The sequence below is a fragment of the Pseudomonas sp. 14P5.3.2 genome, from assembly GCF_057799175.1.
The window spans coordinates 1-115,343 of the sequence record NZ_JBYOKU010000004.1; the positions used below are offsets into that span (position 1 = coordinate 1).

The window sequence follows — 115,343 nt, forward strand, 5'->3', positions numbered from 1 at the left end:
TCCTACAGCACGCGGTAGATCCTTCCGGCTGTCACAGCCTGTCGACAGTGCTAAGGTTCTGCCCTGGCTTTTGTACTTTTCCAAGGAAGCTTTTATGCCGGACGCCTCGTCCCTCAATGCTGCATTCATGGTAGTTCAGAGCAATAGTCTGGACGAACTGCGCAGCCTGGTGGTCAGCATTATGCGGCGCTATCCATTGGCGCCCTTGGAGAACGAAATCGCTCTGGTGCAGAGCAACGGTATCGCCCAATGGCTAAAGCTGGCCTTGGCGGAAGACCCTGAAGGGGACGACCTCGGTGGTTGCGGGATAGCCGCTGCGATCGATGTGCAGCTCCCCGGCAGTTTCATGTGGCAGCTCTACCGTATGGTGCTGGGACGAGAAGAAATTCCGGCCAAGTCTCTGCTCGACAAGGCCCCATTGACCTGGCGACTGATGCGTCTGTTGCCGCAAGTTATTGAGCGCCCCCATTTCGAGCCGCTACAACGCTTCCTCACCCATGACACCGATTTGCGTAAACGCTACCAGTTGTCCGAACGCCTGGCAGACCTATTTGACCAGTATCAAGTGTATCGAGCCGACTGGCTTGAGGATTGGGCCGTAGGTCGGCACCAGCTACGCAATGTCAGAGGTGAGGTAAAGCCACTGCCCCCGGTCAGTTGCTGGCAGGCTGAATTGTGGCGTGCCCTGCTGGTGGATGTCGGTGAGCAGGGTATGGCTCAGAGCCGGGCCGGCGTTCACCAGCGGTTTATCGAGCGCATAAACTCTCTTGAGCATGCACCTGCAGGGCTACCCTCGAGAGTGATTGTGTTTGGCATCTCATCATTGCCGGCCCAGGTGCTTGAAGCATTGGCCGGGCTTGCACGTTTCAGCCAGGTGCTGTTGTGTGTGCACAACCCTTGTCGACATCACTGGGCCGATATCGTCGCCGACAAAGATCTGCTGCGCCATCAATACAAGCGTCAGAGTCGCAAGACCGGCATGCCGGCCGCGCTCGATCCTGAAGCGCTGCACCAACACGCTCATCCGCTGCTCGCCGCCTGGGGTAAACAAGGTCGCGACTATATTAATCTGCTCGACAGTTATGATGACCCCAACAGCTATCGTGCGGCATTCCGTGACGGACGCATCGACCTGTTCAGCGAAGCGCAGCCGCAAAACCTGCTCAATCAACTTCAGGACGATATCCTCGAGTTGCGGCCACTCAATGAAACGCGTGAGCACTGGCCCGCCGTCGACCTGACGCAGGATGAGTCGATCCGTTTTCACATAGCCCACAGTGCACAGCGCGAAGTGGAGATTCTCCACGACCAGTTACTCGCACGCTTCAGTGCCAATCCGGATCTGCGTCCACGGGATGTAATCGTGATGGTGCCCGACATCGACAGCTATGCGCCGCATATCCGGGCGGTGTTTGGCCAACTGGATCGGCATGATTCACGCTTCATTCCATTTACCCTGGCCGACCAGGGCCAGCGCGGCCGCGACCCATTGCTGATTGCGGTCGAACATCTGCTCAAGTTGCCGGACAGTCGTTTTCCGGTCAGTGAGATCCTCGACCTGCTCGATGTTCCCGCATTACGTGCCCGTTTTGGCGTGCAGGAGCGCGACTTGCCGACGCTGCATCGCTGGATCGAAGGGGCGGGAGTGCGCTGGGGAATGAACGCCGAGCAGCGTGCCGGTCTGGGCTTGCCGGATGAGCTGGAGCAAAACAGCTGGCATTTCGGCTTGCGGCGAATGTTGCTCGGGTACGCGGTCGGCAGCTCCAATGCCTGCGCAGGTATAGAACCCTACGATGAAATCGGTGGTCTGGATGCCGCGTTGATCGGGCCTTTGGTTGCGCTGCTGGATGCCTTGGAACTGGCCCATCATGAGCTCACTCAGGCTGCTCAACCCAAGGTGTGGGGACAGCGACTGCAAGTGCTGATGCAGCTGTTCTTCAAGGCCAGCAACGAGCACGACGATTATCTGCTCACGCAACTTGAGGAGTTGCGCGAGACCTGGCTGCAGACCTGTGAATCTGTGGGACTGGTAGAAGAATTGCCGTTGACGGTGGTTCGAGAAGCCTGGCTCGCAGGACTGGATCAGGGGCGCCTGTCCCAGCGTTTTCTTGCCGGCGCAGTAAACTTTTGCACGCTGATGCCCATGCGCGCGATCCCGTTCAAGCTTGTCTGTTTGCTGGGGATGAACGATGGCGATTACCCTCGGGCGCAACCGCCGCTGGACTTCGACCTCATGGGCAGCGACTACCGGCCTGGGGACCGCTCCCGGCGCGAGGATGATCGTTATCTGTTGCTTGAAGCGCTGCTGTCTGCGCGCTGTCAGCTGTACATCAGTTGGGTCGGACGCAGCATCCGTGACAACAGTGAGCGGCCAGCTTCGGTATTGATCGGCCAGTTGCGTGACCACCTCGCCAGTGGCTGGCGGCTCATCGACGAGCATCAGGATCTGTTGAGTGCCATGACCGAGGAGCATCCGCTGCAACCGTTCAGCTCGCGCTATTTCCATGAAGGCGATCAGCTATTCAGCTATGCCCGCGAGTGGCAGGTTTTGCACCAGAGCCATGAGCCGCTGCATGCGGCCGAGCTACTCGCGCCTCATGTTCAGGAAGAGCCACTGAGTCTGCCCCTTCTACAGGATTTCTTGCGTAACCCGGTCCGGCACTTTTTCACTCAGCGCCTCAAAGTGTATTTCGAGGCCGCCGAGGCGCCCCTGGCTGACGAAGAACCTTTTGTGCTGGACGCACTGCAGCGCTACATGCTGAGCGACAGTCTGCTCGAAGCCGCACTCCGGCAGCCGGACAATATTGATCGGGCGCTCGAAGATCAGGCGCGGCGTTTGCAGAACAGTGGATTGCTGCCCATGGCCGGTTTCGGGGAATGCCTCCAGAGGGAGTTGATCGAGCCGTTGCCGGATTTGCTGCAGCGTTACCAACAACTACTGGCGTTGTGGCCGACGCCATTGACCAGTGCGATTCCGATCAATCTTGAGTTACAGGGCGTGCGTGTTGATGGTTGGCTCGCCGGTTTGCATCAACGCGCTGATGGTGGAGTGTTATCAGTCACGACCATCCCCAACAGCATCGGCTCGATCAAAAGTCGAAAATGGCATCGCTTGACCAAGCCCTGGGTCAATCACCTGGTAGCCTGCGCCAGCGGACTCTTGCTGACCACCGCGTTAGTGGCGAGTGACGATACCCTTCTGCTTGAGCCTATGGACCAGGATAGAGCGGTTCGTTTCCTTCGTGATTTGCTGCTCGCCTGGCAGGCCGGCATGCGCCAGCCATTGCCGATTGCGGTAAAAACGGCCTTCGCCTGGCTTACTCAGACTGACCCGCTCAAGGCCGAGGCTGCTGCCCGTAAAGCCTACGAAGGTGACGGCCAGAACAGCGAAGGTGAACGCCGCGAGAGCCCTGCGCTCTCCCGACAATTCGCTGACTTTGATGCGTTGATGGCGGACGAAACTTTTTCCGGTTGGTGCGACGCGTTGTATCGCCCCTTGTATGAAGCGCCGTGGCGTTCCTTGAACAGCGATGGAGCACGCACATGAGCACCAGGACACCGCTGGCCCTGGCATTCCCGCTGCACGGCAGTCAACTCATCGAAGCCAGTGCCGGCACCGGCAAGACCTTCACCATTTCTGCTCTCTATCTGCGTCTCATCCTTGGGCACGGCGGCGAGTCGAACGGCTTCGGGCGAGAACTATTGCCACCGCAGATTCTTGTGGTGACATTCACCGATGCCGCCACCAAAGAGTTGCGTGAACGAATCCGTACGCGACTGGCTGAGGCGGCGCGCTTTTTTCGCGAAGAAACCCCGGCACCGGACGGACTGATCGCCGAACTGCGTGAACAGTTTGATCCGTCACAATGGCCCGGCTGCGCCAATCGCCTGGACATCGCCGCACAATGGATGGATGAAGCGGCCGTCTCGACCATTCACAGTTGGTGCCAGCGCATGCTGCGCGAACATGCGTTCGACAGCGGCAGCCTGTTTACCCAGTCCCTGGAAACCGATCACAGCGATCTGCTTGGCGAAGTGCTGCGCGATTACTGGCGACTGTTCTGTTACCCGATGCAGGGCGACGCGCTGAATTGGGTTCGTGGAAACTGGGGCGGGCCGGCAGCGCTGTTGCCGCGAGTGCGAGGTCTGTTTGGCAGTGAGCGCGACAGCGACGAAGGCAAGGCACCTGCGCAGTTGATCGAAGAGTGTCTGCAAGAACGGCGTGCCGCGTTGCTTGAACTGAAGATGCCTTGGCGACAGTGGGCAGATGAACTGCTGGTGATCTGTCACGAGGGCGTGGCGAGCAAAGCCGTCGACGGGCGCAAGATGCAGGCGCGCTACTTTGAACCCTGGTTCGAAAAGCTCAAGGCCTGGGCGGAAGACGAGGCCATGGAGCAACTGGATCTCGGCACCGGCTTCACCCGATTGACCCCGGACGGGATGGCCGAAGCCTGGAAGGGCCAGGCACCGAGTCATCCTGCTCTGGACGCGATGCCGGGGCTCAAGGCGAGCCTCGACGCATTGCCGACCCCCGATGCTGCTGTATTGCAGCATGCGGCGAGATGGGTGGGTGCACGCTTTGAGGAAGAGAAGCGTCGTCGCGCAGAAATGGGCTTCGACGATATGCTGTTGCGCCTCGATGCTGCGCTGCAATCCGACAGCGGCGAGCGCTTGGCGGCGGTAATCCGCGAACAGTTTCCGGTTGCCCTGATCGATGAGTTTCAGGACACCGACCCGGTGCAATATCGGATCTTCGAGAGCATCTACCGCATTGAAGACAACAGTCCGGACACCGGTCTGTTCCTGATCGGCGACCCCAAACAGGCGATTTACGCGTTCCGTGGCGCCGATATCTACACCTACCTGCGTGCGCGTCTGGCCACCACCGGCCGCCTGCATACGCTGGGTACCAACTTCCGTTCCAGCCATGGCATGGTGAGTGCGGTCAACCATGTATTCGAACGCGCCGAATCCCGTGATCTGGGACGCGGCGCGTTTTTGTTTCGGGAAAAAACCGGGGAAAACCCGGTTCCCTTTCAGCCGGTTGAGTCTCAGGGACGCAAAGAGCGATTGCAGATCGCCGGGCTAGATGTCGCGGCGCTGAATGTCTGGCAGTTGTCCACCGATCAGCCCCTGTCCGGCGCGGTCTATCGCCAGCAGTTGGCGGCGGCCTGTGCCAGTGAAATCACGGCGTTGCTCAATGGTGGGCAAACCGGTGCCGCGGGATTCGTTCAGGAGGGTAAGGTCTTCCGGGGCTTGCGGCCTTCCGATATTGCGATTCTGGTGCGCGACGGCAAAGAGGCTCAGGCGGTACGCGCAGAGCTTGCTGCCCGTGGGGTGCGCAGCGTTTATCTGTCTGACAAGGACTCGGTCTTCGCCGCCCAGGAGGCGCACGATCTGCTGTCCTGGCTCAAGGCCTGCGCCGAGCCGGATGTCGAGCGTTCACTGAAGGCCGCGCTGGCCTGCATCACCCTCAATCTGCCTCTGGCTGAGCTGGAGCGACTGAATCAGGACGAGTTGGTCTGGGAAGCCCGGGTCATGCAGTTCCGTGGTTATCGCGAGCTGTGGCGCAAGCAAGGCGTGTTGCCGATGTTGCGGCGTCTGCTGCACGACTTTCACTTGCCGCAGACCCTGATTGCACGCAGTGATGGCGAGCGGGTGCTGACCAATCTCTTGCACCTGTCGGAGCTGATGCAGCAGGCCGCAGCGGAGCTCGATGGCGAGCAAGCGCTGATTCGTCATCTGGCCGAACTTCTGGCGTTGTCAGGTCAGGCCGGTGAAGAGCAGATATTACGTTTGGAGAGCGACGAGCAACTGGTCAAGGTAGTGACCATCCACAAATCGAAAGGGCTTGAGTATCCATTGGTTTTCCTGCCCTTCATCTGCTCGGCAAAACCGGTGGATGGCAGTCGCTTGCCGTTGCATTACCACGATGCCTCGGGCAAGGCTCAGGTGACGCTGAAACCGACTGCCGAGTTGATCGCCCTGGCAGACGATGAGCGTCTGGCCGAAGATCTGCGACTGCTCTACGTCGCCCTGACTCGCGCACAACATGCATGCTGGCTGGGTGTAACGGACCTCAAACGCGGTAATAACAACAGTTCGGTGCTTCATCTTTCGGCGCTTGGCTATCTGCTGGGTGGCGGTGCAAGGCTGGATGAATCAACCGGCTTGAGCCGTTGGTTGCTGGATCTGCAGCAAGACTGTCCGGCAATAAACCTGGGTGAAATGCCGCAGGCCAGGCAGGAAACTTATCGTCCCGAGCGCAATGAAGCGGTCCTCAGTACCACATTGGTACCGAAGCGCAAGGCCAGCGAGAACTGGTGGATTGCCTCCTACAGTGCCTTGCGCATCAGTGATGTGTTGAGTGTCGGCAGTGATGAGGCGCCAGACAGTCCGCAAGCGCAAAAACTGTTTGATGATGAGCGTCTCGATCCAGATGCGCCGCGAGATATCGTGGCCGGCGGCGCCGATATCCATCGGTTCCCCCGTGGACCCAACCCGGGCACCTTTCTTCACGGTTTGCTGGAGTGGGCTGGCGATGAAGGTTTTGCCGTTCCCTACGAGTCGATCAAGGATGCGATTGGCCGACGCTGCAACCTGCGCGGCTGGGAAGGCTGGATCACCACTCTGAGTGACTGGCTGCATCACCTGCTCAAGTCCCCGTTGCCGACTGGTAGCGGACAGCCTCCGGTCGTGCTTGAGCAACTGAAACAGTACCGCGTCGAGATGGAGTTCTGGTTCGCCAGCCACAAGGTCGATGTTCTCAAGCTCGATGAGTGGGTGCGCCAGTACACCCACAACGGTGTGGCCCGGGTGGCCGCCGAGCCGGTACAACTCAACGGCATGTTCAAGGGCTTCATCGACCTGACTTTCGAACACGAGGGGCGCTATTACGTCGCTGACTACAAATCCAACTGGCTGGGCGTCGACGATGCGGCCTATACCGAGCAAGCCATGGAACGGTCGATCCTCGACAACCGTTACGACCTGCAATACGTGCTGTACCTGTTGGCATTGCATCGGCAATTGAAGGCGCGGCTGCCCGACTACGATTACGACCGACATGTCGGCGGTGCGTTGTATGTGTTCCTGCGGGGAACCCGGGCTGACAGTCGCGGCGTGTATTTCGCGCGCCCGCCGCGTGAACTGATCGAGCGGCTGGATCGTCTGTTCCAGGGCAAGCCGGAACCCAAGGCCGAGCCCGCATGGGAACAGGGAGTCCTGCTATGAATCGTACATTCGCCGATCTGTCATCGGGTATCGACCACGCGTCGAGCCTGGCGCCGCTGACGAGTGCTGCAGATCTACTGCTGTTGCTGGATCGCTGGGTCGAGCGAGGCTGGCTGCGGTCGCTGGACAAGGCCTTCGTGGCCTTTCTGCACGAGCTCGCGCCCGAGTCTGATCCGCTGGTGTTGCTCGCCGCCGCGCTGACCAGCCATCAGTTGGGGCACGGGCATGTGTGTCTGGATCTGTTCGAAACCCTCAAGGCCCCGGATTTCGCGCTGTCGCTGCCACCCGAAGGCGATGTGCAGAGTGGCGTATTGCTGCTGCCTTCACAGTTGCTCGAAACACTGGACGGCCGCCATTGGTGCAAGGCGTTGGCGAGCAGTTCTCTGGTTGCGCTGGCGGCGGACACCAGCGAGGCCGCGCAGCAGCGACCTTTGGTGTTGTCCGGCAAGCGTCTGTATCTGCGGCGCTACTGGGCCTATGAGCGCCGTATTGACCGGGCGTTGCGCACACGCCTGGCTCAAGGTGAAACGCCGCCCGATGACCTGCCCCAGCGACTTGATGAGTTGTTCGGCCCCGTCAGGCCGGATGCGGTGGTCGACTGGCAGAAACTCGCCTGCGCCCTTGCGACCCGTAGAGCCTTCAGCATCATCACGGGTGGCCCGGGTACCGGCAAGACCACCACGGTGGTGCGCCTGTTGGCGTTGCTCCAGGCACCTGCCGTGGAGGCCGGTCAGCCGCTGCGGATTCGCCTGGCAGCACCCACCGGTAAAGCCGCTGCGCGCTTGACCGAGTCCATCAGCCAGCAGGTGCAGTCGCTGAAGGTCGCCGAAGCCGTTCGCGAGAAAATCCCCTGCGACGTGACCACCGTGCACCGTCTGCTCGGCAGTCGTCCCGGTACCCGACACTTTCGTCATCATGCCGGCAACCGCTTGCCGCTGGATGTGCTGGTGGTCGACGAAGCGTCGATGATCGACCTGGAAATGATGGCCAATCTGCTCGATGCCTTGCCGGCGCATGCGCGTCTGGTGTTGCTTGGCGACAAGGATCAGCTCGCCTCCGTGGAGGCGGGTGCGGTGCTCGGCGATCTGTGCCGCGATGCCGAGGCTGGCTGGTACAACTCGCAGACCCGGCAATGGCTGGAGTCGGTCAGTGGTGAGTCATTGCAGAACAGCGGTTTGCACGAAGACAACGACGGTTCGCATCCCCTGGCGCAGCAACTGGTGATGCTGCGCCACTCCCGGCGTTTCGGTGAAGGCAGCGGCATCGGTCAACTGGCGCGGCGGGTCAATCAGCAGTTGCCGGATGAGGCGCGCCAGTTGCTGGCGGCCGGACACTACGACGATGTGTTTTCCCTGCCGCTCAGGGGCGAACATGATCACAAGCTGGAGCGGCTGTTGCTCGAAGGCCATGGCGACGGGCCACAGGGCTACCGCCACTATCTGAGCGTGCTGCGCAATCAACGCCCTCCGGCGGGCAGACCGCTGGAGCATCCAGACTGGATCAACTGGGCACGGGACGTACTGCAGGCATTCGACGCGTTCCAGTTGTTGTGCGCCGTGCGCAAGGGCCCTTGGGGTGTCGAAGGGCTGAATCTGCGGATTACCGAAGCCTTGCTCAAAGCGCGCCTGATCGAACATGACCAGCAATGGTACGAAGGCCGTCCGGTGTTGATGACCCGCAACGACTATGGCCTGGGCCTGATGAACGGCGACATCGGCATTGCGCTCAAGCTGCCCGAGCGTGAAGGGCCGGACGCCGGTAAACCGGTATTGCGCGTGGCCTTTCCGCGTAACGACGGCCAGGGCGGCGTGCGCTTCGTGCTGCCGAGTCGGCTTAACGACGTTGAAACGGTGTATGCCATGACCGTGCACAAATCCCAGGGTTCGGAGTTCGCGCACACCGCACTGATCCTGCCGGATGCCCTGAATCCGGTGCTGACCAAGGAACTGATCTACACCGGGATCACTCGCGCGAAAAACTGGTTCACCCTGATCGAACCTCGCGCAGGCGTGTTCGAAGAGGCCGTGCAACGCAAGGTCAAACGCCTGAGCGGATTGATGCTGGAACTGGAGGAGGGTGGCGAGGCTCGGGGATGAAAGATCTGGCGATTGGCGGCGGTTACTGACCAGCCGGTCAGAAGGCGCTGTCTCGCTGGTGTTACTCCGCTGTGCTATCGTTGCGGCATCATTTCGGTACGATCCAAGAGAATCCCTGCATGAAGGTGGCAGTCTGGGCGACAGAGCGCGTGGTTCGCTGCAAGCACGCATTGCTTGTCAGTCTGCTCTGTTTGCTGGCGGGCGTTGCTGTTGCGCAGCCACAGACTCCCGCAAGCGGGGCCGAACAACGCGCCCAGTCAGTGACGCAAGTCGTGCTTGGCATCCTCAGCTACGCTCGTTGGCCGGTCGAGCCAGCGCAGTTGCGCCTGTGTATCGTCGGGCCTACCGAGTACACCGACGATCTGGTCAAAGGCACCACACAAGCCACTGGCCGGCCGGTCACCGTGCGTCGACTGCTGGCCGACAACCCGGCCATCGTCAGCGAATGCGATGCGGTGTATATCGGCAAACTCACCGCAGATGAACGCAGTCGGCTGTTCACGTCATTGATCGGCCATCCGGTGCTGAGCATCAGCGAAGGTGGCGATCAGTGCACGGTTGGCAGCCTGTTCTGCCTGCGCGTCGGCGATGAGCAGGTGTCCTTCGAGGTCAATCTCGACTCCGTAGCCCGCAGCGGCGTACGCATCCACCCGAGCGTACTGCAGCTGTCGCGCCGCAAACCGGCGGCGCCATGAAATTGTTCCGTTCCAGAACCCGTCCGACACTGGGCTCGGTCATCGGCCGTGGACATTTGATTGTCGCGCTGGTGGCCGTGACCATGGCCAGTGTGTCGCTGACCCTGTTGGGCGTTCTCGCGCTGCGGGTCTACGCCGATCACAACCTGCACCTGATTGCGCGCTCGATCAGCTACACCGTGGAGGCGGCGGTAGTGTTCAACGACAAGGCTGCCGCTACCGAAGCGCTGGCGTTGATCGCGTCCACCGAGGAAGTGGCGGATGCTCAGGTTTTCGATGCGCAAGGCCAGTTGCTGGCACGCTGGCAGCGGCCCGAGAACGGCTTGTTCTCCGAACTGGAAATGCAGGCCGCCCGCACTATTCTGGAAAAGCCCATCAGCCTGCCGATCGTGCATCAGGATCGTGAAATCGGGCGCATTCTGCTGGTTGGTCACGGCGGCAGCCTCATGCGCTTTTTGCTCAGCGGTCTGGCGGGAATCATCCTCTGTACCGCGATCAGTGCCTGGGTCGCGCTGTATCTGGCGCGCCGACAGCTGCGCAGCATTACCGGTCCTCTTCGCAGCCTCGCGGCGGTGGCCCACGCCGCCCGCAGCGAGCGTGCGCTGGATCGACGGGTACCGCCGGCGCAGATCGCCGAACTGGATAACCTCGGCAACGACTTCAATGCCCTGCTCGATGAACTCGAATCCTGGCAAACCCACCTGCAAAGCGAGAACGAAACCCTCGCCCACCAGGCCAGCCACGACAGCCTCACCGGCCTGCCGAACCGGGCGTTTTTCGAAGGCCGGTTGATTCGCGCCTTGCGCAATGCCGGCAAGCACAACGAGCGGGCGGCGGTGCTGTTTCTCGACAGCGACCGCTTCAAAGGCATCAACGATAACTTCGGTCACGCCGCTGGCGATGCCGTGCTGGTGGCGGTGGCCAATCGGGTGCGCGCGCAACTGCGTGAAGAGGATCTGGTGGCGCGGCTGGGGGGCGATGAATTCGCCGTGCTGCTCGCGCCATTGCACAAGATCGAAGACGCCGAACGCATTGCCGACAAGATTCTCGCCAGCATGGACATGCCCATCGCGCTGCCGGGTGATACCAGTGTGGTGACGTCGCTCAGTATCGGCATTGCCGTTTTCCCCGATCATGGTGCCACGCCAGGTGCCTTGCTCAATGCTGCCGACGCGGCGATGTATCAGGCCAAGCGCCTGTCGCGTGGCGCTCAATCCACTGCCGGGACGGAGAGCCCGGTCGTCAATCTTCAAACCAGGAGCTGATTCCGTGTTCACATTTCCCGCTCGACTGTTTTCCGCCTTGCTGATGATCGCCGTACTGGCGCTGACCGGGTGCCAGACCGCACCGCAAAAAGGCCTGACCCCGGCGCAGATCGCCGTACTCAAACAACAGGGCTTCGAGCCGACCGACGAGGGTTGGGCATTCGGCCTGTCGGGCAAAGTGCTGTTTGGCAGCGATATCGAAAGCCTGAACGCGCAGAGCACCGAGATCGTCGAACGCATCGGCAAGGCGCTGGTGGGTGTCGGCATTGAGCGAGTGCGCGTCGACGGTCATACCGACGCCTCGGGCAAAGAGGCCTACAACCAGCAACTGTCACTGCGCCGTGCCAAGAGTGTGGCCAAAGTGCTGACCACCGTCGGCATGAAGGAAGAGAACATCCAGCTGCGCGGACTGGGCAGCAGCGAGCCGGTGGCGTCGAACAACACTGCCGCCGGACGCACCGAGAATCGCCGGGTGTCGATTGTGGTCAGCGCCGATTAATCGGCAAACCGCATCTCCCGCGTCTGCCCCATCAGCAGACCCTGATTACGCTCGGTCACCTCACGGATGTAATCCCACAACAGGGTGATCCGTTTCAACTTGCGCAGATCCTCCCGGCAGTACATCCAGAACTGCCGGGTGATGTCGATTTCCTCGGGCAGCACCGGCAGCAGGCGCGGATCCTGCGCGGCGAGGAAGCACGGCAGAATCGCCAGTGAACGCCCCTGCTGCGCCGCGACGAACTGCGCGATGACGCTGGTGCTGCGCAGGTTTGCGCTGGCGCCGGGCAGGACGTTCGCCAGGTACAGCAGCTCCGAGCTGAACGCCAGGTCATCCACATAACTGATGAATTGATGCTTGCCCAAATCGGCCGGGCGGCGGATCGGTGGGTGTTGGTCGAGGTAGTCCTGGGTTGCGTACAGCTGCAAGCGGTAGTCGCAGAGTTTGCAGCACACGTACGGGCCGTGCTCCGGGCGTTCCAAAGCGATGACGATATCGGCCTCGCGCTTGGACAGGCTGATGAAGTGCGGCAGCGGCAGGATGTCCACCGAAATCGCCGGGTAGGCGTCGACGAAGTGGCTCAGCTGCGGAGTGATGAAAAAACTGCCGAAACCTTCGGTGCAGCCCATGCGTACGTGCCCTGACAGCGCCACACCAGAGCCCGAGACTTGCTCGCAAGCCATGTGCAACGTGCTTTCAATCGACTCGGCATAGCCCAGCAAACGCTGGCCTTCAGTGGTCAGGACAAAACCGCTGGTGCGCGATTTTTCGAACAGCAACGTACCCAACGCCGCTTCCAGCGAACTGATGCGCCGCGACACGGTGGTGTAGTCCACCGCCAGGCGTTTGGCCGCGGTACTGGCCTTGCGGGTGCGGGCGACTTCGAGAAAAAACTTCAGGTCGTCCCAGTTCAGCGACCCCAGGGAGGTGATGTTTTTTTGCATGATGGACGGGCTTATATGTGCGTTCTTATTAGAAGTTTGCACATCTATACTCCAAAAACAGTCCGACAACCAATTCGTGACCCACGCCTCATCTCAAGGCGAACCCTTTCGCCTTGGCTCCTACGATAAAAACAAGTTTCGGAGACCAGCATGAACGCATCGCTTACGCCCAACGAAACCACGGTCCAGAAGGTCAAGCTGCTGATCGATGGCGAGTGGGTCGAATCGCAGACCACCGAGTGGCACGACATCGTCAACCCGGCGACCCAGCAAGTGCTGGCCAAGGTTCCGTTCGCTACCGCCGCTGAAGTCGATGCCGCCATCAGTGCCGCGCACCGCGCATTCCAGACCTGGAAACTGACCCCGATCGGCGCGCGCATGCGCATCATGCTCAAGCTGCAGGCACTGATCCGCGAGCACTCCAAACGCATCGCCGTGGTGCTGAGCGCCGAGCAGGGCAAGACCATTGCCGACGCCGAGGGCGACATTTTCCGTGGCCTGGAAGTGGTCGAGCACGCGTGCTCCATCGGTACGCTGCAAATGGGCGAATTCGCCGAAAACGTGGCGGGTGGCGTCGATACCTACACCCTGCGTCAGCCGATCGGCGTGTGCGCCGGCATCACCCCGTTCAACTTCCCGGCGATGATTCCGCTGTGGATGTTCCCGATGGCGATCGCTTGCGGCAACACCTTCGTCTTGAAGCCTTCCGAGCAGGATCCACTGTCGACCATGCTCCTGGTGGAGCTGGCGATCGAGGCTGGCGTTCCGGCGGGCGTGCTCAACGTGGTGCACGGTGGCAAGGACGTGGTTGATGGCCTGTGCACCCACAAGGACATCAAAGCGGTGTCGTTCGTCGGTTCGACGGCGGTCGGTACCCACGTTTACGACTTGGCCGGCAAGCACGGCAAACGCGTGCAGTCGATGATGGGCGCGAAGAACCACGCCGTGGTGCTGCCGGACGCCAATCGCGAGCAAGCGCTGAATGCCCTGGTCGGCGCCGGTTTCGGTGCGGCAGGGCAACGCTGCATGGCCACCTCGGTGGTGGTGCTGGTCGGTGCGGCGAAGCAGTGGCTGCCGGATCTGAAAGCGCTGGCGCAGAAACTCAAGGTCAACGCCGGCAGTGAGCCAGGCACCGATGTCGGCCCGGTGATCTCGAAGAAAGCCAAGGCGCGGATTCTTGATCTGATCGAAAGCGGCATCAAGGAAGGCGCCAAGCTTGAACTCGATGGTCGCGACATCAAGGTGCCGGGTTATGAGCAGGGCAACTTCGTCGGCCCGACCCTGTTCTCGGGCGTGACCACCGATATGCAGATCTACACCCAGGAAATCTTCGGCCCGGTGCTGGTGGTGCTGGAAGTCGACACCCTTGATCAGGCCATCGCGCTGGTCAACGCCAACCCGTTCGGCAACGGCACGGGCCTGTTCACCCAGAGCGGTGCGGCAGCGCGCAAATTCCAGACGGAAATCGACGTCGGCCAGGTCGGCATCAACATTCCGATTCCAGTGCCGGTGCCGTTCTTCAGCTTCACCGGTTCGCGTGGTTCGAAACTCGGCGACCTCGGCCCGTACGGCAAGCAAGTGGTGCAGTTCTACACCCAGACCAAAACGGTCACGGCGCGCTGGTTCGATGACGACAGCGTCAACGACGGCGTGAACACCACCATCAACCTGCGCTGAGGAACTGCCATGAAAATCGCATTTATCGGTCTGGGCAACATGGGCGCGCCGATGGCGCGCAACCTGATCAAGGCTGGCCACTCGCTGAACCTGGTGGACCTGAACAAGACTGTACTGGCGGAACTGGAGCAACTGGGCGGCACTATCCGCGCCTCGGCCCGTGAAGCAGCTGAAGACGCTGAACTGGTGATCACCATGCTCCCGGCGGCGGTGCATGTGCGCAGCGTCTGGCTCGGTGAGGATGGTGTGCTGGCCGGTATCGGCAAAGGCGTGCCGGCGGTGGATTGCAGCACCATCGATCCGCAGACTGCTCGTGATGTGGCCGCCGCTGCCGCCAAACAAGGCGTGGCGATGGCCGATGCACCGGTCTCCGGCGGCACCGGTGGCGCGACCGCTGGCACGCTGACCTTCATGGTCGGCGCCACCCCGGAACTGTTCGCCACCCTGCAACCGGTGCTGGCGCAGATGGGCCGCAACATCGTGCATTGCGGCGAAGTCGGCACCGGACAGATCGCCAAGATCTGCAACAACCTGCTGCTGGCGATCTCGATGGTCGGCGTCAGTGAAGCCATGGCGTTGGGCGATGCGCTGGGGATCGACACTTCGGTGCTGGCCGGGATCATCAACAGTTCGACCGGGCGTTGCTGGAGTTCGGAAATGTACAACCCGTGGCCGGGCATCGTCGAAACGGCGCCAGCCTCGCGCGGGTATACCGGTGGGTTTGGTGCCGAACTGATGCTCAAGGATCTGGGATTGGCGACCGAAGCGGCGCGTCAGGCGCATCAACCGGTGATGCTGGGGGCGGTGGCGCAGCAGTTGTATCAGGCGATGAGCCAGCGCGGGGAGGGCGGCAAGGACTTTTCGGCGATTATCAACAGTTATCGCAAGCCGCAGTAAATTCGGATCACCGATGCTCTGGTGGCAAGAGTGCTTTTGTGGCGAGGGAGCTTGCTCCCGCTGGTCTGCGCAGCAGACCCAAACCCGGTCAATGCGGTTCTTCAGAAAAACCGCATTGACTGAGTTTACGACTGCTGCGCAGCCGAGCGGGAGCAAGCTCCCTCGCCACAGGTTTTTTTGTGAGGCAAAAAAGATCGCAGCCTTCGGCAGCTCCTACATGGGCAAGATGTACACCCTGTAGGAGCTGCCGAAGGCTGCGATCTTTTGCATGTCAGGCGAAGACGAAATATTTGCGCACGGTCTCGACCACTTCCCAGGTGCCTTTCATCCCCGGTTCAACCACGAAAATATCGCCGGCGCGCAGGTGGATCGGTGCCATGCCGTCCGGGGTGATGATGCAGTAGCCTTCCTGGAAGTGGCAGTACTCCCACTTCACATAGTCGACCCGCCACTTGCCCGGGGTGCAGATCCAGGTGCCCATGATCTTGCTGCCGTCTTCGCTGGTGTAGGCGTTGAGGTTGACGGTGTGCGGGTCACCTTCGAGCTTTTCCCATTTGCAGGCATCGAGTACCGGCAGCGGGTGGGTGTCGCGCAGAACGGTGATGGGGGCGGTCGCGGTCATGAGAACTCCGGGCAGTGGGCGGATGGCAAAGAAACCAAGTCGCACCCTATAGCGCCCGGAGAGGGCTCAGTTGTCTGTGCTCGACATCAAGCTGCTCAGAAACGCGCTTTGCCCTTGGGAGGAGTCAAGGCCTGCAGCAAGGCTTTGGCGTAACCGGGCAGGGCGCTGAAATCCCGGGCGCAGAGCATCAGGGTGCGGCGCGCCCATGGCTCATTGAGGGCGATGCTGGTGAATGTGCGCGGCGTCGCGCGTTCGAGGGCAGCCAGCGGCACGATGGCGAGGCCGGCACCTCGGGCGACCATGCGCATCACCCCGTCAAAACCGTCGGCGCGGATCCGCACCTGCATGCGCGAGCCACTGTGCAGCGCCTGTTCTTCGAGGTAGATCGCCAGCGCGCTGTCGGTGCTCAGACCGACGAAATCATGGTGCAGGGCGTCGCTGAAGCTGACTTCGGCGGCGTTGGCCAGTGCATGTTCCCGCGGCACGATCAGCACTAACGGATCATCGCGAAAGGGCTGGGCCTGTAAATCGGAGGTGTCCACCGCATCGGAGACGATGCCGATATCGGCTGCGCCCTGGCGCAAGGCGTGGGTGATGCGGGCGCTGGGCAGTTCCTGCAGATCGATGTCGAGGTTGGGATGCTCGCGCAAAAAGTCCGCGAGCACTTCCGGCAGGTATTCGGTGATCGCCGTGGTGTTGCACAACAGTCGCACCTGACCTTTGACGCCCTGGGCGTAGTCGGCCAGATCCTGCTGCATGCGTTCGGCCTGTTGCAGGAGGATGCGCGCGTGGTGGGCCAGTGCCTTGCCAGCAGGTGTCGGGCTCACCCCACGACGACCGCGTTGCAGGAACTCGATGCCCAGCGAGGCTTCCATGGCGCGGATGCGCGCACTGGCGGCGGCCAGCGAGAGATGGCTGCGGGCGGCGCCAGCGGTGATGTTGCCGGTGTCGAGGATGTGTAGATAAAGGCGCAGGTCGGTGAGGTCGAAGTGCATCGGGGCAGCCTCTGGTTTTTGTGGTGTCTGGGTGGGCCTCTTCGCGAGCAAGCCCGCTCCCACAGTGGATCAGTGGTGAATCCAAAACTGTGGGAGCGGGCTTGCTCGCGAAGGGGCCATCAGCCGCAACGCAATTAACAGCCTCTTGCATTGGCAGAGGCAGCCTCAGTATATGGCAGATTTTCAGCGCATCCGTGAAAGCGCACAGTAGCGCCATGAACACACTCGCAGATTTCTACCAGAACCTCGGCCTTGCCCTGTCATTGCTGGTCATCGCCACCTTCATCATGGCCGGCCTGGTCAAGGGCGTGATCGGCCTAGGTCTACCCACCGTCGCCATGGGTCTGCTCGGTCTGGCTATGGCCCCGTCGCAGGCTGCGGCGTTACTGATCATTCCGGCGACGTTGACCAATGTCTGGCAACTGGCCTTCGGCGGGCATCTGAGAGGGCTGATCAAACGCCTGTGGCCGATGCTGCTGATGATCTTTCTCGGCACCGCAGCCGGCACGTTGTCGATCGGCATGGCAGGCGGGCATTGGGTGGTGCGCGGCTTGGGCGCGGCACTGCTGCTGTATGCGTTGAGTGGGTTGCTGCTACCGACGCTACAGGTCAATCCTCGGCATGAGCCGTGGCTCGGCCCGCTGTGCGGGATGATCACTGGCGTCATCACCTCGGCCACCGGTGTGTTCGTGATACCGGCGGTGCCGTACCTGCAGGCGCTGGGTTTGAGTCGCGATGAACTGGTGCAGGCGTTGGGCCTGTCGTTCACGGTTTCGACCCTGGTGCTGGCCGGCGGCTTGTTCTGGCGCGGTGCGCTGGGCAGTGGCGAACTGACTGCCTCGCTGCTGGTGTTGATCCCGGCGATGCTGGGCATGTGGTTCGGGCAGTGGTTGCGTCAGCGCATCAGCGCCGTGCTGTTCAAGCGAATATTTTTCGTCGGACTGGGCGCGCTCGGCGCCCATCTGCTGATCAGCGGCTAGCCGACGAGGCGCTGAGCATCTCGATCCGACGGATATCGAAATCGCGCTCCAGGTACGTCATGCGGTTGTCGAAAAACTCGCGCATGTGCGGCAGGTTCGAGTGCACGTCCAGGTGCGCCTGGCTTTCCCAGATCTCGTAAAAGATGAACAGCGTCGGATCTTCCTTGTCGCGCAGCATGTGGTACTCGATGCAGCCGGGCTCGGCGCGGCTCGGTTCGACATAGGCGCGAAACAGCGCTTCGAAGGCCTCGGCTTTCTCCGGGCGGGTCTTGGCGTGCAGGATGAAACCGTGGCGTTCACTCATCGAAACAACTCCTCAAATGCAGATGGTCGGGAATGCTATTGCAACAATCGGCATTCGATTCGTGCTTTTTGATCAAATGTATTTTGCGCCAGCGCGGCTTATTCCGCGCGAGATGGGCCGTTAACCTGCCGCCATTCCTTTTCCCATCTTCCTCCAGCCCCAAGGCTGCACCGAGGCGTTCTCATGAAAAAAGTGTTGTTGCTCAATGGCAGCAAGAAATTCGCCCACTCCGACGGTCGTTACAACGCGACCCTGCACGAAACTGCACTGAGCGTGCTGGATCGCGGCGGTCTGGATGTCAAAACCACGTTCATCGACGAGGGTTACGACGTCGCTGAAGAAGTGGCCAAATTCCTCTGGGCCGACGTGATCATTTATCAGATGCCGGGCTGGTGGATGGGCGCGCCGTGGACGGTGAAAAAGTACCTCGACGAAGTCTTCACCGAAGGCCATGGCAGCCTCTATGCCAGCGATGGTCGGACCCGTTCCGACTCGTCGCAGAAGTACGGCAGCGGCGGTCTGATTCAGGGCAAGCAGTACATGCTGTCGCTGACCTGGAACGCACCGCAGCAGGCGTTTGATGACCCGACAGATTTCTTTGAAGCCAAGGGTGTCGACGCGGTTTATTTTCCGTTCCACAAGGCCAACGAGTTTTTGGGCATGACCGGGTTGCCGACGTTCCTCTGTGTGGACGTGATGAAGCGCCCGAACATCGAGAATGATGTGGCGCGGTATGAGCAGCATCTGAAAGAGGTGTTCGCTCTCAAGGCTTGAGTGAATCAAGCTACTATCGAATAGCTTGGCCAAGTCCTGTGGCGAGGGAGCAAGCTCCCTCGCCACGATGAATACGCATTCGATTAGAGAGTTTCCGTGAAAGCCAGATCCGATGAGTTGCAGATTTTCGTCTGCGTGATCGAATGCGGTTCGATTTCCGCCGCTGCCGAGCAGGTCGGCCAGACCCCTTCGGCGGTCAGCCGCACGTTGTCGCGGCTGGAAGCCAAGCTCGACACCACGCTGATCAACCGCACCACGCGGCGCATGGACCTGACCGAGGAGGGCAAGTACTTCTTCGAGCAGGCCAAGCTGATTCTCGATCAGATGGACGCCCTCGAAGAGCGTCTGTCCTCACGCCAGCAAACCCCGTCCGGACGCCTGCGAATCAACGCCGCGTCGCCGTTCATGCTGCACGCCATCGTGCCGTACATCGACGAGTTCCGAGGCCTGTACCCGGACATCCAGCTCGAACTCAACAGCAATGACCTGATCATTGACCTGCTGGAACAAAGCACCGACGTCGCCATCCGCATCGGCACCCTTGCCGATTCCACCTTGCATGCGCGCTCGCTGGGTTGCAGCCCGCTGCTGATCGTCGCCAGTCCGGCGTATCTGGAGAAGCACGGCGCGCCGCAGCAGGTCGCCGACTTGAGCGAACACACCCTGCTCGGTTTCACCCACAACGAAGGCCTCAACCAGTGGCCGCTGCGCTACGTGCACGGCGACCGCTGGCCAATCACCCCGGCAATCAGTGCCTCCAGCGGCGAAACCGTGCGCCATCTGGCGCTGGAAGGGCAGGGTATCGCCTGCCTGTCGCACTTCATGACCATTGACGACATTCGCGCCGGGCGCCTCAAGGTGCTGCTGGCGGAATTCAACAGCGGTTATCGCCAGCCGATCAACGCGGTGTACTACCGTAACTCGCAACTGGCGCTGCGCATTCAGTGCTTCCTCGACTTCATCCAGAGCAAACTTGCGGCCTACGCCAGCGCCGATTTCAAGGGTTGATTCGTGATCCCTGCGCAACAGTGATTTGGCTGGTCGCGGGTTTTTCCACCGGGGTTAGCGGTCGATACTCGCGGCATCACTTATTCACGCAGGGAGTTTCTCCATGAACGTATTCATCACCGGCGCTGCCGGATTCATCGGCGGTTCCATCGCCACCGGTCTGGTCCAGGCTGGCCACACCGTCACGGGCCTGGTGCGTAGCGCCGAACAGGCCGAAGAACTCAAGGCACTGGGCATCACCCCGGTGATCGGCACCCTCGAAGACGCCACGCTGCTGGCCGCACAGGCCCGCGCCGCCGATGCGGTGATCAACGCCGCCAGCAGTGACCATCGCGGCGCGGTCGAAGCGTTGCTCGATGCCCTGCGCGGTTCGAACAAAGTGTTCCTGCACACCAGCGGTTCGAGCATCGTCGGCGATGCCTCGGGCGGCAAGTCCAGCGACGTCATCTACTACGAAGACAACCTGCCGGAACCCACCGTCGACAAGGCTGCCCGCGTGGCCATCGACAACCTGATCCTCGCCGCTGCACAGGACGGCGTGAACTCGGCGGTGATCTGCAACACCCTGATCTACGGCCACAGCCTGGGCGTCAATCGCGACAGCGTGCAGTTGCCGCGTCTGCTCAAGCAAGCGCGCAAAAGCGGCGTGGTGCGCCATGTCGGCACTGGCCAGAACATCTGGTCCAACGTGCACATCGAAGACGTCGTCGCCCTGTACCTGCTGGCGCTGACCAAGAATGTGCCCGGCACCTTCTACTTCGTCGAAAGCGGCGAAGCGTCGTTCATCGACATGACCACCGCCATGGCCCAGGCGCTGAACCTCGGCGAGCCACAAGACTGGCCACTGCAAGACGCCGAAGCCGAGTGGGGCTACGAAATGGCCAACTACGGCCTCGGCTCCAACAGCCGTGTTCGCGGCAAACACGCCCGCGAACTGCTGGGCTGGGTGCCGAAGCGTACGTCGGTGGTTGAATGGATTCGTAACGAGATGGTGTGAGCCCCACGCTACACCGCGTGAAGCCATTCGCGAGCAAGCCCGCTCCCACAAGTGAAGCGCATTCTGGCTGAAGGAATGCGATCAACCTGTGGGAGCGGGCTTGCTCGCGAAAGCGCTGGATCAAACAACAGAAAAGTCGAATGGCACACCGTCATCGTTCTTTTTTTGTCCCGGTAACCCGCCGCAAACACAGCGGCTGCCAGTGGAATTTAATTTTTAGCGGGGACTTCGCCGGGTGTTCGGGAGATTACCGACTAGGCTGCTACCCCGGTGAAACGAGGGCGGCTGCGATGCACGTCGCCCTCCACGTGTTGCAGGCATGAGGCCCGTTCAGCACGGCACCGCCCATGGAGTTTTCCGGCAAAAGGAATTTGCGATGGCGACACCCATTGATGCCTTCTGGTGAAGGTGTATCCCCCCGGCGGACCTACATCAATCCGCTATCTCCCGACGAGTAATGGTCGGCCATGACGGCCGGCATCTGTCATTGACTCTGGTTGTTGCATTGCACGCTACGCGCGTGGGCGAAGCCGTCACCTCAATTGGCGAAAACAAGGAATAGTTATGATCATTTTGGGTATTACGAACAATGATTTGGCGGGTGCTTGCCTGGTACGCGATGGTCAGATTCTTTCAGCGGTCAGTGAAGAGCGTTTCACCCGCATCAAGGACCATAAAATCTGGCCGGCCAAGTCCATCGAGTTTGTGTTGAGCCAGGCCGGCGTGTCACTGGAAGACGTCGATCATGTCGCCTATGGATGGAACGCCGGTTTCAGTGCCGACAAACATCTGGAGTTGTACTTCGATCGCATTGTCGAGGAGGTCAGGAACAACCCTCAGGGCCTTGCGCAGTTCCGTCAGCGTGTGACCGATGAAATCAACAACGACAAGGAAAAACGCGGCGAATTCGACCAGTTCATTGTCGACAACGGTCTGCAAGGCAAGGCGTATTACATCGATCACCACGAGTGCCATGCGCTCGGTGCCTATGTCTGCTCGCCGTTCGAGGACGCGTTGACCCTGACGTGCGACGGACGCGGCGACTTTCAGTCGCTGACCGTCACCTGGTACAGCCCGACAGAAACCACGGTGCTGCAACGCGAAACCAGCATCGACAGCCTCGGTTATTTCTACGGCCGGATCACCCACCTGCTCGGTTACAAACCCAACCGCCACGAAGGCAAGGTCACCGGTCTGGCCGCGTTCGGCGATCCGCAGAAACTGCTGGGCGTGATGCAGCAGATGATCCGTTTCGAAGACGGCCGTATCAAGGCGCGCTGCGGCGATATGTTCCTGCCGTCCTACAACACCTTCAGCGCGCCGCTGGAAACCCTGTTTGCACGGGAAACCCCCGAGGACATCGCCGCCGCTGTGCAGCGCCACAGCGAAGATCTGCTGGTGGCGACCGTCACCCATCTTCTGGCGCAACGCGGTAGCGCCAACCTGTGCCTGGCCGGCGGCGTGTTCGGCAACGTCAAACTCAACCAGCGCCTGCGCGAGATCCCGGGCGTGAAAGACGTCTACGTGCTGCCGTGCATGGGCGATGGCGGCCTGGCACTGGCTGCGGCAGTCGGTGTCGCGTACCTGGAAAACGGCACCCGCTTCAAGAATCCGTCGATGATGCTTGGCCCGGAATCGCGCAGCGTTTCGCAGAACATCAACCTGATCAATCGCGACTACCCTGAGCTCGGTTATCACACACCGTCGAACATCATCGACGTGCTGACCGAGGCCCTGACGGAAAATCAGGTGCTGGGCATGTTCAAGGGCAAGATGGAGTTCGGCCCGCGTTCGCTGTGCAATCGCAGCATCGTCTATCACGCCCAGGATGCCGAGGTGAACGACTGGCTCAACAAACGCATGCATCGCACCGAGTTCATGCCCTTCGGCCCGGTCACCGCCATTGAGCAGGCGCCGGCCTGCTACGTCGGTTGGGACGAGGAGCAAGTGGCCGCCGACACCATGACCATGACCTACGACTGCCATCCGCAATTCAGCGAGGCGAGTCCGGCCGTGGTGCACATCGATGGCACCGCGCGCCCGCAGATCATTCGCCCGCAGAGCGACCCGTTCATGCATCGCCTGCTGACGGCCTGGCACCAGAAAACCGGTCAGGCAGCCTTGATCAACACTTCGTTCAATCGTCACGAAGAACCGATCGTGTGCTCTTCCCAGGACGCACTGGATGCGTTGAAAGAAGGCATGGTCGATCTGGTGGTCATGAGTGAATCGCTGATCGTCTGGCGCAAGGGCAAAAACAGCTTCACTCAGCAACGCTTCGAATAATGGATGCTATTCAGGGCTCCTCGGGGAGCCCTGTTTCTGGAGTGTCAGGCGTATGGTTGACGAATGTATTTAATCTTTTTCGGGTTCTTTGCGGCGGAAGGGATCATCTATCCGTTCTGGCCGACCTGGCTGGATTCCCTGGGCTTCAGTGCCAGTGAAATCGGCTTGCTGATCGCTGCGGCGTATTGGCCGCAGGTGGTGACCGGGGTGCTGATCACGTACGTGGCCGACTGGCGCGTGGATCAGTTGCGGCTCGCCGCTGTTCTGAGCGTCACCGCCGCGATGTGTACGTTGCTGTTCTACTTCATCCCGGCGCACTTATGGATGTTCGTGTGCCTGAGTGTGCTGTTTGGCGGGCTGTGGATGGTGGTACTGCCGCTGTCCGAGTCTTACCTGCTCAAGCGCGACAAACTGGCCCTGCAGAATTACGGCTGGGTGCGGGCGGTAGGCTCTTCGGCGTTTATCCTGACCTCGACCCTCGGCGGCTTTCTGTTTGCGCAGTACAGCCAGTCGTGGGTGCCGCTGGTGATCGCGGCGAGCATGTTGCTCACCGCCGTGGCCTGTCTGCGCCTGAAGCGCCAGGTGTCGCGGGCGCATCTGGCGCCGCCCGGCCCGGCGCGCAAACGGCCGGACTGGAAAGCGCTGTTGGCACACAAGAGCCTGCTGATCGCGATTGCTGCCGCCAGCTTCATTCAGTTGAGCCACACCCTGTACTTTTCCACGGCTTCGATCGGTTGGGGGGTGAAGGGCTTCTCTTCCTCGGCGATCGGCATGTTCTGGGCGGTGGCGGTGATTGCGGAAATCACCTGGTTCGCGCTCTCCAACAAGGTCCTGGCGTTTTGCGCGCCGTTGTCCCTGGTGATGTTTTCCAGTGTCTGTGCGGCGCTGCGCTGGGCATTGTTTTCCAACAGCGACGCGGTGTCGCTGATCCTGCTGGGGCAGTGCCTGCACGCGCTGAGCTTTGCCGCCTACCACGCGGCGATCATGCGCTTTATTCGCGACCAGGCACCGCAGGATATTCAGGTCTTTACTCAAGGGGTTTATTACTCCCTGGCGGTGGCCTTGCCCATGGGCCTGGCCACACCTTTCGCCGGCTACCTGTACCAGACCCGGCCGCAGTGGTCCTACTACGTGATGGCGCTGTTCGCGTTGGTCGGAACGGTGCTGGCGTTCATTGCTCATCAGAAAATGCGAAGTTCAACTCATGGCTCAACAAACGTTTACAGCCGTCTGCTTTGATATGGACGGCGTGCTCATTCAGTCGCGCGAGGTGATTGAACACGCCTGGACCACCGTGGCGCGCGAGTACGGGATCAGCGTCGATCAGGCGTTCATTGACGAACACATCCACGGCCGCCCCGGTGGTTACACCCTCAAGACCCTGTTTGCCGAGTTCGACGAAGCACAGCGGGTGGCGATCAAACGTGAAGTCGACGCCATCGAGCAGGTGACTAATTGTGCGCTGGTGCCGGGCGTCGCGACGTTGATCGCCCGACTCCGCGAGCACGCCGTGCCCCTGGCGCTGGTCACCAGCAGTTGGCGGGCGCGGGTAGACCACGTTCTGCAGCAACACGACCTGATGTCGGCGTTCGACAGCATCATCTGCCGCGACGACGTGCGCAGCGGCAAACCGGCACCCGATCCCTATCGCCTGGCCGCAGCACAACTGGGCCGGCAAAGTGATGAGTGCCTGGTCTTCGAAGACTCGGTCAGCGGTGTGCAGTCGGCGATCAGCAGCGGTGCGCTGTGTATCGGCATTGGTGACGACCCGACGCTGACTGCGCATGGCGCTGCAGGCGTGTATGCCGATTTCACCCGGCTTGCGCTTAGGCTGAACGGTGTGGGCGCGCACGGTTATGCCGATGGAGCGCTGTTCATTAACGCTCACCCGACCCAGAGGTTTGCCCGCTCATGACATTGACGTTGCAGCACGCCAGCGTGCTCTGGAAATTCCTCGGTGCGGGGCGCCAACACAGCGCCAGTGAATTGATCGTAGTCTGCGGCTCCTACGACCTGCGGGTCTGCGATTACGCCTGCCAACTCCTGAAAGACGGCGTGGCCCCCCACCTGTTGTTCACCGGCAATACCGGCAACTGGACCCGACATTTGTGGGAACGCACCGAAGCCGATATTTTTGCCCAACGTGCCCTGGCGCAAGGGGTGACGGCGCAGCAGTTCACCCTGGAAACCCGCGCGACCAATTTTGCTGAAAACATCGCGTTCGCCCGAGCGATGTTTCCCGACGTGCGCCGCGCGACCTTTCTGACCAAGCCCAATTCGATCCGGCGCGTGGCGTTGACTCTGCCCGTGCAATGGCCCGAACTGGAAGCCTTTGTGGATGCGCCGTCGTTCCGATTTCCCGATGACGTCAGCAATCTGATCGGGGTCTTGGGCCTGATCGACGAAATGGTCGGCGATGTGCACCGCATCATGGTTTACCCTTCGTTGGGTTTTCAGGTCGAGCAGGTCATCCCCGAAGAGGTTCAGGTGGCCTGGCGGTATCTGGTGGAGCAAGGCTTCGATCACCATTTGATCAAGGGCAGGAGTTGACGCTGACTCCCGCCGGGAGACAGACATGCAATATGACACGCTGATCCGCAACGCCACCGTCATCGATGGCAGCAACACGCCCGGCTACCGCGCCGATGTGGCGATTCTCAACGGGCGTATCGAGCGTATCGGCGACCTGCACGATGCCCGCGCCACGGAGGAAATCGACGCCGCCGGCCGCGTGCTCGCCCCGGGGTTCATCGACGTGCACACCCACGACGACACCGTGGTCATCCGCCAGCCGCAGATGCTGCCCAAGCTCAGCCAGGGCGTGACCACGGTGATCGTCGGCAACTGCGGAATCAGCGCCTCGCCGGTCAGTTTGCAAGGCAATCCACCGGACCCGATGAACTTGCTCGGCAGCGCAGCGGCGTTCGTCTATCCACGTTTCAGCGATTACCGCGCCGCCGTCGAAGCGGCGAACACCACGCTGAATGTCGCCGCACTGGTCGGCCACACCGCGCTGCGCAGCAATCACCTCGACGACCTGTTCCGCACCGCCACGCCAGATGAAATCGCCGCCATGCGCGAGCAATTGCGTGAAAGCCTTGAGTCTGGCGCGCTCGGTTTATCCACAGGCCTGGCCTACGCCAGCGCCTACAACGCCTCCACCGACGAAGTGAAGCAACTGACCGAAGAGCTGACGGCATTCGGCGCGGTGTACACCACCCACTTGCGCAGTGAATTCGAACCGGTGCTGGAGGCGATGGACGAAGCGTTCAGCATTGGCCGTCACGCACAGTCCCCGGTGATCATTTCCCACCTCAAATGCGCCGGTGTCGGTAATTGGGGGCGCAGTCCGCAGTTGCTCGCGGCGTTGGAGGAAGCAGCGAAAACCCAGCACGTGGGCTGCGATTGCTATCCCTACGCGGCGAGTTCTTCGACGCTGGATCTGAAGCAAGTCACCGATGCCCACCGCATCACCATCACCTGGTCGACACCGCACCCGCAAGTCAGCGGACGCGACCTGATCGACATCGCCGCCGAATGGAGCGTGCCACTGCTCGACGCTGCCAAACGCCTGCAACCGGCGGGCGCGGTGTACTACGGCATGGACGAGGCGGACGTCCGAAAAATCCTCGCGCATCCACTGTCGATGGTCGGGTCTGACGGACTGCCGGAAGACCCGTTCCCGCATCCACGTCTGTGGGGCGCTTTCCCACGAGTGCTCGGACATTTCAGTCGTGATGTCGGACTGTTTCCGCTGCACACCGCCGTACACAAGATGACCGGTCTGTCGGCGGCGCGGTTTGGCTTGCAGGAGAGGGGCGAGATTCGTGAAGGTTATTGGGCGGACCTGGTGTTGTTCGATCCACTGACCGTGCGCGATGTGGCGGACTTCGCTGATCCGCAGCGAGCGGCGCAGGGGATTGATGGGGTGTGGGTCAATGGGGTGTTGAGTTATCGCGATGGGCAGGCGAATGGGCGTCGGGAAGGGCGGTTTCTGGCGAGGAATGGGGATTTGCGCGAAGGGTTTCATTGATTGCCAAGCCCCTGTAGGAGCTGCCGAAGGCTGCGATCTTTTGATCTCTGTCTCATAGTGGCACTCTGAGATTAAAGAATGTCGAAACCAAGCCGAATTGCTGACATCCAGCCCAGCTAAACTCTTGGGCCAACCAGTCAGGGAGCACCCCATGAGCTTCGGCAAAACCACTCCGATCCTGCGGATCTTCGATGAAGCCAAGGCTTTGGAATTCTACGTCGACTTCCTCGGCTTCAAGATCGATTGGCAGCATCGCTTCGAAGCGAACTTCCCGCTGTATCTGCAGGTGTCCCGTGGCGAGTGCGTGCTGCATCTGTCCGAGCATCATGGCGATGCGACGCCGGGTTCGGCGCTGCGCATCGAGACCGATGAGCTGGAGGCGTTCCAGCAGCAATTGGTGGCCAAGGATTACGAGTTCTCGCACCCACAGATTCAGGCGATGCCGTGGGGCAGCCAGGACATGACGATTGCGGATCCGTTTGGTAATCGGTTGGTGTTTACCAACGCGATCAGTGTCTGAACCCAGAAACGCCTTACTCTAATGCCCAAAACGCTGGAACTGCTTCGAGGATTATGAAATGCGCCGACATGAAGGTGTTTTGTCTAAATTCAAAATCGGTACAGGTGTCGCTTCTACTTGAGAGGTCATGGATAGCCGAACAGTCGCAATCAAAAAAACCACTGCAGCTCTAGCGGCTAACAGTGGTTTTTTGTTTGGAGCGATTTTTCATTTGAGAGTCATTGACTTATCTGGTCGAAGCTACTTGTAGTTGGATTTTTATTTCAACCGTGTAGTGCAATCATTAATTTGGGAGCTCTTCTCGTCATTCGGCCGAGGGTTTCTACAATAAAATGGAGCTCGATATTACTGCCTAGGCCATTTACGGTTATATTTTGGAAAGAAAAGTCCAGGCCTTTGCCCACATCGCTCGAAGTAATGAGCCTGGATAGGGTCATGACCGCGTTGCGTTGTTCACCCAGCAGGATCATTGTCACCCAATCACCTACAGCCATATCCTGGTAGGCAGGTTGGTAAAATGCCATACGGTTGGCAATTAAAGCTGAGGCCGGTAAGTGTCCTTCTGGTCTAGTGAAAAGGGTCTCTGGCTTTGGTATAGGACCATCTTGAATTTTTAGCCTTGTCAGGGGCGAATAAGTAACTTTTTTGTCTGGCGATTCAACAGAGAAAAAAACCACAATCTCGCCATAGGCGCTGGAGTAGAGATATTTCGGATCAATAAATCTGACTATATCCTTCCCCAGATCTTCAGCTTCAACCCAAAAGCGTATGATGCTGGAACCTTCATAGCCGGTACCGATACAGTAAATAGATAGCAGATCGCCTGTTGATATGCCGTGCGACGCCTTGATTCGTATATTGATGCCCTTGCTGAGATCCTTCCAAGGGAGAGAGTCTCCGTCGATGTCGTCGATCACGGGAGCCTCATGTCTTGCAGTTACAACATACGGAATAAAGTCTGAGAGGCGACGTGGTGGGTCTAATTGAACATATACTGCTCGAACATTATAGCCTTGAAAGTAGATGAGTTCGTTGGCGGATATTGGCAACTCGACATCTCTGTCCTCTCCGACATGATTATATTCGATGGCAAAATGTGGCTCCAGACCAGAAAGTTGAACGTGAATTCTGCTAGCGCTCATGTCTTCAAATTTAGGTATCTTGAATGTCAAACCTTTCTCAACGATCTGCCACGTAATTATTCCATCCGGCGCCTCTAGAATTGCAGGGTCGGGAAGGTTGTCGTTACTTTTCTCAGTGAAATAGGTGGTGATTTCTGATGTAGTTAATGGTTTTGTCATGATCTTAAATACATTCTGATCGCCCATTTCAGAGTTGTCTTGGGGGGCTTGTTATTAATCTGAAATGGGGAGCTTTCAGTATTTCTCCGCTGAAGAGTTCTGTTAAATATTTCGGTTCGCTGTAGGTTGGCCGAAATTGCCATTGCCGGGATTGCTGATTGATTGGTTGGCTTTAGGTTCTGTCTCCTGTGTCTGTTGGTTTTTTTCGTTGATTTCTTCAAGGCCAGAACTGTCAGCAGTTTCGTGGTCATGATATTGAGATGTGCCAAGGCCATTTCTCTGATGCTGGCGTGCGCGGCAGTAAAAATTGTGGGTGAACTCGCTAAAGAGATTGGACACCGTATGCCGGTATCGCGCACCTGTCAGATCTGACAGGTGCCGACGAATGGCATCGATGTGGGATGTCAGAAAGATCACAGCTTCCTCGGCTTCAAGGTCGACTGGCAGCACCGTTTCGAAGCGAACTTCCCGCTGTATCTGCAGGTGTCCCGTGGCGAGTGCGTGCTGCACCTGTCCGAGCATCATGGCGATGCGACGCCGGGTTCGGCGCTGCGCATCGAGACCGATGAGCTGGAGGCGTTTCAGCAGCAACTGGTGGCCAAGGACTACAAGTTCTCGCACCCACAGATTCAGGCGATGCCGTGGGGCAGTCAGGACATGACGATTGCGGATCCGTTTGGTAATCGGTTGGTGTTTACCAACGCGATCAGTGTTTGAGCTGAGAAGAGCCCCTCACCCTAACCCTCTCCCGGAGGGAGAGGGGACTGACCCTGGGATATTCGAGTAATACGCCGACCTGAACCTCCTTTACCGAATCCATAATCGACTCGGTCATTCAGGTCGATGTACGACGCCAGACACCTCGATCGGCCCCCTCTCCCTCCGGGAGAGGGTTGGGGTGAGGGAAAAAGATTCACGCCATACAAAAAAGCCCGCAGCCAATCCACTAAGGTCTGGCTGCGGGCTTTTTCGTTATTCGGTCGGCACTAATTTATCCAGCACCCGATTGACGGCGATTTCCGCCACCATCACCACTTGTGCGATGCCTTGCAGGGTCTTGCGGTGTGAGCCTTCAAGCAGGCCGGCAAAGTCGTTGAGCATCACGGTGGCCGAGCCAAGGGATTCGCAGGCATCGGCCAGCAACGGTTCGGTGCCGCTGGCCGGATTGGCCATGTAGAGACGATTGGGCTGGTACGGGGTGGCCATGATGGCGGGCGTCGGTGGGCCGAGGTAATGGTCGAGGGCGCGCTCGGCGGCTTCGTGGAATTTCCTTGATTCGGGGCATTCGTAGGGGGAGGCCGCGTCGGTGGGCGGCGGGTTGGGGGTAACTTTGAACATTTGCCAGATCCTCATTGAGGGCTGGCCGCCGTTTCCCTACTAAAAGAAATGGAGGCAGCCGTGCGCAGGTTAGTAGACCGGGGATCTGGGAAACCGGCGCGCCCGAGGGCGCCCTGCGCACAGCCACCATAACGTTCAGGCAAAGACCTGATTGTCTGATGAGCGATACGCCCCAAAAACCTCGGGCTACTAAACCCGATCACTGGAAATCAGTGACGGACTCAAGTTACCGACGGCCTCCGGAGCGCACAAGCCGGCGGATTCTGGCGTAGCCGTAGGCAGCGGCGCAAGGATTTGTAGGCAGTAGGGCGTAACACTGAGTGTCTTTAAACAGGTGTGCTGGAAGGTGTTTATTGCGCTACAGAAGCGGAGGATTTGTCTGTCGGATTGAGGTGAGGCAACTGGCGCCTTCGCGAGCAAGCCCGCTCCCACAGGGGATTTATGTCGTACACAAAATCTGCATCCACTGAAGCTCCACTGTGGGAGCGGGCTTGCGCGCGAAGAGGCCAGTCCCGTCACCCCCGATGCATCTGCCGAAACTCCCCCGGCGGCATCCCGCGCCGGCTCTTGAACGTACGATGAAACGACCTCGGCTCGGTAAACCCCAGATACTGCGCAATGTCCTGAATCGGCAAGGTGCTGTTGAGCAAGTAATGCTCCGCCAGCTCCTGACGCAAATCATCCAGAATCTGCTGATACGACGTCCCCGCCTGATGCAACTGGCGTTGCAATGTGCGTACCGACACCGCGAGCTGCTCGGCCACCTGTTCCTTGCGCGGCAAGCCTTCCTTGAGCAACTGGCGCAGGATGCTTTTGACCCGCTGCTCCAGCGATGCATCCTCCAGCGTCGCCATCAAGCCCATCGCGTGTTCTTCCAGCGTACGCAGCAATTGCGCATCAGCCTGACGCAGCGGTAACTGCAGATACGCCAGTGGCACGATCAGCGCCGAATAGGCCTGTTCGAACAGCACCGGGCAATCGAAGAATGCTTCGTACTGCGCCTGGGTGGCGTCTGTCGGGCATGGATGTTCCAGCCACACGGCGGCGGGCGACATCTGTGTGTCGGCGATCCAGCGTGCATATTGCAGCCAGGAGCCGAGAACGTTTTCCACCAGATGCCGGCGAATCCGCGGACGCTCGTAGCGGCAAGTCCAGATCAGATGCACGTGGCCGTCCTGCACTTCGGCGCGGCTGACGCCCATGTCGCCCACCAGTTTTTCGAACGGCATGATCCGGCTCATGGCATCGCCCAGGGTCGCGCAGTTCATGGTGATGTAACCGAGCACGCTCCAGGAATTGGGCAGGACGAAATTGGCCGCGTTGAGACCAAACAGCGGATCGCCCGAGTGCTCGCAGAAATAATCGAGCAGGCGTTCATGAGTTTCGCCCGGCAGGCGCAGGCTGTTGTCGCTCAGTTGCTGCGCCTGCAATCCGGCTGCCGCCAACGCCGGCTCGATGGCCATGCCCAGTTGCTCGGCATGGCGCACGTATTTGAGCAGCGGCGGAACCGAGGTGAAGCCGAGCGATTGCATGATCCGAATTCCTTGATCAAGGCCAGCGTGAGCGAATGAATGCCTGAAAGGTAATTTGAAACCCCGACTAAAGTAAATGGCTGGCACTTGCGCGACGTTTGACTCAATTGGCTACTCGAACTGGCCGGATGCGACCGTGACACTTTTGGGCCGCTGACTAGTATGGAGGCCTGCCACATCACTGATCAGACTGCATAAGAAGGACACACGCATGCGACGCTGGAACGGCTGGGGAGAGGCAACAACGGTGGTCGAACTGCCGGCCCAGGGCGCGAGTTTTCTCCATGAACGGCTGGGGGCCGGGCGCGCGTTGCCCGATGCCACGCTGGAGTCGGCATTGGCGCGGGTGCCGCTCTCGCGATTGGCGCCGCACGCCTTGTACAGCGTCGACGCCCATGATCGCCTGCTGCATGCCCGGGGCCAGAGCCTGCCGGACTGGCTGGCGTTGCGCGAAGGGGCGCTGGGCATCTATCCCGACGCGGTGGCATTCCCCGAGACTGCCGAGCAGATCCGCCAATTGCTGGCGCTGGCCCATGCGCAGGACCTGTGCCTGATTCCCTACGGCGGCGGCACCTCGGTGGCGGGGCACATCAATCCGCCGGATTCGACGCGGCCGGTGGTGACCGTGTCGCTGGCGCGGATGAATCGCCTGATCGATCTCGACGAGGCAAGCCAATTGGCGACGTTCGGCCCCGGTGCCAGTGGCCCGCAGGTGGAAAGTCAGCTGCGCGCTCGCGGCTACACGCTGGGGCATTTCCCGCAGTCGTGGGAGTTGTCGACGCTGGGCGGTTGGGTCGCCAGTCGCTCCAGCGGTCAGCAGTCATTGCGCTACGGGCGTATCGAGCAATTGTTCGCCGGCGGCACCCTGGAAACCTTTGCCGGGCCACTGGAAATTCCGACCTTTCCAGCCTCGGCAGCGGGGCCTGATCTGCGCGAAGTGGTGCTCGGGTGCGAGGGCCGCTTCGGGATCATTTCCGAGGTCAAGGTACGGGTCAGTCCGCTGCCCACCGATGAGCGTTTTTACGGCGTTTTCCTGCCCAGTTGGAGCAAGGCGCTGCAAGCGATCCGCCAACTGGCCCAGGCGCGGGTGCCGCTGTCGATGCTGCGCCTGTCGAACGCGGTGGAGACCGAAACCCAACTGGCGCTGGCCGGGCATCCGCAGCAGATCGCCTGGCTGGAGAAGTATCTGAACCTGCGCGGTGCCGGTGAAGGCAAATGCCTGCTGACCTTCGGCGTGACCGGCAACCGCCGGCAAAATGCGCTGTCGCTGAGCCAGGCGCGCCGGCATCTGAAATCCTTCGGTGGCGTGTTTACCGGTACGTTGCTTGGCAAGAAATGGGCGCAGAACCGCTTCCGTTTCCCCTACCTGCGCGAGAACCTGTGGAACGCCGGTTACGTGGTCGACACCCTGGAAACCGCCACCGACTGGAGCAACGTCGACCACCTGCTCAACCTCATCGAAAACAGCCTGCGCGATGCCTTGGCAGCGCAGGGCGAACGGGTGCATGTGTTCACCCATCTGTCCCACGTCTACGGCGAAGGCTCGAGCATCTACACCACTTACGTGTTTCGCCCGGCGGCGGATTACCCGGCGACGCTGGCGCGCTGGCAGGCACTCAAGCACGCGGCCAGCCAGACCATCGTCGACAACCACGGCACCATCAGCCACCAGCACGGCGTCGGCAAGGATCACGCGCCGTATCTGCCACGCGAGAAAGGCGCACTGGCGATGGACACCTTGCAGGCGCTGAGCAAGCACTTCGATCCGGCCGGGCGCCTCAACCCCGGCACGCTGTTGCAGGAGTGACGGTCATGCATCCGGACTGGAACGCCGCATGGCGCCAGCAAACCTTGCCGACATTGGCCGACGCAAGCTGGGATCTGATCGTCATCGGCGGCGGCATCAGCGGTGCCGGCATCCTGCGCGAAGCGGCGCGGCGTGGCTGGCGTTGTCTGCTGCTGGAACAACGGGATTTCGCCTGGGGCACCTCCAGCCGATCGTCGAAAATGGTCCATGGCGGTTTGCGTTACATCGCCAAGGGCCAGTGGCGCCTGACCCGCGATTCGGTGCGCGAGCGTCAGCGTCTGCTCGACGAAGCGCCGGGGCTGGTGGAACCGATGAGCTTCATGATGCCGCACTACCGTGGCGGCTTTCCCGGGCCGCGTGTGTTCGGTGGCTTGTTGTCGGTGTACGACGCGTTGGCGGGACGCCGCAGCCATCGTTTTCATGATGCGCAGCAACTGCGTTTTCTGGCACCGGGGGTGAAGGAAAATCACCTGCTCGGCGGTACCTGTTTTGTCGATGCGCTAACCGATGACGCACGGCTGGTGATGCGCGTATTGAGCGAAGCGCGGGCCGATGGCGCAGTGGTGCTCAACGGGGTGCACGTCGAACATTTGCTGCGCGAAAACGGTCGGGTGTGTGGGGTGCAGATCGAGGACTGCGAAGCGGGTGGATCGCTGCAATTGCGTTGCGGCGTGCTGGCGGTGGCGACCGGGGCGTGGGCTGAGCGCCTGCGTTTGCCCGAGGCACCACGACAGTTGCGGCCATTGCGCGGCAGTCATCTGCTGTTGCCGGGCTGGCGCTTGCCGGTGGCGCAGGCCTTCACGTTTCTGCATGCGCGTGACCGTCGGCCAGTGTTCGTTTTTCCGTGGGAAGGGGCGACGGTGGTCGGCACCACCGACCTCGATCATCGCGAGAATTTGGATCAGAGCGCGAGCATCAGCGCTGAAGAACTCGACTATCTGCTGGCGGCCTGCACGCAACAATTTCCAGGTGCCGAAGTGACGGCGAGCGATGTGCTGTCGACCTGGTCCGGCGTGCGTCCGGTGGTCGGCAGCGCGGCGGCTGAGCAGCAAGGCAAGCCGTCGAATGAAACCCGTGAACATGTGCTGTGGCAGGAGCCGGGTTGCGTCACCCTGGCCGGCGGCAAACTGACGACGTTTCGTCCGCAAGCCATCGAAGTGCTCAAGGCCTGCGCCGACATGCTTGGCCGCGATTTCGAAGATGATGCCGCGCCGGTGTTCGCAGCGGTGCCGCCACTGCCGATCCCCGGACTCACCCCGCAACAGTGGCGACGTCTGGCCGGACGCCACGGTCGTGACCTGCCGCGACTGGCGCAGCTGATCACCGAGTTGGGCCACGAAACGGTCGGCAATACCGACACCTTGTGGGCAGAACTGGCCTTTGCCTGCGAGGCGGAAATGGTGCTGCACCTCGATGATCTGTTGCTGCGCCGCAGCCGACTGGGTCTGTTGCTGGCGCGCGGTGGCGAAGAGCATTTCGCTGCCATCCGCCAACGCTGCCAGCCACGGCTGGGCTGGGACGATGCACACTGGCAGCAAGAGCTGCAGCGTTATCGGGCGTTGTGGCAACGCCATCACGGTCTGCCGGATGCCACGCCTTGAGGCCCCTTGAAGAGAGCGCCATGGATAACCACCCGAACACGCGTTACCTGCTAGCGATCGACAACGGCACCCAGAGCGTGCGCGCATTGCTCTTCGATTTGCAGGGCAATCTGCTGGGCAAAGGCAAGGTCGAGTTGCAGGCGTATTACTCGACGCAACCGGGCTGGGCCGAGCAGGATCCGGAATATTATTGGGCGAAACTCGGCGAGGCCTGTCAGCAGGTATGGGCGCAAACCGGGATTGATCGCTCGCAGATTGCCGGGGTGTCGCTGACCACCCAGCGCGGCACGGTGATCAACGTCGATGCTCAGGGCAAGCCGCTGCGCCCGGCCATTCTGTGGCTCGATCAGCGCCAGAGCGAAGTCGAGGGCGGGATCAAGGGGCCGTGGGGCTGGCTGTTCAAACTGGTCGGCGCGCAGGCCCCCGTGGATTATTTTCGCGCTCAGGCCGAGGCCAACTGGATCGCCCGACATCAACCGGAAATCTGGGCGGCGACCGACAAGTTTTTGCTGCTCTCGGGGTTTCTCACCCATCGTTTGTGTGGGCGCTTTGTCGATTCGGTGGGTTGTTGCGTCGGCTATTTGCCGTTCGACTTCAAACGCCTGAAATGGGCCGCACCCAGCGACTGGAAATGGCAGGCGCTGGCGGTGCGTCCGGAGCAATTGCCGACCTTGCACAAACCCGGCGAAACCCTTGGCTACATCAGCGCCGAAGCGAGCCGCCACACGGGTATTCCCGAGGGGCTGCCGCTGATTGCCGCGGGCGCTGACAAGGCCTGCGAAGTGGTCGGCTCCGGCGTGGTCGATGCGAGCACGGTGTGCCTGTCCTACGGCACCACCGCGACGATCACCAGCACTCGCTCGCGCTATCTGGAAATCGTCCCGCTGATCCCGCCGTACCCCTCGGCGGTGCCGGATCAGTACAACTGCGAGGTGATGATTTATCGCGGTTACTGGATGGTCAGCTGGTTCAAGAACGAGTTTGGTTTGCGCGAAATGCAGCAGGCCAAAGAGCAGGGCATTGAACCCGAGCAACTGTTCGATGCGTTGGTGAATGCGGTGCCGCCGGGATCGATGGGGCTGATGCTGCAACCGTACTGGTCGCCGGGGATTCGTGAGCCGGGTGTCGAAGCCAAAGGCGCGATGATCGGCTTCGGCGACGTGCACACCCGCGCGCACATTTACCGGGCGATTCTGGAAGGGCTGGCGTATGCGCTGCGCCAGGGGCTGGAGAACATCGAGAAGCGCTCGAAGGTGTCGATCAAGCGCCTGCGAGTGGCCGGTGGCGGTTCGCAGAGTGATGCGGCGATGCAGCTGACGGCGAATATTTTTGGTCTGCCGGCGGAGCGTCCGCATGTGTATGAAGCGTCGGGGCTGGGCGCGGCGATCTGCTGTGCGGTGGGGTTGGGCTTGTATGCGGATTTCCCCACGGCAATCGCCGCGATGACGCGGGTGGGCGCGGTGTTCACACCGCAGCCCGAGGCGCAGCAAGTCTATGAGCGTTTGTACAACGAGGTGTACCTGCGCATGTACCGCCAGCTCAAACCGTTGTACCAGAGCATCCGCAAAATCACCGGTTACCCCGCTTAGCTGACCACCACCGTCCCCTGTGGGAGCGAGCTTGCTCGCGAATGCGGAGTGTCAGTCACTATTGTCTTGTCTGACCCACCGCTTTCGCGAGCAAGCTCGCTCCCACAAGGTTATGCGGTGGAATCGGAACCTCTTATGTGGCGCTATCGGAGACTTTTTCTGGTGAGATCGGACAGTGTCAGCGCCGGGGGCGGTTGTTAGGCTCAACCCCCACGGCACTTCCAATAAGAATTAAAAGCAATGAAGCTGACATTTCTCCTGTTGCTGCTTTGTGCAATGGCCCCGACGGCGTGGGGCTGGTCGAACCACACGGTGGGCAGCTATCTGGCGTTGCAGGAACTGCCGGCGCTGCGCGATGCGCCGCCGGTCGAGGTCGAGCCGCTGGAGCGCTTTCTTGTCGAGCAATATCCGGCCGTGGTCGCACTGCTGGAACAACAGGAAAACTTCGCCCGTGAACACTTCACCCAATACCCGCCGCGCCCCGACAATCTGAAGCTGCCCGCGGTGCCGGGCGACAATCTGCGCCACGATTTTCTCACTGCGTTGCGGCTCAATCCGCGCATTCATCTGGCGATGGTCATTCAGCCGCTGCCGGGCCAAGACCTGCCCGAACGCGAACACCTCAGTGCCGATCAGGTGATGGTCGAGCAGACGCTTTCGCCATGGAATCGTCAGCGTTTCATTCGCGTGGCGGACGGCGAGAAAGTCGCGGCGCTGGCGATATTGGCGAGCGCCGCCGACGAGCCGGATTACGGTCACGATATCAACCTGTTCAGCGACAACCCTGGCGAGGTCGGCGCGCTGTATGGCTTCGGCCCGCAGCCGTTCGGCGATGCGCGTTTTCAGTACAGCTCGCAGGCGCCGTTCCACATGGGCTTCTTCCATGAAAGCCCGGTGGTGTATGCCGCTGCCGGATTTCTTCAGCGCAGTTGGCCGGACTGGCGCGCCTATCAGTACCTGGGGCTGGCGCGTTTGGCGTTCGCCTCTGGCCATCCTTACTGGGGCTACCGCTTTCTCGGCTGGGGCGTGCACCACGTGCAGGACCTGACCCAGCCGTATCACGCCAAGCCATTGCCCGGGGTCGAACTGCCGAGTCTGTTGCTGCTGGAAGGCAAGGCGCTGGCCGGTTTTGCCGACGATAAAAAAGCCTCGATCGAACGGGTCGCCACCCGCCATATGGAAATCGAGAAGTATCAATCGACCTGGCTGCGCCGCGTGCTGCGCGCCGGTCAGGCGCATCCGATGCTCGCGGCCTACGCCGATGTCGCTCAAGACCAACAGTATCCGCCGTACTCGGTGGACTACTTGCGCGACGTGGTCAGCGCCGAGTCGGTCGAGGACTCGGCGGCGTTCGATGAAGCCATCGGCCAGTGGCTGGAAACGGCTCCGGTGACCAGTGATTTCAGCAGCGGCAATCAGGTGCAGCGCGAGACATTCGAGCATCCGGCACTCAATCAGCAGCTGTTCAAACTGCTCGGGCATTTCGGCGCGCACAGCCGGATTTATGTCCGTGCGGGACTGGCACCGTAGCCATCGCGACCACGCAAAAAAACAATAAGAACAAGGAGGAACCCATGATCAACACTCGATTGCGCCTCACCGGCGTGGCACTTCCCGGTGTCGGCCTGGCAGGGCTGCTGCAACTCTGCGCGGTGGATGCGTTGCAGGCTGCCGAGTTCAGCGTGCTGGACAATCAAGTCACCGGCTCGATCGACACGACCCTGTCCTATGGCCGTTTGTGGCGGGTGCAGGGCCGCGACAAGAACAACGATGACGTCAACACCAACGACGGCAATCGCAACTTCGATACCGGGCTGGTTTCCGAGGTGTACAAAATCACTTCGGAGCTGGAGGCCAACTACCAGAACTACGGGATGTTCCTGCGTGGCACCGCGTTCTACGACACCCAGTTGATGGACAAGCGCAACGATTACTACCGCAACAACAACCCGGCGCAGCCGAGCCAGAGCTACCCGCAGGACGACCGTTTCACCAGCCAGACCCGCGACATCGCCGGCAGCCGGATCGAAATGCTCGACGCCTATGTCTACGGCAATTGGGACGTGGCGCAGACGCCGATCACCGCGCGGGTCGGGCGTCAGGTGTTCAACTGGGGCGAGGGGATTTTCTATCGCGGCGGGATCAACACCACCAACCCGGTGGACGCGGCGAAATACCGTTTGCCGGGGGCCGAGGTCAAGGAAGTGCTGATGCCGGTGGAGGCCGTGAGCTTCAACATCGGCCTCAGCGATTCGCTGACCCTGGAGAGCTTCTATCAGACCAACTGGAAGGAAACCCGCATCGACCCGGTCGGCACTTTCTACTCGCAGACCGACTTGTTCGCCGATGGCGGCAACACCGGTTACAACAACTTCAGCGGCACAGCGCTTGATACCCCGGTGCCGGGCTTCGGCAACGTCATCGGCCTGTACAGCGCACTGGGCAACAACCCGTTGCTCGGCCCGGCGCTGAAAAGCACCGGCCTTTACGCCAACGGTGTGACCCCGGCCTACGGCAACACGCTGAAAGTGGCGTCGATCGGCAAGGACTACAACGCGCGCAACGACGGCCAGTTCGGCTTCGCCTTCCGCTACATCGCCGAGGAGCTGAACAGCACCGAGTTCGGCCTGTACCTGGTCAACTACCACGCCAAGGAACCGACCATTGCCGCTGACCTCGGTGGCTACAAAGGCATCGACATGAATGCCCTGACCAACATGCTCTCCAGCGTCGCTGGCAGTCAGGCCGGGGCGCTGGCCAACGGTCTGGCGACGGCCGATGTGATGGGCAACATCCAGGCGCATCGGCGCTATGCCGAAGACATCCGCATGTACGGTTTCAGCTTCAACACCACTTTGGGCCAGGCCTCGGTGTTCGGTGAGATTGCCTACCGGCCGAACCTGCCGATCGGCATCGCCGCGACTAACGACTTGATCGGCGACCTGGCCAACGGTGCCGCTGTGGCGGTGACCGGCAAGGCGATCAACGTCGGCGGGCAGATGGTCACCCTCGACAGCGAGATCAACAACGCCGAGCGCGTGGAGGCGTTCAATACCTCGCTGGGCAGCATCTACAACTTCGGCCCGACGCTGTCGTTCGACTCGATGTTCGGCATCTTCGAACTGGCCTCCGAACACTTGCGCGGCAGCAGTCTGCAATACACCGCCTACGACGGCAGCACGCGTTATTACGCCGGTACCGGCAACACCTCTTATGTATCCGGCGGTGATCGTGACGATCAGGTCAACCGCAACTCCTACAGCTACACGGTGATGTTCAACGGCACCTGGAACGACGTTTACGCCGGGGTCAACGTCTCGCCTTACGTCGTCTACAAGGACGACTTCAAGGGCAACAGCTATCAGGCCGGCAACACCATCGACGGGCGCAAGGCCTACACCCTGGGGATCAAGGCCAACTACCAGAACAAGCTCGAAGCCGAGGTGCAATACACCAACTTCTGGGGCGGCGGGCAGAACAACGGGATTCGCGACCGCGACAATGTCGGGTTCAACCTCAAGTATTTCCTTTAAGGGACTACACGCAGATCCATTGTGGGAGCGGGCTTGCTCGCGAATACGGTGTGTCATTGAAGTGGTTGGTGACTGACACACCGCCTTCGCGAGCAAGCCCGCTCCCACAGGGGAACTGCGGTTTCCTGCAGACCTCACACGGAGATCGATCATGTTTTACACATCACGATTCAGCAAAACCACGCTGGCGCTGGTTCTGGGCCTCACCGCCGGCAGCACGCTGGCCGCCATTACCCCGCAACAAGCCGAACAACTGAAAACCACCCTCACGCCCATGGGCGCCGAGCGAGCCGGCAACGCCGCCGGCACCATTCCGGCCTGGACCGGTGGCATCACCCAGGCGCCCGCCGGCTACAAACCGGGCCAACATCACCCGGACCCATATGCGGCGGACAAGCCGTTGTTCACCATTACCAAGGCCAATCTCGACCAGTACAAGGCCCACCTCAGTCCCGGGCAGATTGCGCTGTTCACCAGCTACCCGGACACGTTCCAGATGCCGGTCTATCCGTCGCGTCGCTCGGGTTCGGCGCCGCAGTGGCTGTATGACAACACCCTGAAGAACGCGACCTCGGCCAAGCTGCTGGAGGGCGGCAGCGGATTCGCCGATGCCTACGGTGGCGTGCCGTTCCCGGTGCCCAAGGACGGCATCGAAGTGCTGTGGAACCACATCACCCGTTATCGCGGAATCTACGTGGTACGTCGCGCGTCCGAAGCCCCGGTGCAGCGCAACGGCAGCTTTGCCCTCGTCACCTCGCAGCAGGAAGCGCTGTTCAACTTCTACCGTCCGGGCGGGCAGTACGCCGACCTGAAAAACATCCTGTTCTACTACCTCGCTTTCGTGAAAAGTCCGGCGCGGCTGGCCGGCGGTGCGGCGTTGGTGCACGAGATGCTCGATCAGCTCAAGGACCCGCGCCAGGCCTGGGTCTACGACGCCGGCCAACGCCGCGTGCGCCGCGCGCCGAACCTGGCATATGACACGCCGATCGCCTCGTCCGATGGCCTGCGCACGGCGGACGACACTGACCTGTTCAACGGCTCGCCGGATCGCTACGACTGGAAGCTCAAGGGCAAGCAGGAAATCTACATTCCCTACAACAACTACAAGGTCGGCAGCCCCGACGTGAAGTACGCACAACTGCTGACCCCCGGCCACCTCAACCCGCAATTCACTCGCTATGAGCTGCACCGTGTGTGGGTGGTCGAAGGCAACCTCAAACCGGGCGCGCGGCATATCTATTCCAAACGCGTGCTGTTTCTCGACGAGGACAGCTGGGGCGCGGCGCTGGTTGATCAATACGATGGGCGAGGGGAGTTGTGGCGGGTGTCGATGGCCTACCTGAAAAACTTCTACGACCTGCCGACCACCTGGAGCGCACTGGACGTGTTCCACGACCTGCAAGCCCGGCGTTACTACGTGCAGAACCTCGACAACGAAGAAGCCTCCACCGTGGACTTCTCGCAACCGGTGCCGGAAGACGCGTATTTCATGCCGTCGGCGTTGCGCCAGCGCGGGACGCGCTAAGGGTCACCGGACTGATGATCGAACGCAATCCCTGTAGGAGCTGCCGAAGGCTGCGATCTTCTGACTTTGATTTTAAAAACAAGATCAAAAGATCGCAGCCTGCGGCAGCTCCTACAAAGGCTCGATCAAATGGCGTTACAACCTGGAAACGAAGATTCGTAAACCGAGTGGTAGTCTCGCTGCTTCGATGGCTGTATCGCTGGAGTACATTGTGGCGAGTTTGACTATCAGCAATCTTGACCTTCAGCTCTATGAAGAACTGCAGTTAGCGGCAGATATTAATAATCGTTCGATTGAAGAGCACGCGCGTGTGATGTTGCAGAAAGCGCTCGAGCAGAATCAATCTGCCGCTGGCTTGGGGACTCGAATTCATAGACGATTTAATAATGTCGGTGACGTTGAATTGGATGTGCCTTCACGCTGAAGCCAGTATTTTCTCGGCATCGCCAATTTTCAGTGGCAGTAAATCTGACCCAATCGCGGGCAAGCCCGCTCCCACAGGTTTTTCGGTCGTTCACATATTCCGTGTTCGACTCGTTTCCTGTGGGAGCGGGCTTGCCCGCGATTGGATTTACCCTTTGGTGCTGACTGAAAATCAGACTCGGAAGTGGCTGACCATCTGCTGCAACTGACCGCCCAGGCGTGCCAGTTCAACGCTGGACGCTGCGGTTTCATCGCTGGCCGCGGCGGTCTGTTCCGACACGTCGCGCACGTTGATGATGCTGCGGCTGATCTCTTCGGCCACGGCGCTTTGCTGTTCGGCGGCGGCGGCGATCTGCTGGTTCATCGACTGGATGTTCGACACCGTGCGGGTGATGTTTTCCAGGGAGTCGCCAGCCTTGCGGGTCAGGGCCACGCTGCTGTCGGTCAGGGCGCGGCTGTTGTTCATCACCGCAGCCACTTGCTGGGTGCCGTTCTGCAGACCGGCGACCAGGCCTTCGATCTCTTCGGTGGATTTCTGCGTACGCTGGGCGAGGCCACGGACTTCGTCGGCGACCACGGCAAACCCACGCCCGGCTTCACCGGCACGCGCCGCTTCGATTGCGGCGTTGAGCGCGAGCAGGTTGGTCTGTTCGGCCACAGCCTTGATCACGTCCATGACGCTACCGATCTTGTCGCTTTCCTGTTGCAGCACGCTCATGGCTTCGGTGGAACGCACCACTTCGCTGGCCAGACGTTCGATCTGCGCGATGGCTTCATTCACCACTTTGTCGCCTTCACGGGCTTCGCCGTCAGCGGCGGCAGCGGCTTGCGAGGCTTCTTCGGCGTTGCGCGCGACTTCCTGCACGGTGGCAGTCATCTCGTGCATGGCAGTGGCCACCTGATCGGTCTCGACCTTCTGGCTGTTCACGCCGGCGCTGGTTTGTTCGGTCACGGCCGAGAGTTCTTCGGCGGCGCTGGCGATCTGAGTGACGCCGTCGCGGATGCCGCTGATCAGGTCGCGCAGGGTCACGCCCATGCGCGCGATGCCTTGTTGCAGCACGCCGAGTTCGTCGCGACGGGTGACCGTGACGTTCTGGGTCAGGTCGCCGCTGGCAATGCGCTCGACCACGGCCAGGGTTTCTTGCAGCGGACGGGTGATCTGACGGGTGATGATCACCGCGGCAATCACACCGACCAACAGCGCCAGCAGGGTGCTGATCAACTGGAAGGTACGAGCCTGGGCGCTTTCGATGTCGCGACGGTCGAGCTGGATCTGGTACAGCTGCTCGCTGGTGTTGACGATCGCGGTGCCCTGATCGGTCATCTCTTTACGCGCCTGCACCGCTTCGCTGTTGGCGTTTTTATACGCCTGCAACGCGCTGCGGTAGTTGGTCAGGGCGGTTTCCAGCTGATGGAGCGTGTCTTGCTGGGTACCCGAGAAGTGCGTGTTCAATTGCTTGAGGCTGTCGATGGCCACGTTCAGTTGGCCGACGGCTTTCTGCTCGGTTTCGGCATTGGTGGTGGCCGTGTAGCCGCGCACTTCATAGCGCGCGAGGATGAACGCTTCCTTGGCTTCGGTGATGGCCTGGAACTGCGCGAAGCGCTCGTCGCTCAGGGGCAACTGCTGAACGCGGTTGCTGATCGACTCGATCAGGTTATAAGCGGTGTCAGCGTTGGTGCCCATCACGTCACGGGCACTGTTGCCGGTGCGGTAGGCGTTACGCATCTTGTTCAGCGAGGTCTGGTATTCGGCGATGGTCGCGGCCTGTTCCTTGAGCAGCTTGACGTTTTCCGGGCTCTTGAACTTGTTGATCAGCGCCTGTTGTTGCGCGGCGAAGCTTTCGAGGGTGGTTTGTACATTCTGCGCGGCGGTTTCGTCGCCGTTGGTCAGCATGTATTGCAGGCGCACCACGCGCAGCTTGGTCAGACCCGCATTGAGCTGGGTGATGTCGCTCATCCAGTTGCTGCGGTCAATCAGGCCGCCGAGGCTGGTCCAGCCAGTCAGGGCGAGGACGCAGGTCAGGGCCAGGACCAGGCCGAAGCCCAGGCCCAATTTCATGTTCACGCTGATGTTGCCGAACCAGCTATTCATCACAATTCCTCCAGGAACGTAGAGCTACTTGATCGTCGGTCAGGCTGGAAGATTGTTGTTTTTTTGAGCCAGCAAGGGTGTTAGCAGGTTTGTATCGGCCGCAAACACGAGAGCTGAAAGGATTTTGTCCTACGGAATTTGTAACAAGGGCACTTCAAGACTTTTTTCACATACGTTTCACCGGCCACTTACGCACGCCTCTTTACCCTTACCGCATCGAATTGACTGTGATGCATGCCGACGAGGCGGCCCGATGTGGAATTGAGACTGAGTCTGTTCGGCGTCAAACGCTCGATCTCCCTGAGCGGACTGGCCCGTTATCGCAATACCTGGGTGGTGCTCGCCGCGTCGCTGCTGGTGATTCCGCTGACCCTGTGGCTGCTTGCCCCGGCGGCGGTGCCGGACCTGGCGCATGGCAATGTGTCCGGCGCCCGCGCGCTGGCGGCCGGGTGGGCCAAGGGCGACATGATCGTGCTGGTGCGTCACGTCGAGCGCTGCGATCACTCCCCGGCGCCATGCCTGAGCGGCGATGATGGCATCACCGACCGCTCGCGCAGTGTCGCGGTGGGTGTCGGCGCACAGTTCGAGCATCTGGGCCTGAACCGCGTCGATATCTATAACAGCCCGATGCTGCGCACCGTGCAGACCGCCGGCTACATGTTCAACCGCGCGGCCAGCGAAGACTGGCTGATCAGTTGCAAGGGGCGCATCTTGCAGGAAGCGCTGGCGCACAAGATCCCGGGACGCAATCTGATTCTGGTGACCCACAGTGAATGCATGGCGGAGCTGGAAAAAGATCTGGATGTACCGGTGTCTGACCCTGGCTACGGCTCTTCGCTGTTCGTTTCCGCCGCGAACAAGGCCGCCCCGCGCATGCTTGGCTTTATCGAGGCCTCCGACTGGCACTCAGTGACCACTCGATGAACTGAGGTGCGCAAAGCGTCAGCCCAAACAAAACCCGCCAGTCCGGCGGGTTTTTTATTGTCTGGCGCGAGGGCGTCAGTAGCCGACGAAGTAGTACGCCTGACGCCCGACCATCATGGTCTTGAGCACTTTGAGCGGTGCGGCGGGTTCGCTGTCTGCCGAGATCACCGCAACGTTCGACGGTGACGCGCTGAGGAAATCATGCAGTTGCGCGTCGGTGTCCAAGCCCTTGAGCACGCTTTGGGTGTAGAACACGCTGGCGCCGCCGACCCGTTCATTGGCCTGGAATAATGCGACCTGCTGACCGTTGGCCTGCAAGCTCTGAATGTGTTCGGTCAACGGCAGGAACGACAGCTCCTTGTCGGCGTTGGGCAGTGCCCACTGCGCGGCGCCGAGGTAGCTGCCGATCACCACTGTGAGCAATCCTGCGGCAAGCGCCTGACGACGACGGGCGATTCTTCCGATAAAGCGGTCGGCGGTTTCACGCGCCTGCAAGCGCTCGAACAACACGCGCGCGTACTCCGCGGCGATCACGGCAGCCGCCGGGGTCATCGACATCAGGTACACCGTGCGCTTGCTCGAGGCCAGGGTCAGCATGATGAAGTGCGCAACGATCCACAGGCTGAAAAACAGCAGGTAACGGTTGGCCTTCAGCTCCTTGCGGAAATGCCACAGGCCCAGGTACACCAGAATGTTCCAAGGCAGAAACGCTTCCGGCAGTTTGGCCAGATAGTAATAAAACGGCTCGTAATGCCCGGCCTCGACGAACGAGCCGCTGAAGCGCCCGACGCTGTTGGTCAGCAGCACTTCAGCGACGGCGTGCGAGCCACCGCGCTGATACAGCACGGCGAGCCAGATCAGCAACGGAATCAGCCCCACGGCCGTGAGCAGGCCGGGACGCAGCCAGGCGCCGATCTTCAGGCGTTTGTCGATCAGGTTATCGGCCAGCAGGTAGGCGAAAATCACCACCCCCGGCATCGCCAGACCGAGCACACCCTTGCTCAAAGTGGCGATAGCGATCCCGACGATAAACAGCAGCGAGTTACCGGCGCTCGGTGCGCGTTGTGCCTGAAAGAACGCCAGCAGCGCCGTGGCCACGCCGAGCGCCAGCAGCGCATCCTCGCCGACCCCGCGCACGTTGCTCCAGTAACTGGCCATGGTTGCCAGCAGAATCCCCGCCGTCCACGCGACCGCTTTCGGGCGCCCGAAACGGCGCAACATGCCGTACAGCAGCATCACGCTGAGCAATCCGGCCACCGCCGACGCCAGCCGCACCGCCCACGGCGAAACACCGAACACGCGCATGGCGCCGGCGTCCAGCCACAGGCTCAGCGGTGGTTTTTCCAGAAACGGCTCGCCAAACAGGCGCGGCGTCACCCAGTCATCGTCCAGATGCATCTCCATGGCGATCCCGGCGACCCGGGCCTCGGTGGAGCCTTGCAACTGGTGGTTACCCAAAGCGAAAAAAAACAGCAGGGCGGCGAGTAGAAACAGTGAAGTGGCGGCACGCGGCATGGATTTCAGGCAACCGGAAAGGGCAGGAGCCTTGAGCATACTTCGCCAATGCTTAACAAATTGTGAAACTCACGCTAATTGTCGCGACCAGCGCTGATCCGGCGTTTCGAACAACGGATTAACCAGCGCCGTCAGCACATGATCCTGCCAGCGTCCGGCGATATTCAAATAAGCCTTGGCATAGCCCTCGCGCTCGAAACCCAGGCGCTCCAGCAGCCGCGCACTGCGCTCGTTACCGGGCATGTAGTTGGCCATGATCCGATGCAGGTTCTGCGTGTCGAACATGTAGCCGATGCCGGCCTCCAGACCCTCCTGCATCAAGCCCTGGCCCTGATGCGCGTGGTCGATGTGATAACCCAGATAACAGGCCTGAAACGCCCCGCGAATGATCCCGCTGAAATTGCACGCGCCGATCATCTGCTGGCCATCCGGCGTCAACAGGGCGAAATGCATCGCCAGCCCGGCCTCGAAAGCACTGGCCTGGACTTCAAGGCGTCGGCGAATCTGCTCGGTGGAAAAGTATTCGCTGGTGCGAATCGGCGACCAGGGCGCGAGGTGGCGCTGGTTGCGTGCATAGAAGTCACTTTCCAGCTCGGCCTGTTCCGGGGCGAGGATGGCGAGCGTCAGGCGTTGGCAGGGCAGACTCAGCAGTGACATCGGCGGCTCCGATTGGCAGGGTCGAGGGACAGGATTGATCACGGGATGGAAAAAAACAAACCGCGCGCATCGTTCCGGCAGCAAACGCCAGGCAAAAAAAAGCCCGCGGGAGAGCGCGGGCGAACCGTAGTTTCTTGAATGAGCGAGCGGACTGTACCGTGTTGATCGCACCGGAGCAGTGAAGAAAAATTCATCTCGGTGGCGGCGGCTCTGCAACGCTTCAGGGCAGATGATCCGCGGCGAAATCGGCTTCCGAACGTGCCGTCAGCCGGCCCTTGCGGCAGGCCTGCTGAAAGCGTTCGAAGTCGCGCTCGTTCTGCGCGGTGTAACTGCGGGCGTATTTGAACAAAGCGTCGGCCAAGGCATCGCCCTTGCCGATATAGCCGCTGATGACCGCCGCATTACCCGAAGCTTTGGCGTGCGCCCGGGCCAGTGCACGGCCACAGACCCTGGCATAGGCGGCGAAGGTTTCGGCGTCGAAGTTTTCCAGCTCGGCGGAGATCTTCATGTCGCGCAATTGCCGGACATAGAAAAACCGACCGGTAGGGCCGGTGGTCCAGCCAAGAAACAGGTCGCTGGCCGATTGCATCAGGCGCTGACCCTCGACCACTCGCTGACCTTCATGGCGCGTCCGGCATTTGGCTTTCACATAGTCGGCCAGCACCGAGCGCCGCGCTTCCTTGAATTGCAGGAACAGCGGCGATTCCCGTTCGTCAGTCAGCAGCGCCACGAGACAGCGGGTGCCAACACTGCCCACGCCGACCACTTTGAACGCCAGATCCTGCACCTGAAACCGTGAGAGCAACTCCCGGCGGTCAGCCTGCAGCGTGGTCCTATAATCGCGCATGAACGCTTCGGACAGCGGACGCCAGTCTGACAGCCGCAGCCAGTCATCATCGGCGTCGAGCAGCGTGGTGTTGTTGTGCAGGTGAAAGATTTCCGGCAAGTCGTCGCGAATAACCAGCCGCCCGTTGGCGTCGCGCTCGCTGATCTTCGGCAGCAACTCGGCGTGGGTGCGCCGTTCGGCTTTATCGACGGCGCGCTGCACATGCTCCAGCGCACTCTTGCGCGCCTGATCGAGCAAGTCTTCGTACTTGATCGAGTCGTACCAGGTTTCCAGCGCACTCTGTTCGGCGCACTCAAGCATCGTCGCCTGATAGGCGCCCACCATCTGCCGACAGACCTCTTCCTGAACCGAATCGCCATGGCGCAAATCACGAGTGGCGATCACAAAACTGGCCGCCAGACGCTTCAGATCCCACTCCCACGGCCCTGGGTGAGCCTCGTCGAAATCGTTGACGCTGAACAACAGATTGCGCTCCGGCGTGGCAAACCCGCCGAAATTCATCAAATGCGCGTCACCGCAGATTGGCCCGACCAGCCCCATGTTCTCGGTGTCCGACAGATCGTGCGCCTGCACCAATGCGTTGCCGCGAAAGAAGGCGAACGGCGACACCAGCATCCGCCCGTAACGCAATTCCACCAGTGAGGCGACGCGGCCCTGACTGGAGGCCTTGATCAGCGGGATCGGATCGCGGTTCATCTTTCCGGTGATGGCGTGGGCGCTGCGCGAGCATTGTTTGCGGGCGTCCTTGCCTTGCTTCATGCGGTCTTGGAGGGTGGTCATGAGCGCTCGTTTTGGCGGTGGGGGCGGTGTGAGTTTAGAAGCGGTTTGAAGGTTTATCCTCCGGCCGCAACGCGCCCAGTTATTTCAGAACGCCGTGACCTTGTCCTCACGCAAAATCCACCCGGCTTACCGGCCCCCAACCTCTACTGAACCTGCCGCATCTTCCCCGCGCCAGCGTCGGCACTGTCATACACCGGGAAGCGTTTACCCATTCCACGAGAGTCCATTCGTCCAGTGATTAAAGTGGCTGATGTTCAGCGATGAGCGGAGAACCTGACTTGTACGTTTCCTGAAGCATCCATTGCACGTAAGTCAACCCGGCGACTGTCAACCCGGGTCGCGCTGATTGCGAAATCAATGTGGATTTCCGAATCGGAAATCCAGTGAATATCTGGCGAAGCCGAGTGGTCAACGAAGCTGTCGCATTCGCCTGAATAAACGTCGTAATTCTTGCTTTGTACCACCTCCTCCAGTGGCATCCGGCTGTTGAACACGACCACAGTGTCGTTACACATCGGCGCAATCGCCCCACCGCCCGAGCGAGAAATCAGGGCTGCGCTGTAATGTCCACCAGGTGAAACGAAAACCTTGGAATACACATCGTCATCGGCGTCGGCAGTCATGCCGATCAAAGTAATTGCGGCGTACTTCAATACGCTAAGAACACCGATTATCGAAAAGACCCTCTTCACCCAACTGAACAGCCTGGATCGGTAAGAGATGCCGGTTGATGGGGGGAGTGGAGGTGGGATCAAGCGGGGGAGGTCGGTCATAACTGTCCATGTCGAATTGCGAAAAGCGTTCCAGCCAGGCTGAGAGGGGGCGAATCTACGCCGGCTCTTGTGCGTCAACAAGGTGGTTTTTAGCCACTTGCTGTCATTTTGACTGATCAAACGAGGAGGGGCGTGATGAATTTCAGGCACAAAAAAAGACGTCCGTGGACGTCTTTTTTACATTGAGTTTGGTGGAGCCGGGGGGATTTGAACCCCCGTCCGCCAGTGCTCCGCTGTCGGTACTACATGCGTAGCCGTGTCTATTAAGTTAACCCTCAGCGACCCGACGGGCAGGGTGCTTTGGGCGAGTTGTGTAAGTTTTAGCCGCTTCGTCCACAACGTACTGCACGGCGATTCTGTTCTATATGACAATCATTTCGGGTTTACAGACATCCCCTGATGATTGCTGGGCCCGAAGGCACCAGGAGTGCATGTCAGCTGCAATTAAGCAGCGAGAGCAGCACCGTATTGGTCGTCATTGGCAACTATAAGAAGTTGCAACAGTGGATTTACGACTTCTGTTACCAAGTCGGCATGCACCTAAAGTTTCGTCACCGGCGTCGAATCCTAATCGGCCCCGAACTCATTGCCTCGTACATCAGGTGAGGCAACAAGCCTGCGCAGTGTACGCCAAACGGCCCCCGAGGCCAACCCGAAGGTTGGCCGGGGCGTGAATCAGTTGTTGGTGCCGCTGGATTTACGCAGTTCCACGATGGTTTGCGAGGTTTCCGCAATGCAGTCGTCGATTTTGCCTTGGGCCTTGAGCGCCTTGGCTTTGGCAACACTGGTTTCAGCGCGCTGAGTCAGTTCTGGATTCGAAGACAACTGCCCTTTGGCATTGTCGATGGTCTGGATATTGGCATCGCACAGGTCGGCAGGCTTGTCGGCGGCGAACGAGGTGGAGGCCAGCATCGAGGCAGTAACGAACAGACCTAACAGTACAGAACGTTTCATGTGTATCTCCTTGAACTGAGGGACCCAGACTTCGCTGGCCGTCAGGACGGGCAACCGAGTGGAAGAAAAACCCCGATTTTCGGGGTCTGTTCTGTGGACTACGGTCGCGCGCAAGGGTTCTATTTTTCTTCAGCAGGCCTTGGCCCGGGTTACCCGATCCACCAGATAGACCAGTCCGTGATAGTCGATGCCGCCGTGCTGCGTTAGGCCGATCTCACAGGTGCGGCTGGTGGAAATCCCCTCGCTGCAGTGCTGCACCGCGTCCTTGAGTGTGCGCAGCGAATGGCTGTTCAGCTCCGGTGTGGTGAAGCCCTTGTCGCCGGCAAACCCGCAACAATGAATGCCTTCCGGGATCACTACGGTCTTGCTGCATTTGCGCGCGAGATCGATCAACGCCTGGCTTTCGCCCAGGTGATGTGTGCTGCAGGTCACGTGAACCGCAATCGGTGCTTCTTGCGGGGTGAACTCCAGACGATCGAGAAGATGCGTACGGATGAAGCGCACCGGGTCGTACAGATCCAGGCGAACATCTCCTACGTCCTGCACCAAACGCAAGGTGCAGGGGCTGGTGTCGCAGTAGATCGGATCGAGCCCGCCACGACTGGCATGGAGGAGGGCGCTGATGAGTTCCTGGCGTTTGTGTTCGGCCTGTTCGGCGTAGCCTTTGGAGGCAAACGGCTGACCGCAGCAGAGGTTGTCCAGATTGTCCGGGAACACCACTTGGTAACCGGCCTTTTCCAGCAGGCCACGGGTCTTGTCGTACAGCGACATCTGCTCTTTGTCACCCGCCGCCGGGCCCATCACCCGTGATACGCAGGCCGCCAGATACACCACGCGCGGGCGCTCGTCCGACACACTCGGGCTGAAGCGAATGGCTTTTTCCGCTTGCGGCATCGCATTGGTCCACAGCGGCACCTGGCCTTTGGACAAGCGCGTCAGCGTCGCCGAAAGCTTCGCCAGACGCGGTGCGCCAAGCAGCATCCGTGCGCCATTGGCCACGTGCAGGGTGAAGCGTGCACCTTGCAGGGTCTTGGCGAAATTTCCTTCGATCCAGTCAGCGGTTTTCTGATGCGTCGCGTGTCGGCCACGAAGCTTTTTCACCAGTTCGCCGGTGTTGATGCCCACAGGGCAACGCTGTGCGCACAACCCGGTCGCCGCGCAGGTCTCGATGCCTTGGTACTCGTAGGCTTGTTCCAGCTCGGTGGTGTCAACACCGGCGCGTTTTTTCGCCTGAATATCACGCCAGATCACGATGCGCTGGCGCGGGCTGAGGGTCAGTCCTTTCGACGGGCAGACCGGTTCGCAGAAACCGCACTCGATGCACTTATCAACAATCTCATCCGCCGCCGGCAGCGGTTTCAGATGTTTGAGATGGATCTGCGGATCTTCGCTGAGCACCACGTCCGGGTTGAGGATGCCGTAGGGGTCGAGCAGGCGTTTGAGCTGCCACATCAGTTGATAGGCATCGCTGCCCCATTCCAGCTCAACGAACGGCGCCATGTTGCGCCCGGTGCCGTGTTCGGCCTTAAGCGAACCGCCGAACTCCACCGCCACCAGTTGCGCGACGTCGTCCATGAACGCCTGATAGCGTGCGACTTCTTCCGGACTGTTGAAGCCTTGGGTGAAGACGAAGTGCAGATTGCCTTCCAATGCGTGTCCGAAAAGGATCGCTTCGTCGTAGGCATGTTTGTCGAACAGCGCGATCAGGCGATTGACGCCGATGGCCAGTTGCTCGACCGGGAAGGTCACGTCTTCGATGATCACCGTGGTGCCGGTTTTACGCACGGCGCCGACGGCGGGGAAGGTGTCCTTGCGGATCGCCCAGAGCTTGGCGTTCTCGACCGGGTCTTCGGTGAAGTCGACTTGTTTTTCCACCGGGAAACTGGCCAGCGAAGCCATGATCTGCGCCAGTTGTTCTTGCAGCAAAGTGGAAGAGGCGGCGCGGGATTCGATCAGCAGCGCGCAGGCGTTGTTCGACAGGTGTTGTACGAAATCCGGCATGCCCGGTTTGTCCTGCACCGAGCGCAGACTGCGCCGATCCAGCAGTTCTACCGCCGACACCGGTTGGCTTTTCAGCACGGTGACCGCGTTGCAGCAGGTTTCCACATCCGGGAACACGATCAGAGCCGAGGCCTTGTTCGGGTGGTCGATCACCGTGTCGTAGGTCACCGCACTGATGAAGCCGAGCGTGCCTTCGGAACCGACCAGCAGGTGGCTCAAGATATCCACAGGCTCGTCGAAATCCACCAGCGCATTGAGTGACAGGCCGGTGGTATTTTTCAGACGGTATTTGTGGCGGATTCTCGCCGCCAGTTCGGCATTGGCGCGGGTCTCGCGGCCCAATGTCGCCAGGCGCTCCAGCAGATCGCTGTGGCTGACGCGGAAAGCGGCGACGCTGGCGGCGTCTTCGGTGTCGAGGCGGGTGCCGTCGGCGAGTACCAGGCGAATTCCGGCCAAGGTGTGATAGGTATTTTGCGCAGTGCCGCAGCACATGCCGCTGGCGTTGTTGGCGACGATGCCGCCGATCTTGCAGGCATTGATCGACGCCGGATCCGGGCCGATCTTGCGTCCGAAAGGTGCCAACCACGCATTGGCCTGTGCGCCGATCACACCGGGCTGCAGGCGAATCTGCATGCCCTGGCCGCGAATCTCGCGAGCGTTCCAGTTATCCCCCAGCACAATCAGCACCGAATCGCTGATCGCCTGCCCGGACAAACTGGTGCCGGCGGCGCGGAAGGTCACCGGGACCTGATCGCGCTGGGCCAGTTTCAGCAGCGCCACCACTTCGTCTTCGGACTCGACGCGGATCACCAGTTTGGGAATCAGCCGATAAAAGCTGGCGTCGGTGCCGAAGGCCAATGTCGACAGCGGATCGTCGAAACGGCGCTCCGCTGGAATCAGTTGCTGCGCATCGCGCAGGAAATTCACCGGAAGCGTCATTGGTCCTCCAGGATCAGCACCACAAGGTCTTTCGGGCCGTGGGCGCCGTAGGCCAGCACTTGTTCGATGTCGGCAGTTTTCGACGGGCCGGACACCAGCAGCGCGTTTGTCGGCATGCCTTGGGCCCACTCGAATTCCTGTTGCACCTGATAGAAGTTGTCGCGGATTTCGCTGGCCTTGAGCAGGGCGAAATGCACCGGCGGCACCAGGCTCATCAGTCTCGGTTCTTCACGGGTTGGCCAAAGGATCAAGCTACCGGTCGCGGCGATGGCGCCGAGGGTGCCGGTGAGGCTGGCAGGGGTGTCGTTGAACAGCTCGGCTTTCCATTCTTCCATCGGCCGGTTGTAGGACTTCAGCGTCGGCAGATCAGGATTGTTCGCCCAGTGTTGTGTGATGCGCTGCCCATGGGGTGTAGTCGGTGCGATCAGCAGGCTTGGCAACCGACGGTCCCGCAGCAATTGCGCGAGCAGCGCCGGCCAGTCTGCGCCAGTAATCAGATGGATCTCGGTGTGCACCGCTTCCATCAGTTTGCGCAGTTGCGGGATACGTTGCTCAGCGCTGTAGGTGTAAGGCTGCGTCACCAGATCGACGTCGAAGTCGTCGGCAATCGGTGTGGCGCCGGTCAGACTTTTCCGCAGCTTGGCGAGGATATTTTGCTTGGCGCTCATCAGCGGTCTCCCTGTTTGGCCAGATGTTCGCGGGCCATGTCATGCAGTGAGCGGGCGGCGGGTTTGGGTGCGCTGTGGTTTTGCGTCCATGGGCCGATATGGCTCGGGATCAGGGCGCGCAGGCGCGTGGCGAAGAACCCGAACAACCGATACAGCGTCGGCGAGCTGTTGAGTTTCGCCCAGGCGTTCCAGATGAAGCGTTCCTTGCGCGAATACTTGCTGCCCTGGCCGCGCATCACTCGATGCGGACTGTCCGGGGCTTTGACGTTTTCTTCGCGCAGGCGCCGCAGGATCGCCGGGATAGGAATTTTCACCGGGCACACTTCACCGCAGGCACCGCACAACGACGAAGCGCTCGGATGATCCGGTACTTTCGCCAGACCGACCATGTGCGGGGTGATGATTTTGCCGATCGGTCCCGGGTAAACCTCGCCATAGGTGTGACCACCGACGCGGGTGTAGACCGGGCAATGGTTCATGCAGGCGCCGCAGCGGATGCAGTTCAGGGCCTGGCGCAGCTCGCTGTCGGCAAAGGCCTGACTGCGACCGTTGTCGAGCAGGACCAGGTGCACTTCCTGTGGGCCGTCGAGTTCATGTTCCTTGCGCGGGCCGGAGATCATGTTGACGTAAGTGGTGATCGGAATGCCCAGCGCCGAGCGGGTCAGCAGCGATAGCAGCGGCACCACGTCGCGCAGGTTTTCCACAACCTTTTCGATGCCGGTGACGGCGATGTGCACCGGCGGCACGGTGGTGGTCATGCGCCCGTTGCCTTCGTTTTCCACCAGTAGCAGGGTGCCGGTCTCGGCCACGGCGAAGTTGACGCCGGAAACGCCGATGTCCGCTTCGAAGAATTTCTGCCGCAGGACTCTGCGACCGATCTGAATGAGTTGGTCAACGTCCTTGGTGTACTCCACGCCAAGTTTGTCGTGGAACAAGGACGCGACCTGACCGGCATTCTTGTGGATCGCCGGCATAATGATGTGTGAAGGCTTCTCGTGGTCGAGCTGGACGATGTATTCCCCCATGTCGGACTCCAGGCATTCAACACCTTGAGCCTCGAGGAAATGGTTCATCTCCATCTCTTCGCTGACCATCGATTTGCCCTTGATCACTTGCCGCGCCTCGTGAGCGCGGATGATCGATAAGACGATGCCATTGGCCTCGTCCACCGTTTCCGCCCAGTGCACTGTCACACCGTTGCGGGTCAGGTTCTGTTCCAGTTGCTCGAGCAAGTCGGGCAACTTGGAGAGCGCACGCGCCCTGATCGAGTTGCCCAGGGCGCGCAAATGTTCTCTTTCGTGGGCATCGCTGAAAGCCGCTGCCCGCTTGGTCATCAGTGAATCCATCGCAGTGCGGAAGTTGTTCCGTAGCTGCGCATCGCCCAGAGCGTTATGTGCCCGGGTGCGGAAATCTTCTTCTACGGCGACCGTAGGAATAATCGCGGAGGTGCTCATTTCGCACCTCCGGTTCGCTGCCAGAGGAAGCTCGCCAGGTGTTGCCCGCGCAGTGCTTCCTGCTGTTTTTCCAGCGAGCCGTTGATGTTCATCAAGCAGCCGCAGTCGGCACTCAACACCTGATGCGCGCCGGATTCCTTCAACGCTCGGGTCTTGTCAGCCACCATCGCGCCGGAAATGTCTGGCATACGGACGCTGAATGTCCCACCGAAGCCACAGCATTCGCTTTCATGGTCATGGTTGACCCGTTCCACGTTGCTCAACTGCGCCAACAACTCGCGGCCGTGCAGGTGGGTGTTCATTTCACGGCGTGCCGAACACGAGGTGTGCAGCGCGACTTTGACCGGCTCGCCGCTGTCCTTGAGCTGCACTTTGCAGACGAACAGCAGGAACTCGGCCAGCTCATAGGTGCGGGCCGCGAGGGCCTGCACCTGTTTCAAGGTTTCCGGCTCGTCCTTGAACAAGTCGGCGTAATGCTCGCGCAGCATGCCCGCGCAGGAACCCGACGGCACCACCACCGGATATTCCCCGGCAAACAGCGCCAGTTGCGAGCGCGCGACCGTCCGCGCCTGCTCGGTGTAACCCGAGGTGTAGGCCGGTTGCCCGCAGCAGCTCTGCCCCTGCGGGTACTCGACGCGGATGCCTTCGCGCTCCAGCAAGTGGATCGCGTCCATCCCGGCTTCGGGGTAGAACAGGTCGACCACGCAGGTCCCGAACAGGTAGACCCGCGACGGTTTCTCGCTGGGGTATTGCCGAGGTTCGGGCAGTGGCGGTGCAACGCGGGTGGCGTTGGGCACAGCGTTGTAAAAAAGCTCGCTCATCAGGCGTGTCTCCGGGTGGGCCCGGTTATCCGTCTGTGGCGGCTGCTGAATATAGACAGCATTGCTTTCAGCAGCCTTACAGACCGGGTTGTGAATTGCTGACGCCGGAATCACGAACCGGCGTCGGTTTTTTCCGTGTTGCTTGTAGGCTTCTTCCAGCTTTAGTGCACCAGCATGCCGGTGAACCAGTAGGCCTGGGCCAGGGTAATCAGGCCGACAATCGTCGCAAAGAATAGGCTGTGCTTGAGGGTGAAGCGGAACAGATCCGATTCCTTGCCCACCAGGCCGGTCGCGGCGCAGGCCACGGCGATCGATTGTGGCGAGATCATTTTGCCGGTCACGCCGCCGCTGGTATTGGCGGCTACCAGCAGGGTGTCATTGACGCCGATCTGGTGCGCGGTGGTCGCTTGCAGCGAACTGAACAGGGCATTCGACGAAGTATCGGAGCCGGTCAGGAACACACCGAGCCAGCCGAGGAACGGTGAGAAGAACGGGAAGGCTGCGCCAGTTGCGGCCAATACCAGAGCCATGGTCGAAGACATGCCCGAGTAGTTGGTGACGAAGGCGAAGGCCAGCACCATGCCGATCGACAGGATTGGCCAGCGCAGTTCGTAGAAGGTCTCTTTCAAAGTGGTCAGACCAGTTTTTAAGTTGATCTTCAGCACCAGCATCGAGACCAGCGCCGAGAAGAAAATCGCGGTGCCGGTTGCGGAAATCGGATCGAGTTTGAACACCGCAGGAATCGCAGTGGGGGTGGCGACGATCGGCGCGGTCTTGATCACCAGTTGATCAAGGTGCGGGATGGCGAAGTTGAATACCCAGGCGTACATCGATCCGCCGGCGGCGAACATGGCTTTGAAGGGTTTGAGGGTCCAGATGGTCACCAGCACGGTGAGGATCAGGAACGGCGACCACGCCTTGAAAATTTCCCCAAGACTGTAAGGCGAAGCCACGGTGGTGCGCTTCTGGCCGAAACCGCCGACGCTGGCGGTAATCGCTGCGCTCGAGGTTGCACCGGCGATCTGTGCACCGGCGGTGCGTTTTGGTTGCCAGACTTTTAGGAACAAGGTCAGGGCGATCAGGCTGGCCAAGGCAGAGGTGATGTCCGGCAGTTCCGGGCCGATGAAGTTCGAGGTGAAGTACTGCGTCACGGCAAAGCTCAGGCCGGCAACCAGCGCAGCAGGCCAGGTTTCGCGCACGCCGCGCAGGCCGTCCATCATGAACACCAGCCAGAACGGCACGAACAGCGACAGCAGTGGCAGTTGGCGGCCGGTCATGGCGCCGATCTTGAACGCGTCGATGCCGGTCACCTGGCCGGCCACAATGATCGGAATTCCCAAGGCGCCGAATGCTACCGGCGCGGTATTGGCAATCAGGCACAGGCCGGCGGCGTACAGCGGGTTGAACCCGAGACCGACCAGCAGCGCAGCGGTAATCGCTACCGGCGCACCGAAACCGGCGGCACCTTCCAGGAAGGCGCCGAAGCAAAAACCGATCAGCAATACCTGCAGGCGCTGGTCATCAGTGATCGACAGTACCGAACTGCGAATGACCTCGAACTGACCACTCTTGACCGTCAGTTTGTAGAGAAACACTGCCGCGACAATGATCCAGGCAATCGGCCACAGACCGTAGGCAAAGCCGTATCCAGCAGCGGCGAAGGCCATGTCGACCGGCATGTGGAAGGCGAAAATCGCCACGGCGATCGACAGGGCAAGCGTGATGCTGCCGGCCACATGCCCCTTGAGGCGGAACACCGCCAGCGCGAGAAAGAAGAAAACGATGGGGATGACGGCCGCGAGTGCGGAGACGCCGAGACTGCCGAGCGGGGTATAGAGCTGTTGCCAGGTTTGCATATGGGGTGGCCCCTAATTGTTGTTGGTCAGGCACTGTCAGCGTTCTTGGTTAATTGGTAATACCAATTTACAATCGCTGTTGGCTAGGGTAAAAGCCTTGATGTCGGTGTGTCAATTTGTCGCCCTGAAACTTTTGTCGAATAAGCGGTGCAGAGGGCATCTGATCCGGTCGGACGATTGCGCACTGACAGGTGTCGGCGCGGCGCCGATCGGCCAGAATAGAGAGCCCGGCGTGCGGTCGGGATCGTGGAGAGTTGAGTTATGGGGTTTGATCAGATTCGTCAGCGCCGTCTGTCTGACGATATTGTCGAGCGACTCGAGGGGATGATCCTCGAGGGCACGCTGAAGTCCGGTGAGCGGCTTCCGGCCGAGCGAACGTTGGCCGAGCAGTTCGGCGTATCGCGCCCGTCGTTGCGCGAAGCGATTCAGAAACTGGCGGCCAAGGGCTTGCTGGTCAGTCGCCAGGGTGGCGGTAACTACGTGGTGGATACGCTTGGCTCGACCTTCAGCGATCCCCTGCTATTGCTGCTTGAGAGCAACCCCGAAGCGCAGCGTGACTTGCTGGAATTTCGGCACACTCTGGAGGCATCGTGTGCCTATTACGCCGCATTGCGCGCCACGGATGTGGATCGTGAGCGTCTTACTGCAGCGTTCAACGAGCTGCAGGATTGCTACACGCGACATGACGAAGTGAGCCGGGCGGAAGAGGGGGCGGCGGATGCGAAGTTTCATCTGGCGATCGCCGAAGCCAGCCACAACGCGGTGCTGCTGCACACCATCCGCGGGCTGTTCGATCTGCTCAAGCGCAACGTGGTGACCAACATTGGCGGCATGTACAAGCAACGCACGGAAACCCGCGACATGCTGATCGCTCAGCACCGGGAACTGTATCTGGCGATTATCGAGGGGCGTGCGGAGCAGGCGCGCGAGGTTTCCAGTCGGCACATTCTGTATGTGCAGGAAGTGCTGGAAGAGGTGCGGCAGGAGGTTCAGCGCATGGCTCGGGCGGAGCGGCGCAAGGGGATGTGACGGCAATTCAGTTGTGGCAAGGGTGCTTGCTATCGCTTGCTATCGCTTGCTTGCGCAGCAGGCGCCCTCAGCTCTCGCCATTGTCTGTAAAGCGGGGGCCGCTACGCGCCCCAGCGGGAGCAAGCTCCCTCGCCACAGTATCAGGCAGAAGAAATTACTCTTCCTTGCCCTTGTTGCGCACGGCGCGCTGCAGCTCACGACCGGCGTCGCGTTCGCGCTCGGTGTCACGCTTGTCGTATTCCTTCTTGCCCTTGCCCAGAGCGATCTCGCACTTGACCATGTGCTTGCTCCAGTAGAAGGACAGGCACACGCAGGCGTAGCCTTTCTGTTGCACGGCAGCGGCGAGTTTTTCCAGCTCGCGTTTGTTGAGCAGCAGTTTACGGGTGCGGGTCGGATCGGCGATGACGTGGGTGCTGGCGGTCATCAACGGTGTGATGTGACTGCCGAGCAACCAGGCTTCGCCGTCCTTGAGCAGGACGTAACTGTCGACCAGTTGCAGCTTGCTTGCCCGCAGACTTTTTACTTCCCAGCCGGCCAGGACCAGACCAGCCTCGAACCGATGTTCGATGAAGTAATCGTGTCGCGCCTTTTTGTTCTGCGCGATGGTCCCTGTTGGGTGTTTCTTCTGTTTAGCCATAGGGGCGGCATTATATGGAGATAAACGGTCCTCGGCTACGGTGATGCTGCGTGCTTGAGCAGGTTGAGTGAATCCCGGACAATGCGGCCTCTTTTTCTAACGCTTGGGCGTGATATTCGATGTCGACAGACAAGGTTTCTGTCCACGGCAGTTGGGCTAGCCGCTGGGTTTTCATATTCGCCGCGACCGGTTCGGCCGTGGGACTGGGCAGCATCTGGAAATTCCCCTACATGGTCGGGGTCTACGGTGGCGGCGCCTTCGTGCTGATGTTCCTGGCGTGCATCGCGTTGATCGGGATCCCGGTCATGCTGGCTGAGACCCTGATCGGCCGGCGTGCGCGGCAGAGTCCGGCAAACGCCCTGAAGGTGCTTGCGCTGGAAGCCGGGCACTCGGGCAAGTGGTCGTGGGGCGCATTTGCCGGGATGATCACGGCGCTGCTGATCCTGTCTTTCTATAGTGTGGTCGGCGGCTGGTCGCTGGATTACATCATCGACATGGGACGCGGGGACTTCCAGGGCGCTACGGCAGAGCAGGTCGGCGCTTATTTCGGCAATGTCATCTCCGATCCCTGGCGCCTGACACTTTGGCACACAGTTTTCATGCTGTTGTCGGCCGTGGTGATCGCCAAAGGCGTGGTTGCCGGGCTTGAACGCAGCCTGCGGATCATGATGCCGCTGCTGTTTGTGATGGTGCTGGTGCTGCTGGGTTACAGCATGACCACCGGGCATTTCATGGAAGGCGTGCATTTCATGTTCGATTTCCACCCGGAAAAAGTCCTCGACGGCTTGCTGCCCGCCATGGGGCACGCGTTCTTTTCCCTGAGCGTTGGCGTCGGTTCGATCATGATCTACGGCGCTTACATGACCAAGGAAGCCTCGCTGTCCGGCACCGTGGTCGGTGTCGCGCTGCTCGACACCTTCGTTTCGCTGGTGGCCGGTCTGGCATTGTTTCCGATTGTGTTCGCCGGCGGTTTGAACCCTAGCGAAGGCCCGGGGCTGATGTTCGTCAGCCTGCCATTTGCCTTCGGTAACGTGGTTTTCGGTCAGTTGATGGGCGTGGTGTTCTTTGTCCTGGTGGCGATTGCTGCCTGGAGTTCGGCGATTTCCCTGCTCGAACCGATGGTTGCCTATCTGGTTGAACGCACGAAAATCAGCCGTGGCTGGGTGACTTTCTGGCTGGCCTTCATCTGTTGGTTCGTTGGTCTGGGGACGGTTTTCTCCTTCAATATCTGGAAGGAAGCCAAATTTTTCGTGAACGATGGCGGGCTGTTCCATCTCTACCAATGGGGTGCGGCGGGCGGTCTGGACTTCTTCGGCGTGATCGATTTCTTCACCTCGCGGATCATGTTGCCGCTCGGTGGCCTGTGTTTTGTGCTGTTTGCCGGTTGGGTGATGGGGCGTGATGCGGTGCGTGACGAGTTGTCGATTCGTAACCCGGCGCTGTTTGCCCTGTCCTTGTTCTTGATGCGCTACGTGGCGCCTATCGGCATTCTTGTAGTGTTTGCCGCTCAGCTCTGGAAGTAACGCTTACATGACGACACATATTCAACGTTCGGCGTTGCTGCCATACCCGGCGCAATTCCTCTACGACCTGGTCAACGACGTCGCGCGTTACCCGGAATTCCTGCCATGGTGCTCGTCCGCCGAGGTGCTGGAGAGCTCGCCCGAGCACATGCGCGCCAGCGTTGGCGTGGCCAAGGGCGGTCTCAGTCAGCACTTCGTGACGCGCAATACGCTGGTGCCGGGGCAGTCGATCGAGATGAACCTGGAAGAAGGCCCGTTCAATCAGCTGCATGGCGTTTGGGTCTTCAAGGCGTTGAACGAAAAGGCCTGCAAGATCAGTCTCGACCTGTCTTTCGACTATGCCGGGCCGCTGGTGCGCGCGACACTCGGCCCGCTGTTCAATCAGGCGGCCAATACGCTGGTGGATGCTTTCTGCCAGCGTGCCAAGCAGATGCATGGTTGAGCCGGTGATCGAGATCGAGGTGGTGCATGCCGCCGTGGATCGTCAGATCCTGCGCACTTTGAGCGTCCCTGAAGGGGCGACAGTGCGTGAGGCGGTGCTCAAGTCAGGTATCGGCGATGAATTTCCAGAGCTGGACCTGAACGAATGTCCGCTGGGGATCTTCGGCAAGGTGGTGGCTGACCCACAGGTTCGCTTGATTCAGGCGGGGGATCGCATCGAGATCTACCGGCCGTTACTGGCGGATCCGAAAGAGGTTCGGCGCTTGCGGGCGGCCAAGGCTGCCGAAGCCAAGGCGCGAAATCAGTAGGACGAGCAAATCGCAGGCAATAAAAAACCCGGAAATTCCGGGTTTTTTATTGCCTCGCACATTACTGCGGCGAGGTGTCCAGCGGCTCAGGCGTCGGAACCGGAACGGTTTCAACACCATCCACGTCCTTCTGGATCGAATCCAGCAAGGAGCCAGGTTTGGCTGGTTGTTCCGGCTTCGGCTTCTCGGCGTTTTCAGCAGGGGCGGTCACGCTGGTGCCACTGTCCTTGCCGAGAATGGCTTCGTCACGGCTCACGCCCGGCATGAAGTCACCGGACAGGCTGACAAGCTGGTCGTTAGAGTTGAAAATAACACTCATGCGTTCCTGCTGGCGTTCACCGCCACCAGGTTGCAGGCTGTACAGATAATCCCAGCGATCGGCATGGAACGTGTCGGTCAGCAGAGGGTTACCCATGATAAACCGTACTTGCCGACGGGTCATTCCCGGGCGTAACTGGTCTATCATGTCCTGCGTGACGACATTGCCCTGCTGGATGTCGATTTTGTAAACCCCGGGGAATGAACAACCGGCGAGTGCGAGCAGTCCCACAAAGGTGAAACTGGTTAGCAAGAGCTTGGTGTTTTGCATCGGTGGGCGACTTCCACTATCTTGGCTGGGACAACGTAAACGCCGATCATACCCGCATTAAGAGAAGCTGCGAAGCAGCATCGCGAGAAAGCTGACCATGGTTGAAAATAGCGAACTACGCAAAGCCGGCCTCAAAGTGACCCTGCCACGGGTCAAGATCCTGCAAATGCTCGACTCTACCGAGCAGCGTCACATGAGTGCCGAGGACGTCTACAAGGCGTTGATGGAAGCGGGCGAGGACGTCGGTCTGGCCACGGTTTACCGTGTTCTGACCCAGTTCGAAGCCGCTGGCCTCGTGGTCCGTCACAACTTCGACGGTGGCCACGCGGTATTCGAATTGGCCGACGGTGGCCACCACGACCATATGGTCAACGTGGAAACCGGTGAAGTCGTCGAATTCGTCAGCCCGGAAATCGAAAAGCTCCAGAAGGCAATTGCCGAGGAGCACGGTGTCGATCTGGTAGATCACAATCTGGTGCTGTACGTACGCAAGAAAAAGTAAGCATGTCGCGCGAATTTCAGGTTCGCGAAACGAACGAAGGCGACCCAAGGGTCGCCTTCGTGCTTTCTGCTGCTCTTAAACTTTTGCGGTGACCACCATTTTTTTCGCGTGAGCCAAAGACTCTTTGGTCAGGTCGATGCCGCCCAGCATCCGTGCTACTTCTTCTATACGGTCGTTCTTGCTCAGCTTGGACACGGCGGTGTGAGTCGCTTGTTCGCCCCGTACCTTGTGCACGAATAAATGCTGATGCCCCTGCGCCGCCACTTGCGGCAAGTGCGTCACCGTCAGCACTTGCCCGCGATCGCCAAGACGCCGCAACAACTGGCCGACGATTTCGGCGGTCGGCCCGCCGATGCCCACGTCCACTTCGTCGAATACCAGGGTCGGCACCCGTGAGGTCTGCGCGGTGATCACCTGAATCGCCAGGCTGATCCGCGACAGCTCGCCACCGGAGGCCACTTTGGCCAGCGCTTTCAGCGGCTGACCGGGGTTGGCACTGACCAGCAGCTCGACTTGCTCCAGGCCGTTGGGCAGCAATTCGTCGCTGCTGTTGGCGCGCAATTCGATGGTGAAGCGACCGCCAGGCATGCCCAGACGCTGGATTTCCTGTTCCACGGCGCTGGCGAGGCTGCCGGCGGCTTGATGACGCAAGTCGCTCAGCTCGCGGGCTTTCTCTTGATAGTGGCGTGCGTAGGAAGCCAGCTCTTCACCCAGACGCTCGATGGATTCGTCATTGGCGTTGAGGGTTTCGATCTCATCCAGCAACTTTTGCTGCAGCTCGGCGACTTCGGTTGGCTGGATCCGGTGCTTGCGGGCCAGGGTGTAAATCGCGTCGAGGCGTTCTTCCAGATATTGCAGGCGCGCCGGATCGGCATCGAAGTTGTCGAGGAAGCGATTGAGTTCGCCCACTGCTTCTTCGACCTGGATCTGCGCGCTGGTCAGCAGGCTGCTGGCTTCGCCCAGTGCGCCCACCGAGTTGTTCACGCTCGACAGACGGTTGAGGCTGGCGGTCAGTGCATTCAGTACGTTGCCGGAATCGCTTTCGCTGCATTGTTCGACCACTTGTCGGCAAATGCCGAGCAGGGTTTCGGCATTGGTCAGGTTTTTGTGTTCCTGCTCCAGCTGTTCCAGCTCGTTTTCGCCGAGGCCGAGGTTTTCCAGTTCTTCGAGCTGGTAGCTGAGCAGTTGGTGGCGCGCGCGTTGTTCGTCGCCGGAGTTGGAGAGACGCTCCAGCTCCTGGCGAGTCTGGCGCCAGCGCTGCGCAGCCAGTTGAACTTGGCGGGCCAGATCGGTGGCACCGGCGTATTCATCAAGCAGGCGGCGATGGGTATCGGTTTTCAGCAGGGACTGGTGTTCGTGCTGGCTGTGGATATCGATCAGCAGTTCGCCGAGAGCCTTGAGATCGCCGAGCGGGCAGGGCGTGCCATTGATATAGCCACGCGAACGGCCTTCGGCGGTGATCACCCGGCGCAGGATGCATGGGCCGTCGTTTTCGAGATCGCGCTCGGCCAGCCAGGCATGGGCTTCGGGAATGTCGACCAGATCGAAGGTCGCCAGAATGTCGGCCTTGTCGGCGCCCGGGCGAACCACGCCGCTGTCGGCGCGATCGCCCAGGGTCAGGCCCAGGGCGTCGAGCATGATCGACTTGCCGGCGCCGGTTTCCCCTGTGATCACGCTCATCCCGCGATCAAGTTCGAGATCGAGATGTTCAACGATGGCGTAGTTATGTACGGACAGGTGCACCAGCATAAAGGCCGCTCCCAGGCTTTAGGTCTGGTTATTTATACAGTGTTTTGTTTCAGACTGACAATGCCCTCGCTTAGCTCGATTTGCTTGATCCGATCAAATGCTTAGTCCGAGCGGGAATGACAATGCAGCACTTTTTTGTAGGGTTAATCATTGCAGGCCCTTGAAGCCTGATTTTGCGGCCCCATATATCGGGGCAGAAGCGCGAGTACAGCTCGCGGACGTAATTGAAAGGAGAATTCTATGGCTGACGAACAGACAGTAGATACGCAAAATCCAGAAGCCAATCAGGCGCCCGAAACTTCGGGTGACGACCTGGCGACCCGTGTACAAGTGCTCGAAGAGCAGTTGGCCGCCGCGCAGGATCAGTCGCTGCGCGTAGCTGCCGATCTGCAGAACGTCCGCCGTCGTGCCGAGCAGGATGTCGAGAAGGCGCACAAGTTTGCGCTGGAAAAATTCGCCGGTGACCTGCTGCCGATCGTCGACAGCCTGGAGCGCGGCCTCGAGCTGTCGAGCCCGGACGACGAAAGCATCCGTCCGATGCGCGAAGGCATCGAGCTGACCCTGAAAATGTTCCACGACACCCTCAAGCGTTATCAGCTTGAAGCGATCGATCCGCATGGCGAACCGTTCAACGCTGTTCACCATCAGGCGATGGCCATGCAGGAAAGCGCCGACGTCGAACCGAACAGCGTTCTGAAGGTGTTCCAGAAGGGCTACCAGCTCAATGGTCGCCTGTTGCGTCCGGCCATGGTTGTGGTCAGCAAGGCGCCGGCGCCAATTTCGCCTTCGATTGACGAGAAGGCTTGAAATTAGCCGCAGGGCCCCCATTTAGAAGTCAAGCGTTTAAGTATTACCGCAGTTAGCCACCACTGCTGCGGCAACAAAATCCAAAGTTTCGGGAGAGTGAACATGGGCAAAATTATCGGTATCGACCTGGGGACTACCAACTCCTGCGTCTCCGTGCTGGAAAACGGCGTAGCCAAAGTTATCGAAAACGCCGAAGGCGCGCGTACTACGCCGTCGATCATCGCTTACGCCAACGATGGTGAAATCCTCGTTGGTCAGTCGGCCAAGCGTCAGGCAGTGACCAACCCGCACAACACCCTGTACGCGGTGAAGCGTCTGATCGGTCGCAAGTTCGACGAAGAAGTCGTACAGAAAGACATCAAGATGGTCCCGTACAAAATCGCCAAGGCTGACAACGGCGATGCCTGGGTTGAAGTGAACGGCCAGAAAATGGCGCCGCCACAAATCTCGGCTGAAATCCTGAAGAAGATGAAGAAAACCGCCGAAGACTACCTCGGCGAGCCTGTGACCGAAGCGGTGATCACCGTTCCGGCCTACTTCAACGACAGCCAGCGTCAGGCGACCAAAGACGCCGGCCGCATCGCCGGTCTGGACGTTAAACGTATCATCAACGAACCAACCGCAGCTGCTCTGGCTTACGGTATGGACAAGGCCAAGGGCGATCACACCGTGATCGTTTACGACCTGGGTGGCGGTACTTTCGACGTGTCCGTGATCGAGATCGCTGAAGTTGACGGCGAGCACCAGTTCGAAGTGTTGGCCACCAACGGTGACACCTTCCTCGGCGGTGAAGACTTCGACATTCGTCTGATCGACTACCTCGTTGACGAATTCAAGAAAGAAAGCGGCATGAACCTCAAAGGTGACCCGCTGGCCATGCAGCGCCTGAAAGAAGCCGCTGAGAAAGCCAAGATCGAGCTGTCGTCCGCTCAGTCGACCGACGTCAACCTGCCGTACATCACTGCAGACGCTACCGGTCCTAAGCACCTGAACGTGAAGATTTCGCGTGCCAAGCTCGAAGCACTGGTTGAAGACCTGGTTCAGCGCACCATCGAGCCTTGCCGTATCGCCATGAAAGACGCCGGTATCGACGTGGGCGCGATCAACGACGTGATTCTGGTCGGCGGTCAGACCCGTATGCCGCTGGTACAGAAGCTGGTGACCGATTTCTTCGGTAAAGAAGCACGTAAAGACGTGAACCCGGACGAAGCGGTTGCCATGGGTGCTGCGATTCAGGGCGCCGTTCTGGCCGGTGACGTGAAAGACGTTCTGCTGCTCGACGTCAGCCCGCTGACCCTGGGTATCGAAACCATGGGTGGCGTGATGACCGCGCTGATCGAGAAAAACACCACGATTCCTACCAAGAAATCGCAAGTGTTCTCGACTGCCGACGACAACCAGGGCGCCGTGACCATTCACGTCCTGCAAGGTGAGCGTAAGCAAGCTGCACAGAACAAATCGCTGGGCAAGTTCGACCTGGCCGACATTCCACCAGCTCCACGTGGCGTGCCGCAGATCGAAGTGACCTTCGACATCGACGCTAACGGCATCCTGCACGTTGGCGCGAAAGACAAGGCGACCGGCAAAGAGCAGAAGATCACCATCAAGGCCAACTCCGGTCTGTCGGATGAAGAAATTCAGAAGATGGTTCGCGATGCCGAGCTGAACGCCGAGGAAGACCGCAAGTTCGCTGAACTGGCTGAATCCCGTAACAAGGGTGACGCACTGGTTCACTCGACTCGCAAAATGGTTACCGAAGCGGGCGACAAGGTCAGCGCTGAAGAGAAGACCGCGATCGAAGCCGCTGTGGTTGCACTGGAAGCCGCTGTGAAAGGCGACGACAAGGCTGCCATCGAAGCGAAGATCGAAGAGCTGTCGAAAGTCTCGGCTCCGGTTGCTCAGAAGATGTACGCCGAACAGGCTCAGCCTGCTGAAGGCGCGGCGCCGCACGACGAGAAAGCTGAAAAGGCTGACGATGTCGTTGATGCCGAGTTCGAAGAAGTCAAAGACCACAAGTAAGTTGTTGGTCGCCCGGTTGACTGCCTTGCGGCGGTGACTGGTAGGATGTCGCCGCGCGGGAGCTTGCTCCCGCGTTGGCGTATCTGGAATACACGAATTTTTACAGCATGCGACAAGGTTCGCTTGCTGCTGGTATGGCCGGGAATGCTCCTGCTTTTCGCGCTGCAAGTACCAAACGAAGCAAAGACCAGGATCGTTGAATTGACGTGAGTTGGGTCCGGGCCTGTATTGGGGCTCAACGAGTTTGGCCATCCTCAGGAGGGGTTTGCCGGACGTCCTCAAGAGTGCAAAAGAATTATGGCAAAGCGTGACTATTACGAAGTATTGGGTGTTGAGCGTGGTTCAAGCGATGCAGACCTGAAGAAGGCCTATCGTCGTCTGGCGATGAAGCATCACCCGGACCGTAATCCCGATGACAAAGCGTCGGAAGAACTGTTCAAAGAGGCCAACGAGGCCTACGAAGTATTGTCCGATTCGAGCAAGCGCGCGGCGTACGACCAGTACGGTCATGCCGGTGTCGACCCAAGCATGGGTGGCGGTGGCGCCGGTTTCGGCGGGCAGAATTTCTCGGACATCTTTGGCGATGTCTTCAGTGACTTCTTCGGTGGCGGTCGTGGCGGTTCCCGTGGCGGCGCCCAGCGTGGCAGTGATCTGCGCTACACCCTGGAGCTGAATCTGGAAGAAGCGGTGCGCGGCACTACCGTGAATATCCGCGTTCCGACACTGGTCAATTGCAAGCCATGCGATGGTTCCGGCGCGAAGAAAGGCTCGTCGCCATCGACGTGCCCGACCTGCGGCGGCATCGGTCAGGTGCGCATGCAACAGGGCTTCTTCTCGGTGCAGCAGACCTGCCCGCGTTGCCATGGCCAGGGCAAGATCATTTCCGATCCGTGCGATTCCTGCCACGGCGATGGTCGCGTCGAAGAGTACAAGACCCTGTCGGTGAAAGTGCCGGCTGGCGTCGATACCGGCGACCGCATTCGTCTGTCGGGCGAAGGCGAAGCGGGTACTCAAGGTGGCCCGACCGGCGACCTGTACGTTGTGATCAACGTACGCGAGCACGACATCTTCCAGCGCGATGGCAAACACCTGTTCTGCGAAGTGCCGATCAGCTTCGTTGATGCGGCGCTCGGCGGCGAACTGGAAATCCCGACCCTCGACGGTCGCGTCAAACTGAAAATCCCTGAAGGTACCCAGACCGGCAAGCAGTTCCGTGTACGCGGCAAAGGCGTGGCGCCGGTGCGTGGCGGTGGTGCGGGCGATCTGATGTGCCGTGTGGCTGTCGAGACGCCAGTCAATCTGAATCGTCGTCAGCGCGAATTGCTCGAAGAGTTCCGCAGCTCGCTGGCGGACGATAACAGTCACTCGCCGAAAACCACCGGTTGGTTCGATGGTGTGAAGCGCTTCTTCGGCGATCTGTAAGGAGTTGGCATGCGACGTATAGCTGTGATGGGCGCCGCCGGGCGCATGGGCAAGATTCTGGTCGAGGCTGTGCAACAGCGCGCGCCGCTGACCGGCCTGACCGCGGCGATCGTTCGTCCCGGCAGTACGCTGATCGGAGTGGACGCCGGTGAGCTGGCTTCGCTGGGTCGCATCGGTGTGCCGTTGTCCGGCAACCTCGAATCGGTGGCTGAAGAGTTCGATGTGCTGATCGACTTTACCTTGCCGGAAGTCATGCTGAAAAACCTCGCGTTCTGTCGCAAGGCTGGCAAGGCCATGGTCATCGGCACCACTGGGCTGGATGCTGCGCAGAAGCAATTGCTGGCCGAGGCGGGCAAGGATATTCCGATCGTGTTCGCGGCCAACTTCAGTGTCGGGGTCAACCTGTCGCTGAAGCTGCTCGAAATGACCGCTCGGGTGCTGGGCGACGATGCGGACATCGAGATCATCGAGGCGCATCACCGGCACAAGATCGATGCGCCTTCGGGTACTGCCCTGCGCATGGGCGAGGTGATTGCCGATGCGCTGGATCGTGATCTGCACAAGGTCGCGGTCTATGGTCGTGAAGGCCATACCGGTGCGCGCGAGCGGGAAACCATCGGTTTCGCTACCGTGCGCGGTGGTGATGTGGTCGGCGATCACACCGTGCTGTTCGCCTGCGAAGGCGAGCGCCTGGAGATCACGCACAAGGCTTCCAGCCGCATGACATTTGCCAAGGGTGCAGTGCGTGCGGCGTTGTGGCTGGATGGTCGCGAGCCGGGTCTATACGACATGCAGGACGTGCTCGACCTGCATTGATTGACTGTTTCACCCAGCGCAAACGCCCGGTTTGCGCTGGTTTTTCTACACCGCGCGACGGCCTGTCGCATTCTCCGGCCTTTTAGGCTCTTTAGCGGTGGACCAAAAAAGCCTTTTTCTGTAAGCTACAGCTTTAGTGTGTCCACTAAAAGCGCGCAGAATAATTCAGTGAAGAAGCGGGGTGACGTGTCCATACGTCACTCCGCTTTTTTACAACCTGCGATTGCCCTTTCATGCGTTATTTACGGGAGGTCTTCTTGACTAAGCCAGCCATACTCGCCCTTGCTGATGGCAGCATTTTTCGCGGCGAAGCCATTGGAGCCGACGGTCAAACCGTTGGTGAGGTGGTGTTCAACACCGCAATGACCGGCTATCAGGAAATCCTTACCGATCCTTCCTACGCCCAGCAGATCGTTACCCTGACTTACCCGCACATCGGCAACACCGGCACCACGCCGGAAGACGCCGAGTCTGACCGCGTATGGTCCGCTGGCCTGGTGATCCGTGACCTGCCGCTGGTAGCGAGCAACTGGCGTAACACGATGTCACTGTCCGACTACCTGAAAGCCAACAACGTTGTGGCAATCGCTGGTATCGATACTCGTCGCCTGACCCGCATCCTGCGTGAAAAAGGCGCACAGAACGGCTGCATCATGGCCGGCGACAACATCTCCGAAGAAGCTGCAATTGCCGCCGCGCAAGGCTTCCCGGGCCTGAAGGGCATGGATCTGGCGAAAGTCGTCAGCACCAAGGAAAAGTACGAATGGCGCTCGACTGTCTGGGACTTGAAGACCGACAGCCACGCGACCATCGAAGCGTCCGAGCTGCCATATCACGTGGTTGCCTACGACTACGGCGTCAAACTGAACATCCTGCGCATGCTGGTCGAGCGCGGCTGCCGCGTGACCGTGGTGCCGGCGCAAACCCCGGCGGCCGACGTGCTGGCACTCAAGCCGGACGGCGTGTTCCTGTCCAACGGCCCTGGTGACCCGGAGCCTTGCGACTACGCGATCAAGGCGATCAAGGAAGTACTGGAAACCGAAATTCCGGTCTTCGGTATCTGCCTCGGTCACCAGCTGCTGGCTCTGGCCTCCGGTGCCAAGACCCTGAAAATGGGACATGGCCACCACGGTGCCAACCACCCGGTGCAGGATCTGGACACTGGCGTCGTGATGATCACCAGCCAGAACCACGGTTTCGCGGTTGACGAAGCGACCCTGCCGACCAACGTGCGTGCGATCCACAAATCGCTGTTCGACGGCACCCTGCAAGGTATCGAGCGCACCGACAAGAGCGCGTTCAGCTTCCAGGGCCACCCTGAAGCGAGCCCGGGCCCGAACGATGTGGCACCCCTGTTCGACCGCTTCATCAACGAGATGGCCAAGCGACGCTAAGCGTTCGCCTTGAGACTGTAGCGAGAAGCCCTCGAGGGCGGCCCCGATACCGGTGGCGCCCCTCAGGGCTTCAGAAATCGATCAAGACGGCTTGCCGACTGACCTGCGGATTTGAGTGACAAACCCATGCCAAAACGTACAGACATTAAAAGCATCCTGATTCTCGGCGCTGGCCCGATCGTTATCGGCCAGGCCTGCGAATTCGACTACTCCGGCGCCCAGGCCTGCAAAGCCCTGCGCGAGGAGGGTTACCGCGTCATCCTGGTGAACTCCAACCCGGCCACCATCATGACCGACCCGGACATGGCTGACGCCACGTACATCGAGCCGATCAAGTGGCAGACCGTGGCCAAGATCATCGAAAAAGAGCGTCCGGATGCGGTGCTGCCAACCATGGGCGGCCAGACTGCACTGAACTGCGCCCTGGACCTGGAGCGCGAAGGCGTCCTGGAAAAGTTCGGCGTGGAAATGATCGGCGCCAACGCCGACACCATCGACAAGGCTGAAGACCGTTCGCGTTTCGACAAGGCCATGAAGTCGATCGGCCTGGAATGCCCGCGTTCCGGTATCGCTCACAGCATGGAAGAAGCCAACGCCGTCCTCGAGCGTCTGGGTTTCCCGTGCATCATCCGTCCGTCCTTCACCATGGGCGGCACCGGTGGCGGTATCGCGTACAACCGTGAAGAGTTCGAAGAAATCTGCGCCCGCGGTCTGGACCTGTCGCCGACCAAAGAGCTGCTGATCGACGAATCGCTGATCGGCTGGAAAGAATACGAAATGGAAGTTGTCCGCGACAAAAAGGACAACTGCATCATCGTCTGCTCGATCGAAAACTTCGATCCGATGGGCGTGCACACCGGTGACTCGATCACCGTGGCTCCGGCACAGACCTTGACCGACAAGGAATACCAGATCCTGCGTAACGCCTCGCTGGCGGTACTGCGTGAGATCGGCGTCGAGACCGGCGGTTCCAACGTACAGTTCGGCATCTGCCCGGACACCGGCCGCATGGTCGTGATCGAGATGAACCCGCGTGTATCGCGTTCCTCGGCACTGGCTTCGAAAGCCACCGGTTTCCCGATCGCCAAAGTCGCGGCCAAACTGGCGGTGGGCTACACCCTCGACGAACTGTCGAACGACATCACCGGCGGCAAGACCCCGGCGTCCTTCGAGCCGTCGATCGACTACGTCGTGACCAAGCTGCCACGTTTCGCTTTCGAGAAATTCGCCAACGCTGACGCACGCCTGACCACTCAAATGAAGTCGGTCGGTGAAGTCATGGCCATCGGTCGCACCTTCCAGGAATCCCTGCAGAAAGCCCTGCGCGGTCTGGAAGTCGGTGTTTGCGGTCTGGACGAGAAGCTCGACCTGAGCAACCCGGAAAGCATGAGCATCCTCAAGCGCGAGCTGACCGTGCCGGGCGCCGAGCGTATCTGGTATGTGGCGGACGCCTTCCGCGCCGGCATGACTGTCGAAGACATCTTCGGCATGAACATGATCGACCCGTGGTTCCTGGTGCAGATCGAAGATCTGATCAAGGACGAAGAGAAGGTCAAGACCCTCGGTCTGTCCGCCATCGACCGCGACCTGATGTTCAAACTCAAGCGCAAAGGCTTCTCCGATCAGCGTCTGGCCAAGCTGCTGGGTGTGACCGAGAAGAATCTGCGTACTCACCGTCAAAAACTGGAAGTGTTCCCGGTCTACAAGCGCGTTGACACCTGCGCCGCCGAGTTCGCCACCGACACCGCTTACCTCTACTCGACTTACGAGGAAGAGTGCGAAGCCGCGCCGTCCGGTCGTGACAAGATCATGATTCTGGGTGGCGGTCCGAACCGTATCGGCCAGGGCATCGAGTTCGACTACTGCTGCGTACACGCGGCCCTCGCACTGCGCGAAGACGGCTACGAAACCATCATGGTCAACTGCAACCCGGAAACCGTTTCTACCGACTACGACACTTCCGACCGTCTGTACTTCGAGCCGGTAACCCTGGAAGACGTGCTGGAAATCTGTCGCGTCGAGAAGCCGAAAGGCGTGATCGTCCAGTACGGCGGCCAGACGCCGCTGAAACTGGCGCGTGCCCTTGAGGCCGCTGGCGTGCCGATCATCGGCACCAGCCCTGACGCCATCGACCGTGCCGAAGACCGCGAGCGCTTCCAGCAAATGGTCGAGCGCCTGAACCTGCGTCAGCCGCCAAACGCCACCGTGCGCAGCGAAGACGAAGCTGTTCGCGCTGCCGCGAAAATCGGTTATCCGCTGGTGGTGCGCCCGTCCTACGTACTGGGCGGCCGCGCGATGGAAATCGTTTACAAGGAAGACGAACTCAAGCGCTACCTGCGTGATGCGGTGCAAGTCTCCAACGACAGCCCGGTGCTGCTCGACCACTTCCTCAACTGCGCCATCGAGATGGACGTGGATGCGGTCTGTGACGGGAAAGACGTGGTGATCGGCGCGATCATGCAGCACATCGAACAGGCGGGCGTTCACTCCGGTGACTCCGCGTGCTCGCTGCCGCCATACTCGCTGCCGGCGCACATCCAGGACGAGATGCGCGAACAGGTCAAGAAAATGGCCCTGGAACTGGGCGTTGTCGGCCTGATGAACGTGCAACTGGCGCTGCAGGGCGAAGACATCTACGTCATCGAAGTCAACCCGCGCGCTTCGCGTACCGTACCGTTCGTGTCCAAGTGCATCGGTGTTTCCCTGGCAATGATCGCTGCTCGCGTCATGGCCGGTAAGACCCTGAAGGAAATCGGCTTCACCAAGGAAATCATCCCGAACTTCTACAGCGTGAAAGAGGCGGTGTTCCCGTTCGCCAAATTCCCTGGCGTTGACCCGATCCTCGGCCCAGAGATGAAGTCCACCGGTGAAGTGATGGGCGTCGGCGACACCTTCGGTGAAGCATTCGCCAAGGCCCAGATGGGCGCGAGCGAAGTGCTGCCGACCGGCGGTACCGCGTTCATCAGCGTGCGTGACGATGACAAGCCGCTGGTTGCAGGCGTGGCCCGTGATCTGATCAACTTGGGCTTCGAAGTGGTCGCCACTGCCGGTACTGCCAAGCTGATCGAAGCCGCAGGCCTGAAAGTGCGCCGTGTGAACAAGGTGACCGAGGGTCGTCCGCACGTGGTCGACATGATCAAGAATGACGAAGTCACCCTGATCATCAACACCACCGAAGGCCGTCAGTCGATCGCTGATTCCTACTCCATTCGTCGTAATGCCCTGCAGCACAAGATCTACTGCACCACCACCATTGCTGCGGGCGAGGCTATCTGTGAAGCGCTGAAGTTCGGTCCCGAGAAGACCGTGCGCCGCTTGCAGGATTTACACGCAGGATTGAAGGCATGATCAAATACCCAATGACCGTCCAGGGCGCGAAAGCCCTGGAAGAAGAACACGCTCATCTGACCAAGGTCGTTCGTCCGAAACTCAGCCAGGACATCGGTACGGCTCGCGAGTTGGGTGACCTGAAGGAAAACGCTGAATACCATGCCGCCCGCGAACAGCAAGGCATGGTCGAGGCGCGGATCCGTGATATCGAAGGCCGGATCCAGAATCAGGTCATCATTGATGTGACGACGATTCCGCACACCGGCAAAGTGATCTTCGGTACTACCGTCGAGATCGCCAACGTCGAGACGGATGAGAGTGTCACTTACCACATCGTCGGTGAGGATGAGGCTGACTTCAAACTCGGCAAGATTTCGGTTGGCTCGCCTCTGGCCCGCGCCTTGATCGGCAAGGAAGAGGGCGATGTGGTCGCAGTGAAAACGCCAAGCGGCGTTATCGAGTACGAGATTGTCGAAGTCCGTCACATCTGAAGGCAGGCGCCCGCTACGTGCGGGCGCCATGCTTTGGCAGCTGACCCAGATGTTGTGGGTCGGCGGCTTCTGGCTGATTCATCTCGGTTTGCGAGCGGTGTTGGGCAAGATTGGCCTGGCACCATTGCTGATCGATGAGATTGCCGATGCGTTCGAAGTGCCGGTGGTGAGTTTTGCCGCCGCATGCGTGATCTTTCAGGCTTTGGTGCTGGTACAGGCCGAGGGCCTTGCCAGTCTATGGCGGGACTTTCGTGGGCAGGTGTTGCTGATGGCGTTGTATGCGTGTGCGATGTTTGTCGCCGTGCGTGTCGGCTGGCCGCAAGCGCAGCGCTGGCAGGAGTTCAGTTTTCTGGTGTTGGGCTTTTCCGGTCTGGTGCTGGTGTTGCAACCGGTTCCGGGATGGAGCGGGAGGGTGCGCGAAGCACACCCTTGACCCTTGTCATCACTTGAAGCGATGAACGTTCGACAGCTGCTTGTTGACGCTGAAGTTCTTGCGATAAACCAGTGCCATCTTGCCGATGACCTGAACCAGGTCTGCTTTGCCGACCTTGCACAGTTCTGCAATGTGCGCCAGGCGCGACTCGCGGTCGAGGATGTTGAGCTTGATCTTGATCAGCTCATGATCCGCCAATGCGCGTTCGAGTTCGGCTAACACACCTTCAGTCAAACCGTTGTCAGCCACAGTCAAAACTGGTTTCAGATGGTGGCCAATGGATTTGTACTGTTTCTTCTGCTCTGGAGTGAGCGGCATAATCTGACCCTTTCGTCTGGATTCTGTAAAATGGCGGCCATTTTACCCGAGGGTTCGTGGATCCGCCCAATTAATCACGACCCTTATTATCGAGGTGCCCAATGGCGCGTTCCAAGACAAGCCTTGGTTGGCTGAAACGACATGTCAACGATCCTTATGTGAAGCAGGCGCAGAAGGATGGCTACCGCTCGCGTGCGAGTTACAAGCTTCTGGAGATCCAGGAGAAATACAAGCTGATCCGTTCCGGCATGAGCGTTGTCGACCTGGGCGCGGCGCCCGGCGGCTGGTCGCAGGTCACCAGTCGGTTGATCGGCGGTCAGGGCCGCCTGATCGCGTCGGACATCCTGGAAATGGACAGCATCCCGGACGTGACTTTCATCCAGGGTGACTTCACCGAGGACGAAGTGCTCGCGCGGATCCTTGAAGCTGTGGGTAATTCGCAGGTGGACCTTGTGATTTCCGATATGGCCCCCAATATGAGTGGTACGCCTGAAGTAGACATGCCGAAAGCCATGTTCCTTTGTGAGCTGGCGCTTGATCTGGCGGAGCGGATACTCAAGCCGGGCGGTAATTTCGTGATCAAGATTTTTCAGGGCGAAGGTTTCGATGTTTACCTGAAGGATGCTCGCAAGAAATTCGACAAGATCCAGATGATCAAGCCGGATTCGTCCCGTGGCAGCTCCCGCGAGCAATATATGCTGGCTTGGGGCTACCGCGGCGGCAACGAGTAAAACGAGTTTTTTGGCCGGGGTGATAGGTTTTTCGTATTTTGCCCCGCGTGCATAAGCGAATATTGTGTAGAAAGTGTTTCACAAAGGGTTACAGACGGCGCCTGCCAGAGTTGTAGGTAATGTAGTAAGTTAGGCCGGTGAATATCATGCGAAGCGCGCGCCAGTAGCGGAGCTTGCTTCAGAGGGTAGTTAATTGAACGATATGGCAAAGAATCTGATCCTGTGGTTGATCATCGCGGCAGTCCTCGTGACGGTGATGAACAACTTCTCCAGCCCTAACGAGCCGCAGACCCTCAACTATTCCGACTTCATCCAGCAGGTCAAGGATGGCAAGGTCGAGCGCGTAGCCGTTGACGGCTATGTGATTACCGGCAAACGCAACGATGGTGACAGCTTCAAGACCATTCGTCCGGCGATCCAGGACAATGGCCTGATTGGCGACCTGGTCGACAATCACGTTGTGGTTGAAGGCAAGCAGCCTGAACAGCAAAGCATCTGGACTCAACTCCTGGTGGCCAGCTTCCCGATCCTGGTGATCATTGCGGTGTTCATGTTCTTCATGCGCCAGATGCAGGGTGGCGCCGGGGGCAAGGGTGGACCGATGAGCTTCGGCAAGAGCAAGGCGCGCCTGCTCTCCGAAGATCAGGTGAAAACCACCCTGGCTGACGTTGCGGGTTGCGACGAAGCCAAGGAAGAAGTCGGCGAGCTGGTTGAGTTCCTGCGTGATCCGGGTAAGTTCCAACGCCTGGGCGGTCGTATCCCTCGCGGTGTGCTGATGGTCGGTCCTCCGGGTACCGGTAAAACCTTGCTGGCCAAAGCGATTGCCGGCGAAGCGAAGGTACCGTTCTTCACTATTTCCGGTTCTGACTTCGTTGAAATGTTCGTGGGTGTCGGTGCAAGCCGCGTTCGTGACATGTTCGAGCAGGCCAAGAAACACGCACCGTGCATCATCTTCATCGACGAAATCGACGCCGTTGGTCGCCATCGTGGCGCCGGCATGGGCGGTGGTCACGACGAGCGCGAGCAGACTCTCAACCAGTTGCTGGTGGAGATGGATGGCTTCGAAATGAATGACGGCATCATCGTGATCGCCGCTACCAACCGTCCTGACGTACTCGACCCTGCGCTGCTGCGTCCGGGCCGTTTCGACCGTCAGGTGGTTGTAGGTTTGCCGGATATCCGTGGTCGCGAGCAGATCCTCAAGGTTCACATGCGCAAAGTGCCAATGGGCGACGACGTTGCTCCGGCCGTTATCGCACGCGGTACCCCGGGCTTCTCCGGTGCGGACCTGGCCAACCTGGTCAACGAGGCTTCGCTGTTCGCTGCACGCAGCGGCAAGCGCATCGTTGAAATGAAAGAATTCGAACTGGCCAAAGACAAGATCATGATGGGCGCCGAGCGCAAATCGATGGTCATGTCCGAGAAAGAAAAACAGAACACCGCTTATCACGAAGCTGGCCACGCCATTGTTGGTCGCGTCGTGCCTGAGCATGATCCGGTCTACAAGGTCTCGATCATTCCGCGTGGTCGTGCGCTGGGTGTGACCATGTTCCTGCCGGAAGAAGATCGCTACAGTCTGTCCAAGCGTGCGCTGATCAGTCAGATCTGCTCGCTGTACGGCGGCCGTATCGCCGAAGAAATGACTCTTGGTTTCGACGGTGTGACCACCGGCGCTTCCAACGACATCATGCGTGCCAGTCAGATTGCGCGGAACATGGTGACCAAGTGGGGTCTGTCGGAAAAACTCGGTCCGCTGATGTACGCCGAAGAAGAGGGCGAAGTGTTCCTCGGTCGCGGTGGTGGTGGTCAGAATGCCAGTTTCTCCGGTGAGACCGCCAAGCTGATCGACTCCGAAGTGCGTAGCATCATCGATCAGTGCTACGGCACGGCCAAGCAGATCCTCACGGACAACCGTGACAAGCTGGATGCCATGGCCGATGCGCTGATGAAGTACGAAACCATCGATGCCGAGCAGATCGACGACATCATGGCGGGTCGTACGCCCCGCGAACCGCGTGACTGGACAGGTGGCACCGGTACGCCTCCGCCTCCAGTGATCCAGGATGAGCGTCCGGAAACACCGATCGGCGGTCCGGCTGCTGACGTTTAAGGTTTGAAATGACTTCTGCACAGTCCCTGACCCGGTTGCCTTGCGGCAACCGGGTTCTTGATTTGGCCCGGACGCATGTCATGGGCATTCTCAATGTCACTCCCGATTCCTTTTCCGATGGCGGCCGCTACAGTCAGCTCGACGTGGCCTTGCGTCACGCCGAAGCCATGGTGGCTGCTGGCGCGACGCTGATTGATGTCGGCGGTGAATCGACCCGGCCCGGCGCTCGAGCGGTTTCGCCGCTGGAAGAGCTGGAGCGCGTAGCTCCGATTGTGGAGCTGATCAATCGCGAGCTGGATGTGGTGATCTCGGTTGATACTTCGACACCTGCAGTGATGCGCGAAACTGCGCGGCTCGGTGCCGGGTTGATCAATGACGTGCGCTCGCTGCGCCGTGATGGTGCGCTGGATGCCGCTGCGGCGACCGGGTTGCCGGTATGTCTGATGCACATGCTCGGTGAGCCAGGTGACATGCAGGACAATCCACACTATCAGGACGTTACCCGGGAAGTGGGTGAGTTTCTGGCCGAGCGCATGGCTCAATGTGCGGCGGCGGGTATTCCTGCCGAGCGGATCATTCTTGATCCCGGTTTCGGTTTCGCCAAAACCCTGCAGCACAATCTAAGCTTGTTCAAGCATATGGAAGCCCTGCATGCGCTGGGGCGTCCGCTATTGGTCGGTGTCTCACGCAAAAGCATGATTGGTCAGGCGCTGAATCGTCAGGTGGGCGAGCGTCTGCATGGTGGTCTGGCACTCGCGGCACTGGCGTCAGTGAAAGGAGCGCGTATATTGCGCGTCCATGATGTGGCGGAAACGGTAGACGTGGTGCGAATGCTCGCGGCCGTGGAATCAGCCGAATAAGAATGATGGAGCACTTATGAGCAAGAAATACTTTGGTACTGACGGTATTCGTGGTCGTGTCGGTGAATACCCGATCACTCCGGACTTCATGCTCAAGCTCGGCTGGGCGGCTGGCATGGCCTTTCGCAAGATGGGCGCCTGCAAGGTTCTGGTCGGCAAGGACACGCGAATCTCCGGCTACATGTTCGAGTCGGCGCTTGAAGCAGGCCTGACGTCGGCGGGTGCCGATGTAATGCTGCTCGGCCCGATGCCGACGCCGGCGATTGCCTATCTGTCGCGCACGTTCCAGGCCGAAGCAGGCATCGTGATCAGTGCTTCGCACAATCCGCATGATGATAATGGAATCAAGTTCTTCTCCGGCAAGGGCACGAAGCTGCCTGATGAACTGGAGCTTATGATCGAAGAACTGCTCGACACCCCGATGACCGTGGTCGAGTCGAGCAAGATTGGCAAGGTGTCGCGGATCAACGATGCTTCGGGTCGCTACATCGAATTCTGCAAAAGCAGCGTGCCGAGCGGTACCAGTTTTTCCGGTTTGAAGATCGTGATCGACTGCGCACATGGTGCGACCTACAAGGTTGCTCCAAGTGTATTCCGTGAGTTGGGTGCTGAAGTGGTCGTGCTTTCGGCTCAGCCCAATGGTCTGAACATCAATGAAAATTGCGGTTCGACCCATATGGGGCCGTTGCAGGCTGCTGTATTGGCTGAGCACGCTGATCTGGGTATCGCCTTCGATGGCGACGGTGATCGGGTGTTGATGGTCGATCACACTGGCGCCATCGTCGATGGTGACGAGCTGCTGTTCATCATTGCGCGCGATCTGCACGAGCGTGGCAAGTTGCAGGGTGGCGTGGTCGGTACTCTGATGAGCAACCTGGGTCTTGAGCTCGCGTTGGCGGATCTCTCGATTCCGTTCATTCGAGCGAATGTCGGTGATCGCTATGTGATCGCCGAGCTGCTGGAGCGCAACTGGCTGGTAGGTGGTGAGAATTCGGGCCACATCGTCTGCTTCAATCACACCACAACAGGTGATGCGATCATTGCTGCGTTGCAGGTGTTGATGGCATTGAAAGCCCGCAATGAAGGTCTTGCGCAAACGCGTCAGGTCTTGCGCAAGTGCCCTCAAGTGCTGATCAATGTGCGTTTCGGTGGTGGCGAAAGCCCGCTTGAGCATCCGGCTGTCAAGGAAGCCAGTGCGCGGGTAACCCAGGCGATGGCGGGTCGAGGTCGTGTGCTTCTGCGCAAGTCCGGCACAGAGCCGCTGGTGCGTGTGATGGTCGAAGGCGAGGATGAAACTCAGGTTCGCAGCTATGCCGAAGAACTGGCAAAACTGGTAAGTGAAGTTTCTGCCTGATTCGGCTTGCCAGCCATGATTGTGTTGGGTAACATCTGCGCCCACTTTGACCGACGAGGTACAGCATGCGTCGCCCTATGGTAGCTGGTAACTGGAAGATGCACGGTACCCGCGCCAGCGTCGCTGAGCTGATCAACGGCCTTCGTCATCTGGCCTTGCCAAGCGGTGTTGATGTCGCGGTATTCCCGCCTTGCTTGCATATCAATCAAGTGATTGATGGTTTGAAAGGCAAATCGATTTCGGTCGGTGCGCAGAATTCTGCGGTGGAATCCATGCAAGGTGCATTGACCGGTGAAATTGCACCGAGTCAGTTGGTGGATGCAGGTTGTTCCCTGGTGCTTGTCGGGCACTCCGAACGCCGCCAGATAATGGGCGAGCGAGACGGGATGCTGAATCGCAAGTTCGCAGCGGCACAGGCATGTGGCTTGATTCCGGTGTTGTGTGTAGGGGAAACCCTCGAGCAGCGCGAAGCCGGAAAAACTCTTGAGGTTGTCGGGCGTCAGCTGGGCAGCATCATCGAGGAGCTGGGTGTAGGTGCCTTTGCCAATGCAGTTATTGCTTACGAGCCTGTCTGGGCCATTGGTACCGGACTGACTGCAACGCCGCAACAGGCTCAGGATGTGCACAAAGCCATTCGCGAGCAGTTGGCGGCAGAGAATTCTGAAGTCGCACGAGGTGTGCGGCTTCTATACGGCGGCAGCGTGAAGGCGGCCAATGCGGTCGAACTGTTCGGCATGCCGGATATCGATGGGGGGCTCATTGGTGGAGCTTCCCTGAATGCAGATGAGTTCGGTGCGATTTGTCGCGCCGCGGGAAACTGAAAAAATGCTGGAAACAGTCGTAGTCGTTTTTCATCTGCTGGGTGCATTGGGCGTAGTTGCTCTGGTTTTGCTGCAGCAGGGTAAGGGTGCGGACGCTGGCGCGTCTTTCGGAGCAGGTGCTTCAAATACTGTGTTCGGAAGCCAAGGTTCCTCTACCTTTCTTAGTAAGTTTACTGCTATACTTGCCGCCGGTTTCTTCATAACCAGCCTGGGGTTAGGTTACTTTGCTAAAGAGAAAGCTCATCAGCTGACTCAAGCAGGTTTGCCAGATCCAGCAGTGTTGGAAGTACCTAAGCAACAAAAACCGGCTTCTGATGATGTCCCGGTGCTTCAAGAGCAAAAGTCGGCTACTACAGCGACTGACGTACCTCCAGCTCAAGAGCAGAAGTAAGAAGGGTTTCAAACGTAGTTTTGCCGAGGTGGTGGAATTGGTAGACACGCAACCTTGAGGTGGTTGTGCCCATAGGGTGTAGGGGTTCGAGTCCCCTTCTCGGTACCAATTAGTCAGGAGAGCCCGCTGTTGCGGGCTTTCTTGCAGGTGGAAGGTTACATTGACCCTATAAGGGATCGGTCGTATACTTCCGCCCCAGCTTTGTCGCGGGGTGGAGCAGTCTGGTAGCTCGTCGGGCTCATAACCCGAAGGTCGTCGGTTCAAATCCGGCCCCCGCAACCAGTTTAAGGAGCCCCTTTTCAGGGGCTTTTTGTTAGCTGGACACTTTCTGCGCCGCTGTTCGACGGCGTTTCAAGGATGGGCGTTTCGCCCATTTTTTTATTTTGCAGCGCATGCATTTACATGCACGAGGGGGTTCAGGTGTCGAGCAAGCTAGAAGAGTTGCAGGCCTTGTTGGCCCCGGTGGTCGTGGCCCTAGGCTATGAATGCTGGGGTATCGAGTTTTCGGCTCAAGGTCGTCACTCGATGTTGCGTGTTTATATCGATAAAGAGGGTGGCGTGCTGGTGGACGATTGCGCCATTGTCAGCCGTCAGATCAGCGGTGTCCTGGATGTTGAAGATCCGATCTCCGTTGAATACACCCTCGAAGTTTCCTCGCCTGGCATGGAACGCCCACTGTTCACTCTTGAGCAGTTTGCAAAATTTGCCGGTGAACAAGTGAAGATCAAGCTGCGCTCGCCTTTCGAAGGTCGACGCAACTTTCAGGGCCTTCTGCGCGGTGTAGAAGAACAGGACGTCGTGGTGCAGGTAGAAGACCATGAGTTCCTGTTGCCGATCGATATGATCGACAAGGCCAACATTATTCCCAGTTTTGACTGAGACGCGGATCCCGCGGATCCAATGGCTTGCGAAAGGCGAGGCGTACGATGAGCAAAGAAGTACTGCTGGTTGTTGAGTCGGTATCCAATGAAAAGGGCGTACCGGCAAGCGTGATTTTTGAAGCGCTGGAGCTGGCTCTGGCCACTGCTACCAAAAAGCGTTTTGAAGACGAAGTTGACCTGCGTGTGGAGATCAATCGCCACACCGGTTCCTATGAGACTTTCCGTCGCTGGACAGTCGTCGAAGAGAATGATCTCGACGATCCTGCGATCGAAACCTGGCCAAGCAAGGTTGCCGAAACGCATCCGGGCGCCAAGGTCGGCGACGTCGTCGAAGAAAAGATCGAATCCATCGAGTTCGGCCGCATTGCTGCACAGACTGCCAAGCAAGTCATTGTGCAGAAAGTGCGTGAAGCCGAGCGCGCTCAAGTGGTCGACGCCTATCGCGAGCGCCTGGGAGAAATCATCTCCGGCACCGTGAAGAAAGTCACCCGCGACAACGTGATCGTCGATCTGGGCAACAACGCCGAAGCGTTGCTGGCCCGTGAAGACATCATTTCTCGCGAAACCTTCCGTGTCGGTGTGCGTCTGCGTGCACTGCTCAAGGAAATCCGCACCGAGAACCGCGGCCCGCAGCTGATCCTGTCGCGCACCGCGCCGGAAATGCTGATCGAGTTGTTCCGCATCGAAGTGCCGGAAATCGCTGAAGGCCTGATCGAAGTAATGGCAGCGTCCCGTGATCCGGGTTCGCGTGCCAAGATCGCTGTCCGTTCCAAGGACAAGCGCATCGACCCGCAGGGCGCGTGCATCGGTATGCGCGGTTCGCGCGTCCAGGCCGTGTCGGGCGAGTTGGGTGGCGAACGTGTCGATATCGTCCTGTGGGACGATAACCCGGCGCAGTTCGTGATCAATGCCATGTCGCCGGCAGAAGTGGCGGCCATTATCGTTGACGAAGATGCCCATGCAATGGACATCGCCGTTGGCGCAGACAATCTGGCTCAGGCCATCGGTCGGGGTGGTCAGAACGTGCGTCTGGCGAGCCAGTTGACTGGCTGGACCCTGAACGTGATGACCGAATCGGACATCCAGGCTAAGCAGCAAGCAGAAACCGGCGACATCCTGCGCAACTTCATCGACGAGCTGGAAGTCGACGAAGAACTGGCTCAGGTGCTGGTAGATGAAGGCTTCACCAGCCTGGAAGAGATTGCCTACGTACCGTTGGAAGAAATGCTCAACATCGACGGCTTTGACGAAGATATCGTCAACGAGCTTCGCGCTCGTGCCAAGGATCGTTTGTTGACCAAAGCCATCGCTACTGAGGAAAAGCTGGCAGACGCCCATCCGGCCGAAGACCTGCTCTCGCTTGAGGGTATGGACAAGGATTTGGCGATGGAACTGGCGGTGCGCGGCGTAATTACCCGCGAAGACCTGGCCGAGCAGTCTATTGACGACCTGCTCGACATCGACGGCATTGACGATGATCGTGCCGGCAAGTTGATCATGGCCGCCCGAGCCCACTGGTTCGAGTAATTAGGCGCGGCCTGAGGAGAGAAGTGCATGACGCAAGTCACGGTGAAACAACTGGCCGATGAGGTCAAAACACCGGTAGAGCGCCTGTTGCAGCAGATGCGTGAGGCAGGTCTGCCGCACACCGCCGCCGAAGAACATGTGACTGACAGTGAGAAGCAATCCCTGCTGACTCACTTGAAGAGCAGTCACAAGGCGAAAGTGGAAGAACCACGCAAGATCACGCTGCAGCGTAAAACCACCAGCACCCTGCGTGTGGCTGGTAGCAAGAGCATCAGCGTAGAAGTTCGCAAGAAGAAAGTTTTCGTACAGCGTAGCCCGGAAGAAATCGAAGCCGAGCGCAAGCGTGAACTGGATGAGCGTCGCGCAGTAGAAAATGCTGCCCGTCAGAAGGCTGAAGAAGAAGCCAAGCAGCGCGCTGAAGAAGAAGCGCGTCGCCAGCCTGCTGCTGCGCCGTCCGCGTCTGCTGAAGCTGTTGCTGCACCTGCGCCAGTAGCCGAACCCGTGCGCGAAGCCGCGCCGGTTGCTGCTGCGCCAGCTGCCGACACTCGCAAGCGTGACGAACAGCGTCGTCCGGACAAGCCACGTGCCGACGATAACAATCGTCGCGGCGGTGGTGGCGATGGCGAGCGCAAAAACGCTCCGCATCGCGCATCGGTCAAAGAAAAGGCGCCGGCTCCACGTGTGGCGCCACGCACTACCGACGAAGAAAGCGATGGCTTCCGTCGTGGTGGTCGCGGCAAGGCCAAGCTGAAGAAACGCAACGCTCACGGCTTCCAGAACCCTACCGGTCCTGTCGTGCGTGAAGTGAAGATCGGCGAGACCATCACTGTTGGCGATCTCGCCCAGCAGATGTCGGTCAAGGCTGCTGAAATCATCAAGTTCATGTTCAAACTGGGCACTCCAGCGACCATCAACCAGGTACTCGATCAGGAAACTGCTCAACTGGTTGCTGAAGAGCTGGGCCACAAAGTGACCCTGGTCAGCGACACCGCCCTGGAAGATTCCCTGGCCGAGTCCCTGAAGTTTGAAGGTGAGGCAGTTTCCCGTGCACCGGTCGTGACCGTAATGGGCCACGTTGACCACGGTAAGACTTCCCTGCTCGACTACATCCGTCGTGCCAAGGTTGCAGCGGGCGAAGCCGGCGGCATTACCCAGCACATCGGCGCATACCACGTTGAAACCGACCGTGGCATGGTGACGTTCCTCGACACCCCGGGTCACGCTGCGTTTACCGCAATGCGTGCCCGTGGTGCCAAGGCGACCGACATCGTGATCCTGGTGGTGGCGGCGGACGACGGCGTGATGCCGCAAACCATCGAGGCTGTTCAGCACGCTCAGGCGGCTGGCGTTCCTCTGGTGGTTGCGGTGAACAAGATCGACAAGCCAGGTGCCGACCTCGATCGCATCCGCAGCGAACTGTCGGTTCACGGCGTGACTTCCGAAGAGTGGGGCGGCGACACTCCATTCGTACCGGTTTCGGCGAAAATGGGTACCGGCGTTGACGAACTGCTCGAAGCCGTTCTGCTGCAGGCCGAAGTTCTCGAACTGACCGCCACTCCATCGGCTCCTGGCCGTGGTGTTGTCGTTGAATCGCGTCTGGACAAGGGCCGTGGCCCGGTGGCCACCGTGCTGGTTCAGGACGGTACGCTGCGTCAAGGCGACATGGTGCTGGTCGGCTCGAACTATGGCCGCGTGCGCGCCATGCTCGACGAGAACGGCAAGCCGATCAAGGAAGCAGGTCCGGCCATTCCGGTCGAGATCCTGGGTCTTGACGGTACACCAGACGCTGGCGACGAGATGAGCGTGGTTGCCGACGAGAAGAAAGCCCGTGAAGTGGCTCTGTTCCGTCAAGGCAAGTTCCGCGAAGTCAAACTGGCTCGCGCTCACGCCGGCAAGCTGGAAAACATCTTCGAAAACATGGGTCAGGAAGAGAAGAAGACGCTCAACATCGTCCTCAAATCCGACGTCCGTGGTTCGCTGGAAGCTTTGCAGGGCGCTCTGAACGGCCTGGGCAACGACGAAGTGCAAGTGCGCGTAGTCGGTGGCGGTGTCGGTGGTATCACCGAATCCGACGCCAACCTGGCACTGGCTTCCAACGCTGTACTGTTCGGCTTCAACGTGCGTGCCGATGCTGGCGCACGGAAGATCGTCGAGCAGGAAGGTCTGGACATGCGTTACTACAACGTGATCTACGACATCATCGAAGACGTCAAGAAAGCCCTGACTGGCATGCTCGGCAGCGATGTTCGCGAGAACATCCTGGGCGTGGCCGAAGTGCGCGACGTGTTCCGTTCGCCGAAGTTTGGCGCGATCGCCGGTTGCATGGTGATCGAAGGTGTTGTGCACCGTAACCGTCCGATCCGTGTACTGCGTGAAGACATCGTTATCTTCGAAGGCGAGCTGGAATCCCTGCGCCGCTTCAAGGATGACGCTTCCGAAGTACGTGCCGGCATGGAATGCGGTATCGGCGTGAAGAGCTACAACGACGTCAAAGTCGGTGACAAGATCGAAGTCTTCGAGAAGGTTCAGGTTGCTCGCAGCCTCTGACTCGCGCACTTCAAGGGCCACGCCGAGCCGCCGCATGCAGATGCGCGCCACGGCGTCAGGACTCTAAACGCAACGCCCGGTCTGGCTTTTGTCAGGCCGGGCGTTTGCCGCTTTCAGACCTTGCGGGTTTCACCGCGGGGCAGTAACAGGTAACAAAATCATGGCAAAAGAATACAGCCGTACCCAACGTATCGGCGATCAGATGCAGCGTGAGCTGGCCCAACTGATCCGTCGTGAAGTCAAAGACCCGCGCGTCGGCCTGGTCACCATTACCGCTGTGGAAGTCAGCCGTGACGTCGGTCACGCGAAGATCTTCATCACCGTGATGGGGCAGGACAACGCCGAAGACATCGCGCAAAGCATCAAGGTGCTCAACGCTGCTGCAGGTTTCCTGCGCATGCAGCTGGCCCGTGAAATGAAGCTGCGCAGCGTGCCGCAATTGCACTTCCACTACGACGAAAGCGTCGTGCGTGGCGCGCATCTGTCGGCCCTGATCGAGCGCGCCGTGGCTGAGGACAATCAGCACCTGGCCGCTGCACCTGAAGACACCAAGGAGTAATTCGGTGGCTCAGGTCAAACGTATCCGTCGTAACGTCAGCGGTATCATCCTGCTCGACAAGCCGCTGGGGTTCACCTCCAACGCCGCGTTGCAGAAGGTTCGCTGGTTGCTCAACGCCGAGAAGGCCGGTCACACCGGCAGTCTCGACCCGCTGGCCACCGGTGTCTTGCCGCTGTGCTTTGGCGAGGCAACGAAGTTTTCGCAATACCTGCTCGATTCCGACAAGGGTTACGAAACCCTGGCGCAACTGGGCAAGACCACCACCACGGCGGACGCCGAGGGTGAGGTTTTGCAGGAGCGTCCGGTGACCGTTGGTCGCGCCGATGTCGAAGCGGTTCTGCCGAAATTTCGTGGGCAAATCAGTCAGATACCGCCGATGTACTCGGCACTCAAGCGTGACGGTCAGCCGCTGTACAAGCTGGCCCGTGCAGGCGAAGTAGTGGAGCGCGAACCGCGTTCTGTTACTATTGCGCGCTTGGAATTGCTGGCCTTCGAAGGCGATACTGCGCGTCTTGCGGTGGATTGCAGCAAGGGCACCTATATCCGCACCCTGGTGGAGGATATCGGTGAGCAACTCGGTTGTGGTGCGTACGTCGCTGAACTGCGTCGTACCCAGGCCGGGCCTTTCACCCTGGCGCAGACCGTAACCCTCGAAGAGCTGGAAGCGGTACATGCCGAAGGCGGCAACGAAGCGGTCGACCGTTTCCTGATGCCATCGGACAGCGGCCTGCAGGATTGGCCGCTGCTGCACTTCTCCGAAGCGAGTGCGTTCTACTGGCTCAACGGCCAGCCGGTACGCGCCCCGGATGCTCCGAAGTTCGGCATGGTACGGGTACAGGATCACAATGGTCGCTTCATCGGTATCGGTGAAGTGAGCGAAGACGGGCGCATCGCGCCGCGTCGACTGATTCGGTCAGAATGACCGAACGAGTGTGGCTGTTAACAGGCACGGTCACTACTCATTTATAGATACAGGGATTTGTCCCTGGCCTGTTGAAACTGTTTTTGAAACAGTTTCCTGATAAAAGGATTGCCTCATGGCTCTCGACGTTCAAGAAAAAGCTCAAATCGTTGCCGACTACCAGCAAGCTGTTGGTGATACTGGTTCGCCAGAAGTGCAAGTTGCACTGCTGACCGCCAACATCAACAAACTGCAAGGTCACTTCAAGGCCAACGGTAAAGACCACCACTCCCGTCGTGGTCTGATCCGCATGGTAAACCAGCGTCGCAAGCTGCTGGACTACCTGAAAGGCAAAGATCTGAGCCGTTACAGCGCTCTGATCGGCCGCCTGGGTCTGCGTCGCTAATCAGCGATTGCGCTATGAGGTTGGTTGTCTGTCAGGCATCAGCGGTTTTCCGTTGGTGGCTGGCAGGCTCCCAGCCTCAAGTTTTATCTGCACTACCGTTTTACCCGGACAGTCAGCGGGCCGATTCCCGACACTGCCCAAGAATTTCGCAAGAAACCAGTTCCCCCAAGAGCCACAAAGAAGGTAGGACACCGTGAACCCGGTAATCAAAAAATTCCAGTTCGGTCAGTCGACCGTTACCCTCGAGACTGGCCGTATCGCCCGTCAGGCCTCCGGCGCAGTATTGGTCACCGTTGACGACGACGTCAGCGTATTGGTGACCGTCGTCGGTGCCAAGCAAGCCGATCCAGGCAAGGGCTTCTTCCCTCTGTCCGTTCACTACCAGGAAAAAACTTACGCTGCCGGTAAGATCCCTGGCGGTTTCTTCAAGCGCGAAGGCCGTCCTTCCGAGAAAGAAACCCTGACTTCCCGACTGATCGACCGTCCGATCCGTCCGCTGTTCCCAGAAGGCTTCATGAACGAAGTGCAGGTTGTCTGCACCGTCGTTTCCACCAGCAAGAAGACCGATCCGGACATCGCTGCGATGATCGGTACCTCGGCTGCCCTGGCCATCTCGGGCATTCCGTTCGACGGTCCGATCGGCGCCGCTCGCGTAGCGTTCCACGAAAGCACCGGCTACCTGCTGAACCCGACCTACGAGCAGCAAGCTGCTTCGAGCCTGGACATGGTCGTTGCCGGTACTGCGGACGCCGTGCTGATGGTTGAATCGGAAGCCAAAGAGCTGACCGAAGACCAGATGCTGGGCGCGGTACTGTTCGCTCACGACGAGTTCCAGGTGGTGATCAACGCCGTCAAAGAACTGGCCGCTGAAGCTGCCAAGCCAACCTGGACCTGGGCGCCTGCTCCAGAAGCCACCGAACTGCTGGGCGCGATCCGTGCCGAGTTCGGCGAAGCGATCTCCCAGGCTTACACCATCACCGTCAAGGCTGACCGCTACGCACGTCTGGGCGAGCTGAAAGACCAGGTCGTTGCCAAGCTGTCCGGCGAAGAAGGCCAGCCTTCGGCTGCTGACGTCAAAGCGGCTTTCGGCGAAATCGAATACCGCACCGTTCGCGAAAACATCGTTAACGGCAAGCCACGTATCGACGGTCGCGACACCCGCACCGTACGTCCGCTGAACATCGAAGTCGGCGTTCTGCCGAAGACTCACGGTTCGGCGCTGTTCACCCGTGGCGAAACCCAGGCTCTGGTAGTCGCGACGCTGGGTACTGCCCGTGACGCACAGCTGCTGGACACCCTGGAAGGCGAGAAGAAAGACCCGTTCATGCTGCACTACAACTTCCCGCCGTTCTCGGTGGGCGAGTGTGGTCGCATGGGTGGCGCTGGTCGTCGTGAAATCGGTCACGGCCGCCTGGCCCGTCGTTCGGTTTCGGCCATGCTGCCAGCCGCTGACGTGTTCCCGTACACCATCCGTGTGGTTTCGGAAATCACCGAATCCAACGGTTCGAGCTCGATGGCTTCCGTTTGCGGCGCTTCCCTGGCCCTGATGGACGCTGGTGTTCCAATGAAGGCGCCGGTTGCCGGTATCGCCATGGGTCTGGTTAAAGAAGGCGAGAAGTTCGCCGTCCTGACCGACATCCTGGGTGACGAAGACCACCTGGGCGACATGGACTTCAAAGTAGCCGGTACCGCCAAAGGCGTTACTGCGCTGCAGATGGACATCAAGATCAAGGGCATCACCGAAGAGATCATGGAAATCGCTCTGGGCCAAGCCCTGGAAGCGCGCCTGAACATCCTTGGCCAGATGAACCAGATCATTGGCCAGTCGCGTACCGAACTGTCGGCCAACGCTCCGACCATGATCGCGATGAAGATCGACACCGACAAGATCCGTGACGTTATCGGTAAAGGTGGCGCGACCATCCGTGCGATCTGCGAAGAAACCAAGGCTTCGATCGACATCGAAGACGACGGTTCGATCAAGATCTTCGGCGAAACCAAGGATGCCGCAGAAGCTGCTCGTCAGCGCGTTCTGAGCATCACTGCAGAAGCTGAAATCGGCAAGATCTACGTCGGCAAGGTTGAGCGCATCGTCGACTTCGGCGCATTCGTCAACATCCTGCCGGGCAAGGACGGTCTGGTGCACATCTCGATGCTGAGCGACGCTCGCGTAGAGAAAGTCACCGACATCCTGAAAGAAGGCCAGGAAGTGGAAGTGCTGGTACTGGACGTGGACAACCGCGGCCGTATCAAGCTGTCCATCAAAGACGTGGCAGCAGCCAAGGCTTCGGGCGTTTAATCGCCCCACAGCTTTAGCGCAATAAAAATGCCCCGCCGTGAAAACGGCGGGGCATTTTTTTGTCTGCCACAAATGATATCAGTAGAGACAACGCCAAATTTGCCGCAACCCGAGACCGGTGCTAGGTTTAGCCCACCGCCCGTGTAGCTCAGCCGGTAGAGCAGCGCACTCGTAACGCGAAGGTCGCAGGTTCGATTCCTGTCTCGGGCACCATCCCCTCAGTCCCCCGGTTTATGTCTTCCAGGTCAAAGTTTTTGTGGGAGAGATGTAAAGAGCCGTGTAATTCGTCATGCAAACGTCCTATATTCGATGCCTGCATGAGCATCGCCCAGCAGTTTTCAGATGATCCCGAATGGTTCCGAAGGCCGGACAATCCGCGTCAGAGAGATCCTTGATGATCCAGATCCATCCTCCATTCTTACGATCAGCGAGAACGCCATGACCGAATTAACTCAAGAGCAACGTCACGAACAAGCGCTGGAAAAATACATTCTGGACGTGCCGGATCTGAAAGAAGAGATCAAGGACCTGAGTCCTGATGATCAGAAAGACCAGATCCAGTGGGCATTCGAAGACGAAGCCGAAGCCCAGGGTTTGCAGCCGTGGGAGTTGACGCTCAAGTACACCAGCACCCCTGAAGAGTTCGAGGCCAAGCGTCTGGAGCTGCACAAGGAGGCGGCCGAAGTGTTGGGCGTCGAGTGGGACGAGTACTGCGAGATGAACAATCTGGTGGTCTGAAACAAAAACGCCAGCCTCAACCAGGCTGGCGTTTTTTATTGCGCGACGGCCTCAGAGGCTCAGACGCATCGACAGGTCCACTGCCTTCACGTCCTTGGTCATCGCCCCGATCGAGATGTAATCCACGCCGGTTTCGGCGATCGGCAGCAGCGTGCTTTCGTTGATGCCGCCGCTGGCTTCCAGTTTGGCCTTGCCGCCGTTCAGGCGTACGGCTTCGCGCATGTCGTCCAGGCTCAGTTCATCGAGCATGATGATATCGGCGCCGGCTGCCAGCGCTTCCTTCAACTCCTCCAGGCTCTCCACTTCGACCTCAACCGGTTTGCCCGGCGCGATCTTGTGCGCGGCGGCAATGGCCTGCGCGATGCCGCCGCTGGCGGCGATGTGGTTTTCCTTGATCAGGAACGCGTCGTAGAGGCCGATGCGGTGGTTGTGGCAACCGCCGCAGGTGACGGCGTATTTCTGCGCCAGACGCAGGCCTGGCAGGGTCTTGCGAGTATCCAGCAGCTTGACTTGGGTCTGCGCCACGAAGTCCGCCAGGTACTGCGCACGCGTTGCCACGCCGGACAGCAGTTGCAGGAAGTTCAGCGCACTGCGCTCACCCGTCAGCAACGAACGGGCCGGGCCTTCCAGATGAAACAGCGGCTGATTGGGTTTAACCCGTTCGCCGTCCCGCACCTGCCAGTGCACCGCGACCCGCGGATCGAGCTGGCGAAACACCGTGTCGACCCACGCCGTACCGCAGATAACTGCTTCGTCGCGAGTGATGATGGTGGCTTTGGCCAGACGTTCGGCCGGGATCAGTTGCGCGGTGATGTCGCCGCTGCCGACATCTTCGAGCAACGCACGGCGCACGTTGGCTTCGATTTCGGCGGTCAAATCGGCGAGACGTAGATTCGGCATAACGGGCTCCACAGACTAAGTGCGCCGATTATAGGGGCATGGCGAGAGCCAACCCAAGGCGAGAACTCGCGAGCCTGACTGCATCTGGTCGATTTTCTTTGAGCAAAGCCCGATTTCCGTGGTCACTGAAAGGTGTTGCAGGCATAGGGGAAACCCTGACGGCTATAGCGCCGAGGACAAGTTTTGCAAGATAATCCGCCTTGCATTTGACGTCATAGCTTTGACGTGCAACTCGCTCCCACCGGGCATTGCGTTTTGACTGACCAGTGGAATCACCGTTTCAGGAGGCTTGGATGCGCAACGACGGGAACGTAGTGCCTTTGCACAAGGCTGCTACCGATCAGGCGAATCATTCGCCGCTCGCCCGCCTGCCTGTGATTCTGCTTCAGGTCCGCGACAAGGCGGCCCAGCAACTGCGCCATGGTTTGCAGGAGTTGTTCGATAACGCCGACGACACCCTGTTCGAGATGGCCGACCGGGCGCGCAACGATGTCGAACAGAACATCTTTTTCGAAGCCATGCGCGACCTGCGCCTCAAGCGCAAAAACATCGAGCGCGGTTTTCTCGAGCAATTCTTCGAAGCCTTTGTCGCGCTGATTCAATACGATGCCGCACCACCCACATTGCCCGGCACGCTGATGTTCGAGGATTCGGCACCGCGCACCGATGACATGGAGCGCAGTGTGGCGGTCGAGACCATGGTCGGCCGCGTGCTCAAGCGTGACGGCTTTGCCCTCGATCAACTGACCGCGCGGCTCAACGCGTTGCTGGGCAAGGATTTCGACAACCAGCACAACCCGCTCGGCCCGGCGATGCTCTGCGAGTTTTTCCTGCAGGCCGGACGTAACCTGGGCGTGGAGATCAAGGTCAAACTGATCCTGCTCAAACTGTTCGAACGCTACGTGCTGGCCGATACCGAGCAACTGTACGCTGAAGCCAATCAATTGCTGATTGCCACCGGCGTCTTGCCTGAGTTGAAGCCAGCACCGGCGCGGCGCGCAATCGAGCGCGCGACGGCCAGTATCAACAATGAAGAAAGTGCCGAACCCGAGCCCGCTGACGAAGGCGTGCAGGAAGTGTTTGCGGCGTTGCAGGAGTTACTTTTACATGTGCGCGGCAGCGTCGCGCCGACTCTGGAGCCGAGTGCAGCTGCGCAACCGATTACCACCCGCGATCTGCTGCGCCTGCTTTCGCACTTGCAGCAATACGTCCCGGCGCTGGCGGCGCAAGACGATTTCGATCTGCGCAATCAGCTTGAACAGTTGCTGACGCGGGTCAGTGTCAGGAGCGGCAAATCGCGCATCGTCGACGGCGCCGATGAAGATGTGATCAACCTGATCGCCATGGTCTTCGACTGCATCCTTGAAGACCGTAACCTGCCGGATTCGCTCAAGGCGCTGATCGCGCGTTTGCAGATCCCGATGCTCAAGGTGGCGGTACTCGACAAAAGCTTCTTCAGTCGCAGCAGCCATCCAGCGCGGCGCCTGCTCAACGAAATCGCCGATGCCGCCATGGGTTGGGGCGACTGCAATGGCGAGGCCCGCGACAGCCTGTATCTGCGCATCGAACAAGTGGTGCAGCGCCTGCTGAGTGACTTCGTCGACGATCCGGCGATTTTCTCCGAATTGCTCGCCGACTTCCTCGCCTTCACCAGCGATGAGCGGCGGCGCAGCGAGTTGCTGGAGCAGCGTTTGCGCGATGCCGAAGAGGGCCGGGCGAAAACCGAACTGGCGCGGCAACGGGTCGAGCAGGCGTTGAATATGGCGCTGCTGGGTAAAGTCCTGCCGCCGTCGGTGGTGACGTTTGTGCGCGATGCCTGGAGCAAGGTGCTGCTGCTGACCTGTCTCAAGCATGGCGATCACTCGGCTGAGTGGCAGGCCGATGTGCAGACCATGGAGCAATTGATCTGGAGCGTGCAGCGTCACGACGAAGCTGACGCCGGTCTGCAATTGTTGGCGCTGGTGCCCGGTTTGCTCAAATCACTGCGTGATGGCTTGAGCAGCTCGGCGTTTGATCCGTTCGCCACCAGCGAATTTTTCAGCGAGCTGGAAGCGCTGCATGTGCGGGTGCTTGAACCTGCAACCGAGCAGCCGCCGGCGGATGCGCCGGCGCTGGTTGAAGTGTCGCAGCACATTACCCTGCGCAGCGCCGATGAGGGCGCGGTCGGCCTGAACGCCAGCGGCCTTGCGCATGACGACCCCGGGCTGCGTCAGGTGGAGCAACTGCGCCTGGGCAACTGGGTCGCGTTCCAGGAAGACGACGAGCACAGCCTGCGCTGCAAGCTGGCAGCGATCATCGAAGCCACCGGCAAATACGTGTTTGTCGACCGTACCGGGATGAAAGTGCTGGAGCGCAGTCGCGTCGACCTGGCCCTTGAGTTTCGCCGTGGCGCGGTGCGGGCGCTGGATGACACCTTGCTGTTCGATCGGGCGCTGGAGTCGGTGCTCGGCAATCTGCGGCGACTCAATCGCGGCAAGTGATCGCGCGCCGGGGGCCGATCACGGCATACTGGGCGCCAACACAGTCGGCGTTGAAGGAATCGGTATGCAGTTGGATCCCGCTAGCGGGTGGTGTCACGGGGTGCAGGTCTGCCCATCGCCCAACTTCAATGAACGCCCTGCGGGCGAAATTTCTCTGTTGGTCATTCACAACATCAGCCTGCCGCCAGCGCAGTTCGCCACCGGCAAGGTGCAGGAATTTTTCCAGAATCGTCTGGATGTCACCGAGCATCCCTATTTTGCAGGGATTGCTGACCTGCGCGTCTCGGCGCATTTTCTGATTGAACGTGACGGCACCGTCACCCAGTTTGTCTCCTGTCTTGAACGGGCGTGGCATGCTGGCGTGTCGATGTTCGAAGGCCGTGAAACCTGTAACGATTTTTCCGTGGGCATCGAACTCGAAGGCACTGATGATCTGCCCTTTACCGACGCGCAGTATCAGGCGTTGATCACGCTGACGCGTCAGCTGCAAAGAGCATTTCCGGCTATCACCGGCGCCCGTATCTGCGGGCACAGCGACATCGCACCCGGGCGCAAGACCGATCCTGGCCCGGCATTCGACTGGGCGCGTTACCGCGCAGCCCTGGCACAAGAGGAAGGACAATGAGTTTTCTGGTGTTACTGCTGGCGGTCTGGATCGAGAAGTTCTCGGCCCTGCGCCATCGGGTTCAACGCGATGGCGGATGGATCCGCGAACTGCACAAACTCGAGAGCAGCCCCCGGTTGTCGAATCGACCATGGCTGGTGCTGACGATTCTGGTGTTGCTGCCGGTGGCGCTGCTCGGCTTGTTGCTAGTGGTACTGGAACCCGTCGCGTACGGCTTGCTGGCGCTGCCGGTGCATTTGCTGGTGGTGATTTACGCGCTGGGGCGCGGTGATCTGCTCGGCGGCCTCGGGCCGTTTCGTGACGCCTGGCGTCGCGAAGACCTGCAAGCCGCCGCGCATGTGGCCAAGCGTGATCTGGATATTTGTGCCGACAGCGGTGAGCAATTGCTGGATCAGGTACAGGGCCATCTGTTGTGGCAGGCGTATCAAAGTTTCTTCGCGGTGATCTTCTGGTATTTCGTGCTCGGTCCGGTGGCGGCGCTGGCTTATCGGCTGCTCGCATTGGCTGAAGAAAACAGCCAGAACCCGGCCCTCGCCGAACGTGCCGGCCAGTTACGTCATGCCTTCGACTGGGTGCCGGTGCGCTTGCTCGCCGCCAGTTTTGCTCTGGTCGGCAACTTTGTTGCGGTCAGCCGGGTGATGTTGCACGAACTGCTGAACTGGAACATCAGCGCCGCGCAATTGATCAACAAGGTCGGGCTCGCAGCCGGCGAGATCCCGCCGCCGGTGGTCGGGCCGGAAGGCATCAACACCCTCGATTGCCTGTGGGAACTGCTGCTGCGCGCGGCGGTGTTGTGGTATGCCGGATTTGCCTTGTGGACAGTGTTGATTCACTGAGCCCTCGGTAAAGTTAATTGTGGCGAGGGAGCTTGCTCCCGCTGGGTGGCGAAGCCGCCCTCGCTGTTCATCATAAACAACGCGTCCAAGCGATTTGCGTCTGCTGCGCAGCCGAGCGGGAGCAAGCTCCCTCGCCACAGGGTGAGCGATCTGCCCCAGATAGTCGTTAACCTTAAGTTACAAAACCTCCCCCCGATTTGAGCTATACAGAGACAGCGCCCGATAGTGGCTATCTGCTGTCGCCCCGCGCCTGCCAATAAAAACAAGAAAAGCCAAGGGAGACTTCCAGTGAAGAGCTTGCTCTATCCCGCCGTCTCGCTGATGAACCGTCTGAGCTTCGGCATGAAGTTCAGCCTGATCAGCGTGCTGTTCCTGGTGCCGATGCTGGTGACCAATTTCTATCTGGTGCGCGATTCCTTTCGCGAATTCCAGGGCACCCGGGTCGAATTGCAGAGCCTCGACCTGCTGGGCAGTAGCCTGACCCTGCGCCGGGATCTGGAAACCCTGAACAATCTGGTGCAGATCAACGTCACCCTCGGTCAGTCCGGCAAGGCCGACAATCTTGAGTCGCAGATCGGCAGCCTGGAGCAAACCGTGCTGGCGCGCCTGCAAGGTCTGCAGGCGATGACCGACGATCCTGAGCAGATCAAGGTGTTCGACGGCAAACGCGATGAAATGATCAGCGCGTTCAAGGCTCAACAGGCGGAAAGCTCCCTGCAAAGCAAAAGCGCAATGATCGGCAAGCTGCTCGGCAACGCGCAGATTTTCAGCCAGATCATCGCCAGTCAGGCCGGTCTGAGCCGCGACAACCAGAGCGACATCCGCCAGCTCAGCGAGTTGCTCACCAACATCACCCCGGCCGTGACCCAGACCTTGGGCGAAGGCCGGGCCATCGGTTCGTATTCGTTGGGGCAGGGCTTTCTCAACAGTTCGTCGAGCGCCCGTTTCGACGAGTTGCTGGCGCAGATCGAAAAGCTCCAGGCCGAATACGCGCTGAAACTGGCCGATGCCCTCGACTCCAGCAAAGCCGCGCGCGCCAGCCTCAGCGCACCGGCCGACAGCAGCAAAACCTCGCTCAAGCAGGCCAGCGAGCTGTTTGAAGCGAAAGTCGTCGTGGCCGAAACCCTTGATACGCCGTGGCTGACGTTTTATGACCAAGTCACCGGGCTGATGAACCAGACCTACCAGCTCAACGAAGCAACCCTGAAATTCCTCGATACGCAATTGCAGCAACGCCTGGCGCAAAATCGCACGCACATGGTGTTGCAGGCGGTGGCGCTGTCGGTGGTGTTCGTGCTGATTTTCTATCTCTACGGCGGGTTCTACGCCTCGACCCGCACCACGCTCAAGCGCCTGGGCGCGATGATGGACAAGGTCGCGGCCGGCGACATGACGGTCAATTTCAAGGCCAACAGCCGTGATGAACTGGGCGAGTTGGGTGAGGTGTTCAACGGCACCGTGAGGAAGATCCATGACCTGATCGAGCGGGTCGGGCACACCGTGGCAGAGGTCGAGCGTCAGGCCGGACAGGTGGAAAACGTGTCTGCGCAAAGCAATCAGGCGGTGGCCGGGCAGCGCACGCAGATCGAGCAAGTGGCGACCGCAATGAACCAGATGTCAGCGACCTCGCTGGAAGTTGCACGCAGCGCGGCGGCAGCGGTGAGCAGCGCGCACAGCGTCAACGACGAAACCGTCAGCGGTCGCACACTGGTAGCGTCGCAGCAGGGCAGCATTGCCGCGCTGGCCAGCGAGATCGATCAATCGGTGCTGGTGATCAACCAGCTAGCCAGCGACAGCCAGTCGATCAGTCGCGTCCTGGAAGTGATCAAGAGCATCGCCGAACAGACCAACCTGCTGGCACTCAACGCCGCCATCGAAGCGGCCCGCGCCGGAGAGCAGGGTCGTGGCTTCGCGGTGGTTGCGGACGAAGTGCGAACGTTGGCCAAACGCACCCAGCAATCGACCGAAGAAATCGAGCAGATGATCAGCAAGCTGCATGGCGGCGTGGGCGCTGCGGTGAAGGCCATGGGCGTTAGCCATCAGATGGCCAATGGCACGGTCGGGCAGTCGGAAAAGGTCCAGCAGGCGCTGGAAAACATCCTCGGTGCGGTAGGCATGATCGTCGATCAGAACCAGCAGATCGCCGCCGCCGTGGAGCAACAGACTGCGGTGGCCCATGACATCGACCAGAACATCGTCGAGATCAATCGCGCTGGTGAGCGCACAGCCCAAGGGGCTCACCAGACCGAGGACGCCAGCCGGGCGTTGTCAGCGCAGGTGGTGGAACTGAAACAGCTGATCAGCGCGTTCCGCGTCTGATCGAGCGCGAATGCTGTAGGAGTGAGCCTGCTCGCGATAGCGCGGTGTGTCAGTCAACTCAATGGTTGGCTGATACACCGTTATCGCGAGCAGGCTCACTCCTACAAGGGCGGGCAATGTCAGAACATTTTGTAATGCTTTGATGCTTACGCTTGTAAGCCAATTCCTGTTTTCTTTCGACGGCTGGCTTTTCGTCATTAATGAGCCAGTATCCCTGATCAGTTAGTTGCGCTGAGGAGGCCGCGAATGTCCGTTGTAACCCTGGGAGTTCAGGGCCGTTGTGCTCATTGCCAGACCACGCAGGTGCTCAAACCCTGGCAACTCAATGCCATCGCAATCAATGAACCGTTTACCTGCAATCACTGCCAGAAAACCCTGGAGTTGCGCTGTCCGGTGCAGATCAAACGCTTCAAATCTCTCGACTCTCTCGGATTGCTGCGCTTCAGTGCGTCAGTCACGGTGTGCACCGCGCTGCTGGTGGCGTTGGTCATGGAATGGATCGGCCTGCTCAACGTGACGGAACAGTTGAATGCATCACTGATCGTGCTTTTCGTGTACTTCGCGCTGCTGCGTTTTGTTCATCATCGCCAGCACATGACCCTGATCCTCGAGGCGGCCAAGGCCCACGGCGACTGATTACCAACCGAACACTTCGCAGCTGTTGGCGGTGCTGGCGGCAGCCAGTTGTTCTGAACTGATATTCATCAACTCGGCGAGCGCCGCACAGATCGCCGGCAAGTGCGCGGGGGTATTGCGTACTCCGGGAAACATCGCCGGCGCCATGTCCGGGGAGTCGGTTTCCAGCACGATCGACTCCAGCGGCAGATCCGCCAGGACCCGATGCATGCGCAACGCCTGCGGCCAGGTCGGCGCGCCGCCCAGACCCAGTTTGAAACCGAGTTTGATGTATTCCCGAGCTTCTTCACGGCTGCCGGCGAACGCATGGATGATGCCCGCGCGCTTGAGCTTAAAGCGTTTGAGCGTGGCGATCACCGCGGCGTGGCTGCGGCGCACGTGGATCAGCGCCGGCAGTTCGAAGTCCGCTGCCAGTTGCAGCTGCGCCTCGAACAGCGCCTGCTGACGTTCACGGTTGAGGGTTTCGATGAAGTAATCCAGACCGATCTCGCCCACCGCACACAGTTGTCGATGGCCGCGCAGCCGCGTCAGCCAGTCGCCGAGCGTGCGCAAATCTTCGGGTTGATGCTGATCGAGATACACCGGATGCAGACCGAATGCCGCGTACAGGTCGGCATCGCTCTGCACCAAATCCCACACCCGCTGCCAATTGCCCTGATAAACCCCCAGCACCACCATCCGCCGCACCCCGAGGGCGCGGCTTTCGGCGAGCAACGCCGAGCGATCGGCGTCGAAGTCGGGGAAGTCGAGGTGGGTGTGGCTGTCGATCAGCTCCACGGCTCAGTCCCGGTGAATACGCTGCTTGAAGGTACGGGCGATGGCCTGCACGCCAGGCTTGTATTGCGATTGCTCGACGGCGGCCAGCGCCAGTTCCAGCGCCTTGTCGGCGATCAACTGGTGCTGCTGGGCCATGGCGTTGACCGGCAGCGGCAGGAAGTCCAGCAACTGCGTATCACCGAAGGTGCCCAGACGTAGCGGGCGGGATTTGAGCGGGAAGTCATGCAGCGCATCGAACACGCCCTGCAACAGCACGTAGGACGTGGTCACCAGCGCATCCGGCAAATGCCCCAGACGTTGCAGGAGTTCTTCCATCAATTGCTTGCCGCATTCACGGCTGAAGGACTCGGCGTGCTCGATCAGCACTTCGCCTTTGAAGTCGGCAAGGGCCTGCTTGAAGCCGGCCGCACGTTCCTGGCTGATGCTCAGCTCCGGACGCGCACCGAGCAGCACGATCTGTTTTGGTTGCGGATCGAGCAGGCTCTGGGTCAGGTGCAGGCTGGCTTCGCGGTCGTCACTGATCACCGAGCAGAAGTGCTCGGGTTCCATGACCCGGTCGATGGCGATGATCGGCAAGCCCTTGGCCTGCAACTGGCGGTAGCTGTCGTCACCGGCCGGCAGACAACTGGCGACGATCAGCGCATCGCAGCGGCGCGCCTTAAACAGTTGCAGCAACTGGCGCTCGCTGTCCGGCGCATCGTCGGAGCTGGCGATCAGCAACTGATAGCCACGCGCCCGCGCACCTTGCTCCAGCAGTTTGGCGATCCGCGCGTAACTGGGGTTTTCCAGATCCGGCAGAATAAAGCCCAACGTGCGCGTGTGCCGACTGCGCAGCCCGGCCGCTTGTGGGTTGGGGGTGAAGCCGTGCTCTTCGACGACCGCACGCACGCGCTCGACCGTGGCGCTGCTGATGCGTTGCTGTTCGGCCTTGCCGTTGATGACGTAGCTGGCGGTGGTCACGGACACTCCGGCCAACCGCGCGATATCACTGAGTTTCAACCCGGGATTTCCTTGTTTTTTCGAGCATGCCGCAACATTTTCGCCAATCCTACCCGATTCGGGCAGACGACTATTGTCGCAGCGCATCCGACAAGTTGGACTTCAAGGATGAGACATTATCGAGTAACGTGCCGATCAATCTAGATTAAACGTTTCAGCAGGCGTATTTTCTACGTTTTAGACGCTTTTGGCCGGTTCTGCCGTGAAACCGCCAAAACTGCCGCTGAAAAGCAGGCTGACCAGCGCCTAAGCTGTGACCATTCAAAACAATATCCTGGCGCATCCATGTGCCAAAAAGGAGATCGCATGCTCGAGCTCACTATAGAGCAGATATCCATGGGCCAATCGGCTGTGGATAAACCCGCCGCCCTGCAATTGCTTGCCCATCATCTGGTGGCCGATGGCCTGGTCGCCGATGGCTATCTCGCTGGATTGCAGGCCCGGGAAGCCCAGGGCTCGACCTTCCTCGGCCAGGGTATTGCCATCCCCCACGGCACCCCGGAGACCCGCGATCAGGTATTCGCCACCGGCGTGCGGCTGATGCAATTTCCCGAGGGCGTGGATTGGGGTGACGGCCAGATCGTTTACCTGGCGATCGGCATCGCCGCCAAATCCGACGAACATCTGCGCCTGCTGCAACTGCTGACCCGCGCCCTCGGCGAGACCGATCTGGGTCAGGCCCTGCGTCGCGCCAGCTCGCCGGAAGCGCTGCTGAAACTGCTGCAAGGCGCGCCACAGGAACTGGCGCTGGATGCGCAGATGATCGGCCTCGGCGTGTCGGCTGACGATTTCGAAGAACTGGTCTGGCGTGGCGCGCGTCTGCTGCGTCAGGCCGATTGTGTGAGCAACGGTTTTGCCGGTGTGTTGCAGCAAGTCGAAGCGCTGCCGCTGGGTGACGGCCTGTGGTGGCTGCACAGCGAGCAAACCGTGAAGCGTCCGGGCCTGGCCTTCGTCACCCCGGACAAACCGATGCGCTACCTCGGGCAGCCGCTCAGCGGTCTGTTCTGTCTGGCCAGTCTGGGTGAGGCGCATCAGGCGCTGCTCGAACGTCTGTGCGCGCTGCTCATCGAAGGACGCGGTCATGAATTGGGCCGCGCCACCAGCAGCCGCAAAGTCCTCGAAGTGCTCGGCGGCGAACTGCCCGCCGATTGGCCAAGCGCGCGTATCGCTCTGGCCAACGCCCACGGTCTTCACGCCCGCCCAGCGAAGGTTCTTGCGCAACTGGCGAAGAGTTTCGACGGTGAAATCCGCGTGCGCATCGTCGACAGCGCGGACAGCGCCGTGTCGGTAAAAAGCCTGAGCAAGCTGCTGAGTCTCGGCGCCCGTCGTGGTCAGGTGCTGGAGTTGATCGCCGAACCGAGCATCGCCGCTGATGCCCTGCCGGCGCTGCTGGCCGCTATCGAAGAAGGCCTCGGTGAAGAAGTCGAACCGCTGCCGGCCGTGAATCAGCAACGCGAAGTCATCGCCGACATCGCCGAAGTGCTGATCGCCCCGGCGTCCGGCGCGCAGTTGCAGGCGATCCCTGCTGCACCGGGCATCGCCATTGGCCCAGCGCACATTCAGGTGCAGCAGGCTATCGATTACCCGTTGCGCGGCGAGTCCGCCGCCATCGAGCGCGAGCGCCTCAAGCAAGCGCTGAGCGATGTGCGCAGTGACATCCAGGGCCTGATCGAACGCAGCAAAGCCAAGGCCATCCGCGAGATCTTTATCACCCACCAGGAAATGCTCGACGACCCGGAACTGACCGACGAAGTCGACACCCGCCTCAAACAAGGCGAAAGCGCTGAAGCAGCGTGGATGGCGGTGATTGAGGCAGCGGCCAAACAACAGGAATCGCTGCAGGACGCGTTGCTCGCCGAGCGGGCGGCGGACCTGCGTGACATCGGTCGCCGGGTGCTGGCGCAACTCTGCGGTGTGCAGACGCCGAACGAGCCGGAGCAGCCGTACATTCTGGTGATGGACGAAGTCGGCCCATCCGATGTGGCGCGGCTCGATCCGGCGCGAGTGGCCGGGATTCTCACCGCTCGCGGCGGCGCCACCGCGCACAGTGCAATCGTCGCCCGTGCTCTCGGAATTCCGGCGCTGGTCGGTGCGGGCGCAGCGGTGCTGCTACTGGCACCGGGCACGCCGTTGCTGCTCGACGGCCAGCGCGGTCGCCTGCACGTCGACGCCGATGCCGCGACCCTGCAACGCGCCGCCGAAGAACGCGACACCCGTGAGCAGCGCCTCAAGGCTGCCGCCGAACAACGCCACCAACCGGCGCACACCACCGACGGCCACGCCGTGGAAGTGTTCGCCAACATCGGCGAAAGCGCCGGGGTCACCGCTGCGGTGGAGCAGGGCGCCGAAGGCATTGGTCTGCTGCGCACCGAACTGATTTTCATGGCCCACCCGCAAGCGCCGGACGAAGCCACTCAAGAAGTCGAATACCGCCGCGTTCTCGATGGCCTCGCCGGACGGCCGCTGGTAGTGCGCACCCTTGATGTCGGCGGCGACAAACCATTGCCATATTGGCCGATCGCCAAGGAAGAAAACCCGTTTCTCGGTGTGCGCGGCATTCGCCTGACCTTGCAGCGTCCGCAGATCATGGAAGCGCAATTGCGCGCCTTGCTGCGTTCGGCGGATAACCGTCCATTGCGGATCATGTTCCCGATGGTCGGCAGCGTCGAAGAGTGGCGCCAAGCCCGCGACATGACCGAGCGCCTGCGCCTGGAAATCCCGGTCGCTGACTTGCAACTGGGGATCATGATTGAAGTACCGTCCGCCGCATTGCTGGCGCCGGTGCTGGCGAAGGAAGTCGACTTCTTCAGTGTCGGCACCAACGACCTGACGCAATACACCCTGGCCATCGACCGGGGTCACCCGACGCTTTCAGCTCAGGCCGATGGATTGCACCCAGCGGTGCTGCAGTTGATCGACATCACCGTGCGCGCCGCGCATGCCCATGGCAAATGGGTCGGCGTGTGCGGCGAACTGGCGGCGGATCCGCTGGCGGTGCCGGTGCTGGTCGGCCTCGGCGTCGATGAACTGAGCGTGTCCGGGCGCAGCATCGCCGAGGTCAAGGCGCGCATCCGCGAACTCAGCCTGACCCAGGCACAAACCCTTGCTCAACAAGCCCTCACCGTGGGCAGCGCGAACGAAGTGCGTGCATTAGTGGAGGCCCTGTAATGGCCAAGATTCTCACCCTGACCCTTAACCCGGCGCTGGACCTCACGGTCGAGTTGTCACGCCTGGAGGCCGGTCAGGTCAATCGCAGCGACGAGATGCACACCCACGCCGCCGGCAAAGGCGTGAACGTCGCTCAGGTCCTCGCAGACCTCGGGCATCAACTGACGGTCAGCGGCTTTCTCGGCGAAGACAATCTGCAAGCCTTCGAGACTTTGTTCGCCAAGCGCGGTTTTGTCGACGCGTTCATCCGCGTGCCGGGGGAGACGCGCAGCAATATCAAGGTCGCCGAGCACGACGGGCGCATCACCGACATCAACGGCCCGGGACCGGTGGTCGATGCGGCAGCGCAGCAGGCGTTGCTCGAGCGTCTGCTGCAGATCGCCCCGGGGCATGACGCGGTGGTGGTCGCCGGCAGTCTGCCGCGCGGTGTCAGCGCGCAGTGGTTGCGCGAACTGATCGAACGTCTGACCGGTCTCGGTCTGAAAGTCGCCCTCGACAGCAGCGGTGAAGCCTTGCGTGCGGCGATTGAAGCGCGCCCGTGGCTGATCAAGCCGAACACCGAAGAACTCGCCGATGCGCTCGATTGCGATGTGGTCTCGCACGCCGCCGAAGCTCAGGCTGCGGCGTGCCTGCACGCCAAAGGTATCGAGCACGTGGTGATTTCCCACGGTGCCGACGGGGTGAACTGGTTCGGCGTCGGTGCGGCGCTGCATGCCACGCCGCCGAAGGTCACGGTCGCCAGTACGGTGGGTGCCGGTGACTCGTTGCTGGCCGGCATGCTGCACGGTCTGCTCAGTGCCGATACTCCTGAGCAGACCCTGCGCACGGCCACGGCGATTGCCGCAATGGCGGTGACGCAGATCGGTTTCGGCATCAACGATGCGGCGCAACTGGCGCAGCTCGAACAGGGCGTACGCGTGCGTCCCCTGACAGAACAATAAGAGGGTTTGTCATGAAACTAGCCATTGTCACGGCCTGCCCGAACGGCATGGTCACCAGTGTGCTGTGCGCCCGCCTGCTCGATGCGGCGGCCCAGCGTCAGGGCTGGAGCACCAGCGTTGAAGTGGTCGATGCGGCGCACCCGGAGCGCGAATTGTCGGCCGCCACCATTGCGGCGGCGGAGTGGGTGTTGCTGGTGGTCACCGGTGACATCGACATGCGCCGTTTCGTCGGCAAGCGCGTGTTCCGCATCGCCCCGGCGCAAGCGCTGCAGGATGTCGAAGCGGTGCTGCGCCGTGGTGCGCAAGAGGCCGAAGTTTACCTCGCCAGCGAAGCCGTCCCGGTTGCCGCTGCGCCACGTGCGCCACGCATCGTCGCCATCACCGCGTGCCCGACCGGCGTCGCCCACACCTTCATGGCTGCCGAAGCGTTGCAGCAAACGGCCAAGCGTCTGGGCTATGAATTGCACGTCGAAACCCAAGGCTCGGTCGGCGCGAAAACCCCGCTCAGCGCGACGGCGATTGCCGACGCTGACGTGGTGTTGCTGGCGGCGGACATCGAAGTCGCCACCGAGCGTTTTGCCGGCAAGAAAATCTACCGCTGCGGCACCGGGATTGCTTTGAAGCAGTCCGAAGCGACCCTGAAAAAAGCCCTCGCCGAAGCTCAGGTGGAGAGCACTGCGAGCGACAGCAAGGCGCCGGCCAAGCAAGAGAAAACCGGGGTCTACAAACACCTGCTGACGGGCGTGTCGTTCATGCTGCCGATGGTGGTGGCCGGTGGTCTGATGATCGCCTTGTCGTTCGTGTTCGGCATCACCGCGTTCAAGGAAGAAGGCACGCTGGCGGCGGCGCTGATGCAGATTGGCGGCGAGACCGCGTTCAAGCTGATGGTGCCGCTGCTCGCTGGTTACATCGCCTACTCGATCGCCGACCGCCCGGGCCTGGCGCCGGGGATGATCGGTGGTTTGCTTGCCAGTACGCTTGGGGCGGGGTTCATCGGCGGCATCGTCGCCGGGTTTATCGCCGGTTATGCGGCCAAGGCCATCAGTCGCTACGTGGCGTTGCCGCAGAGTCTGGAAGCGTTGAAACCGATTCTGATCATTCCGTTGTTCGCCAGCCTGTTCACCGGGCTGGTGATGATCTACGTGGTCGGTAAACCGGTTGCCGGCATGCTTGCGGCGCTGACGCATTTCCTCGACAGCATGGGCACCACCAACGCGATTCTGCTCGGGGTGTTGCTCGGCGGCATGATGTGCGTCGACCTCGGCGGACCGATCAACAAAGCCGCGTATGCGTTCTCGGTCGGGCTGCTGGCGTCGCAGAGTTATGCGCCGATGGCCGCGACCATGGCCGCCGGCATGGTCCCGCCAATCGGGCTGGGCATCGCTACCTTCATCGCCCGCCGCAAGTTCGCCCAGACCGAGCGCGAGGCCGGTAAAGCGGCGCTGGTGCTGGGGCTGTGCTTCATCTCCGAAGGGGCGATTCCGTTTGCCGCGAAAGACCCGCTGCGAGTGATTCCGGCGAGCATCGCCGGCGGTGCGTTGACTGGCGCGTTGTCGATGTACTTCGGCTGCAAACTGATGGCGCCGCACGGTGGCTTGTTTGTGCTGGCGATCCCGAATGCGATCAATCATGCGTTGCTGTATCTGCTGGCGATTGTCGCGGGGAGTCTGTTGACGGCGGTGGTTTACGCAACGGTCAAGCGTCCGGAAGCCGCGGAACTGGCGGTCGAACCCGTCAACGCCTGACACTGCAACACCTCTGTGGGAGCGGGCTTGCTCGCGAAGGCTTCGTGTCAGTCGATATTTCTTTAACTGACACACCGCTTTCGCGAGCAAGCCCGCTCCCACAGGGGGGATGTGTTGTCATGCCGGATTCATCATCGCGTGCTTAAGTTTTCCTTTTTTCAGGGAGAACAGCATGAGCGATTTCAACCTCGGGCGCCGTCGGGTCATGCAAGTGGTCGGCGCCGGGCTGCTGATGCCCGGGCTGGCGCCGGCAGTGATCGCGTCGGTCAAGGATCGGCCACAACTCACCGACGGCGTGCAGTCCGGCGACCTGCAGGGCGACCGCGCGATGATCTGGAGCCGCAGCGACCGCCCGGCGCGGATGGTGGTCGAGTGGGACACCCGCAGCCAGTTTCGTCACCCGCGCCGTGTAGTCTCGGCACTGGCCGATGCGCGCACCGACTTCACCGCCCGGGTCGAACTCACCGGGCTGCCCGCTGATCAGGCGATTTTCTATCGGGTGTATTTCAAGGACGCACAGTCCGGCGTCGCCAGTGAACCGTGGCTCGGCCACCTGCGCAGCGCACCGACGGCGCGGCGCAATATCCGTTTTGTGTGGAGCGGTGACACCGTCGGCCAAGGCTTCGGCATCAACCCGGACATCGGTGGCATGCGCATCTACGAATCCATGCGTCTGCGCTTGCCGGACTTCTTTATCCACAGCGGCGACACCATCTACGCCGACGGCCCGGTGCCGGCGCAACTGACCACCGAAGGCGGGCGGATCTGGCGCAACCTCACCACCGAAGCCAAGAGCAAAGTCGCGCAGACCCTCGACGATTATCGCGGTAACTACCGCTATAACCTGATGGACGAAAACATCCGCCGCTTCAACGCCGAAGTCCCGCAGATCTGGCAGTGGGACGACCACGAAGTGGTCAACAACTGGTCGCCGGGCAAGCAGCTCGACGAGCGCTATCAGGAAAAAGATATCCACACCCTGGTCGGCCGTGCGCGCAAGGCCTGGCTGGAATATTCGCCGATGCGTTTGCAGGCGGCCGATGGCGGCGGACGGATCTATCGCAAGCTCAGCTACGGGCCGATGCTCGACGTGTTCGTGCTCGACATGCGCAGTTATCGCGGGGCCAACGACGACAATCTCGGCGCGGCGAAACCGTTTCTGGGGCGTGAGCAGCTGGATTGGCTCAAGCGGGGCTTGAAGCACTCCAAGGCGCAGTGGAAGGTGATCGCCGCCGACATGCCGATTGGCCTCGGTGTGCCCGACGGTGAAGTCAGCCCGGGCGTGGCGCGCTGGGAGGCGGTGGCCAACGGTGATCCCGGCCCGGCTCAGGGGCGGGAGCTGGAAGTCGCTGAGTTGCTGGGTTTCCTGCGCGCGCAACAGGTACGCAATTTCGTGTTTCTGACCGCGGACGTGCATTACTGCGCGGCGCATCACTACCACCCGGAGCGCGCGGCGTTTCAGGATTTCGAACCGTTCTGGGAGTTTGTCGCCGGGCCGCTGAATGCCGGGAGCTTCGGGCCTAATCCGCTGGACAAGACCTTCGGCCCGGAAGTGGTATTCCAGAAGGCCCCGCCGACGCAGAACGCTTCACCATTTGCCGGGTTTCAGTTCTTTGGCGAGGTGAATATCGAAGGGCAGAGCGGGGAGATGAGTGTGGTGTTGCGGGATTTGAATGGGGTGGCGGTGTTTGAGCAGAAATTGCAGCCAGTTTGAAGATCAAAAACAACCCTCACCCCGGCCCTCCCGAAATGTCGGACCGCTTGGAGGGTGAGGGTGTTTTTCGATTCGCGGCAATTCTTGTGATTTGCTCCAGTACATCATCCATCTGCTGCATTACTTCGAGATTACTGAATCGCACAACTTCAATGCCCTGACGTTCCAGGAAAAGCGTCCGACGTTGATCGTGGATCAAGCCCGCTATTTCATAGTGTTGACCCCCATCCAGCTCAATCGCCAGTTTCAGCTCTACGCAGTAAAAATCCAGGACATAGGGCGGACATGGAAACTGCCTGCGGAATTTCAGATTGGCGACTTGGCGTGAACGAAGTTTTTGCCAGAGTAATTGTTCGCAATCGGTTTGGCTGCTGCGTAACTGGCGGGCGAACTGAGCGAGAGTGAGGCGATTTTGCATGCTTCACGATCCTTGTGAAGTGGCTGGAAATCTCACTGTAGACGAGGACCCTCACCCCAGCCCTCTCCCGGAGGGAGAGGGAGCCTACGGAGTTGTATCGAGTTGTACATCGACCTGAAAGACCGAGTCGATTACGGATTCGGTACATCACCTTCAGGTCGGCGTATTTATCCGGCATCCCCCAATCAGTTCCCTCTCCCTCCGGGAGAGGGTTAGGGTGAGGGGCTCTCTGGCTGAGTCAGTACACGTCGCGGCGGTAACGGCCCTGTTCGATCAGGCGCTCGACTTCGGCTGCACCCAACACGTCGTTGAGCACTTGATCGACGCCGGAGGCCATACCCTGCAGGCTGCCGCAGATGTAGATCACCGCACCGTCAGCCAGCCACTTTTTCAGCTCGTCAGCGGATTCGCGCAGGCGATCCTGAACGTAAATCTTCTGCGCCTGATCCCGCGAAAACGCCAGGTCCAGGCGCGCCAGATCGCCATTGATCAGCCACTCTTCCAGCTCCGCCCGGCAGAGGAAATCATGCTCGCGATTGCGCTCGCCAAACAGCAGCCAGTGACGCTGCTGACCGTCGGCGATGCGTGCCTTGAGCAGGCTGCGCAACCCGGCGAGGCCGGTGCCGTTGCCCAGCAGAATCATCGGCAGCGGTTCATTCGGCAGATGGAACCCGCTGTTGCGCCGCACGCGCAGGCTGATGCTGCCGCCCACGGGCGCATGTTCGGTCAGCCAGCCGGAGCCGATGCCGAGGCTGCCGTCGCTGTGTTGTTCCTGACGCACGATCAGTTCCAGCACGCCGTCGGCGGCAATCGAGGCGATCGAGTATTCGCGCATCGCCAGCGGCACCATCGCATCCACCAGCGCCTGCGCATGCAGGCCGACCAGATGCGCGCGATGTTCCGGCAACTGGCGGCTGGCGAGGGCGACTTCCAGCGGTTCTTCGAGGCCGTTGATCTTCACGGGTGTTTCGCCACGAATGCCGAGGCCGTCGAGGAAATGCTCGATCGCCCACGCACAGTTGCGCGGCAACACTTCCACCAGATCGCCGGCCAGCCAGCTGCTGGTGCTCGGCGCCTTCAGGCCTAACAGGTACACCGGCGAGCCGCTGCTGTCCGGGTTCATCAGTTCGCGGCGCAGCAGTGTCCAGTTGTCGTAGCTCGGCGCTTGCCAGGTGTCGACCGGCGCTTGTCCGGTGATCAGGCCGAGTTGAGTCTGCCAGTGACGCAGGGCGTACGGATCGCCGTTGTCGACTTCGACCGGGGCGAACAGGGTCTTGCCGCCGTGCTCTCCCAACCACTGATGCAGGCGTCGGGCGAAGCCGCAGAAGTGCGCGTACTGACGGTCGCCGAGTCCCAGCACCGCGTAGTTGAGGCCGTCGAAGCTGGCGGCGTTGCGCAGCACTTTGCGCTCGAAACCGCGCGCGCTGTCCGGTGCTTCGCCGTCGCCGAAGGTGCTGACCACGAACAGCGCGTGGTTCGACTCGCGCAGATCCTCTGCGCTGACATTCGCCAGCGGCTGCACCTTCACCGGCAACCCGGCGGCTTGCAGTTGCCCGGCGGTCTGCCAGGCCAGTTGTTCGGCAAAACCACTTTGGCTGGCAAAACCGATCAGCCATCCAGGGGCATTGCCGGTCGGTTGTTCAAGACCTTTGCGCGCGTCCTGAATCTGCTTTTTCTTGCGTCGGCGATCCAGATACAGCAGCCAGCCAGTGATGAAAAACAACGGCATGCACACGGCGGCGAGGGTTACGATGATTCGTCCGACGAGGCCGAAATAGCTGCCGACGTGCAGCGCGTAAATGCTGGTCAACAGCTGCGCCTTGAAGCTCTTGTCGGCATAGCGATCGACGCGTTTGACCACGCCGGTGGCCGGGTCGAGGGTGATCTGGTTCAGCGCGCGATCATGCGGCGAGCTGTCGAGCAGATAGAACACGGTCGCCGGTTGCCCGGCCACTGGCGGCATGCGGATGTTGTAGGCCGACAAACCCGGGCCGGCGGCGCTGTAGATGCTGCTCCACATCGCCGCGTAATCGGCAGTCGGTGCCGGACCTTCCGGCGCCGGGCCGCGACCACCGCGCACGCGCTCGTTTTGCGGCGCATCGGAAAGCAGTTTGGTCAGGCCTTTGTTGTACCACTCGTAGGACCACGACAACCCGGTCAAGGCCAGCAGCAGATACACCAGCAAACACCAGGTGCCCGCGACCGAGTGCAGGTCCCAGTTGAAGCTGCGGCCCTTTTTCTTCCAGTCGAGGGTCAGCCACACGCGCCAGCTGTTCCACTGTCGCGGCCAGCGCAGATACAGCCCGGACAGGCAGAAGAACAACAGGATCAGGGTGCAGGCGCCGGTGATGTTGCGTCCAGTATCGCCCATGGCGAGGAAACGGTGCAGTTGCAGCATCAGGCCGAAGAAGTCCTGGCCAACCGCGTCGCCCATGAACTCGCCGGTGTAGGGATCGAAGTAGCGCATCTCGCCACGACGTTCGCCTTTGGGCGGAGTGAAGTAGACGCGCGCGGCGTTGCCGCTGTCGGTCTCGACCCAGAGCATCGAGACTTTCTTGCCGGAAGTCGCTTCGATGTGTTCCACCAGGTCGACTGGAGGCAGGACACCGGCGACTTGTTTTTCCACCTGCAACACCGACGGGTTCAGCGCCCGCAGGATTTCGTCCTGGAACGAATAGGCGGCACCGGTAATGCCCATCAGGGCCAGCACCAGCCCGGCAGTGATGCCGAAAAACCAGTGCAACTGGAACAGGGTTTTCTTCAACACGTCGCTCGCCTTGTCCGTTCGAAAAGTTGTCATCACGGCGCGCATTATGCCGTGGGTTGTCGAGAAGCGTTCTTCTTTACGCACAAAGGCCCCGTTCAATGGAATGAACGGGGCCATGATCTTGCGGCGCATACCTTTGCAGGAGTGAGCCTGCTCGCGATAGCGGTGGATCAGTCAATCCATTCGCTGGCAGACACGACCTCATCGCGAGCAGGCTCACTCCTACAGGTTCTCCCACATTTACAGCGTTGGTCAGAAGTGGAAGTTGGTGCTCAACAGTGCCGTACGGCCCGCCGCCTGATTGGCGAAGTGGGTCGAGAACGCTTTGTCGTAGTAGACCTCGTTGGTCAGGTTCTGCACGTTGAGTTGCAGGTCGACGTTCTTGCTCAGCTTGTAGGCAGCCATCGCGTCGTAACGTACGTAGGAATCGACCATAGTGGTGTTGGCCACGCTGCCGTACACGTCGTCGACGTAGAACGCGCCGCCACCGAGGGTCAGCTTCGGCGTGACCTGGTAAGTGGTCCACAGGCTGGCGCTGTTTTTCGGCGTGTTCGGCAACTCGTTACCATCGTTGGCCTTGCCCATCGGGCCGCCGTCGAGTTGTTCGCTGTCCATGAACGCGTAGCCGGCGAACACTTGCCACTTGTCTGTGATCTTGCCGCTGGCCGACAGCTCGATACCTTGCACACGGGTCTTGCCGGCGTTTTCGTACGAGGTTGTGTCGACTTGCACACGAGCGTTTTCTTTCTCGGTGCGGAAGATGTCAGCCGTCAGCGACAGGCGATCGTTCAACAGATCCCACTTGGTGCCGATTTCGTAGTTCTTGGTGGTTTCCGGCTCCATGTCGCTCTTGAGCAGGTTGCCATTGCGATCCGGGGTGCCGCCCAGCGGGTTGCCTTCCATACCCTCGCCCAACGTGTTGCCAGGTGGCGTCGCAGACGTGGCATAGGACGCGTAGATGCTACCGTTCGGAGCTGGCTTGTAGACCACGCCGAACTGACCGGTCACGAACTCGCTGGTGTCATCACCCTTGGAGGTGGTGGTGCCGGCGTTGGTGTAGGTTTTGTAGTCGGTGTAGAAGTGGTCGTAACGCAGTCCCATGTTCACCAGCCACTGTTCGGACAACTCCAGAGTGTCAAACGCGTACAGCGCATAGGTGTTGGCCTTGGTGTCGGTGCCGGCGTAGTTGCGCGAGATCGCGCCGTTCCACGGATCGCCCGGATTCGGGTTCGACAGCGAGGTGCAGTTGTAACCGCTCGAGGCGCCGATCATCGACGGGGTGCAGTTGGTGCTGGCGTTGCCCGGGCTGCGCGGTGTGGTGTCGGTGTTGACGTTGTACGAGGACTTCTGGGCTTCTTCGTAGGTGTACTCGACACCGGTGGAGAAGCTGTTCTTGAAACCGGCGATGTAGAAATTGCCGAACAGATCAGTCTGGTTGGTGGTGGTTTCGGTATTGCTGACGCGCGTGTTGGCACGGCGCCACACGGTGCCGTTGTTGACGTTGCCCTTGCTGTCGTCCGGCTGGGTCAGGATGTAATCCTGCATGCTGGTGCCGTGGCGCAGGGTGTTCTTGATGGTCAGCGAATCGCTCAGATCATGTTCGATGGCGAAGGTCGCGGTGTCGGTACGGCCCTTGCGGAAGTCGCGATCGTCCAGGCCATAGAAATTGCTGTGATCGCCACCGGCGTACGGTTTGTCCGGATTGGACTTGGTACGCGCCGCCGAGCCTGCAGCCGGAATGGTGTACGGAATGCCCGAATCCGGGGTGTCGTTGCTTTCGAGATGGTAGTAGTCGAGGTTGACGCGGGTGTCGGTGCCCAGGCCGAACGCCAGGGACGGGGCGATACCCCAGCGATCGTAATCGACGCTGTCGCGACCGGCGACGTTGCTCTCGTGGCTCATCAGGTTCAGACGGCCGGCAGCGGTGTCGCTGAACTGGTAGTTGCCATCCAGGGTGTAGCGCTGGGTCTGGTCGGAACCCCAGGTGAAGCCGCCGTCGAAGGAGTTGCCCAGGTGCGCTTTCTTGCTCACCAGGTTGATGCTGCCGCCAGCCGCGCCGCGACCGCCGATGGCGGAGTTCGGGCCCTTGCTGACTTCGATGTTTTCCACGGCGAAGATTTCGCGGCTCTGTGAACCGGTGTCGCGCACGCCGTCGAGATAGGTGTCGCCCTGAGCGTCGAAACCGCGAATGAACGGACGATCACCCTGCGGGTTGCCGCCTTCACCGGCACCGAAGGTGATGCCCGGTACGGTGCGCAGCGCGTCCTGCATGTTCAGCGCGCCGGTGTCCTTCAGCACTTGTTGCGGGATCACAGTGACCGAGCGCGGGG

Annotated in this window: 90 protein-coding genes, 3 tRNA genes, 1 other RNA gene and 3 pseudogenes (1 of these 97 running past the window's edge); 66 read left to right on the top strand and 31 right to left on the bottom strand. The window is 60.2% G+C overall.

Annotation, left to right across the window (positions count from 1 at the left end; all coding sequences use genetic code 11):
* The first annotated feature begins 94 nt into the window (after window positions 1-94).
* From recC to yfiB, 6 genes are all read left to right on the top strand, one after another.
* The gene (recC, locus tag AC27VU_RS04315; protein ID WP_488723524.1) at window positions 95-3,547 is read left to right on the top strand and encodes an exodeoxyribonuclease V subunit gamma; all 3,453 of its coding nucleotides are present in this window, start codon (window positions 95-97) and stop codon (window positions 3,545-3,547) included.
* Window positions 3,544-7,233 (top strand): exodeoxyribonuclease V subunit beta, encoded by a 3,690-nt coding sequence (gene recB, locus AC27VU_RS04320; protein WP_488723525.1) that lies wholly within the window; start codon window positions 3,544-3,546, stop codon window positions 7,231-7,233. The genes recC and recB overlap by 4 nt, the downstream gene beginning before the upstream one ends.
* Window positions 7,230-9,329 carry an exodeoxyribonuclease V subunit alpha gene (recD, locus tag AC27VU_RS04325; RefSeq protein ID WP_488723526.1) on the top strand — a complete coding sequence of 700 codons (2,100 nt, stop codon included), beginning with the start codon at window positions 7,230-7,232 and terminating at the stop codon, window positions 9,327-9,329. Before recB ends, recD begins: the two co-directional genes overlap by 4 nt.
* Window positions 9,330-9,448: 119 nt before the next feature.
* Window positions 9,449-10,024 (top strand): regulatory sequestration protein YfiR, encoded by a 576-nt coding sequence (yfiR, locus tag AC27VU_RS04330; RefSeq protein WP_488723527.1) that lies wholly within the window; start codon window positions 9,449-9,451, stop codon window positions 10,022-10,024.
* A complete protein-coding gene (gene dgcN, locus AC27VU_RS04335; RefSeq protein ID WP_201135862.1) occupies window positions 10,021-11,289 on the top strand; it encodes a diguanylate cyclase DgcN/YfiN in 1,269 nt (422 codons plus the stop codon). Before yfiR ends, dgcN begins: the two co-directional genes overlap by 4 nt.
* 4 nt (window positions 11,290-11,293) lie before the next feature.
* Window positions 11,294-11,788 carry an outer membrane lipoprotein YfiB gene (gene yfiB, locus AC27VU_RS04340; protein WP_003221406.1) on the top strand — a complete coding sequence of 165 codons (495 nt, stop codon included), beginning with the start codon at window positions 11,294-11,296 and terminating at the stop codon, window positions 11,786-11,788.
* Here yfiB and AC27VU_RS04345 read toward each other — a convergent pair.
* A complete protein-coding gene (locus tag AC27VU_RS04345) occupies window positions 11,785-12,732 on the bottom strand; it encodes a LysR family transcriptional regulator (protein ID WP_007962101.1) in 948 nt (315 codons plus the stop codon). The two genes, yfiB and AC27VU_RS04345, sit on opposite strands and share 4 nt — an antisense overlap.
* A gap of 150 nt (window positions 12,733-12,882) precedes the next feature.
* On the opposite strand from AC27VU_RS04345, the gene AC27VU_RS04350 reads away from it, so the two are divergent.
* The gene (locus AC27VU_RS04350) at window positions 12,883-14,409 is read left to right on the top strand and encodes a CoA-acylating methylmalonate-semialdehyde dehydrogenase (protein WP_083367084.1); all 1,527 of its coding nucleotides are present in this window, start codon (window positions 12,883-12,885) and stop codon (window positions 14,407-14,409) included.
* A gap of 9 nt (window positions 14,410-14,418) precedes the next feature.
* Complete coding sequence (mmsB, locus tag AC27VU_RS04355; RefSeq protein ID WP_338800738.1) at window positions 14,419-15,306, top strand: 3-hydroxyisobutyrate dehydrogenase; 888 nt, start codon at window positions 14,419-14,421, stop codon at window positions 15,304-15,306.
* Between the two features lie 271 nt (window positions 15,307-15,577).
* Here mmsB and AC27VU_RS04360 read toward each other — a convergent pair whose 3' ends face one another.
* Together AC27VU_RS04360 and AC27VU_RS04365 are read right to left on the bottom strand one after the other, a co-directional pair.
* Entirely contained in the window at window positions 15,578-15,928 is a 351-nt protein-coding gene (locus AC27VU_RS04360) for a cupin domain-containing protein (RefSeq protein WP_003221437.1), read from the bottom strand.
* A 95-nt stretch (window positions 15,929-16,023) separates the two neighbouring features.
* Window positions 16,024-16,923, bottom strand: coding sequence for a LysR substrate-binding domain-containing protein (locus AC27VU_RS04365; protein ID WP_262141672.1), 900 nt, complete (start codon window positions 16,921-16,923; stop codon window positions 16,024-16,026).
* Between the two features lie 215 nt (window positions 16,924-17,138).
* On the opposite strand from AC27VU_RS04365, the gene AC27VU_RS04370 reads away from it, so the two are divergent.
* Window positions 17,139-17,903, top strand: a complete 765-nt coding sequence (locus AC27VU_RS04370; protein WP_488723528.1) for a sulfite exporter TauE/SafE family protein — start codon at window positions 17,139-17,141, stop codon at window positions 17,901-17,903.
* Here AC27VU_RS04370 and AC27VU_RS04375 read toward each other — a convergent pair.
* Window positions 17,893-18,207 (bottom strand): putative quinol monooxygenase, encoded by a 315-nt coding sequence (locus tag AC27VU_RS04375; protein ID WP_003221439.1) that lies wholly within the window; start codon window positions 18,205-18,207, stop codon window positions 17,893-17,895. The genes AC27VU_RS04370 and AC27VU_RS04375 overlap by 11 nt on opposite strands.
* A gap of 183 nt (window positions 18,208-18,390) precedes the next feature.
* Here AC27VU_RS04375 and mdaB point away from each other — a divergent pair, with 183 nt between their 5' ends.
* From mdaB to AC27VU_RS04420, 9 genes are all read left to right on the top strand, one after another.
* Window positions 18,391-18,981, top strand: coding sequence for an NADPH:quinone oxidoreductase MdaB (mdaB, locus tag AC27VU_RS04380; RefSeq protein WP_488723529.1), 591 nt, complete (start codon window positions 18,391-18,393; stop codon window positions 18,979-18,981).
* Window positions 18,982-19,077: 96 nt separating this feature from the next.
* On the top strand, window positions 19,078-19,989 hold the full coding sequence (locus AC27VU_RS04385; RefSeq protein ID WP_027614142.1) for a LysR family transcriptional regulator: 912 nt from the start codon (window positions 19,078-19,080) through the stop codon (window positions 19,987-19,989).
* Window positions 19,990-20,092: 103 nt separating this feature from the next.
* Window positions 20,093-20,986 (top strand): NAD-dependent epimerase/dehydratase family protein, encoded by an 894-nt coding sequence (locus AC27VU_RS04390; protein ID WP_201135858.1) that lies wholly within the window; start codon window positions 20,093-20,095, stop codon window positions 20,984-20,986.
* Window positions 20,987-21,550: 564 nt separating this feature from the next.
* Window positions 21,551-23,272 carry a carbamoyltransferase family protein gene (locus AC27VU_RS04395; protein ID WP_488723530.1) on the top strand — a complete coding sequence of 574 codons (1,722 nt, stop codon included), beginning with the start codon at window positions 21,551-21,553 and terminating at the stop codon, window positions 23,270-23,272.
* Between the two features lie 63 nt (window positions 23,273-23,335).
* Window positions 23,336-24,511: an MFS transporter gene (locus AC27VU_RS04400; RefSeq protein ID WP_488723531.1), complete on the top strand. Its 1,176-nt coding sequence runs from the start codon at window positions 23,336-23,338 to the stop codon at window positions 24,509-24,511.
* Window position 24,512: 1 nt separating this feature from the next.
* Window positions 24,513-25,187, top strand: coding sequence for an HAD family hydrolase (locus tag AC27VU_RS04405; protein WP_488723532.1), 675 nt, complete (start codon window positions 24,513-24,515; stop codon window positions 25,185-25,187).
* A complete protein-coding gene (locus AC27VU_RS04410) occupies window positions 25,184-25,822 on the top strand; it encodes a YdcF family protein (protein ID WP_488723533.1) in 639 nt (212 codons plus the stop codon). Before AC27VU_RS04405 ends, AC27VU_RS04410 begins: the two co-directional genes overlap by 4 nt.
* A gap of 25 nt (window positions 25,823-25,847) precedes the next feature.
* On the top strand, window positions 25,848-27,305 hold the full coding sequence (locus tag AC27VU_RS04415; RefSeq protein ID WP_488723534.1) for an N-acyl-D-amino-acid deacylase family protein: 1,458 nt from the start codon (window positions 25,848-25,850) through the stop codon (window positions 27,303-27,305).
* 151 nt (window positions 27,306-27,456) lie between these two features.
* Entirely contained in the window at window positions 27,457-27,825 is a 369-nt protein-coding gene (locus AC27VU_RS04420) for a glyoxalase superfamily protein (RefSeq protein ID WP_488723535.1), read from the top strand.
* 263 nt (window positions 27,826-28,088) lie between these two features.
* On the opposite strand, the gene AC27VU_RS04425 is transcribed toward AC27VU_RS04420, so the two are convergent.
* Window positions 28,089-29,153, bottom strand: coding sequence for a hypothetical protein (locus AC27VU_RS04425; RefSeq protein WP_488723536.1), 1,065 nt, complete (start codon window positions 29,151-29,153; stop codon window positions 28,089-28,091).
* Between the two features lie 393 nt (window positions 29,154-29,546).
* On the opposite strand from AC27VU_RS04425, the pseudogene AC27VU_RS04430 reads away from it, so the two are divergent.
* Window positions 29,547-29,843: pseudogene (locus tag AC27VU_RS04430) on the top strand (glyoxalase superfamily protein); the annotation flags it as partial.
* A 255-nt stretch (window positions 29,844-30,098) separates the two neighbouring features.
* Here the strand turns inward: AC27VU_RS04430 and AC27VU_RS04435 are convergent.
* Both AC27VU_RS04435 and gliR read right to left on the bottom strand, forming a co-directional pair.
* On the bottom strand, window positions 30,099-30,464 hold the full coding sequence (locus tag AC27VU_RS04435; protein ID WP_488723537.1) for a DUF6124 family protein: 366 nt from the start codon (window positions 30,462-30,464) through the stop codon (window positions 30,099-30,101).
* A 515-nt stretch (window positions 30,465-30,979) separates the two neighbouring features.
* Window positions 30,980-31,996, bottom strand: coding sequence for an AraC family transcriptional regulator GliR (gliR, locus tag AC27VU_RS04440; RefSeq protein WP_282412674.1), 1,017 nt, complete (start codon window positions 31,994-31,996; stop codon window positions 30,980-30,982).
* 211 nt (window positions 31,997-32,207) lie between these two features.
* Here gliR and AC27VU_RS04445 point away from each other — a divergent pair, with 211 nt between their 5' ends.
* The 3 genes from AC27VU_RS04445 to AC27VU_RS04455 are packed head-to-tail and all read left to right on the top strand — an operon-like array spanning window position 32,208 to window position 36,993.
* Window positions 32,208-33,803, top strand: a complete 1,596-nt coding sequence (locus AC27VU_RS04445; protein ID WP_488723538.1) for an FAD-binding oxidoreductase — start codon at window positions 32,208-32,210, stop codon at window positions 33,801-33,803.
* 5 nt (window positions 33,804-33,808) lie between these two features.
* Entirely contained in the window at window positions 33,809-35,404 is a 1,596-nt protein-coding gene (locus tag AC27VU_RS04450) for a glycerol-3-phosphate dehydrogenase/oxidase (RefSeq protein WP_488723539.1), read from the top strand.
* A 20-nt stretch (window positions 35,405-35,424) separates the two neighbouring features.
* Window positions 35,425-36,993: an FGGY-family carbohydrate kinase gene (locus tag AC27VU_RS04455; protein WP_488723540.1), complete on the top strand. Its 1,569-nt coding sequence runs from the start codon at window positions 35,425-35,427 to the stop codon at window positions 36,991-36,993.
* A 14-nt stretch (window positions 36,994-37,007) separates the two neighbouring features.
* Here AC27VU_RS04455 and AC27VU_RS04460 read toward each other — a convergent pair.
* Window positions 37,008-37,103, bottom strand: a pseudogene (locus tag AC27VU_RS04460) (metal ABC transporter ATP-binding protein); the annotation flags it as partial.
* Between the two features lie 130 nt (window positions 37,104-37,233).
* Here AC27VU_RS04460 and AC27VU_RS04465 point away from each other — a divergent pair.
* The 4 genes from AC27VU_RS04465 to AC27VU_RS04480 all read left to right on the top strand — a co-directional run bounded on the left by AC27VU_RS04465 (window position 37,234) and on the right by AC27VU_RS04480 (window position 42,475).
* Window positions 37,234-38,523 (top strand): phospholipase, encoded by a 1,290-nt coding sequence (locus tag AC27VU_RS04465; protein ID WP_488723541.1) that lies wholly within the window; start codon window positions 37,234-37,236, stop codon window positions 38,521-38,523.
* A 44-nt stretch (window positions 38,524-38,567) separates the two neighbouring features.
* Window positions 38,568-40,526 (top strand): DUF1302 domain-containing protein, encoded by a 1,959-nt coding sequence (locus AC27VU_RS04470; RefSeq protein ID WP_488723542.1) that lies wholly within the window; start codon window positions 38,568-38,570, stop codon window positions 40,524-40,526.
* A gap of 151 nt (window positions 40,527-40,677) precedes the next feature.
* A complete protein-coding gene (locus tag AC27VU_RS04475; RefSeq protein ID WP_488723543.1) occupies window positions 40,678-42,051 on the top strand; it encodes a DUF1329 domain-containing protein in 1,374 nt (457 codons plus the stop codon).
* Window positions 42,052-42,238: 187 nt separating this feature from the next.
* A complete protein-coding gene (locus tag AC27VU_RS04480; protein WP_217436894.1) occupies window positions 42,239-42,475 on the top strand; it encodes a FitA-like ribbon-helix-helix domain-containing protein in 237 nt (78 codons plus the stop codon).
* A 171-nt stretch (window positions 42,476-42,646) separates the two neighbouring features.
* Here AC27VU_RS04480 and AC27VU_RS04485 read toward each other — a convergent pair whose 3' ends face one another.
* Both AC27VU_RS04485 and AC27VU_RS04490 read right to left on the bottom strand, forming a co-directional pair.
* On the bottom strand, window positions 42,647-43,510 hold the full coding sequence (locus tag AC27VU_RS04485) for a methyl-accepting chemotaxis protein (RefSeq protein WP_371260362.1): 864 nt from the start codon (window positions 43,508-43,510) through the stop codon (window positions 42,647-42,649).
* Window positions 43,505-44,566 (bottom strand): annotated as a pseudogene (locus AC27VU_RS04490) (methyl-accepting chemotaxis protein); the annotation flags it as partial. The gene AC27VU_RS04485 and the pseudogene AC27VU_RS04490, both read right to left, overlap by 6 nt.
* 255 nt (window positions 44,567-44,821) lie before the next feature.
* Here AC27VU_RS04490 and pmrG point away from each other — a divergent pair.
* Window positions 44,822-45,490 carry a lipopolysaccharide core heptose(II)-phosphate phosphatase PmrG gene (gene pmrG, locus AC27VU_RS04495; RefSeq protein WP_003221481.1) on the top strand — a complete coding sequence of 223 codons (669 nt, stop codon included), beginning with the start codon at window positions 44,822-44,824 and terminating at the stop codon, window positions 45,488-45,490.
* A 75-nt stretch (window positions 45,491-45,565) separates the two neighbouring features.
* Here the strand turns inward: pmrG and AC27VU_RS04500 are convergent, their stop codons facing one another.
* The 11 genes from AC27VU_RS04500 to AC27VU_RS04550 form a co-directional block, all read right to left on the bottom strand.
* The gene (locus AC27VU_RS04500) at window positions 45,566-47,044 is read right to left on the bottom strand and encodes an ArnT family glycosyltransferase (protein WP_488723544.1); all 1,479 of its coding nucleotides are present in this window, start codon (window positions 47,042-47,044) and stop codon (window positions 45,566-45,568) included.
* Window positions 47,045-47,074: 30 nt separating this feature from the next.
* Window positions 47,075-47,662: a ribosomal protein S5-alanine N-acetyltransferase gene (rimJ, locus tag AC27VU_RS04505; protein ID WP_488723545.1), complete on the bottom strand. Its 588-nt coding sequence runs from the start codon at window positions 47,660-47,662 to the stop codon at window positions 47,075-47,077.
* Between the two features lie 220 nt (window positions 47,663-47,882).
* Window positions 47,883-49,289: a DUF2252 domain-containing protein gene (locus AC27VU_RS04510; RefSeq protein WP_488723546.1), complete on the bottom strand. Its 1,407-nt coding sequence runs from the start codon at window positions 49,287-49,289 to the stop codon at window positions 47,883-47,885.
* Between the two features lie 254 nt (window positions 49,290-49,543).
* Window positions 49,544-49,912, bottom strand: coding sequence for a hypothetical protein (locus tag AC27VU_RS04515; protein WP_488723547.1), 369 nt, complete (start codon window positions 49,910-49,912; stop codon window positions 49,544-49,546).
* Window positions 49,913-50,251: 339 nt separating this feature from the next.
* Window positions 50,252-50,641: a transfer-messenger RNA gene (ssrA, locus tag AC27VU_RS04520) on the bottom strand.
* 96 nt (window positions 50,642-50,737) lie between these two features.
* Window positions 50,738-51,016, bottom strand: a complete 279-nt coding sequence (locus AC27VU_RS04525; protein ID WP_338800782.1) for a hypothetical protein — start codon at window positions 51,014-51,016, stop codon at window positions 50,738-50,740.
* Window positions 51,017-51,145: 129 nt separating this feature from the next.
* Complete coding sequence (locus AC27VU_RS04530) at window positions 51,146-53,956, bottom strand: FAD-binding and (Fe-S)-binding domain-containing protein (RefSeq protein WP_488723548.1); 2,811 nt, start codon at window positions 53,954-53,956, stop codon at window positions 51,146-51,148.
* Window positions 53,953-54,624 carry a LutC/YkgG family protein gene (locus AC27VU_RS04535; RefSeq protein WP_488723549.1) on the bottom strand — a complete coding sequence of 224 codons (672 nt, stop codon included), beginning with the start codon at window positions 54,622-54,624 and terminating at the stop codon, window positions 53,953-53,955. The genes AC27VU_RS04530 and AC27VU_RS04535 overlap by 4 nt, the downstream gene beginning before the upstream one ends.
* On the bottom strand, window positions 54,624-56,078 hold the full coding sequence (locus AC27VU_RS04540; protein ID WP_488723550.1) for a LutB/LldF family L-lactate oxidation iron-sulfur protein: 1,455 nt from the start codon (window positions 56,076-56,078) through the stop codon (window positions 54,624-54,626). The genes AC27VU_RS04535 and AC27VU_RS04540 overlap by 1 nt, the downstream gene beginning before the upstream one ends.
* On the bottom strand, window positions 56,075-56,899 hold the full coding sequence (locus tag AC27VU_RS04545) for a (Fe-S)-binding protein (protein WP_103520285.1): 825 nt from the start codon (window positions 56,897-56,899) through the stop codon (window positions 56,075-56,077). Before AC27VU_RS04545 ends, AC27VU_RS04540 begins: the two co-directional genes overlap by 4 nt.
* A 161-nt stretch (window positions 56,900-57,060) precedes the next feature.
* A complete protein-coding gene (locus AC27VU_RS04550) occupies window positions 57,061-58,755 on the bottom strand; it encodes a lactate permease LctP family transporter (protein ID WP_488723551.1) in 1,695 nt (564 codons plus the stop codon).
* Window positions 58,756-59,016: 261 nt separating this feature from the next.
* Here AC27VU_RS04550 and AC27VU_RS04555 point away from each other — a divergent pair, with 261 nt between their 5' ends.
* A complete protein-coding gene (locus tag AC27VU_RS04555) occupies window positions 59,017-59,784 on the top strand; it encodes an FCD domain-containing protein (protein ID WP_045122286.1) in 768 nt (255 codons plus the stop codon).
* A 154-nt stretch (window positions 59,785-59,938) separates the two neighbouring features.
* Here AC27VU_RS04555 and smpB read toward each other — a convergent pair whose 3' ends face one another.
* Window positions 59,939-60,421, bottom strand: coding sequence for an SsrA-binding protein SmpB (gene smpB, locus AC27VU_RS04560; RefSeq protein WP_003221505.1), 483 nt, complete (start codon window positions 60,419-60,421; stop codon window positions 59,939-59,941).
* A 119-nt stretch (window positions 60,422-60,540) separates the two neighbouring features.
* On the opposite strand from smpB, the gene AC27VU_RS04565 reads away from it, so the two are divergent.
* The 3 genes from AC27VU_RS04565 to AC27VU_RS04575 are packed head-to-tail and all read left to right on the top strand — an operon-like array spanning window position 60,541 to window position 62,693.
* Complete coding sequence (locus tag AC27VU_RS04565) at window positions 60,541-61,944, top strand: sodium-dependent transporter (protein WP_047597942.1); 1,404 nt, start codon at window positions 60,541-60,543, stop codon at window positions 61,942-61,944.
* A 7-nt stretch (window positions 61,945-61,951) separates the two neighbouring features.
* Window positions 61,952-62,386 (top strand): type II toxin-antitoxin system RatA family toxin, encoded by a 435-nt coding sequence (locus AC27VU_RS04570; protein WP_003221509.1) that lies wholly within the window; start codon window positions 61,952-61,954, stop codon window positions 62,384-62,386.
* A complete protein-coding gene (locus AC27VU_RS04575) occupies window positions 62,379-62,693 on the top strand; it encodes an RnfH family protein (RefSeq protein ID WP_488723552.1) in 315 nt (104 codons plus the stop codon). The genes AC27VU_RS04570 and AC27VU_RS04575 overlap by 8 nt, the downstream gene beginning before the upstream one ends.
* Before the next feature lie 61 nt (window positions 62,694-62,754).
* Here the strand turns inward: AC27VU_RS04575 and AC27VU_RS04580 are convergent, their stop codons facing one another.
* Window positions 62,755-63,282 carry an outer membrane protein assembly factor BamE gene (locus tag AC27VU_RS04580; RefSeq protein ID WP_003221514.1) on the bottom strand — a complete coding sequence of 176 codons (528 nt, stop codon included), beginning with the start codon at window positions 63,280-63,282 and terminating at the stop codon, window positions 62,755-62,757.
* Window positions 63,283-63,379: 97 nt separating this feature from the next.
* On the opposite strand from AC27VU_RS04580, the gene fur reads away from it, so the two are divergent.
* Window positions 63,380-63,784 (top strand): ferric iron uptake transcriptional regulator, encoded by a 405-nt coding sequence (fur, locus tag AC27VU_RS04585; protein ID WP_003221515.1) that lies wholly within the window; start codon window positions 63,380-63,382, stop codon window positions 63,782-63,784.
* Between the two features lie 75 nt (window positions 63,785-63,859).
* Here fur and recN read toward each other — a convergent pair whose 3' ends face one another.
* Window positions 63,860-65,533: a DNA repair protein RecN gene (gene recN / locus AC27VU_RS04590; protein ID WP_003221517.1), complete on the bottom strand. Its 1,674-nt coding sequence runs from the start codon at window positions 65,531-65,533 to the stop codon at window positions 63,860-63,862.
* Between the two features lie 240 nt (window positions 65,534-65,773).
* On the opposite strand from recN, the gene grpE reads away from it, so the two are divergent.
* The 8 genes from grpE to AC27VU_RS04630 all read left to right on the top strand — a co-directional run bounded on the left by grpE (window position 65,774) and on the right by AC27VU_RS04630 (window position 76,245).
* Window positions 65,774-66,340, top strand: a complete 567-nt coding sequence (gene grpE, locus AC27VU_RS04595; RefSeq protein ID WP_007961425.1) for a nucleotide exchange factor GrpE — start codon at window positions 65,774-65,776, stop codon at window positions 66,338-66,340.
* A 102-nt stretch (window positions 66,341-66,442) separates the two neighbouring features.
* Complete coding sequence (gene dnaK, locus AC27VU_RS04600) at window positions 66,443-68,359, top strand: molecular chaperone DnaK (RefSeq protein ID WP_003221521.1); 1,917 nt, start codon at window positions 66,443-66,445, stop codon at window positions 68,357-68,359.
* 297 nt (window positions 68,360-68,656) lie between these two features.
* A complete protein-coding gene (gene dnaJ / locus AC27VU_RS04605; RefSeq protein ID WP_003221522.1) occupies window positions 68,657-69,781 on the top strand; it encodes a molecular chaperone DnaJ in 1,125 nt (374 codons plus the stop codon).
* Between the two features lie 9 nt (window positions 69,782-69,790).
* Window positions 69,791-70,597 (top strand): 4-hydroxy-tetrahydrodipicolinate reductase, encoded by an 807-nt coding sequence (gene dapB, locus AC27VU_RS04610; RefSeq protein ID WP_262143704.1) that lies wholly within the window; start codon window positions 69,791-69,793, stop codon window positions 70,595-70,597.
* 257 nt (window positions 70,598-70,854) lie between these two features.
* The gene (carA, locus tag AC27VU_RS04615; RefSeq protein ID WP_115988239.1) at window positions 70,855-71,991 is read left to right on the top strand and encodes a glutamine-hydrolyzing carbamoyl-phosphate synthase small subunit; all 1,137 of its coding nucleotides are present in this window, start codon (window positions 70,855-70,857) and stop codon (window positions 71,989-71,991) included.
* Between the two features lie 126 nt (window positions 71,992-72,117).
* On the top strand, window positions 72,118-75,339 hold the full coding sequence (carB, locus tag AC27VU_RS04620) for a carbamoyl-phosphate synthase large subunit (RefSeq protein ID WP_007961429.1): 3,222 nt from the start codon (window positions 72,118-72,120) through the stop codon (window positions 75,337-75,339).
* A complete protein-coding gene (greA, locus tag AC27VU_RS04625; RefSeq protein WP_003221530.1) occupies window positions 75,336-75,812 on the top strand; it encodes a transcription elongation factor GreA in 477 nt (158 codons plus the stop codon). Before carB ends, greA begins: the two co-directional genes overlap by 4 nt.
* Before the next feature lie 28 nt (window positions 75,813-75,840).
* The gene (locus AC27VU_RS04630; RefSeq protein ID WP_003221532.1) at window positions 75,841-76,245 is read left to right on the top strand and encodes a hypothetical protein; all 405 of its coding nucleotides are present in this window, start codon (window positions 75,841-75,843) and stop codon (window positions 76,243-76,245) included.
* 9 nt (window positions 76,246-76,254) lie between these two features.
* Here AC27VU_RS04630 and AC27VU_RS04635 read toward each other — a convergent pair whose 3' ends face one another.
* The gene (locus AC27VU_RS04635) at window positions 76,255-76,563 is read right to left on the bottom strand and encodes a YhbY family RNA-binding protein (protein ID WP_003221534.1); all 309 of its coding nucleotides are present in this window, start codon (window positions 76,561-76,563) and stop codon (window positions 76,255-76,257) included.
* Between the two features lie 101 nt (window positions 76,564-76,664).
* On the opposite strand from AC27VU_RS04635, the gene rlmE reads away from it, so the two are divergent.
* The 17 genes from rlmE to AC27VU_RS04720 all read left to right on the top strand — a co-directional run bounded on the left by rlmE (window position 76,665) and on the right by AC27VU_RS04720 (window position 92,688).
* A complete protein-coding gene (rlmE, locus tag AC27VU_RS04640; protein WP_003221536.1) occupies window positions 76,665-77,294 on the top strand; it encodes a 23S rRNA (uridine(2552)-2'-O)-methyltransferase RlmE in 630 nt (209 codons plus the stop codon).
* Window positions 77,295-77,496: 202 nt separating this feature from the next.
* Complete coding sequence (ftsH, locus tag AC27VU_RS04645; protein ID WP_027610779.1) at window positions 77,497-79,404, top strand: ATP-dependent zinc metalloprotease FtsH; 1,908 nt, start codon at window positions 77,497-77,499, stop codon at window positions 79,402-79,404.
* Between the two features lie 8 nt (window positions 79,405-79,412).
* Window positions 79,413-80,264 carry a dihydropteroate synthase gene (folP, locus tag AC27VU_RS04650; protein ID WP_103484333.1) on the top strand — a complete coding sequence of 284 codons (852 nt, stop codon included), beginning with the start codon at window positions 79,413-79,415 and terminating at the stop codon, window positions 80,262-80,264.
* A 16-nt stretch (window positions 80,265-80,280) separates the two neighbouring features.
* On the top strand, window positions 80,281-81,618 hold the full coding sequence (gene glmM, locus AC27VU_RS04655) for a phosphoglucosamine mutase (protein ID WP_400509730.1): 1,338 nt from the start codon (window positions 80,281-80,283) through the stop codon (window positions 81,616-81,618).
* A gap of 65 nt (window positions 81,619-81,683) precedes the next feature.
* Window positions 81,684-82,439, top strand: a complete 756-nt coding sequence (tpiA, locus tag AC27VU_RS04660) for a triose-phosphate isomerase (protein WP_003221542.1) — start codon at window positions 81,684-81,686, stop codon at window positions 82,437-82,439.
* A 4-nt stretch (window positions 82,440-82,443) separates the two neighbouring features.
* Window positions 82,444-82,830, top strand: a complete 387-nt coding sequence (secG, locus tag AC27VU_RS04665; protein ID WP_473020044.1) for a preprotein translocase subunit SecG — start codon at window positions 82,444-82,446, stop codon at window positions 82,828-82,830.
* 22 nt (window positions 82,831-82,852) lie between these two features.
* Window positions 82,853-82,938: transfer RNA gene (locus AC27VU_RS04670), tRNA-Leu, on the top strand.
* Between the two features lie 97 nt (window positions 82,939-83,035).
* Window positions 83,036-83,112, top strand: a tRNA-Met gene (locus tag AC27VU_RS04675).
* Between the two features lie 138 nt (window positions 83,113-83,250).
* Window positions 83,251-83,709, top strand: a complete 459-nt coding sequence (rimP, locus tag AC27VU_RS04680; protein ID WP_007973115.1) for a ribosome maturation factor RimP — start codon at window positions 83,251-83,253, stop codon at window positions 83,707-83,709.
* A 47-nt stretch (window positions 83,710-83,756) separates the two neighbouring features.
* Window positions 83,757-85,238: a transcription termination factor NusA gene (gene nusA / locus AC27VU_RS04685; protein WP_003221546.1), complete on the top strand. Its 1,482-nt coding sequence runs from the start codon at window positions 83,757-83,759 to the stop codon at window positions 85,236-85,238.
* Window positions 85,239-85,265: 27 nt separating this feature from the next.
* Window positions 85,266-87,785 (top strand): translation initiation factor IF-2, encoded by a 2,520-nt coding sequence (infB, locus tag AC27VU_RS04690; RefSeq protein ID WP_003221547.1) that lies wholly within the window; start codon window positions 85,266-85,268, stop codon window positions 87,783-87,785.
* 160 nt (window positions 87,786-87,945) lie between these two features.
* Window positions 87,946-88,344: a 30S ribosome-binding factor RbfA gene (rbfA, locus tag AC27VU_RS04695; RefSeq protein WP_003221549.1), complete on the top strand. Its 399-nt coding sequence runs from the start codon at window positions 87,946-87,948 to the stop codon at window positions 88,342-88,344.
* Window positions 88,345-88,348: 4 nt separating this feature from the next.
* Window positions 88,349-89,266 (top strand): tRNA pseudouridine(55) synthase TruB, encoded by a 918-nt coding sequence (gene truB, locus AC27VU_RS04700; RefSeq protein WP_024011571.1) that lies wholly within the window; start codon window positions 88,349-88,351, stop codon window positions 89,264-89,266.
* Between the two features lie 115 nt (window positions 89,267-89,381).
* Window positions 89,382-89,651, top strand: a complete 270-nt coding sequence (rpsO, locus tag AC27VU_RS04705; protein WP_003221553.1) for a 30S ribosomal protein S15 — start codon at window positions 89,382-89,384, stop codon at window positions 89,649-89,651.
* A gap of 193 nt (window positions 89,652-89,844) precedes the next feature.
* Window positions 89,845-91,950 carry a polyribonucleotide nucleotidyltransferase gene (pnp, locus tag AC27VU_RS04710; protein ID WP_003221554.1) on the top strand — a complete coding sequence of 702 codons (2,106 nt, stop codon included), beginning with the start codon at window positions 89,845-89,847 and terminating at the stop codon, window positions 91,948-91,950.
* Between the two features lie 137 nt (window positions 91,951-92,087).
* Window positions 92,088-92,163, top strand: a tRNA-Thr gene (locus tag AC27VU_RS04715).
* Between the two features lie 225 nt (window positions 92,164-92,388).
* Window positions 92,389-92,688 (top strand): DUF6388 family protein, encoded by a 300-nt coding sequence (locus AC27VU_RS04720; RefSeq protein ID WP_003221556.1) that lies wholly within the window; start codon window positions 92,389-92,391, stop codon window positions 92,686-92,688.
* A gap of 51 nt (window positions 92,689-92,739) precedes the next feature.
* Here AC27VU_RS04720 and nadC read toward each other — a convergent pair whose 3' ends face one another.
* Entirely contained in the window at window positions 92,740-93,588 is an 849-nt protein-coding gene (nadC, locus tag AC27VU_RS04725; RefSeq protein WP_003221558.1) for a carboxylating nicotinate-nucleotide diphosphorylase, read from the bottom strand.
* 293 nt (window positions 93,589-93,881) lie between these two features.
* Between nadC and AC27VU_RS04730 the strand changes: the two genes are divergently transcribed.
* The 5 genes from AC27VU_RS04730 (at window position 93,882) to AC27VU_RS04750 (ending at window position 100,484) form a co-directional block, all read left to right on the top strand.
* Complete coding sequence (locus AC27VU_RS04730) at window positions 93,882-96,068, top strand: DUF1631 domain-containing protein (RefSeq protein WP_488723553.1); 2,187 nt, start codon at window positions 93,882-93,884, stop codon at window positions 96,066-96,068.
* Window positions 96,069-96,132: 64 nt separating this feature from the next.
* Window positions 96,133-96,693 (top strand): 1,6-anhydro-N-acetylmuramyl-L-alanine amidase AmpD, encoded by a 561-nt coding sequence (gene ampD / locus AC27VU_RS04735; protein ID WP_262143699.1) that lies wholly within the window; start codon window positions 96,133-96,135, stop codon window positions 96,691-96,693.
* A complete protein-coding gene (gene ampE / locus AC27VU_RS04740; RefSeq protein ID WP_488723554.1) occupies window positions 96,690-97,529 on the top strand; it encodes a regulatory signaling modulator protein AmpE in 840 nt (279 codons plus the stop codon). The genes ampD and ampE overlap by 4 nt, the downstream gene beginning before the upstream one ends.
* A 1,614-nt stretch (window positions 97,530-99,143) precedes the next feature.
* Entirely contained in the window at window positions 99,144-99,848 is a 705-nt protein-coding gene (locus AC27VU_RS04745; RefSeq protein WP_445261634.1) for a methyl-accepting chemotaxis protein, read from the top strand.
* A gap of 246 nt (window positions 99,849-100,094) precedes the next feature.
* Entirely contained in the window at window positions 100,095-100,484 is a 390-nt protein-coding gene (locus AC27VU_RS04750; protein ID WP_135294939.1) for a hypothetical protein, read from the top strand.
* On the opposite strand, the gene AC27VU_RS04755 is transcribed toward AC27VU_RS04750, so the two are convergent.
* Both AC27VU_RS04755 and cra read right to left on the bottom strand, forming a co-directional pair.
* Window positions 100,485-101,261, bottom strand: coding sequence for a TatD family hydrolase (locus tag AC27VU_RS04755; protein WP_488723555.1), 777 nt, complete (start codon window positions 101,259-101,261; stop codon window positions 100,485-100,487).
* Between the two features lie 3 nt (window positions 101,262-101,264).
* Window positions 101,265-102,260: a catabolite repressor/activator gene (cra, locus tag AC27VU_RS04760; RefSeq protein WP_488723556.1), complete on the bottom strand. Its 996-nt coding sequence runs from the start codon at window positions 102,258-102,260 to the stop codon at window positions 101,265-101,267.
* Window positions 102,261-102,566: 306 nt separating this feature from the next.
* Here cra and ptsP point away from each other — a divergent pair, with 306 nt between their 5' ends.
* From ptsP to AC27VU_RS04780, 4 genes are all read left to right on the top strand, one after another.
* Window positions 102,567-105,428 carry a phosphoenolpyruvate--protein phosphotransferase gene (gene ptsP / locus AC27VU_RS04765; protein WP_488723557.1) on the top strand — a complete coding sequence of 954 codons (2,862 nt, stop codon included), beginning with the start codon at window positions 102,567-102,569 and terminating at the stop codon, window positions 105,426-105,428.
* Window positions 105,428-106,369 carry a 1-phosphofructokinase gene (gene pfkB / locus AC27VU_RS04770; RefSeq protein WP_488723558.1) on the top strand — a complete coding sequence of 314 codons (942 nt, stop codon included), beginning with the start codon at window positions 105,428-105,430 and terminating at the stop codon, window positions 106,367-106,369. The genes ptsP and pfkB overlap by 1 nt, the downstream gene beginning before the upstream one ends.
* Before the next feature lie 11 nt (window positions 106,370-106,380).
* Entirely contained in the window at window positions 106,381-108,114 is a 1,734-nt protein-coding gene (locus AC27VU_RS04775) for a PTS fructose-like transporter subunit IIB (RefSeq protein ID WP_488723559.1), read from the top strand.
* A 172-nt stretch (window positions 108,115-108,286) separates the two neighbouring features.
* On the top strand, window positions 108,287-109,828 hold the full coding sequence (locus tag AC27VU_RS04780; protein WP_488723560.1) for an alkaline phosphatase D family protein: 1,542 nt from the start codon (window positions 108,287-108,289) through the stop codon (window positions 109,826-109,828).
* Window positions 109,829-109,844: 16 nt separating this feature from the next.
* Here the strand turns inward: AC27VU_RS04780 and AC27VU_RS04785 are convergent, their stop codons facing one another.
* The 3 genes from AC27VU_RS04785 to AC27VU_RS04795 all read right to left on the bottom strand — a co-directional run.
* Complete coding sequence (locus tag AC27VU_RS04785) at window positions 109,845-110,246, bottom strand: endonuclease domain-containing protein (protein WP_003221578.1); 402 nt, start codon at window positions 110,244-110,246, stop codon at window positions 109,845-109,847.
* A 238-nt stretch (window positions 110,247-110,484) separates the two neighbouring features.
* Window positions 110,485-113,013: a PepSY domain-containing protein gene (locus AC27VU_RS04790; protein ID WP_488723602.1), complete on the bottom strand. Its 2,529-nt coding sequence runs from the start codon at window positions 113,011-113,013 to the stop codon at window positions 110,485-110,487.
* A 252-nt stretch (window positions 113,014-113,265) separates the two neighbouring features.
* Window positions 113,266-115,343 carry the 3' portion of a TonB-dependent receptor gene (locus AC27VU_RS04795; RefSeq protein WP_262143691.1) on the bottom strand. 244 nt of this gene lie beyond the right edge of the window, so the window shows 2,078 of its 2,322 coding nt (coding positions 245-2,322); its start codon lies beyond the right edge, outside the window — the gene reads right to left on this strand; it ends in the stop codon at window positions 113,266-113,268.

Coding starts and splice junctions, on each gene's coding strand:
- recC (WP_488723524.1), top strand. CDS start 95: ATGCCGGACGCCTCGTCCCTCAATGCTGCATTCATGGTAGTTCAGAGC.
- recB (WP_488723525.1), top strand. CDS start 3,544: ATGAGCACCAGGACACCGCTGGCCCTGGCATTCCCGCTGCACGGCAGT.
- recD (WP_488723526.1), top strand. CDS start 7,230: ATGAATCGTACATTCGCCGATCTGTCATCGGGTATCGACCACGCGTCG.
- yfiR (WP_488723527.1), top strand. CDS start 9,449: ATGAAGGTGGCAGTCTGGGCGACAGAGCGCGTGGTTCGCTGCAAGCAC.
- dgcN (WP_201135862.1), top strand. CDS start 10,021: ATGAAATTGTTCCGTTCCAGAACCCGTCCGACACTGGGCTCGGTCATC.
- AC27VU_RS04345 (WP_007962101.1), bottom strand. CDS start 12,732: ATGCAAAAAAACATCACCTCCCTGGGGTCGCTGAACTGGGACGACCTG.
- AC27VU_RS04350 (WP_083367084.1), top strand. CDS start 12,883: ATGAACGCATCGCTTACGCCCAACGAAACCACGGTCCAGAAGGTCAAG.
- mmsB (WP_338800738.1), top strand. CDS start 14,419: ATGAAAATCGCATTTATCGGTCTGGGCAACATGGGCGCGCCGATGGCG.
- AC27VU_RS04360 (WP_003221437.1), bottom strand. CDS start 15,928: ATGACCGCGACCGCCCCCATCACCGTTCTGCGCGACACCCACCCGCTG.
- AC27VU_RS04365 (WP_262141672.1), bottom strand. CDS start 16,923: ATGCACTTCGACCTCACCGACCTGCGCCTTTATCTACACATCCTCGAC.
- AC27VU_RS04370 (WP_488723528.1), top strand. CDS start 17,139: ATGAACACACTCGCAGATTTCTACCAGAACCTCGGCCTTGCCCTGTCA.
- AC27VU_RS04375 (WP_003221439.1), bottom strand. CDS start 18,207: ATGAGTGAACGCCACGGTTTCATCCTGCACGCCAAGACCCGCCCGGAG.
- mdaB (WP_488723529.1), top strand. CDS start 18,391: ATGAAAAAAGTGTTGTTGCTCAATGGCAGCAAGAAATTCGCCCACTCC.
- AC27VU_RS04390 (WP_201135858.1), top strand. CDS start 20,093: ATGAACGTATTCATCACCGGCGCTGCCGGATTCATCGGCGGTTCCATC.
- AC27VU_RS04395 (WP_488723530.1), top strand. CDS start 21,551: ATGATCATTTTGGGTATTACGAACAATGATTTGGCGGGTGCTTGCCTG.
- AC27VU_RS04400 (WP_488723531.1), top strand. CDS start 23,336: ATGTATTTAATCTTTTTCGGGTTCTTTGCGGCGGAAGGGATCATCTAT.
- AC27VU_RS04405 (WP_488723532.1), top strand. CDS start 24,513: ATGGACGGCGTGCTCATTCAGTCGCGCGAGGTGATTGAACACGCCTGG.
- AC27VU_RS04410 (WP_488723533.1), top strand. CDS start 25,184: ATGACATTGACGTTGCAGCACGCCAGCGTGCTCTGGAAATTCCTCGGT.
- AC27VU_RS04415 (WP_488723534.1), top strand. CDS start 25,848: ATGCAATATGACACGCTGATCCGCAACGCCACCGTCATCGATGGCAGC.
- AC27VU_RS04420 (WP_488723535.1), top strand. CDS start 27,457: ATGAGCTTCGGCAAAACCACTCCGATCCTGCGGATCTTCGATGAAGCC.
- AC27VU_RS04425 (WP_488723536.1), bottom strand. CDS start 29,153: ATGGGCGATCAGAATGTATTTAAGATCATGACAAAACCATTAACTACA.
- AC27VU_RS04435 (WP_488723537.1), bottom strand. CDS start 30,464: ATGTTCAAAGTTACCCCCAACCCGCCGCCCACCGACGCGGCCTCCCCC.
- gliR (WP_282412674.1), bottom strand. CDS start 31,996: ATGCAATCGCTCGGCTTCACCTCGGTTCCGCCGCTGCTCAAATACGTG.
- AC27VU_RS04445 (WP_488723538.1), top strand. CDS start 32,208: ATGCGACGCTGGAACGGCTGGGGAGAGGCAACAACGGTGGTCGAACTG.
- AC27VU_RS04450 (WP_488723539.1), top strand. CDS start 33,809: ATGCATCCGGACTGGAACGCCGCATGGCGCCAGCAAACCTTGCCGACA.
- AC27VU_RS04455 (WP_488723540.1), top strand. CDS start 35,425: ATGGATAACCACCCGAACACGCGTTACCTGCTAGCGATCGACAACGGC.
- AC27VU_RS04465 (WP_488723541.1), top strand. CDS start 37,234: ATGAAGCTGACATTTCTCCTGTTGCTGCTTTGTGCAATGGCCCCGACG.
- AC27VU_RS04470 (WP_488723542.1), top strand. CDS start 38,568: ATGATCAACACTCGATTGCGCCTCACCGGCGTGGCACTTCCCGGTGTC.
- AC27VU_RS04475 (WP_488723543.1), top strand. CDS start 40,678: ATGTTTTACACATCACGATTCAGCAAAACCACGCTGGCGCTGGTTCTG.
- AC27VU_RS04480 (WP_217436894.1), top strand. CDS start 42,239: ATGGCTGTATCGCTGGAGTACATTGTGGCGAGTTTGACTATCAGCAAT.
- AC27VU_RS04485 (WP_371260362.1), bottom strand. CDS start 43,510: ATGGGCGTGACCCTGCGCGACCTGATCAGCGGCATCCGCGACGGCGTC.
- AC27VU_RS04500 (WP_488723544.1), bottom strand. CDS start 47,044: ATGCTCAAGGCTCCTGCCCTTTCCGGTTGCCTGAAATCCATGCCGCGT.
- rimJ (WP_488723545.1), bottom strand. CDS start 47,662: ATGTCACTGCTGAGTCTGCCCTGCCAACGCCTGACGCTCGCCATCCTC.
- AC27VU_RS04510 (WP_488723546.1), bottom strand. CDS start 49,289: ATGACCACCCTCCAAGACCGCATGAAGCAAGGCAAGGACGCCCGCAAA.
- AC27VU_RS04515 (WP_488723547.1), bottom strand. CDS start 49,912: ATGACTGCCGACGCCGATGACGATGTGTATTCCAAGGTTTTCGTTTCA.
- AC27VU_RS04525 (WP_338800782.1), bottom strand. CDS start 51,016: ATGAAACGTTCTGTACTGTTAGGTCTGTTCGTTACTGCCTCGATGCTG.
- AC27VU_RS04530 (WP_488723548.1), bottom strand. CDS start 53,956: ATGACGCTTCCGGTGAATTTCCTGCGCGATGCGCAGCAACTGATTCCA.
- AC27VU_RS04535 (WP_488723549.1), bottom strand. CDS start 54,624: ATGAGCGCCAAGCAAAATATCCTCGCCAAGCTGCGGAAAAGTCTGACC.
- AC27VU_RS04540 (WP_488723550.1), bottom strand. CDS start 56,078: ATGAGCACCTCCGCGATTATTCCTACGGTCGCCGTAGAAGAAGATTTC.
- AC27VU_RS04545 (WP_103520285.1), bottom strand. CDS start 56,899: ATGAGCGAGCTTTTTTACAACGCTGTGCCCAACGCCACCCGCGTTGCA.
- AC27VU_RS04550 (WP_488723551.1), bottom strand. CDS start 58,755: ATGCAAACCTGGCAACAGCTCTATACCCCGCTCGGCAGTCTCGGCGTC.
- AC27VU_RS04555 (WP_045122286.1), top strand. CDS start 59,017: ATGGGGTTTGATCAGATTCGTCAGCGCCGTCTGTCTGACGATATTGTC.
- smpB (WP_003221505.1), bottom strand. CDS start 60,421: ATGGCTAAACAGAAGAAACACCCAACAGGGACCATCGCGCAGAACAAA.
- AC27VU_RS04565 (WP_047597942.1), top strand. CDS start 60,541: ATGTCGACAGACAAGGTTTCTGTCCACGGCAGTTGGGCTAGCCGCTGG.
- AC27VU_RS04570 (WP_003221509.1), top strand. CDS start 61,952: ATGACGACACATATTCAACGTTCGGCGTTGCTGCCATACCCGGCGCAA.
- AC27VU_RS04575 (WP_488723552.1), top strand. CDS start 62,379: ATGGTTGAGCCGGTGATCGAGATCGAGGTGGTGCATGCCGCCGTGGAT.
- AC27VU_RS04580 (WP_003221514.1), bottom strand. CDS start 63,282: ATGCAAAACACCAAGCTCTTGCTAACCAGTTTCACCTTTGTGGGACTG.
- fur (WP_003221515.1), top strand. CDS start 63,380: ATGGTTGAAAATAGCGAACTACGCAAAGCCGGCCTCAAAGTGACCCTG.
- recN (WP_003221517.1), bottom strand. CDS start 65,533: ATGCTGGTGCACCTGTCCGTACATAACTACGCCATCGTTGAACATCTC.
- grpE (WP_007961425.1), top strand. CDS start 65,774: ATGGCTGACGAACAGACAGTAGATACGCAAAATCCAGAAGCCAATCAG.
- dnaK (WP_003221521.1), top strand. CDS start 66,443: ATGGGCAAAATTATCGGTATCGACCTGGGGACTACCAACTCCTGCGTC.
- dnaJ (WP_003221522.1), top strand. CDS start 68,657: ATGGCAAAGCGTGACTATTACGAAGTATTGGGTGTTGAGCGTGGTTCA.
- dapB (WP_262143704.1), top strand. CDS start 69,791: ATGCGACGTATAGCTGTGATGGGCGCCGCCGGGCGCATGGGCAAGATT.
- carB (WP_007961429.1), top strand. CDS start 72,118: ATGCCAAAACGTACAGACATTAAAAGCATCCTGATTCTCGGCGCTGGC.
- greA (WP_003221530.1), top strand. CDS start 75,336: ATGATCAAATACCCAATGACCGTCCAGGGCGCGAAAGCCCTGGAAGAA.
- AC27VU_RS04630 (WP_003221532.1), top strand. CDS start 75,841: ATGCTTTGGCAGCTGACCCAGATGTTGTGGGTCGGCGGCTTCTGGCTG.
- AC27VU_RS04635 (WP_003221534.1), bottom strand. CDS start 76,563: ATGCCGCTCACTCCAGAGCAGAAGAAACAGTACAAATCCATTGGCCAC.
- rlmE (WP_003221536.1), top strand. CDS start 76,665: ATGGCGCGTTCCAAGACAAGCCTTGGTTGGCTGAAACGACATGTCAAC.
- ftsH (WP_027610779.1), top strand. CDS start 77,497: ATGGCAAAGAATCTGATCCTGTGGTTGATCATCGCGGCAGTCCTCGTG.
- folP (WP_103484333.1), top strand. CDS start 79,413: ATGACTTCTGCACAGTCCCTGACCCGGTTGCCTTGCGGCAACCGGGTT.
- glmM (WP_400509730.1), top strand. CDS start 80,281: ATGAGCAAGAAATACTTTGGTACTGACGGTATTCGTGGTCGTGTCGGT.
- tpiA (WP_003221542.1), top strand. CDS start 81,684: ATGCGTCGCCCTATGGTAGCTGGTAACTGGAAGATGCACGGTACCCGC.
- secG (WP_473020044.1), top strand. CDS start 82,444: ATGCTGGAAACAGTCGTAGTCGTTTTTCATCTGCTGGGTGCATTGGGC.
- nusA (WP_003221546.1), top strand. CDS start 83,757: ATGAGCAAAGAAGTACTGCTGGTTGTTGAGTCGGTATCCAATGAAAAG.
- infB (WP_003221547.1), top strand. CDS start 85,266: ATGACGCAAGTCACGGTGAAACAACTGGCCGATGAGGTCAAAACACCG.
- rbfA (WP_003221549.1), top strand. CDS start 87,946: ATGGCAAAAGAATACAGCCGTACCCAACGTATCGGCGATCAGATGCAG.
- rpsO (WP_003221553.1), top strand. CDS start 89,382: ATGGCTCTCGACGTTCAAGAAAAAGCTCAAATCGTTGCCGACTACCAG.
- AC27VU_RS04720 (WP_003221556.1), top strand. CDS start 92,389: ATGACCGAATTAACTCAAGAGCAACGTCACGAACAAGCGCTGGAAAAA.
- nadC (WP_003221558.1), bottom strand. CDS start 93,588: ATGCCGAATCTACGTCTCGCCGATTTGACCGCCGAAATCGAAGCCAAC.
- AC27VU_RS04730 (WP_488723553.1), top strand. CDS start 93,882: ATGCGCAACGACGGGAACGTAGTGCCTTTGCACAAGGCTGCTACCGAT.
- ampD (WP_262143699.1), top strand. CDS start 96,133: ATGCAGTTGGATCCCGCTAGCGGGTGGTGTCACGGGGTGCAGGTCTGC.
- ampE (WP_488723554.1), top strand. CDS start 96,690: ATGAGTTTTCTGGTGTTACTGCTGGCGGTCTGGATCGAGAAGTTCTCG.
- AC27VU_RS04745 (WP_445261634.1), top strand. CDS start 99,144: ATGTCAGCGACCTCGCTGGAAGTTGCACGCAGCGCGGCGGCAGCGGTG.
- AC27VU_RS04750 (WP_135294939.1), top strand. CDS start 100,095: ATGTCCGTTGTAACCCTGGGAGTTCAGGGCCGTTGTGCTCATTGCCAG.
- ptsP (WP_488723557.1), top strand. CDS start 102,567: ATGCTCGAGCTCACTATAGAGCAGATATCCATGGGCCAATCGGCTGTG.
- pfkB (WP_488723558.1), top strand. CDS start 105,428: ATGGCCAAGATTCTCACCCTGACCCTTAACCCGGCGCTGGACCTCACG.
- AC27VU_RS04775 (WP_488723559.1), top strand. CDS start 106,381: ATGAAACTAGCCATTGTCACGGCCTGCCCGAACGGCATGGTCACCAGT.
- AC27VU_RS04780 (WP_488723560.1), top strand. CDS start 108,287: ATGAGCGATTTCAACCTCGGGCGCCGTCGGGTCATGCAAGTGGTCGGC.
- AC27VU_RS04785 (WP_003221578.1), bottom strand. CDS start 110,246: ATGCAAAATCGCCTCACTCTCGCTCAGTTCGCCCGCCAGTTACGCAGC.